Annotated in this window: 84 protein-coding genes, 3 tRNA genes, 2 pseudogenes and 1 riboswitch; of the genes and pseudogenes, 31 read left to right on the forward strand and 58 right to left on the reverse strand. The window is 65.4% G+C overall.

The features are described from left to right. A pseudogene (locus KMAL_RS17165) lies at nt 1–190 on the forward strand (hypothetical protein); the annotation flags it as partial. 264 nt (nt 191–454) lie between these two features. On the opposite strand, the gene KMAL_RS04085 reads toward KMAL_RS17165, so the two are convergent. The 4 genes from KMAL_RS04085 to KMAL_RS04100 form a co-directional block, all read right to left on the reverse strand. Then, the gene (locus KMAL_RS04085) at nt 455–1,453 is read right to left on the reverse strand and encodes a glycosyl hydrolase family 8 (protein ID WP_239019930.1); all 999 of its coding nucleotides are present in this window, start codon (nt 1,451–1,453) and stop codon (nt 455–457) included. A gap of 765 nt (nt 1,454–2,218) precedes the next feature. Next, nucleotides 2,219–2,695 carry an RrF2 family transcriptional regulator gene (locus KMAL_RS04090; protein WP_110094494.1) on the reverse strand — a complete coding sequence of 159 codons (477 nt, stop codon included), beginning with the start codon at nt 2,693–2,695 and terminating at the stop codon, nt 2,219–2,221. Nucleotides 2,696–3,078: 383 nt separating this feature from the next. Next, nucleotides 3,079–3,154, reverse strand: a tRNA-Glu gene (locus KMAL_RS04095). A gap of 109 nt (nt 3,155–3,263) precedes the next feature. Further along, nucleotides 3,264–3,617, reverse strand: coding sequence for a hypothetical protein (locus KMAL_RS04100; protein ID WP_110094555.1), 354 nt, complete (start codon nt 3,615–3,617; stop codon nt 3,264–3,266). 50 nt (nt 3,618–3,667) lie between these two features. On the opposite strand from KMAL_RS04100, the gene KMAL_RS04105 reads away from it, so the two are divergent. Both KMAL_RS04105 and rpoH read left to right on the forward strand, forming a co-directional pair. Beyond that, nucleotides 3,668–4,639, forward strand: a complete 972-nt coding sequence (locus KMAL_RS04105) for an RluA family pseudouridine synthase (protein WP_110094495.1) — start codon at nt 3,668–3,670, stop codon at nt 4,637–4,639. Nucleotides 4,640–4,893: 254 nt separating this feature from the next. Continuing rightward, nucleotides 4,894–5,793: an RNA polymerase sigma factor RpoH gene (gene rpoH, locus KMAL_RS04110; RefSeq protein ID WP_180999738.1), complete on the forward strand. Its 900-nt coding sequence runs from the start codon at nt 4,894–4,896 to the stop codon at nt 5,791–5,793. Between the two features lie 169 nt (nt 5,794–5,962). Here the strand turns inward: rpoH and KMAL_RS04115 are convergent, their stop codons facing one another. The 5 genes from KMAL_RS04115 to argC all read right to left on the reverse strand — a co-directional run bounded on the left by KMAL_RS04115 (nt 5,963) and on the right by argC (nt 10,935). After that, entirely contained in the window at nt 5,963–7,252 is a 1,290-nt protein-coding gene (locus tag KMAL_RS04115; RefSeq protein ID WP_110094496.1) for an adenylosuccinate synthase, read from the reverse strand. Nucleotides 7,253–7,341: 89 nt separating this feature from the next. After that, nucleotides 7,342–8,505, reverse strand: a complete 1,164-nt coding sequence (locus KMAL_RS04120; RefSeq protein ID WP_110094497.1) for an ATP phosphoribosyltransferase regulatory subunit — start codon at nt 8,503–8,505, stop codon at nt 7,342–7,344. Between the two features lie 83 nt (nt 8,506–8,588). Continuing rightward, the gene (locus KMAL_RS04125; RefSeq protein WP_110094498.1) at nt 8,589–9,770 is read right to left on the reverse strand and encodes a phosphoserine transaminase; all 1,182 of its coding nucleotides are present in this window, start codon (nt 9,768–9,770) and stop codon (nt 8,589–8,591) included. A gap of 61 nt (nt 9,771–9,831) precedes the next feature. Beyond that, a tRNA-Leu gene (locus tag KMAL_RS04130) sits at nt 9,832–9,915 on the reverse strand. Between the two features lie 75 nt (nt 9,916–9,990). Continuing rightward, complete coding sequence (argC, locus tag KMAL_RS04135; protein WP_110094499.1) at nt 9,991–10,935, reverse strand: N-acetyl-gamma-glutamyl-phosphate reductase; 945 nt, start codon at nt 10,933–10,935, stop codon at nt 9,991–9,993. Between the two features lie 138 nt (nt 10,936–11,073). On the opposite strand from argC, the gene mazG reads away from it, so the two are divergent. Continuing rightward, on the forward strand, nt 11,074–11,874 hold the full coding sequence (gene mazG / locus KMAL_RS04140; RefSeq protein WP_110094557.1) for a nucleoside triphosphate pyrophosphohydrolase: 801 nt from the start codon (nt 11,074–11,076) through the stop codon (nt 11,872–11,874). Nucleotides 11,875–11,928: 54 nt separating this feature from the next. On the opposite strand, the gene KMAL_RS04145 is transcribed toward mazG, so the two are convergent. The 8 genes and pseudogenes from KMAL_RS04145 to dusB form a co-directional block, all read right to left on the reverse strand. Continuing rightward, nucleotides 11,929–12,768: an inositol monophosphatase family protein gene (locus tag KMAL_RS04145; protein WP_110094558.1), complete on the reverse strand. Its 840-nt coding sequence runs from the start codon at nt 12,766–12,768 to the stop codon at nt 11,929–11,931. Between the two features lie 244 nt (nt 12,769–13,012). Next, nucleotides 13,013–14,299: pseudogene (hflX, locus tag KMAL_RS04150) on the reverse strand (GTPase HflX). Between the two features lie 20 nt (nt 14,300–14,319). Beyond that, entirely contained in the window at nt 14,320–14,604 is a 285-nt protein-coding gene (hfq, locus tag KMAL_RS04155; RefSeq protein ID WP_110094500.1) for an RNA chaperone Hfq, read from the reverse strand. Between the two features lie 129 nt (nt 14,605–14,733). Next, nucleotides 14,734–16,125 (reverse strand): nitrogen assimilation response regulator NtrX, encoded by a 1,392-nt coding sequence (gene ntrX / locus KMAL_RS04160; protein ID WP_110094501.1) that lies wholly within the window; start codon nt 16,123–16,125, stop codon nt 14,734–14,736. Then, a complete protein-coding gene (locus KMAL_RS04165; RefSeq protein ID WP_110094502.1) occupies nt 16,115–18,385 on the reverse strand; it encodes a sensor histidine kinase NtrY-like in 2,271 nt (756 codons plus the stop codon). The genes ntrX and KMAL_RS04165 overlap by 11 nt, the downstream gene beginning before the upstream one ends. 3 nt (nt 18,386–18,388) lie before the next feature. Continuing rightward, a complete protein-coding gene (ntrC, locus tag KMAL_RS04170; RefSeq protein ID WP_110094503.1) occupies nt 18,389–19,840 on the reverse strand; it encodes a nitrogen regulation protein NR(I) in 1,452 nt (483 codons plus the stop codon). A 98-nt stretch (nt 19,841–19,938) separates the two neighbouring features. Beyond that, nucleotides 19,939–21,069, reverse strand: a complete 1,131-nt coding sequence (locus KMAL_RS04175; RefSeq protein ID WP_110094504.1) for a two-component system sensor histidine kinase NtrB — start codon at nt 21,067–21,069, stop codon at nt 19,939–19,941. Beyond that, nucleotides 21,066–22,136 (reverse strand): tRNA dihydrouridine synthase DusB, encoded by a 1,071-nt coding sequence (gene dusB / locus KMAL_RS04180; RefSeq protein WP_110094559.1) that lies wholly within the window; start codon nt 22,134–22,136, stop codon nt 21,066–21,068. Before dusB ends, KMAL_RS04175 begins: the two co-directional genes overlap by 4 nt. 236 nt (nt 22,137–22,372) lie before the next feature. Between dusB and ispF the strand changes: the two genes are divergently transcribed. After that, nucleotides 22,373–23,560 (forward strand): 2-C-methyl-D-erythritol 2,4-cyclodiphosphate synthase, encoded by a 1,188-nt coding sequence (ispF, locus tag KMAL_RS04185; RefSeq protein WP_110094560.1) that lies wholly within the window; start codon nt 22,373–22,375, stop codon nt 23,558–23,560. Between the two features lie 95 nt (nt 23,561–23,655). Here the strand turns inward: ispF and KMAL_RS04190 are convergent, their stop codons facing one another. From KMAL_RS04190 to fzlA, 7 genes are all read right to left on the reverse strand, one after another. Next, entirely contained in the window at nt 23,656–24,423 is a 768-nt protein-coding gene (locus KMAL_RS04190; protein ID WP_110094505.1) for an ATP12 family chaperone protein, read from the reverse strand. Then, nucleotides 24,420–26,885 (reverse strand): AsmA family protein, encoded by a 2,466-nt coding sequence (locus KMAL_RS04195; RefSeq protein WP_110094506.1) that lies wholly within the window; start codon nt 26,883–26,885, stop codon nt 24,420–24,422. Before KMAL_RS04195 ends, KMAL_RS04190 begins: the two co-directional genes overlap by 4 nt. A gap of 54 nt (nt 26,886–26,939) precedes the next feature. Continuing rightward, nucleotides 26,940–27,917: an RluA family pseudouridine synthase gene (locus KMAL_RS04200; RefSeq protein ID WP_110094507.1), complete on the reverse strand. Its 978-nt coding sequence runs from the start codon at nt 27,915–27,917 to the stop codon at nt 26,940–26,942. Further along, nucleotides 27,914–29,275 (reverse strand): replication-associated recombination protein A, encoded by a 1,362-nt coding sequence (locus KMAL_RS04205; RefSeq protein WP_110094508.1) that lies wholly within the window; start codon nt 29,273–29,275, stop codon nt 27,914–27,916. Before KMAL_RS04205 ends, KMAL_RS04200 begins: the two co-directional genes overlap by 4 nt. A 230-nt stretch (nt 29,276–29,505) precedes the next feature. Then, nucleotides 29,506–30,936 carry an MBOAT family O-acyltransferase gene (locus KMAL_RS04210; protein WP_239019931.1) on the reverse strand — a complete coding sequence of 477 codons (1,431 nt, stop codon included), beginning with the start codon at nt 30,934–30,936 and terminating at the stop codon, nt 29,506–29,508. Continuing rightward, nucleotides 30,885–32,114: a BaiN/RdsA family NAD(P)/FAD-dependent oxidoreductase gene (locus KMAL_RS04215; RefSeq protein ID WP_110094509.1), complete on the reverse strand. Its 1,230-nt coding sequence runs from the start codon at nt 32,112–32,114 to the stop codon at nt 30,885–30,887. The genes KMAL_RS04210 and KMAL_RS04215 overlap by 52 nt, the downstream gene beginning before the upstream one ends. A gap of 8 nt (nt 32,115–32,122) precedes the next feature. Then, nucleotides 32,123–32,791, reverse strand: coding sequence for an FtsZ-binding protein FzlA (gene fzlA, locus KMAL_RS04220; RefSeq protein ID WP_110094510.1), 669 nt, complete (start codon nt 32,789–32,791; stop codon nt 32,123–32,125). A gap of 218 nt (nt 32,792–33,009) precedes the next feature. Here fzlA and minC point away from each other — a divergent pair, with 218 nt between their 5' ends. The 3 genes from minC (at nt 33,010) to minE (ending at nt 34,971) form a co-directional block, all read left to right on the forward strand. Next, nucleotides 33,010–33,741, forward strand: coding sequence for a septum site-determining protein MinC (minC, locus tag KMAL_RS04225; protein WP_110094511.1), 732 nt, complete (start codon nt 33,010–33,012; stop codon nt 33,739–33,741). A 139-nt stretch (nt 33,742–33,880) separates the two neighbouring features. After that, entirely contained in the window at nt 33,881–34,693 is an 813-nt protein-coding gene (gene minD, locus KMAL_RS04230) for a septum site-determining protein MinD (RefSeq protein WP_110094512.1), read from the forward strand. A gap of 2 nt (nt 34,694–34,695) precedes the next feature. After that, nucleotides 34,696–34,971 carry a cell division topological specificity factor MinE gene (gene minE, locus KMAL_RS04235; protein WP_110094513.1) on the forward strand — a complete coding sequence of 92 codons (276 nt, stop codon included), beginning with the start codon at nt 34,696–34,698 and terminating at the stop codon, nt 34,969–34,971. 201 nt (nt 34,972–35,172) lie between these two features. Here the strand turns inward: minE and KMAL_RS04240 are convergent, their stop codons facing one another. The 5 genes from KMAL_RS04240 to KMAL_RS04260 form a co-directional block, all read right to left on the reverse strand. Next, the gene (locus KMAL_RS04240; RefSeq protein ID WP_110094514.1) at nt 35,173–35,847 is read right to left on the reverse strand and encodes a GntR family transcriptional regulator; all 675 of its coding nucleotides are present in this window, start codon (nt 35,845–35,847) and stop codon (nt 35,173–35,175) included. A 135-nt stretch (nt 35,848–35,982) separates the two neighbouring features. Next, nucleotides 35,983–36,855, reverse strand: coding sequence for a carboxylating nicotinate-nucleotide diphosphorylase (gene nadC / locus KMAL_RS04245; RefSeq protein WP_110094515.1), 873 nt, complete (start codon nt 36,853–36,855; stop codon nt 35,983–35,985). Then, nucleotides 36,852–38,432, reverse strand: coding sequence for an L-aspartate oxidase (locus tag KMAL_RS04250; RefSeq protein ID WP_110094516.1), 1,581 nt, complete (start codon nt 38,430–38,432; stop codon nt 36,852–36,854). The genes nadC and KMAL_RS04250 overlap by 4 nt, the downstream gene beginning before the upstream one ends. After that, complete coding sequence (gene nadA, locus KMAL_RS04255) at nt 38,429–39,409, reverse strand: quinolinate synthase NadA (RefSeq protein WP_110094517.1); 981 nt, start codon at nt 39,407–39,409, stop codon at nt 38,429–38,431. The genes KMAL_RS04250 and nadA overlap by 4 nt, the downstream gene beginning before the upstream one ends. Before the next feature lie 158 nt (nt 39,410–39,567). After that, a complete protein-coding gene (locus tag KMAL_RS04260; RefSeq protein WP_239019932.1) occupies nt 39,568–40,491 on the reverse strand; it encodes an NUDIX hydrolase in 924 nt (307 codons plus the stop codon). Between the two features lie 224 nt (nt 40,492–40,715). Between KMAL_RS04260 and KMAL_RS04265 the strand changes: the two genes are divergently transcribed. Continuing rightward, the gene (locus tag KMAL_RS04265; protein ID WP_110094518.1) at nt 40,716–41,279 is read left to right on the forward strand and encodes a ferritin-like domain-containing protein; all 564 of its coding nucleotides are present in this window, start codon (nt 40,716–40,718) and stop codon (nt 41,277–41,279) included. Nucleotides 41,280–41,492: 213 nt separating this feature from the next. After that, nucleotides 41,493–42,941, forward strand: coding sequence for an aldehyde dehydrogenase (aldA, locus tag KMAL_RS04270; protein ID WP_110094519.1), 1,449 nt, complete (start codon nt 41,493–41,495; stop codon nt 42,939–42,941). A 163-nt stretch (nt 42,942–43,104) separates the two neighbouring features. Here the strand turns inward: aldA and coaA are convergent, their stop codons facing one another. Beyond that, nucleotides 43,105–44,079 (reverse strand): type I pantothenate kinase, encoded by a 975-nt coding sequence (gene coaA / locus KMAL_RS04275; RefSeq protein WP_110094520.1) that lies wholly within the window; start codon nt 44,077–44,079, stop codon nt 43,105–43,107. A 494-nt stretch (nt 44,080–44,573) separates the two neighbouring features. Here coaA and KMAL_RS04280 point away from each other — a divergent pair, with 494 nt between their 5' ends. Beyond that, nucleotides 44,574–45,881: a glycerate kinase type-2 family protein gene (locus KMAL_RS04280; protein ID WP_208624756.1), complete on the forward strand. Its 1,308-nt coding sequence runs from the start codon at nt 44,574–44,576 to the stop codon at nt 45,879–45,881. A gap of 133 nt (nt 45,882–46,014) precedes the next feature. Here the strand turns inward: KMAL_RS04280 and KMAL_RS04285 are convergent, their stop codons facing one another. The 4 genes from KMAL_RS04285 to KMAL_RS16865 form a co-directional block, all read right to left on the reverse strand. Further along, nucleotides 46,015–46,410 carry a hypothetical protein gene (locus KMAL_RS04285; RefSeq protein WP_239019933.1) on the reverse strand — a complete coding sequence of 132 codons (396 nt, stop codon included), beginning with the start codon at nt 46,408–46,410 and terminating at the stop codon, nt 46,015–46,017. Between the two features lie 102 nt (nt 46,411–46,512). After that, nucleotides 46,513–47,553, reverse strand: a complete 1,041-nt coding sequence (gene recA, locus KMAL_RS04290) for a recombinase RecA (protein WP_110094523.1) — start codon at nt 47,551–47,553, stop codon at nt 46,513–46,515. A gap of 222 nt (nt 47,554–47,775) precedes the next feature. Further along, complete coding sequence (locus tag KMAL_RS04295) at nt 47,776–49,185, reverse strand: gamma-glutamyltransferase (protein ID WP_110094524.1); 1,410 nt, start codon at nt 49,183–49,185, stop codon at nt 47,776–47,778. 885 nt (nt 49,186–50,070) lie between these two features. After that, a complete protein-coding gene (locus tag KMAL_RS16865; RefSeq protein WP_146044154.1) occupies nt 50,071–50,364 on the reverse strand; it encodes a hypothetical protein in 294 nt (97 codons plus the stop codon). A gap of 194 nt (nt 50,365–50,558) precedes the next feature. Here KMAL_RS16865 and KMAL_RS04300 point away from each other — a divergent pair, with 194 nt between their 5' ends. Beyond that, nucleotides 50,559–51,353, forward strand: coding sequence for a DsbA family protein (locus tag KMAL_RS04300; protein WP_110094563.1), 795 nt, complete (start codon nt 50,559–50,561; stop codon nt 51,351–51,353). 139 nt (nt 51,354–51,492) lie between these two features. Further along, a complete protein-coding gene (locus tag KMAL_RS17515) occupies nt 51,493–51,966 on the forward strand; it encodes a GNAT family N-acetyltransferase (RefSeq protein WP_275399304.1) in 474 nt (157 codons plus the stop codon). On the opposite strand, the gene hemA is transcribed toward KMAL_RS17515, so the two are convergent. Both hemA and KMAL_RS04315 read right to left on the reverse strand, forming a co-directional pair. Next, on the reverse strand, nt 51,917–53,206 hold the full coding sequence (hemA, locus tag KMAL_RS04310) for a 5-aminolevulinate synthase (protein WP_110094526.1): 1,290 nt from the start codon (nt 53,204–53,206) through the stop codon (nt 51,917–51,919). The two genes, KMAL_RS17515 and hemA, sit on opposite strands and share 50 nt — an antisense overlap. 245 nt (nt 53,207–53,451) lie before the next feature. Then, complete coding sequence (locus KMAL_RS04315; RefSeq protein WP_146044155.1) at nt 53,452–53,919, reverse strand: hypothetical protein; 468 nt, start codon at nt 53,917–53,919, stop codon at nt 53,452–53,454. A 278-nt stretch (nt 53,920–54,197) separates the two neighbouring features. Here KMAL_RS04315 and KMAL_RS04320 point away from each other — a divergent pair, with 278 nt between their 5' ends. The 3 genes from KMAL_RS04320 to KMAL_RS04330 are packed head-to-tail and all read left to right on the forward strand — an operon-like array spanning nt 54,198 to nt 58,457. Continuing rightward, nucleotides 54,198–56,192: a transketolase-like TK C-terminal-containing protein gene (locus tag KMAL_RS04320; RefSeq protein ID WP_408887886.1), complete on the forward strand. Its 1,995-nt coding sequence runs from the start codon at nt 54,198–54,200 to the stop codon at nt 56,190–56,192. 19 nt (nt 56,193–56,211) lie between these two features. Next, nucleotides 56,212–57,234 carry a type I glyceraldehyde-3-phosphate dehydrogenase gene (gene gap, locus KMAL_RS04325; RefSeq protein ID WP_110094528.1) on the forward strand — a complete coding sequence of 341 codons (1,023 nt, stop codon included), beginning with the start codon at nt 56,212–56,214 and terminating at the stop codon, nt 57,232–57,234. Beyond that, nucleotides 57,234–58,457: a phosphoglycerate kinase gene (locus KMAL_RS04330; RefSeq protein WP_110094529.1), complete on the forward strand. Its 1,224-nt coding sequence runs from the start codon at nt 57,234–57,236 to the stop codon at nt 58,455–58,457. The genes gap and KMAL_RS04330 overlap by 1 nt, the downstream gene beginning before the upstream one ends. A gap of 173 nt (nt 58,458–58,630) precedes the next feature. On the opposite strand, the gene ftsY is transcribed toward KMAL_RS04330, so the two are convergent. The 4 genes from ftsY to KMAL_RS04350 all read right to left on the reverse strand — a co-directional run bounded on the left by ftsY (nt 58,631) and on the right by KMAL_RS04350 (nt 62,179). Then, nucleotides 58,631–59,626, reverse strand: a complete 996-nt coding sequence (gene ftsY / locus KMAL_RS04335) for a signal recognition particle-docking protein FtsY (protein WP_110094530.1) — start codon at nt 59,624–59,626, stop codon at nt 58,631–58,633. A 1-nt stretch (nt 59,627) separates the two neighbouring features. Then, nucleotides 59,628–60,878: a tRNA (N(6)-L-threonylcarbamoyladenosine(37)-C(2))-methylthiotransferase MtaB gene (mtaB, locus tag KMAL_RS04340; RefSeq protein ID WP_110094531.1), complete on the reverse strand. Its 1,251-nt coding sequence runs from the start codon at nt 60,876–60,878 to the stop codon at nt 59,628–59,630. Continuing rightward, entirely contained in the window at nt 60,875–61,699 is an 825-nt protein-coding gene (gene dapF, locus KMAL_RS04345; RefSeq protein ID WP_110094532.1) for a diaminopimelate epimerase, read from the reverse strand. The genes mtaB and dapF overlap by 4 nt, the downstream gene beginning before the upstream one ends. A gap of 78 nt (nt 61,700–61,777) precedes the next feature. Continuing rightward, nucleotides 61,778–62,179, reverse strand: a complete 402-nt coding sequence (locus KMAL_RS04350; protein WP_110094533.1) for a VOC family protein — start codon at nt 62,177–62,179, stop codon at nt 61,778–61,780. 143 nt (nt 62,180–62,322) lie between these two features. Between KMAL_RS04350 and KMAL_RS04355 the strand changes: the two genes are divergently transcribed. The 3 genes from KMAL_RS04355 to KMAL_RS04365 all read left to right on the forward strand — a co-directional run bounded on the left by KMAL_RS04355 (nt 62,323) and on the right by KMAL_RS04365 (nt 65,446). Then, complete coding sequence (locus KMAL_RS04355; protein ID WP_110094564.1) at nt 62,323–62,970, forward strand: class I SAM-dependent methyltransferase; 648 nt, start codon at nt 62,323–62,325, stop codon at nt 62,968–62,970. Between the two features lie 141 nt (nt 62,971–63,111). Next, complete coding sequence (locus KMAL_RS04360; protein WP_110094534.1) at nt 63,112–64,968, forward strand: hypothetical protein; 1,857 nt, start codon at nt 63,112–63,114, stop codon at nt 64,966–64,968. 106 nt (nt 64,969–65,074) lie between these two features. Continuing rightward, a complete protein-coding gene (locus tag KMAL_RS04365; RefSeq protein ID WP_239019934.1) occupies nt 65,075–65,446 on the forward strand; it encodes a hypothetical protein in 372 nt (123 codons plus the stop codon). Between the two features lie 73 nt (nt 65,447–65,519). Here the strand turns inward: KMAL_RS04365 and KMAL_RS04370 are convergent, their stop codons facing one another. The 6 genes from KMAL_RS04370 to gcvT all read right to left on the reverse strand — a co-directional run bounded on the left by KMAL_RS04370 (nt 65,520) and on the right by gcvT (nt 73,090). After that, nucleotides 65,520–66,269 carry an ABC transporter ATP-binding protein gene (locus KMAL_RS04370; RefSeq protein WP_110094535.1) on the reverse strand — a complete coding sequence of 250 codons (750 nt, stop codon included), beginning with the start codon at nt 66,267–66,269 and terminating at the stop codon, nt 65,520–65,522. After that, complete coding sequence (locus tag KMAL_RS04375) at nt 66,257–67,267, reverse strand: FecCD family ABC transporter permease (RefSeq protein WP_110094566.1); 1,011 nt, start codon at nt 67,265–67,267, stop codon at nt 66,257–66,259. The genes KMAL_RS04370 and KMAL_RS04375 overlap by 13 nt, the downstream gene beginning before the upstream one ends. 11 nt (nt 67,268–67,278) lie before the next feature. Beyond that, nucleotides 67,279–68,337 carry an ABC transporter substrate-binding protein gene (locus KMAL_RS04380; RefSeq protein WP_239019936.1) on the reverse strand — a complete coding sequence of 353 codons (1,059 nt, stop codon included), beginning with the start codon at nt 68,335–68,337 and terminating at the stop codon, nt 67,279–67,281. Between the two features lie 274 nt (nt 68,338–68,611). After that, the gene (gene gcvP, locus KMAL_RS04385) at nt 68,612–71,497 is read right to left on the reverse strand and encodes an aminomethyl-transferring glycine dehydrogenase (protein WP_110094568.1); all 2,886 of its coding nucleotides are present in this window, start codon (nt 71,495–71,497) and stop codon (nt 68,612–68,614) included. Nucleotides 71,498–71,534: 37 nt separating this feature from the next. Further along, on the reverse strand, nt 71,535–71,900 hold the full coding sequence (gcvH, locus tag KMAL_RS04390; protein ID WP_110094536.1) for a glycine cleavage system protein GcvH: 366 nt from the start codon (nt 71,898–71,900) through the stop codon (nt 71,535–71,537). 56 nt (nt 71,901–71,956) lie between these two features. Further along, a complete protein-coding gene (gene gcvT / locus KMAL_RS04395; RefSeq protein ID WP_110094537.1) occupies nt 71,957–73,090 on the reverse strand; it encodes a glycine cleavage system aminomethyltransferase GcvT in 1,134 nt (377 codons plus the stop codon). Between the two features lie 298 nt (nt 73,091–73,388). Next, nucleotides 73,389–73,476: riboswitch (glycine riboswitch) on the reverse strand. A 128-nt stretch (nt 73,477–73,604) separates the two neighbouring features. Here gcvT and KMAL_RS04405 point away from each other — a divergent pair. Continuing rightward, nucleotides 73,605–73,913, forward strand: a complete 309-nt coding sequence (locus KMAL_RS04405) for a putative quinol monooxygenase (protein WP_110094569.1) — start codon at nt 73,605–73,607, stop codon at nt 73,911–73,913. Between the two features lie 162 nt (nt 73,914–74,075). On the opposite strand, the gene speE is transcribed toward KMAL_RS04405, so the two are convergent. The 3 genes from speE to uvrA all read right to left on the reverse strand — a co-directional run bounded on the left by speE (nt 74,076) and on the right by uvrA (nt 78,804). Next, on the reverse strand, nt 74,076–74,951 hold the full coding sequence (gene speE / locus KMAL_RS04410) for a polyamine aminopropyltransferase (protein ID WP_110094570.1): 876 nt from the start codon (nt 74,949–74,951) through the stop codon (nt 74,076–74,078). A gap of 150 nt (nt 74,952–75,101) precedes the next feature. After that, nucleotides 75,102–75,566: an adenosylmethionine decarboxylase gene (gene speD / locus KMAL_RS04415; protein WP_110094539.1), complete on the reverse strand. Its 465-nt coding sequence runs from the start codon at nt 75,564–75,566 to the stop codon at nt 75,102–75,104. A 172-nt stretch (nt 75,567–75,738) separates the two neighbouring features. Then, nucleotides 75,739–78,804, reverse strand: a complete 3,066-nt coding sequence (gene uvrA / locus KMAL_RS04420; protein ID WP_110094571.1) for an excinuclease ABC subunit UvrA — start codon at nt 78,802–78,804, stop codon at nt 75,739–75,741. 322 nt (nt 78,805–79,126) lie between these two features. On the opposite strand from uvrA, the gene ssb reads away from it, so the two are divergent. From ssb to KMAL_RS04450, 6 genes are all read left to right on the forward strand, one after another. Continuing rightward, a complete protein-coding gene (ssb, locus tag KMAL_RS04425) occupies nt 79,127–79,663 on the forward strand; it encodes a single-stranded DNA-binding protein (protein ID WP_110094540.1) in 537 nt (178 codons plus the stop codon). Between the two features lie 149 nt (nt 79,664–79,812). After that, a complete protein-coding gene (locus tag KMAL_RS04430; protein WP_110094572.1) occupies nt 79,813–80,382 on the forward strand; it encodes an RNA 2'-phosphotransferase in 570 nt (189 codons plus the stop codon). Between the two features lie 293 nt (nt 80,383–80,675). Beyond that, nucleotides 80,676–83,468 (forward strand): DNA gyrase subunit A, encoded by a 2,793-nt coding sequence (gene gyrA, locus KMAL_RS04435; protein WP_408887887.1) that lies wholly within the window; start codon nt 80,676–80,678, stop codon nt 83,466–83,468. Beyond that, nucleotides 83,461–83,973: a pantetheine-phosphate adenylyltransferase gene (coaD, locus tag KMAL_RS04440; RefSeq protein WP_110094573.1), complete on the forward strand. Its 513-nt coding sequence runs from the start codon at nt 83,461–83,463 to the stop codon at nt 83,971–83,973. Before gyrA ends, coaD begins: the two co-directional genes overlap by 8 nt. A gap of 98 nt (nt 83,974–84,071) precedes the next feature. Then, on the forward strand, nt 84,072–84,560 hold the full coding sequence (locus KMAL_RS04445) for a peptidylprolyl isomerase (RefSeq protein WP_110094542.1): 489 nt from the start codon (nt 84,072–84,074) through the stop codon (nt 84,558–84,560). 308 nt (nt 84,561–84,868) lie between these two features. Further along, nucleotides 84,869–84,944 (forward strand) — tRNA-Lys (locus tag KMAL_RS04450). 82 nt (nt 84,945–85,026) lie between these two features. On the opposite strand, the gene KMAL_RS04455 is transcribed toward KMAL_RS04450, so the two are convergent. After that, a complete protein-coding gene (locus KMAL_RS04455; protein ID WP_110094574.1) occupies nt 85,027–85,503 on the reverse strand; it encodes a cupin domain-containing protein in 477 nt (158 codons plus the stop codon). 399 nt (nt 85,504–85,902) lie between these two features. On the opposite strand from KMAL_RS04455, the gene edd reads away from it, so the two are divergent. Further along, a complete protein-coding gene (edd, locus tag KMAL_RS04460; protein WP_110094543.1) occupies nt 85,903–87,744 on the forward strand; it encodes a phosphogluconate dehydratase in 1,842 nt (613 codons plus the stop codon). Nucleotides 87,745–87,798: 54 nt separating this feature from the next. Next, nucleotides 87,799–88,413, forward strand: a complete 615-nt coding sequence (eda, locus tag KMAL_RS04465; RefSeq protein ID WP_110094544.1) for a bifunctional 4-hydroxy-2-oxoglutarate aldolase/2-dehydro-3-deoxy-phosphogluconate aldolase — start codon at nt 87,799–87,801, stop codon at nt 88,411–88,413. Nucleotides 88,414–88,437: 24 nt separating this feature from the next. On the opposite strand, the gene alkB is transcribed toward eda, so the two are convergent. Beyond that, nucleotides 88,438–89,076 (reverse strand): DNA oxidative demethylase AlkB, encoded by a 639-nt coding sequence (gene alkB, locus KMAL_RS04470; RefSeq protein WP_110094575.1) that lies wholly within the window; start codon nt 89,074–89,076, stop codon nt 88,438–88,440. Nucleotides 89,077–89,319: 243 nt separating this feature from the next. Here alkB and KMAL_RS04475 point away from each other — a divergent pair, with 243 nt between their 5' ends. Then, entirely contained in the window at nt 89,320–90,558 is a 1,239-nt protein-coding gene (locus tag KMAL_RS04475; RefSeq protein WP_275399305.1) for an MFS transporter, read from the forward strand. A gap of 109 nt (nt 90,559–90,667) precedes the next feature. Here KMAL_RS04475 and KMAL_RS04480 read toward each other — a convergent pair whose 3' ends face one another. Beyond that, a complete protein-coding gene (locus KMAL_RS04480) occupies nt 90,668–91,471 on the reverse strand; it encodes a DUF2076 domain-containing protein (protein WP_110094546.1) in 804 nt (267 codons plus the stop codon). Nucleotides 91,472–91,683: 212 nt separating this feature from the next. Here KMAL_RS04480 and KMAL_RS04485 point away from each other — a divergent pair, with 212 nt between their 5' ends. Beyond that, the gene (locus KMAL_RS04485; protein WP_110094547.1) at nt 91,684–92,571 is read left to right on the forward strand and encodes a glycine--tRNA ligase subunit alpha; all 888 of its coding nucleotides are present in this window, start codon (nt 91,684–91,686) and stop codon (nt 92,569–92,571) included. A 7-nt stretch (nt 92,572–92,578) separates the two neighbouring features. Beyond that, nucleotides 92,579–94,639 carry a glycine--tRNA ligase subunit beta gene (glyS, locus tag KMAL_RS04490; RefSeq protein WP_110094548.1) on the forward strand — a complete coding sequence of 687 codons (2,061 nt, stop codon included), beginning with the start codon at nt 92,579–92,581 and terminating at the stop codon, nt 94,637–94,639. Between the two features lie 202 nt (nt 94,640–94,841). Here the strand turns inward: glyS and KMAL_RS04495 are convergent, their stop codons facing one another. The 6 genes from KMAL_RS04495 to KMAL_RS04520 form a co-directional block, all read right to left on the reverse strand. Continuing rightward, a complete protein-coding gene (locus tag KMAL_RS04495; protein ID WP_110094549.1) occupies nt 94,842–95,234 on the reverse strand; it encodes a DUF3293 domain-containing protein in 393 nt (130 codons plus the stop codon). Further along, the gene (gene rodA / locus KMAL_RS04500) at nt 95,231–96,385 is read right to left on the reverse strand and encodes a rod shape-determining protein RodA (protein WP_110094550.1); all 1,155 of its coding nucleotides are present in this window, start codon (nt 96,383–96,385) and stop codon (nt 95,231–95,233) included. The genes KMAL_RS04495 and rodA overlap by 4 nt, the downstream gene beginning before the upstream one ends. 72 nt (nt 96,386–96,457) lie before the next feature. Next, nucleotides 96,458–98,383: a penicillin-binding protein 2 gene (gene mrdA, locus KMAL_RS04505; RefSeq protein WP_110094551.1), complete on the reverse strand. Its 1,926-nt coding sequence runs from the start codon at nt 98,381–98,383 to the stop codon at nt 96,458–96,460. 46 nt (nt 98,384–98,429) lie between these two features. Further along, nucleotides 98,430–98,996: a rod shape-determining protein gene (locus tag KMAL_RS04510; protein WP_110094552.1), complete on the reverse strand. Its 567-nt coding sequence runs from the start codon at nt 98,994–98,996 to the stop codon at nt 98,430–98,432. 12 nt (nt 98,997–99,008) lie between these two features. After that, nucleotides 99,009–99,911, reverse strand: a complete 903-nt coding sequence (mreC, locus tag KMAL_RS04515) for a rod shape-determining protein MreC (protein ID WP_408887888.1) — start codon at nt 99,909–99,911, stop codon at nt 99,009–99,011. 137 nt (nt 99,912–100,048) lie between these two features. Beyond that, the gene (locus KMAL_RS04520) at nt 100,049–101,095 is read right to left on the reverse strand and encodes a rod shape-determining protein (protein WP_110094553.1); all 1,047 of its coding nucleotides are present in this window, start codon (nt 101,093–101,095) and stop codon (nt 100,049–100,051) included. Nucleotides 101,096–101,561 lie beyond the last annotated feature (466 nt).

Genomic DNA, 101,561 nt, shown 5'->3' on the forward strand with positions numbered 1-101,561 from the left:
GGCCCCACCAGCGCCCCCGCCGCCCGTGCAGCCCCAGCCGGCGGGGGGACAGCAGCAGGCGCCGCGGCTACAGGCGCGGCAGCCACAGGGGCAGGAGCCGGCGCTGGCGGCGGCGGTGGGGCCGCCGGAGTCTCTGGCGCGGCGGCTGGCGCGGCCATCACCTCGGCCGGTGCGGGCGCAACCGGCGTAGCATCAGGCTGGGGCGCACTCTGGGCTACGACATCGGCGTCGGGCGTGGTCTCGCCCGTTTCCTCTGCCGTCTCCTCATGTTCCAGCTGGTCCAGTCGTTTTTCAACCTGTTTGGGGACCGTTGTCGGCTCGAAGGTGCGATCGACGAACGACCGGTAGGAGTACTGTCCTCCTTCAACGCCAAAAGAACGCAGGACCCGCTGAAAATCCTGCGGACTTTCAGCCTGCCCCCTTCTTCCAGCGACATCATCAGACCCTGAAGCACTCACTTTATAGTCTCCTCTGCCCGTGCGATGTAAACGAGCAGCGTCAACGCTGCAGAATAATAATCGGGCGCGTGATCAAGTGTCGGGAGTTCCCCGGCAGAATCAAGCCCCGTACATTCAGCAACCGCAAGATATCCAGGCGGGGCGTTGTAAGGCGAACGCGCCCCGGTCATCAGATCGACCCACCCCGGCAGGGCATTGGCCCCGAAATTGTTCCAGAAACGGCTGAAATCAGCCAGCACATCCGGTGCAAGCATGTGCGCCCAGTAAAGGTAGAGCGGCACACGAATCGCATCATAGGAGAAGCGCGGCGGCCATCCCTGCGCGATCGACAGCGCACCGGTGGCGCGGTTGACCGCCAGCCAGTCGGGCGGCAGGCGCCATTGCCCGAAACGCCCGGCGGCGACCAGGCGCAGGCCGTCCTGCATGACCGTGCGCCAGCGCGGGTCCGCCGTCAGGTCGAACGCCTGCAGCAGCGAAGGCATCACGTAATAGGACAGGTTGAGGATCACGCTGTCCTTTTTGACGAACCCGGTCTTGCCGGGCATCAGGACGACATACGGCCCCACCTTCATCGTCATCAGGTTCACGACATCGCCGTAGATGGCCATCGCATCCTGAATGAAATCGGGACGCTTGAACCGCTTGCCCGCGCGGCCCAGCGCCAGCGCGATCAGCAGGTCACCGTCGGTCGCGTTGTTCTTGTCCGGCACGGCCGGCTGATGCCCGCTGAGGTAGCGCCACGAAAACAGCTTGTCGTCGGTATGCTGCAGGTTGGTGCGCGCCCACATCCAGATTGCCTCGAACGAGGCGAGGTCGCCCGCCGCCGCGGCGAACAGCATGCCGTAGCCCTGCCCCTCGCTGTGGGATTCGCCACCATTGCCCGTGTCGATGACACGCCCGCCGGGACGCAGGTACTTGCTGCGGAAGATGGCCCACTGCTGCGCGACCGCATCGGGGGCGGCGTCATCCGCAAAGGCGTTGCCGGATGAAAGCATCTGCGCACCCCCCGCTGCTGCCATGATCGACATAAAGGAACGCCGCCCGACCCCGCCTGCAGCCGGAGAATTGTTTTCTTCAGTCATCATGGAAATCAACTGCATCAGACCTTACATATCCCCAAAGACGCACACTCAAGGCACGACACGACACACAAACCGGCCACCGGCACCGCATGACCATGGCGGGCGACGACCTCTTTCCCGCAACAGGTCCGCGCACGGCCCCACAACTCGCGAAACAGATCCGGACCAGATACGGCGCAATTCCCGAAAAGCATCCCCGATCGTGGATTTACTTGGGATATTGCCTGCACCGCACTCCGATCATAATCATCACCCCGTCCTTGGCAAACAATGGCAAAGCCCATGCCACGATACGGTCCGACGGAAGTTGTAATTTTATCACAAGCCCCGATCCTCCCGTTCCCGCACCATGCCGGAACCCGCATCGGGGACCTTCCCTCGCCAGGGCAGGCGTTGCCTGAAAAAACCAGACATCCCCACACCCGAAAGCTTAAGTCGGTGTAATAATATTCTTACGTTCGAAGAAAATTGGAAACCCGAAAGATATTTAAAATTTCAATTCGGGTTGACGCAGATCAATGACAGTCATCCGCCCGCAAATGAGCGGCGTGTCAATTTTGCATTATATTTACATCTTTACGGACCACAATCGAAAACAACAGGGCAGGAACCTGAAAAAGGCAAGTAAATCGCCTTTCCGCCCCATCCCTGTGCCCCGCAGGCATGTCCCGCCGCAGTTTACGGCAGGGTTTTGTCAAGGGTGACGTCGCCAGTCATGAACAACCGCCGCATCATGTCGTCGCGCGCGGACATCTTCAGGATATCGGCCAGCGTCCAGCGGTCCAGCACCTCCATGAACGCATCAAGCGCGGTGCCAAGGACGAAGTAGAACTGGCAGAACCCGCTCAGCACGCAATCCTCGGCCTCGCTCTTGGGGCGCATGCAGGACACCAGCTGCCGCTCTTCTTCCGTCAGGCGCACGACCGCGCCGATCCGGATCTCGTCCGCTGGCTGCCCCAGTTCGATCCCGCCGCCACGGCCGCGCACCGTGCGGATCAGGCCCGCCCGCCCCAGCTTGTGGACGACCTTGACCATATGGGTCTCAGACACCCTGTTGGCCTGCGCCACCTCACGTATCGAAACGCGCGTGTCGGGACGCAGCGCAACGTAAAGCAGAACCCGGAGGGCATAATCGGTATGCAGGGTCAAACGCATCTAATCTGTTCGCATCTTCCGAAATGAAGGCGGGATCCAGTCATATGGCGTAATGACAGCCATATTCTGTCCCTGAAGCGTAAAAAGCGATAATATTCCATACCCTACAGAAAAAAGCTTCCGCTATATTTTAATATAATACCTATTTTGTTTTTCTATATATGTTGCGCGCGCCTGAACACCCCTGAACAACGCCGGCCATACTGGGAAATGTTGGGACTGAAACCGACCCCGTGAAATGCCGGATCAGCGCCTGGCGTGCGATCCGGACTGCGGGCAGTGCCGCAAGGCTGCAAAACGGGCCAGCATATACAGAAGACTGAGCAGTAAAGAGAAAGGCACAGACATGCCATTGGCCGTGCAGAAACCTGCTGCAGAACCAATGGCGTCCCGTACGGGATTCGAACCCGTGTTGCCGCCGTGAGAGGGCGGTGTCCTAGGCCTCTAGACGAACGGGACAGGGCCGAAGGCGCTTCTAGAGGATTGCGGCCAGCGACACAAGCGGACAACTCCCCCAAAATGCGATCTGTGTGCTTTTTTCTTTCACGCCCCTGCCTGGCCGCGGGTTTCAGGGCGAAACCTGCAGTCGCCCGATGATGCGGTTATGCGCAAGATCCCAGATGATGACACGATCCGCGCCGCCGCCCGTCAGCGCCACCGCCAGCATCGTATCGCCCTGCCGCGCCAGCGAGGTGACATGCGTGCCCGCCGGTTCGTCAAGCACCAGCCGCCCCAGATCCTGTGGCAGCACCGCCTGCGTGCCCGTGGCGGCCGCAACCTGCGCCGGATCGGGCGTGCCGCTGTCGCGGGGATGCGAAATCCGGTGCACCAGCACACCCACCAGAACCAGCGATCCCACCGCCAGCAGAACCCCCATGCCGATCACCGCCGCAAGCAGCGCGCGCGATCCCTGTTTTTCCATCGTGTGCTTTCCGTTTCCGAACGCGAGTTTTTCCATTACATGGACGCCCCATGACCCAAGACATCCAGCCTGCCCCCGTCATTGCCACCGTCGGGGATGCAGGGCAACGCACCGACCGCTTCATGGCCGACACGATCGGCACATTGTCGCGTTCGCGCATCAAGTCCCTGATGGAAGCCGGGCACCTGCTGCGCGATGGCGTGGTGCTGCGCGACCCGGCCGACCCGGTGCGCGCGGGCATGCGCTATGAACTGCGGGTGCCCGCCGCCGCCCCGGCCACGCCACAGGGGCAGGACATCGCGCTCGACGTGCTGTTCGAGGACCGCGACCTGATCGTCATCGACAAGCCGGCAGGGCTGGTGGTGCATCCCGCGCCGGGGAACGAGGACGGGACGCTGGTCAACGCGCTGCTGGGCCATTGTGGCGACAGCCTGACGGGCATTGGCGGGGAACGCCGTCCGGGCATCGTGCACCGGCTGGACAAGGACACGTCGGGCGTCATGGTGGCGGCCAAGACCGAACTTGCGCACCAGGCGCTGTCCGCCGCCTTCGCCAGCCGCGATATCGAGCGCGCGTACCAGGCGGTGTGCTGGGGCGTGCTGACGCCCACCGCCGGGTCGTTCGAGGGCGCGATCGGGCGCGACCGGCGCGACCGCAAGCGCATGGCCGTCATCAGCAATGGCGGGGGCAAGCATGCCCTGACGCATTACCGCACGCTCGATGCCTTCCACGGCAGCCTCAGCCATGTCGAATGCAAGCTCGCGACCGGGCGCACGCACCAGATCCGGGTGCATTTCGCCCATGCCGGGCACGCGCTGGTGGGCGACCCGACCTACCTGCGGCGCATTCCCGCCGCGGCACGCGGCCTGCCGGCCGACGCCCGCGCCGCCGCGCTCGACTTCCCGCGCCAGGCGCTGCATGCCGCCCGCCTTGGCTTCGTGCATCCACGCACGGGCGAGCATCTCCTGTTCGAGACGCAGCCCCCCCGCGACTTCCAAGACCTGCTTGCCGCGATTGGCTGATATTAAGGCGGTTTAATGCGCCTTTCCTTGACGCAACGGGGAATGGACAGTATCGCTTGGAACTGTTCGCCGGGGCCGACGCCCCCAGGCTAACTGGACGTCCTGCACGAGATCGCCCATTCCGGGGATGTCCTGTGGGGACGACAACAAGTCCAGTCGTGCGTCTCTCGGAAAACGGCTGCAACCCGTCGGTCGCCTGCTCGTTACAGACTGACCCGCCAGCTTGTTTATCCGGACACAGGAGTCCGATTCTGATGGCCTCTTCTTCCGCAATTCTATCCGGTCCCGAAAACAACCTGTCAAAGTATCTTCGGGATATCCGCAAATTTCCGATGCTCTCCCCCGAGGAAGAGCTGAAACTGTCGCGCCTGTGGAAGGAAAAGGGCGACACGGAAGCAGCACATAAACTGGTTACCTCCCACCTGCGCCTGGTGGCGAAGATCGCGATGGGCTATCGCGGCTATGGCCTGCCGGTGGGCGAACTGATCAGCGAAGGCAACATCGGCATGATGCAGGCCGTGCGCCGTTTCGATCCCGAACGCGGGTTCCGCCTGGCCACATATGCCATGTGGTGGATCCGCGCCGCAATTCAAGAATATATCCTGCACAGCTGGTCGCTGGTGAAGATCGGCACCACGGCTGCGCAGAAAAAGCTGTTCTTCAACCTGCGTCGCCTCAAGGGGCAGATGCAGGCCATCGACGATGGCGACCTGCAGCCCGAACAGGTGGACAAGATCGCCAAGTCGCTGGGCGTTCCGGAACAGGATGTCGTCAACATGAACCGGCGGCTGTCCGCCCCGGATCACAGCCTGAACGCCCCCCTGCGCACCGACAGCGAGGGGGAATGGCAGGACTGGCTGGTGGATGATCACGACAATCAGGAACAGACCCTTGCCGAGAGCGAGGAATATTCCGGGCGCAAGGCGCTGCTGGCCAATGCGATGCAGTCCCTGAACGAGCGGGAACGCCATATCCTGACCGAACGCCGCCTGAAGGACGACCCGGCGACCCTCGAAGACCTGTCGCACGTCTACAACATCTCGCGCGAGCGGGTGCGCCAGATCGAGGTCCGCGCCTTTGAAAAGGTGCAGAACGCGATGAAGGCCGAAGTCGCCGCCCGGCGCGAGGAACATGAAAAGGCCCAAAAGGGCTAAACAACGCTGGCGGAACAATGAAAAACGGCCCGGAAGAGCAATCCTCCGGGCCGTTTTCATTATGTTACTGAAATTAACAAAAGTTTTTGGTGAAGCTTTTTTCAAAAAGCTTCAAAGAACGTCGCCTTTTTAAAAAAAGGCGACACCCAAAAACTTTTATTCTTCTTCCTCAATCCTCGAACGGGTCGCGCATCAGGATCGTGTCGTCACGTTCCGGGCTGGTGGACAGCAGGGTGACCGGCGCCTCCACCAGTTCCTCGATCCGGCGGACATACTTGATCGCCTGCGCGGGCAGGTCCGCCCAGGAGCGCGCGCCATGGGTCGTGCCTTCCCAGCCTTCCATCGTCTCGAACACCGGGCGGATACGCGCCTGTGCCGCAGGGGCGGAGGGGAAATGCGTGGTCCTGACCCCGTCAAGTTCATAACCGACGCAGATGCTGATCTCCTTGAGGCCATCGAGCACGTCGAGCTTCGTCAGCGCCAGTCCGTTCACACCACCAACGCGCACGGCACGGCGCACCAGCACGGCATCAAACCAGCCACAGCGGCGCGGACGCCCGGTGACGGTGCCGAATTCATGCCCGCGCTCACCCAGCGTGCGGCCCATTTCATCATGCAGTTCGCTGGGGAACGGCCCCTCACCCACGCGGGTGGTATAGGCCTTGGCAATGCCAAGCACGAAGCCGACGGAGGTCGGGCTGACGCCGCTGCCGGTGCCCGCATTGGCCGCGACCGTGTTGGAGCTTGTGACATACGGGTAGGTCCCGTGGTCCACATCGAGCATGACGGCCTGCGCGCCTTCGAACAGGATGCGCGACCCGGCGCGGCGGCTGTCGTCGAGCAGGTCCCACACCGGGGCCATGAACGGCAGCACGCGCGGCGCGATACCGGTCAGGAACGCCATCAGTTCGTCCTTGGTGAAGGTCTCGGCCCCCAGTCCACGCAGCAGCGTGTTGTGGTGCAGCAGCAGTTCGTCGAGCTTCCAGTCCAGCGTCTCCGGCTCCGCAAGGTCGCACAGGCGGATCGCGCGGCGCGCCACCTTGTCCTCGTATGCGGGGCCGATGCCACGGCCGGTCGTGCCGATCTTGCGCTTGCCGCGCGCGGCCTCACGCGCACGGTCAAGCGCGCCATGCACCGGCAGGATCAGCGGCGCGTTCTCCGCGATCTTCAGCGTGTCGGGCGTGACCTTCAGGCCCTGCGCCGTCACGCGGTCGATTTCCTTGAGCAGCGCTTCGGGATCAACGACAACGCCGTTGCCGATCACGCCCGTCTTGCCGCGCACCAGCCCCGAAGGCAGCAGCGACAGCTTGTAGGTCTGATCGCCCACCACCAGCGTATGCCCGGCATTGTGGCCACCCTGGAACCGCACGACGATGTCCGCGCGGCTGGCCAGCCAGTCAACGATCTTGCCCTTGCCCTCGTCACCCCACTGGGTGCCGATAACGGTGACGTTGGACATGTACTGCTCCTCGCTCTGCTTCCCTGACGATCCGGATGCGCATCGTCAGGTGCGACCGGAAGGAAATCCATGATGATGAAAGAAAAAACTCAGCCCGCCTGGGCCGCGCCCTGCACCGGCTCCAGCTTGCCGCCAACCGCGACGAAGGCGCAGCCAAGGCGGTGTGCCTCCGCCGCCGGATCGGCAATCTCGCCCAGGGCCGCGACCGTCGCATAACCCTGCGCACGCAGGGCCTGCCCCACGCGCGGGTCCATCCCCCACGGCACGAACACCCGCATGCGCCGCGCACGCGGCGGGGCCACGCGCAGGATCACGTCCGGCCGCAACGTCAGCCCGCAGGCGGGTTCATCGTCATTGGAACGATAACGCCCGCCCCGGCCAAGTTCCTCCTGCCGGCCCAGCGCATAAACACTGACGCACACGCCGGTATGGTACTGCCATCCGCGGAATTCGACCGGGTCGACCGTCAGGCGGATGCCCGGCACGCGCTTTTCGATGGCCGCGACCGTCGCCGCCAGACGGTCGCTGTGCACGCGCGCGGCATCGGGCAGGCTGACACGCGACAGGACATCAAGCGCACGATGCGCAGGCCCCGCCGCATGCAGAAGCTCCGTCAGCACGGGGGCCAGCGCGCCGCCATGCCGCGCCACGGCGGCCGCGTCCTTGCGATCGAGCGCGCGCAGCAGAGCGGAACGGGCGGTGGGTGTCAGCCCTTCCGTCGCCAGCAGCGCGGTCGTCAGCGGCGGCATCGTCAGGTCGAAGGAGACATGCGGCACGCCAAGCACCTGCAGCGCCTCCGCGCCAAGGGCCACGATCTCCGCATCCGCGACGGGGGTATCAGGGCCGATCAGTTCAATGCCTGCCTGCAGGATCTGCCGGTCGGTATCGCGCGCAGGCCCGCCCATCATCACGCAGGCCCCGGCATAGGACAGGCGCAGCGGGCGCGGTTCATGTGCCAGGCGCGTGGCGGCGATGCGTGCGATCTGCGGCGTCATGTCGGGACGCAGCGCCATCATCCGGCGCGTGTCGGGGTCCATCAGGCGGAAGGTCTGTTCCGCGACTGCCGCCCCGGACCCCGTCAGCATCGTCTCCTCGAATTCCAGCAGCGGCGGCGAAACCCGGTCATAGCCATGGGTGGCGAACACCCGCATCAGGGTTTCCAGCCCGCTGGCCTCCGCCTCTGCCGCGGGGGGCAGCACATCGACGAAGCCGGCAGGCAGCAGCGCGGGATTGAGGGGCGGATCATCCGTCATGGTTCGGGCCTATGGTCTTGGCGTGCGCGCATCAGGCGGCAGGACGCGGCGCATCGCGCCACGCACACGGGGGCGAAAAGGGATCAGATATAGGTCGCGCGGACCTGCGCATGCGCCCAGTCGAGCCACGGCACGACCGCCGCAAGGTCCGAGGATTCCACCGTCGCCCCACCCCACAGGCGCAGGCCCGGCGGCGCATCGCGGTAGCTGCCGACATCCATCGCGACACCTTCGGCCGCCAGCAGCGCGACGATTTCCCGCGCGGCCTTCGTCTGCGTTTCATGGTCCAGCGCCGTGAACCACGGCGCCACGATGCGCAGGCAGATGGCCGTGCTGGAACGATGGCGCGGCGACGTGGCAAGGAACGACGCCCAGTCGCTGCGTGCCTCCCACGCCTCGATCACGGCGAGGTTGGCGCGGCTGCGCGCGATCAGCCCCTTCAGCCCGCCGACCTGCTCCGCCCAGCGCAGGCCGTCGAGCGCGTCCTCCACACACAGCATGGAGGGCGTGTTGATCGTATCGCCGCGGAAGATGCCCTCGATCAGGCCGTTCTTGTTCGTCAGGCGGAAAATCTTGGGCAGCGGGCGTGGCGCAGGCTGCGAGGTCAGGCGTTCGACCGCGCGCGGCGACAGGGCGAGCATGCCGTGCGCGGCCTCCCCGCCCAGCACCTTCTGCCACGACCATGTCACGACATCGAGCCTGTCCCACGGCAGGTCCATCGCGAACGCAGCCGATGTCGCGTCACAGATCACCAGCCCCTCACGTTCGGCGGGGATGGCGTCGCCATCGGCAAAACGCGCGCCCGATGTCGTGCCGTTCCATGTCAGGACCACGTCACGCGACCAGTCCACCTCGGCAAGGTCGGGCACTTCCCCATACCCCGCCTTCAGGACGCGGGCATCGGGAAGCTGGAGCTGCGCGATGATGTCATTGGCCCATGTGGCCGAAAAGCTTTCGAATGCGAGGACATCGACCGGGCGCGGACCCAGCAGCGACCACAGCACCATTTCCACCGCGCCCGTATCGGATGCAGGCACGATCCCCAGCCGCCAGCCCGCCGGCATGCCAAGGATGTCGCGCGAACGGGTAATCACCTCGTTCAGGCGCGCGCGCCCTTCCTTCGAACGATGCGAACGTCCCACCAGCGCCGACGACAGCGCCGCCACGGACCATCCCGGCCGCTTGGCGCAGGGGCCGGAGGAAAAGCACGGATTGAGGGGCCGTGCCGACGGCTTTTCGATCTGGATTTCGGGCAAGGAGAACATCGTCCTGTTCGCAACACGGGCAAAAGGGACAGCGCATCACGACATGGCATGATGCGCCAACTGGTACGAGAGGGGGGATTCGAACCCCCATGCCTTGCGGCGGTCGATTTTGAGTCGACTACGTCTACCGTTCCGTCACTCTCGCATGCTGGCCTGCTTAACAGTAAAACAGGGCCGGTGGCAATTCATCGCGCACCGCGCAGACAGCGCGGCGCACATATCATATCCCGGGCGCAGCCTCCAGTCCCAGCATCAGGGCGATATTCTGGATCGCTGCCCCCGATGCCCCCTTGCCCAGGTTGTCCAGCCGCGCGGTCAGCACCGCCTGGCGATGTGCCTCGTTCACATGCACGCGCAGTTCCATCCGGTCGGTCCCCGCCAGCGTATCGGCGCACAGGCTGTTGCAGGCTTCCGGCACGCTGATGCGGTCGGACCCACGGTAATGCGCCACCAGCGCCGCATGCAGGTCCGCGCCGCGCACATTATGGCCCAGCAGGTCGAGGTGCAGCGGGATGGACACGATCATGCCCTGCGGGAAATGCCCGACCGAGGGGACGAACACCGGCACGCGCGACAGGCCGGAATAGACCTGCGCCTCCGGCAGGTGCTTGTGCTGCAACGCCAGTCCATACAGTTCGAACGCCGGGCCGCCATCGCGCTCGTGCGCCTCGATCATGGTCCGTCCCCCGCCGCTATAGCCGCTGACCGCATTGACGGTAATGGGGTAATCCGCAGGCACCAGACCCGCCGCGACCAGCGGGTGCAGCAGCCCGATGATGCCCGTGGGATAACAGCCCGGATTGGCGACGCGCGGGGCGGTGCGGATGGCCTGCGCCTGCTGCGCGCGCATTTCGGGGAAGCCATAGACCCATCCGGGCGCCGTGCGGAACGCCGTGCTGGCGTCGAGGACGCGCGGCGCATGCTGTCCCTGCGCCGCGAGTTCATCGACCATCGCCACCGCATCGCGCGCGGCCGCATCGGGCAGGCACAGCACCACGAGGTCCACCGCAGACATCAGGTCGCGCCGGGCGTCGGGGTCCTTGCGTCGCGCGGCGTCAATGGAGCGCACATCCACCGGCAGCCCCTCAAGGCGCGCGCGGATCCCCAGGCCGGTCGTGCCTGCTTCCCCGTCAATGAATACCGATGGCCGTGCGTGCGTGTTCATATCCCTGTTTCCCGGCAAGATCCGTCCGACATTGCGTGGACTGGCGGACTATACAATCATCACCCGCCGCCGCAACCACAACAGGAGCGCCCGATGCCCGACACCCCGACATCCCCTGCCACATCCCCCATCCCGCCCATGGCCACGACCAATACGCCCGAGGCACGGCAGGCGCTTGGCAGGCTGCTCGACATCATGGCGCGCCTGCGCGATCCCGTGACGGGATGCCCGTGGGACCGGGAGCAGGATTTCGCCACCATCGCCCCCTATGCGATCGAGGAAGCGTATGAAGTGGCCGACACCATCGCGCGGCAGGACTGGGACAGCCTGCCCGACGAACTGGGCGACCTGCTGCTGCAGGTGGTCTATCACGCGCAGATGGCGGCAGAGGCCGGGATGTTCGACTTCGCCACCATCGCGCGCATGATCGGGGACAAGATGGTACGCCGCCATCCCCATGTCTTTAGCAATGCAACGCTGGCGCAGGGCCAGTGGGAGGACGGCAAGGAGCGCGAACGCGCCGCGCGTGACCGGCGGGGGACGCTCGATGACGTGCCGGTCGGCCTGCCTGCCCTGCTGCGCGCGCGCAAGCTGTCGGCACGTGCGGCGCGCGTCGGCTTCGACTGGGACAATGCCGCCGATGTCATGGACAAGGTGGACGAGGAAGTGGCCGAACTGAAGGCTGAACTCGACAGCGGGGACAGGGCGCGGATGCAGGACGAACTGGGCGATGTGCTGTTCACGCTCGCGACGCTGGCACGCAAGCTCGACCTCGACCCCGAAGCCTGCCTGCGTCAGGCCAACGCCAAGTTCACCCGCCGTTTCACGGAAATGGAGCATGACCTCGCCGATCGCGGACTGGCCCTGCGTGATGTCGATGTCGGCGTGATGGAAGAAGGCTGGCAGGTGGTAAAACGGCGCGAACGCGGGGAGATCTGAAAAATCAGAAGTTTTTGGTGAAGCTTTTTCCCAAAAACTTCTATCCGTCTGTTTTCAACCCGGTGTGCTGAACAGCAGGTCACGCAGGGCCTGCCAGCCCGCACGGTCCGGGGCATAGAGCAGGCCGCCATCGCGATCCGTCACGCGGTAGGGGGAGCCATCAAAATGCGCGGAATATCCCCCGGCCTCCTGATGGATCAGCCATCCCGCCAGATGGTCCCATGGCAGGGTGCGGTTGAACAGCAGGAAATGGCATTTCCCATCGACCAGCATCAGGTATTCATGCGCGGCACAGCGGAAATCCCACGACCCCATCACACGCGGCAGGTTGCGTGTCACGGTATCGCGCAGGTCCGGCGCAAGGTAGCGCCATGAGGCATTGCCCGACATCTGCTGCGGCGGCGTGGACGGGGCCACACGCATCGCCCGCCGTCCCCCATCGCGGTCATGCAGCCATGCCCCCTGCCCCCGCGCCGCCACCGCCGCGATATCGCAGACCGGGTCGAGGATGACGCCCCCCACGACTTCGCCATGCGCCACGGCAGACACCATGACGCCAAACAGTGGCACACCGGCAGCATAATTGGCGGTGCCGTCGATCGGGTCGATCACGAAGGCCAACTCCGCCATCCCCAGTCCGGACAGCAGCGCAGGGTTGGCGGCGACGGCTTCCTCCCCCACCACCAGCGCATCAGGATACAGGTCGCGCAGGGCACGGGTGATGGCGCGTTCCGCGGCCTCATCCGCCGCCGTCACGACATCAAGCGCGGAGGTCTTGGCACGGATGTCCGCATGGTCCAGGCGCCGGAACCGCGACATGACCTCGCTGCGCGCGGCATCGCGCATCAGGCCGAGGACCGTTTCCATGTCCGCAATGCCAATCCGGTCCGCCATTTCCCGTTCCTCCCTGCCCTGCATGCCATGACCATGCACAGGACAGCCATGGCCCCGCCACGGCCCAAACGCCACCCCCATGCCGGTCACACAACAGTCATCGAAAGGGGAGCCGTTTCAAAAATCAAAAGTTTTTGGTGAAGCTTTTTTCAAAAGGCTTCAAAGAACATCGCCTTTTTGAAAAAAGGCGACACCCAAAAACTTTTATAACTTTAATATCAATATGTTACTTGAACGCAATCTCTCAACTGTCCAGACAGGTGACGCCAGCGGCATGCTGCATCTCGAACCGCGCACGATTGGCAGGCGACAGGCGCACGCGCATGTCCACCGCGTCCTCATGGTCCGTGCGCTCGATCACCTCGCCATGTTCATACAGCCACGCCATCGCCGCGCCATCGGCGGGCGGCACACGGTAATGCACCAGTTCCATCGCATGCGTCAGGCGTTCATCAATGGCGGCAAGCAGGTCAGGCAGGCCATCGCCGGTCATCGCGGAAATGACGATCGCGCCAGGACGCGCGCCCACCGCCTCGCGCCCGCCCATCAGGTCGGCCTTGTTCAGCACCTCGATCACCCGCGACTGCCAGTCGGGTTCGATCGTGCCGCTGTGGGCCATGCCCTCAAGCACCTCGATCACATCGGCGCGCTGGGCCGCCGTTTCGGGGTGGGAGGCATCGCGCACATGCAGGATGATGTCGGCCTCCGCCACCTCCTCGAGCGTCGCGCGGAAGGCGGCGATCAGTTCGGTCGGCAGGTCGCTGATGAAGCCCACCGTATCCGACAGGATGATCTGGCGTCCCGACGGCAGGCGGATGCCGCGCATCGTGGGATCAAGGGTCGCGAACAACTGGTCCTGCGCATACACGCTGGCCCCGGTAAGCGCGTTGAACAGCGTGGACTTGCCCGCATTGGTGTAGCCGACAAGGGCGACGACAGGGAACGGCACGCGCTTGCGCGCCTGACGGTGCAGGCCGCGCGTGCGGCGCACCTGCTCGAGTTCACGCTTGAGGCGCACGATACGGTCGCCGATCATGCGGCGGTCGGCCTCGATCTGTGTTTCGCCCGGTCCGCCGAGGAAGCCGAAGCCACCGCGCTGGCGTTCCAGATGGGTCCATGTGCGCACGAGGCGGCTGCGCTGGTATTCCAGATGCGCAAGTTCGACCTGAAGCGAGCCTTCCTTCGTCGCGGCGCGTTCGCCGAAGATGTCGAGGATCAGCGCCGTCCGGTCGATGACCTTGCAGCCAAGCGCGCGTTCAAGGTTGCGCTGCTGCACCGGGGTCAGGCGGGAATCGATGATGACGACGGTAATGTTGTCCGCCCGCACGGTCGCATGCAGCGACTCGACCTGCCCACTGCCCAGCAGGGTGGCGGGCCGGCGCGTGCGCAGCAGCAGCACCGCCTTGCAGATGATGACCAGCCCGATGGAAGCGGCAAGTCACACGGCCTCTTCCAGCCGGGCTTCGGCGGCGCGGCTTTCATCCTGCCGGTCGGGACGTTCCCATGGCAGGATGACGGCGGCGCGCGTCATGACCGGTCCGGGCGCCGATGTCACAGGAATTCGCCGCTACCGGCCATGGGGGCGGCATCCTCGCCCTCGGCGGCGGGGGGTTCGAACAGGGTGACGGTACTTGCCGGCATCACCGTGCTGATCGCGTGCTTGTAGACCAACTGCGTATGCCCATCACGGCGCAGCAGGACGGAGAAATTGTCGAACCATGTGATGATTCCCTGCAGCTTTACGCCATTCACAAGGAAAATCGTAACAGGGGTCTTGGATCGACGGACGTGGTTCAGGAAGACATCCTGAACATTCTGCGAAGGGTCTTTTGCCACGGCTGGGCCTTACTTTGTTGCTGTTGGGCGGTTCACACAACATGGGCGCACCCATGTCCGTGCTACGGCGTTGCCACCGTCCGTATCACGGTTCATTGTTTAGCAGGCCTGCGATCATGGGGCAAAATCTCAGGCAGGGTTACGGTCTTCCGATGTCACGCCAAGCTGCTTGAGCTTGCGGTGCAGGGCGCTGCGTTCCATCCCCACGAAACCGGCCGTACGGCTGATGTTGCCGCCAAAACGCAACAACTGCGCCTGCAGGTACTGGGTCTCGAACAGGTCGCGCGCCTCCCGCAGGGGCAGGCCCATCACATCCTCGTCGGAATCGAATTTCAGCAGCGCGGGCGCGCCATCGCCCACCCCCGACGGCAGCATGTCCGCGCGGATCGGGTCGGTCCCGTTGCCCGGCATCATGATCAGCAGGCGTTCCATCAGGTTGCGCAGTTCGCGCACGTTGCCCGGCCATTCGTAATTCTGCAGCGCCGCGATCGCGTCACCCGACAGTTCGCGCAGCGGCAGGCCCGCATTTTCCGCGGCCCGGCGCAGGAACAGGCGCGCAAGGTCGGGAATGTCCTCGCGCCGTTCACGCAGGCCCGGCACGCGCAGCGGCACGACGGCAAGGCGGTAGTACAGGTCCTCGCGGAAGCGGCCGGCGGAAATCTCGGCCTGCAGGTCGCGATTCGTCGTCGCAAGGACGCGCACGTCCACCTTCACCCGGCGTGATCCCCCCAGACGCTCGAACGTCTGGTCCTGCAGGGCGCGCACGATCTTGCCCTGTGTCTCCAGCGGCATGTCCGAGACCTCGTCGAGCACCAGCGTCCCGCCATGGGCACGCTCCAGCACGCCGGTACGACGCCCCGCGCCATCCTCGGTTCCTTCGATGCCGAACAATTCCTCCTCGAAGCGGCCCGGCGCAAGCGTGGCGCAGTTCAGGACGATGAACGGCCCCTCCGCACGGCGCGAACTGGCATGGATCATGCGCGCGGCAACTTCCTTGCCCGCGCCCGCAGCGCCGGAAATCAGCACCCGCGACCCGGTGGGCGCCACGCGGTCGATCTGGTTGCGCACCGCGACGATCGCGGCACTGCGCCCGTCGAGCATCGCCTCCGACCCCGCGCGCAGGCGCAGTTCCGCGTTTTCACGCGCAAGGCGCGACGCCTCCAGCGCGCGACGCACCACGACAAGCAGGCGGTCCGACTGGAAAGGCTTTTCGATAAAGTCGTACGCCCCGTGCTGGAGCGCCGCAACGGCGGTCTCGATCGTGCCATGACCCGAGATCATGACAACCGGCACGGAGGGTTCTTCCTTGTGGAAGACATTGAGGATCCCCAGCCCGTCAAGGCGTGATCCCTGCAGCCACACATCGAGGATGACAAGCGACGGGCGACGTTCGCGAAAGGCGCTGATGGCGGAATCGGCATCGCCTGCCAGCCGTGTCTCGTATCCCTCGTCGCTCAGGATTCCCTCGATAAGCAGCCTTATGTCAGGCTCGTCATCGACGATCAGGATTTCATGTCCCATGGTCGTCCTTTATCGGCAAAATCAACGTCGAAACAGCTCCCCTACCTTCGGGACAATCTTCTAGACCTACACTGCCCCCATGGTCTTCCAGAATCTTCTTGACGATTGCAAGACCCAGACCCGTGCCCTTGGGCTTGTGCGTCACATAGGGCTCCGTCAGGCGGGTGCGGTCTTCCACCGGCAACCCGATCCCGTCATCCGCAACCGACAGGCGCACGACGCCATGCCCGCATGACAGGTCAAGGCGGATCGTCCCGGCAATGCCATCGTCGCCATGCGCAGCATCCCCTTCTTTGGGGCGCATGGCAATGGCGTCGGCGGCATTCTGCAGAAGGTTTGTCAGCGCCTGCCCGATCAGGCGACGGTCGCATTCGACCATCGGCCCGCGATCCGGCAGGTTGACCACGTAACGGATTTCGGGATGCGCGCTGCGTTGCAGGATCAGGGTCTCGCGGATGATACGCGAAAAATCCTCGTCGCGCATCACCGGCTGGGGCATGCGTGCGAACGCGGAAAATTCATCGACCATGCGCCCGATATCGCCCACATGGCGCACGATCGTGTCCACACATTGCGAAAATGTGTCCGGGTCGGAGGAGATTTCACGCAGGAACCGCCGCTTCAGCCGCTCCGCCGCCAGCTGGATCGGGGTCAGCGGATTCTTGATCTCGTGCGCGATGCGACGCGCCACGTCCGCCCACGCCGCCTTGCGCTGCGCCACCTGCAGCGCCGTGATGTCGTCGAACGTCACGACATAGCCGTCGGCCACGTCGCCGGTCACGCTGCTCTGAATTTCCGCGCCGATACGTACCAGCAGCGTGCACGAACGCGTGCCCGCGACCACATGCACCTCATCGGTCAGTTCGCGGTTCACGCCGCGCGCCACCTGTTCCAGCATGGGCGCGAATTCCGGCACCACATCCACCAGCCGCCCCCCCACCGCGTCATTGAGGTCACGGTGGAGCAGCACGCTGGCCGCGCGGTTGGGCAGTTCGATGACCTGATGGGAATCGAGCCCGATCACCCCCGCCGACACCCCCGACAGCACGGCCTCGGTAAAGCGGCGGCGCTCGTTGATCTGGGTGGAGGCGTTCATCAGTTCGGTGCGCTGGGTCGAAAGCTGGTCGGTCATGCGGTTAAACGCGCGTGACAGGCTGGAGACCTCGTCATCGCCATCGCCTTCGGGCACGCGTGAGGCGAGGTCGCCGCGGCTGACCCGTTCGGACGCCAGGATCAGCAGGCTGAGCGGACGCACGATCTGTGTCGCCAGCACCAGCCCGATCAGGATGGCCGCCCCCAGCACGAGGATCGCGACAAGCGCGAAGATCAGCACGAAGGTGAACTGGATCTTCGCGCGGTTGCGGTTGAGGCGCTGGTAATCGCTGACCACGCTTTCGGTCTTGCGCATGTGGCCAAGGATGTCGGGGTCCACCGGGCGGGAGATCATCAGCATCAGCGGCGGCGTATCACCAAGGGAGATGACCGCGCGCACCGTCTTTTCATCCGGGGAATCGAGGATGGCGATATCGTTGGTCCGCGCCATCAGCGTCGCGGCTGGCGGCGGCAGGTCCTGGCGGTATCCCGAATGTCCCATCAGCCCGCCGGAGGCGACGACGGTATTGGTGATCGGGTCATAGATGACCGCCATGTTCAGCCCGCGCAGCGTCGCCTGCGAATCCAGGATCTGCCCCAGCGCGTCGGGATCGCGCATCAGGTCGGTCCCGTTGCCGAGCAGCCCGCTCTGCGCGCTGACGAGGTAGTTGGCGAGCGAGAACGCCTCCGTGCGGATATTGGCGTTATGTTCCTGCAGGTATCCGCGCGATGCCTCCAGCGCCTCGTTCAGGGCGGTGTTGACGCGGTCGCTGAACCAGATCTGGATGCCGTAGTGGAAGAAGATCGCCGCGAACACGCCCACAACGATGGTCGGCGCGACCGCGACAATGCCAAACAGCGTCATCAGCCGCACATGCAGCCGCGCGCCAGCCAGCCCGCTGCGCCGTTCGGCCAGCATCCGCCCCACCTGTTCCGTCAGCGCGGTTGCCAGCAGCAGCAGCACGAGGAAATTGAGGATGAAGATCAGCGCCTCGATCTGCGGGTGGCGCGCAAGCGACATCCCCCCCGACAGCACGACGAACGTCGCAACCCCGAGGCACAGCGCCAGCAGCACCAGCAGGAGCGAGACATTGCGCCGCACCAGCAGGTCCAGCCCGCGCCGCACCAGCCCATGCGCGCCATTGAGGTCGCCACCCGTTCCCGACATGGGTCAGCCACCACCGCGCACGACGGGAATGTCGAGGTCGCGTATCTTCTTGCGCAGCGTGTTGCGGTTCAGCCCCAGCATCGCCGCCGCCTTGATCTGGTTGCCGCGCGTGGCCGACAGCGTCATGGTGATGAGCGGGCGTTCGACCTCCGCGATCACCTTGTCATAGATGTCATGCAGCGGCATGCCGTCCTGCCCGGTTTCAAGGAAATGGCGGATGTGCCGCCCCACCGCGTCCGACAGCGTCTCGTTATCACGGGGCACGCCTTCCGCCGCCGGGGTGGACATGGCCTGCGCCTCCGCCAGTTCATGCTCGATCAGGTCCGCGCCCAGCGTCTCCTGCGGATACAGCGCATTGAGCCTGCGCATCAGGTTTTCAAGCTCGCGCACGTTCCCCGGCCAGCGATAGGCCTGCAGGGGCGCGATCGCCGCGTCGTCGAGCATTTTCGCCGGCGTCCCGTCCTCCTGGCAGGCATTGAGGAAATGCCGCGCCAGCAGGGGGATGTCCTCCACCCGTTCACGCAGCGGCGGCAGGCGCATCGGCACGACGTTGAGGCGGTAGTACAGGTCCTCGCGGAATGTGCCGGCCCGGATCGCCTGGCGCAGGTCGCGATGGGTGGCAGCGATGATGCGCACGTTCGCCTGCACCGGCTGCACGCCGCCCACGGTCGTGAATTCCCCATCCTGCAGCACGCGCAAAAGCCGCGTCTGCGCCTCTGGCGGCATGTCCCCGATCTCGTCAAGGAACAGGGTGCCGCCCGCCGCCTGCTCGAACCGTCCGGCGACGCGACTGGTCGCCCCCGCGAACGCGCCGCGTTCATGGCCGAACAGTTCGCTTTCGATCATGTCGCGCGGGACGGCGGCCATGTTGATCGCGACGAACGGCCCGGCGCGGCGGCGGCCATATTCATGCAGCGCGCGCGCGACGAGTTCCTTGCCCGTGCCGCTCTCGCCCGAGATCATGACCGTCAGGTCCGACGTCGTCAGCCGCGCGATGATGCGGTAGATGTCCTGCATCACGACCGAACGCCCGATCAGGGGCATCTGCTCCTCGGGCTGGGCCACGGCGGGCGCGGGCACGACGGTGGCGGGCGTCGCCAGCGCGCGCGCCACCACGGCAAGGACTTCCTTCAGGTCGAACGGCTTGGGCAGGTATTCGAACGCCCCGCGCTGCGTCGCCTGCACGGCCGTCGTCAGCGTGGACTGCGCGCTCATGACCACGACACGCAGGTCGGGCCGCACCCGGCGGATGCGCGGGATCAGGTCCAGCCCGTTGATGTCCGGCATCACGACATCGGTGATGACCAGGTCGCCTTCGCCTTCCTCCACCCACTGCCACAGGGTGGCGGCATGCGCCGTGGCGCGCACCTGGTATCCCGCGCGCCCAAGCGCCTGGCTGAGCACGGTGCGGATGGAACGGTCATCATCGGCAACAAGGATGGTCGGCAGCGACATGGGGGCTTTACAGTCTTTCAGCTTTTCATGGCCCGGGCGCGTGAGGGAGAGGGGCTCGGGCGGATGTTCGTAACGGATCGGGGCAACGGCATGGCCCCTTACGGCATGTCGCGGTCTTCGGCCACCACCGGCAGGTGCAGCAGGACATCGGTCTGGCCCGGGCGGCTCTCGACCTCGATGACGCCGCCATGATCGCCCACGATCTTTCCCGCGAGCGCAAGTCCCAGCCCGCTGCCACTCGCATTGGTGGTCAGGAAGGGTTCGAACAGGTGCGGGCGGATGTTTTCGGGAATGCCCGGCCCGTTGTCGCGCACCGACACCAGCAGCGGCAGCTGCACCCGGCGCTTGCCCCCCACGGTGGAAACCCAGATGCCGGGGCGGTAGCTGGTGCTCAGCGTGATCTGCGCATCGGGCCGCGCGTCAGGGCCATGCAGGGCTTCGGCCGCGTTCTTCACAAGGTTGAGCAGCACCTGCACCAGCTGGTCGCGGTTGCCCCAGACCGGCGGGAGCGAGGGGTCATAGACCTCCTCGAAACGGATGTCGGCGGCGAATCCCTGCTGCGCAAGGCGGCGGACATGTTCAAGGACACGGTGGATATTGACGGGACGGCGCTCGATCGGCTTGTCGCTGAACATGTCCATCCGGTCCACGAGGTCGCGGATGCGGTTGACCTCGTCCTGGATCAGGACCGCGAGTTCACGGTCCGCCTCCCCCACCGAACTTTCCAGCAACTGCGCGGCGCCACGGATGCCCGACAGCGGGTTCTTGACCTCATGCGCCAAGATGGCCGCCATGCCCGCCACGCTGCGGGCGGCGGAACGGAAGGTCAGCTGCCGGTCCAGCACGCGCGCGGCCGATGAATCATGGAACGTGAGCACGACCGAACCCGGCTCCTCCATCATCGGCGCGCCATGGACGGTCACGCCCTCGCGGTGTAGGCGCGGCCCCTCCAGCGTGACTTCATGCTCCACCACGGTCTGTCCGTGGTCGCGCACCTGTTCGATCAGCAGGAAGACCGGATGGTCGGCGGGGATGATGTCCGTCAGGCGCATCTGCACCAGATGGGTGCGCGACATGCCAAGGAAGGGTTCGGCACTGGCGTTGACATAATGGATCGCCATGTCGCGCCCCACCACCATGACCGGCAGCGGCAGGGCGTCAAGGACGATGCGGCCGGGCCCGGTGACGGTCGCGGGCGTACAGAGGGGTGGGGTAGCCTGCCCCGTCATGCCGCGCGTGCGCTCGGCCCGGTGCCGGAGTCCGCGCCGGTGGTGGACGGGCGCGGCCCGCGCACGTGCCCCGCAGCGATCTGGCGGTCATAGAATTCCCCGATCATCGACAGCGCCGCGCCCACCGTGTCCACGCGGTTGATCGCGGCCCTGAACCCGGCCGAATCCGGCAGGCCGGCGGAGTACCACGACACATGCTTGCGCGCCAGGCGCAGGCCGGGATGCGCGCCGAAATGCTCCACCATCATGTTGTAATGTTCGAGGACGATGCCCTTCTCCGTCGGCAGGTCGGGTTCCGCCACGATGACACCGCGCGTCAGCGCGGCGCCCACCTGCGCCGGGAACCACGGGCGGCCATAGCAGCCGCGCCCGATCATCACCCCGTCGGCCCCGGACTGCGCCAGGGCTTCGCGCGCGTCGCCCACCGTCAGGATGTCGCCATTGACGATCACCGGCAGGTCGATCGCCTCCTTCACCTGCCGCACGAAGCGCCAGTCCGCCGTGCCGTTGTAGAACTGCTGGCGCGTGCGGCCATGCACGGTCACCATGCGGATCCCCGCCTCCTGCGCGATGCGCGCAAGGGTTGGCGCATTGAGGCTGTTATGGTCCCAGCCCATGCGCATCTTCAGCGTGACGGGCACGTCCACCGCGCGCACGACGGTGGCCAGCAGGCGCGCGGCCAGCGCCTCGTCACGCATCAGGGCGGAGCCCGCCTGCTGCCCCACGGCCACCTTCTTGACCGGGCAGCCGAAATTGATGTCGATCAGGTTCGCGCCACGGTCCACCGCGATACGTGCGGCCTGCGCCATCGCGTCGGGGTCGCACCCGGCCAACTGCACGGCGTTGAGGCCATCGCCCGCGACCTCCGCCATGCGCAGGGTGTTGCTGTTTTCACGCACCATCGCCCATGACGCGATCATTTCCGACACGACCAGCCCCGCGCCGAGGCGCCGCGCCAGACGCCGGAACGGCAGGTCGGTCACGCCGGACATGGGGGCAAGGATCACCGGCACGTCAATGACAGTGCCATTTCCCAGATCAATCGGCGACAACAGTTCAGATGACATCAAAAATCCGCTTTCCCCGGCGGCCTGCCGCCCGCACGCCACATGGCATGCACCGGGCACCACGCCAGCCGTCACCGGCCGGGACACGCCCCGCCGTCCAGACACCACAATGCTTATGATTTAGGCAGAATACCTTTTCCGTTTCCGTCACGCAATTGATGATAATGCACAACGGGAACGAAATTGGCCGCCATGATGCTTGACGTCGGCGCGACATGGCCGCATTCCTGCCGACCATGCGTGTTGCAGCCATCCTCCTTGCCGCAGGCCAGGGCCGCCGTTTCAGCGCCCAGACCGCGTCCCCCGTCGCCAAGCAGTATCTGACGCTCGGCGGCAGGCCCGTCATCCGCCATGCCGCGGATGCCCTGATCCCGCATGTCCAGATCCTCCAGCCCGTGGGAGAGCGCGCGTCGCTTGACGGGGCGCTGTCGGGTCTGCGCACCGCAGGCGACGCCACCGCGGACGGATGCACCATCCTCGACTGTGTCCCCGGCGGGGAAACACGACAGGAAAGCGTGCGCGCCGGCCTCGAGGCGCTCGACCGCCTGCCCGAAACACAGAAGCCCGACCTGGTGCTGATCCATGACGGCGCGCGCCCCTATGTCCCGGCAGAGGTCACGCGCGCGGTCATCGACGCGCTGTCGGCGCATGCGGGGGCCATTCCCGGCGTTCCCGTCGCGGACACGATCAAGCGCGTGCGCGATGGCGTCATCACCGACACCGTGCCGCGCACCGACCTTTACCGCGCGCAGACGCCGCAGGGTTTCCGCTTTGGCCTGCTGCGCGACCTGCATCGCGGGGCGGCGGCGTCGGATGCGACCGATGATGCGGCGCTGCTGGAAACCGCGGGGCACCATGTGGCCATGGTCGCGGGGTCCGAAGACAATATCAAACTGACCTACAAGGAGGATCTGGTGCGACTGGAACGCCTGATCGGCCCGACCCTGCTGCCGCGCACGGGGCTGGGGTATGACGTGCATGCCTTCGCCGAGGGGCGTCCGCTGATCCTGTGTGGCATCACCGTGCCGCATACGCGCGGGCTTGCGGGACATTCGGACGCGGATGTCGGCATCCATGCCCTGTGCGATGCGATCTATGGCGCGCTGGCCGAAGGGGATATCGGCCGCCATTTCCCGCCGAGCCAGAATGAATGGAAGGACGCCGACAGCGCGCGCTTCCTGGTCCATGCGGGAGAGCGCATCCGCGCGCGCGGCGGCATGCTGATCAATGCCGACCTGACGCTGATCTGCGAACGGCCCAAGATCGGCCCGCATGCACAGGCGATGCGCGAACGCCTGGCCGACCTGCTGCAGGTCGGCGTGGACCGGATTTCGGTCAAGGCGACAACCTCCGAACGCCTCGGCTTTACCGGGCGGGAAGAAGGCATCGCCTGCACCGCCGCCGTCAGCGTGCTGGTGCCCTGAACCTTTTGATAAGGTGACAGACGTTTATGGGTGCCGCCTTTTTTAAAAAGGCGGCATTCTTTTTTGCAAAAAGCTTAACCAGAACCTCCTGTCCGTCATCCCTTCCGGGCGAGTTCGAGGAACGACCATGCTTCGGCGACTTCGCGCGTCGTGGCCGCCAGCATGGCTTCAAGCTGCGCGTCGTGCCCCCAGATTTCCATCTGCGTGCGTTCGTCAAGTGTCGCGACCTGTGCCGCGCGTGCGGCGTCACATGCCCCCGCCACCAGCGCAAGCCCGAGCACGAGGCTCTTCATCGCAGGCACCATGACGCCAAGCGCGGCAAGCGTCGCATCGTCATAACCGCGCAGGATGGTCCCCAGCGCCTCCAGCGCCTGCGGCGTCTGGGTGATGGGCATGACCCCTTCGGTCGTGCGCAGCGCAATGCCGTACCGCGCCCGCAGCCAGTCAAGCCACGGCGTCCACTGCGCCGCCTGGCGTTCGCACAATGTGGCCGGGTGCGTCGCGCGATAGCACAGCAGTTCGCCATTGGCATATTGCAACAGGGCCGTGACCGTGGCCTCCCGGTCGGGGGCGATGCGTTCGATCATCGTGCCCGCGATCCGCGTCAGGGGCAGGTCCTCCGGCGTGAACTCGCCCCCCTTCCTGCCATCCCCTGCCTGCGCCCATTCGTCAGCCAGCGCCTGCGCCAGCGCACGGCCGTGCACCAGCAGCAACGCACGCCCCGGCAGCCGCACCGGCCTGCCATCAAGGTGGACGGTATGGCCCGTCCCCTCCGCCGCCACGGTTGCGCTGTCCCAGAAACGCCTGCGTGCTGCCGGCTTTCCGGCCGGCGTTGGCGATGTGTGCTGCGTCGTATCCGTCAATGTATCAGTCCCAGTCCCTTGAGCAGGTCTTTTGCCTTGTTAATCTTCTGCGCGGCCTTGGGGTTGTCACGCACCAGGCTGCCGACATCGCCGGTGGGCTGTGGCGCGGCCCCCGTGGGTTCAGGGCCTGCCTGCCCCTCACGCGCGGCCTTCAGCGTGGCGGGGCACAGGTCGGGGATGCCGCCCTTCCCCGCTGCACCGCCCAGCAGCAGGCCGATGGCATAACGCCCATCCGCCCCTGCATCCATGCGCGGACGCGGCGCGGACAGCGTGCCGCCCACGCGCACCGGCACCGAGGCCCCCGTCCCGCCGATCACGACCTGCGGCACCAGCCGCATGTCCAGCGCATAGGACGCAAGCCCCACGCTGCCCTGTCCCGTCATGCTGAGCATGGAGGTCTGCAGGCCGAGCGTATCAATCGTGGCCTGCCCCCTTGCCATGGCCATGTGCAGCCCGAAGCAGCGCAGCGGGATCGCACCCGTCCCCGTAACACCCCGTGCCGCCTGCCCCAGCAGCGACCCGAGCGCCGCGCCATCGATCGTGCCGTTGACCAGCGAAGCGCCCATATGCCCGTCCATGCTGGTACGCAGTTCGGCGGGTGTGTTCCCACGTGCGGTGGCTTCCCCCACCAACTGGAACGCCCCCTGCACCGCCATGGGCATGCCGGCATGCTGCTCGATCCATGTCGCGGGCAGCACCAGCGTGCCGATGGTGCCGGACACGACCGGCACGTCACCCGAGGCATCGACCGACAGGCGGCCCGAAACCCTGCGTCCCGTGCCCGTGGCCTGCAACGGGTCGATGTTCAGACGCCCTTCGCGCAGGGCAATGTGCATCAGCGCCTGGCGGTAGGTGTCCCCGGCCAGTTTCATCTGCGCCACGCTGACACGCACATCCATGTCGATGTCACGCAGGCGTTCAAACGCGATGCGCCCCTCCCCCGGCTTCTGTTGCGCGGGGCCGGGCGCGGGAGGGCGTGCCGGGACGGATGTCCCGCGCAGGGCGTCAAGGTCCAGCCAGCTTGCATCCACCGCGCCGCTGACCTGCGGGACGCCGCCATGCCCGCCATGGACATTCATGTCCAGCGTGCCCGTCAGCGCAAGCTGCGTGCTGCGGACATTGAGGTCCGACAGGGCGAAATGCGCGCCATTGCCGTCACTGACGAGGTGGGTCGTCGCCTCCAGATGGTCCAGCGCCGCGCCATCGGGCAGCGCAAGGTGCGTCGATGACGCCGTCACGTTCACCACCGCGCGCGCGCCACCCAGCATCCCTGCAACCCGCATCGACCCCACCGCGCCCGACAGGTCCACCGACATCGGCAACGGGTCCGACAGGTGCGTCAGCACGGCATGCTGCGCCTGTCCCAGCGAACCGAACGACGCGGCCAGCTTCAGGTCCTGCCCGTTCCAGAGGCCGGTGCCCGCGATGGACAACGCCTCCTTCGGGCCTGCGGCATCGGCCGACAGGCGGTCGACCTGCAGCCCGGACAGGTACTGCCCGGCATCGAACGCCCCGGTGCGCAGGTGCAGCGCCTGCACCTGCGGGACGATTTTCGTCTCCGTGGGGGCGGCGCCATCGACAACATGCGCGGACAGGGTGACATCGCGCGCGGCAGGCACGTCATACCCCCCAAGCCATGGCGCAAGGTCCGCGAGGCGGGCGGCCTGCGCGTCGATCTTCAGGTCATATCCCTTCGCCCGGTCGGGATCGGCCACGCTGCCATCGAGCGTGAGGGTGCCTGCGGGCTGTCCATGCCCGGCAAGGGCCATCTGGAAATGCACCGGCCATGGCGCGTCCCCTGCCGCGCGCTGCGTCAGGGAAATGGCCCCCGTATGGCCCGACAGGGTGAACCTCGCGCCATCGCGCGCGCCCGAGATGTCGAACGCTGGCCGCGCGCCATCAAGGCCATCGACCCGGACATGGTCCAGCGCCAGTTGCGTCTTCACCCCACCCAGGCGGTCATCCCATCCCACAGTCGCATCACTGACGCGCAGGCTGCCAATCCGCACCACCCATGGCGTGCGGGAGGCGGCGGCCCCGGACGCTGGCTGCGCGGCGGTGGGGGTCATGCGCCAGTTCGCCTGCCCGTCGGCATCGCGGCGCAGGTTCAGCACGGGATGGTCCAGCGTGACGTTTTCAAGCTGCATGCGATGATGCACAAGCGCCATCAGCCCTACATCAGCCTTCAGGGTGCGCGCGCTGAACATCGGCGCGCCACCTGCCCCCTGCCTGTCCGCAAGGGCAATGTCATGCACGTAGACGGAGGCGGGGAAGGCATGCACATCCACCGAACCGAGTGTGACTTCACGCCCGGTCTGGCGTTCGATCGCCGCAATGGCGCGCGCACGCAACGCCTGCGGGTCAAGCATGGCATGCAGGGCAAAGGCACCGCCCCCCGCCACCACGATGATCGCGGCGGCGGACGCCAGCAGGCCACGCCGCAGAGTTGCGCTGTTCGCCATGTTCCCCTACCCGTCCCGTGCGTTGCCCGTGGCGGTGGAATTACCGCCGTGGGGTCATGTGCGCTGCGGCGCGGGCGCCGCAGGCGCTGCAAAGCCAAGCTGGCGGAACGTGTCCTTCATGTGCGCAGGCAGGTCCGCCGACACCACCAGTCGCCCCCCCGCCGGGTGCGGCAGGTCCAGCATGCGCGCATGCAGGTGCAACTGGTCGGGGAAGCCCTCCACATGGGCACGGTCATCGCCATATTTCGGGTCGCCAAGGATCGGGGTGCCCAGCGCCTCGCAATGCACGCGAAGCTGGTGTGTGCGCCCCGTCAGCGGCGACAGCGCAAGCCATGACAGCTTTCGCCCCGCCGCGTCCAGCACTTCATATTCCGACAGCGCATGCACCGCGTCCTTGTCGCGCCGCCCGGCGACGACCATGATCGCCCCCGCCCCCGCGCCAAGGCGGGTCAGGGGCTGGTCGATCACGCCGGATGCGGGCGTGGGACGGCCCACCGTCACGGCCCAGTACACCTTGCGCACGTCGCGCGAACGAAAGGACGCCGCAAGCTTCGCCGCCACACCGGGCGTGCGCGCCAGCAAAAGCAGCCCCGACGTGTCACGGTCGATACGGTGGACAAGGCGCGGGCGCGGGTCATCGGGCTGGTCCTTCAACCCGTCGAGCAGCCCGTCGATATGATGGGTGATGCCCGGCCCGCCCTGCACGGCGATGCCAGCGGGCTTGTTCAGGACGATCACCTGGTCATCGCTGTAGATCACCATCCTGCGGATTTCACGCACCTGGCGTTCATCAAGCGCCCTGTGCGTCACCGGTGGGGGGCGACTGGCCTGCGGGATGGGGGGCACGCGCACCGCCTGGCCGGGGGCAAGGCGGGTGGACGTGCTGACACGCCCGCCATCGACACGGATCTGTCCCGTGCGGCACAGCTTCTGCAGCGCGCCCTGCGTCAGGTGCGGGTAATGGCGCCTGAACCAGCGGTCAAGGCGGATATCGGCTTCGTCATCACTGACGGTAAGGGTCACGACACTCATGACCCACGGCTTTCGCGCACTCTGTCCCAACTGTCCAGACGTCGCGCGACCTCGCGTTCATATCCGCGCCCCGTGGGACGGTAAAATTGCGGGCGGCGCATGCCGTCGGGGAAGTAGTTCTGGCCCGAAATCCCCTCCGCCTGGTCATGGTCGTATTCATATCCCTTGCCATAGCCGATATCCTTCATCAGCTTCGTCGGCGCATTGAGGATATGGGCGGGCGGCATCAGGCTGCCGGTGGCGCGCGCGGCGCGGCGCGCACGGCCATAGGCGACATAGACCGCATTCGATTTCGGCGCCGTGGACAGGTGCACCACAAGCTGCGCCAGCGCCAGTTCCCCTTCGGGCGAGCCCATGCGCTCGTACGTCTCCCACGCGGCAACCGCCAGCGGCAGGGCCTGCGGGTCGGCCATGCCCACGTCCTCCGCCGCGAAGCGCGTCAGGCGGCGGGCGATGTAGCGCGGGTCCTCCCCCCCTTCGAGCATCCGGGCGAACCAGTACAGCGCCGCATCCGGGTCCGAACCGCGCATGGACTTATGCAATGCGGAGATGAGGTTGTAATGCTCATCGCGGTCCTTGTCGTACAGCGCCGCACGTTTTGCCAGCAGCCGTGACAGGGATTGCGGGTCGAACACCGTATCGCCCGGTTGCGCCAGAATCTGCTCGACCATGTTCAGCAGGTAGCGCCCGTCCCCATCGGCCATGGCGCGCAATGTCGCGCGCGCGGGCGGCGTCAGCGGCAGGGCGCGGCCGGTTTCCGCCTCTGCCCGGCACAGCAGTTGTTCAAGCGCCGCATCGTCCAGTCGGCGCAGCACCAGCACCTGGCAGCGCGACAGCAGCGCGCCATTGAGCGCAAAGGACGGGTTTTCCGTCGTGGCGCCGACCAGCACCACCGTCCCGTCCTCGACCACCGGCAGGAACCCGTCCTGCTGCGCGCGGTTGAAGCGGTGGATTTCATCCACGAACAGCAGCGTGCCTTCGCCAGTGGCCGCGCGGCGGCGCGCATCCTCGAACGCGCGCTTGAGGTCGGCCACACCGGAAAAGACCGCCGAAATCTGCACGAAGCGCAGGCCCGCCGCATGGGCCAGCAGGCGCGCGATGGTCGTCTTGCCAACACCCGGGCCGCCCCACAGGATCAGGCTGGCGAGGCTGTGGTTGCGCAGCATCAGGCTCAGCGTGCCTTCGGGGCCAAGCAGGTGATCCTGCCCCACCACCTGGTCCAGCGCCTCCGGCCGCAGGCGGTCCGCAAGCGGGCGGTGGCGTGATGCGGACTCGCCCCCGCGTCCTGTCGCGGGCGCGGCCTGGGGACGCGCCATGTCCGGCATGTCCCCGAACAGGTCCTGGGTGGGATCGTGCATGGGCTGTGTCTTGTTCCATGAAAAGAAGGACGCCACGTCACAACGCGGCGCGTCAGCATGACATATAGGAACACAAACGGCGCGATACACCCCATGCGCCAGACAAAGGTGACGGGTTAGTAAAAAGAAGAAAGTCATAAAAGTTTTTGGTGAAGCTTTTTCAAAAAGCTTCAAAGAACGCTGCCTTTTTCGATCAAAAGGCGGCACCCAAAAACTTTTATGACTTTGAATCAGAACTGGAAATAGATGAACTGGTCGGGGATACGCCCGCCGATCAGCAGGATCAGCAGGACGAAGGCGATCCCGCCCGCCACCGCGACCCATGGCGCGGGCGGCATGTCACGCAGGATCGCGCGCTGCGATGACGGCCCCACCACCGCCACGGACACCGCGATGGCCAGCACGACGCCATGGTGCCCGGTCGCGGCATGGTCATGCCCGCCCATGCCCGCCATCGCCAGCAGCATCGTGCGCGCCGCCCCCAGGTCGGGCGCGCGGAACACCACCCATGACAGCATGATGAACAGCATTGTCAGCGCCCATCCCGCCAGTGCGGGCATGGCCCCGCCCCGCCGCTGCCACCAGTGCGCGACCGCCAGCGCACCCCCATGCAGGCCACCCCACACGAGGTAGGTCCAGCCCGCGCCATGCCATGCCCCGGCCAGCAGCATCGTCGCCCCGAGGTTGAAGGCCTGCCGCACCGCGCCGCAGCGGTTGCCGCCCATCGGGATGTAAAGGTAATCGCGCAGGAACCGCGACAGGGTCATGTGCCACCGCCGCCAGAAATCGCGGATGGAAACCGAACGGTACGGGGCGTCGAAATTGAACGGCAGGCGCAGCCCGAACATCAGCGCCATGCCGATCGCCATGTCGGAATATCCCGAAAAATCGAAATAGATCTGCAGGGCATAGGCCAGCGCCGCAAGCCACGCCTGCCCCACTGTCGGCACATGCCCCTGCGCCACAAGGGCGAAGACCGGATCGCACAGGCTGGCCAGCGTATCGGCCAGTCCCGCCTTCTTCGCCAGCCCCACCAGCAGCAGCATCGCCCCGCGCGACAGGTTTTCCCACATCGCGCCGTTGCGCGGGGGTTGGGCGAACTGGGGCACGATCTCGTTATGCCGCACGATCGGCCCTGCGACCAGTTGCGGAAAGAACGTGACGAATTCAAGGAAGTCCAACAGTCCATAGACCGGGGCCTGCCCCCGCAGCAGGTCCACGAGGTAGGAAATCTTCTGGAACACGAAAAACGACAGGCCCAGCGGCAGGACGATGTCCCACGGGTGGAACGCCTGCCCGCGCAGCGCCGCGAACACGCCTGACAGCCAGTTGGCATCCTTGAAGAACACCAGCACACATATGTTGAAGGCAATCCCGCCCAGCAGCCACGCCCGCCTGCGTGTGCGCCCCCACATGCAGGCCAGCGCCCAGTTGAGCAGCGTCATCCCGACGAGGAACGGCACGAAGCGCCAGTCCCACAGGCCATAGAACAGCAGGGATGCCGCGACCATCAGACCCTGGCGCGCCCGGCGCACGGGGGCGCACAGGTAATACAGCACCAGCACGACAGGCAGGAACCCGAGCAGGAAGCCCTGCGTGCTGAACAGCATCAGCCCCGCCGCTCCGCCAGCGCCCGCCCCGCCGCATGGCCACTCGACCATGCCCACTGGAAATTATGGCCGCCCAGCCACCCTGTCACGTCCACGGCCTCCCCCACGGCAAACAGGCCGGGCACGTCGCGCGCCTCCATCGTCTGCGATGACAGGCCATCGGTGTCGATGCCACCGCGCGTGACCTCGGCCTTGGCGTACCCTTCGGTGCCATTGGGCATCAGCCGCCATGACGACAGCATCGCCCCCAGCGCGTCCAGCACGCTGTCGGGCATTTCCCCCACCGGGCCGTCAGGCAGGTGGCGCGCCGCCAGCATCTGCGCCAGGCGCTGCGGCAGCACGCTCGCCAGCATGGCGGCGCCCCCCATGCGCGGGCGTCCCTTCTTCAGATCACGCAGGCACCGCGCCGCATCGCGTCCGGGCAGGCAGTCGATATCCAGCGCCGTCCCCGCCGACCAGTAGGAGGAAGCCTGCAGGATCGCAGGCCCCGACAGGCCACGATGCGTAAACAGCATGCCGTCACGGAACACGACATCACGCGCGCGCCGCCCCGCCCCGTCATGGCATCGTGTCGCGACGTCCAGCGACACGCCCGCCAGTTCCACCATCCATTCGCGATCCGCCGCACCGAATGTCAGCGGCACGAGGGCGGGCGCGGGTTCGATGATCTTCAGCCCGAAACGGCGCGCGACATCATGCGACAGGCCCGTCGCCCCCAGTTTCGGGATCGACAGCCCCCCCGTCGCCAGCACAACCGCGCGGGCATGCAGCGCCATGCGGTCGGTTTCCACCACGAAATGCCCGTCCGCGTCGCGCCGCACCGCGATGATGCGATTCGACAGCGCCATCTCCACCCGGCCCTGCCGGCATTCGCGCACCAGCATCTCCACGATCTCGCTGGCGGAGCGGTCGCAGAACAGTTGGCCCGGCGTCTTGGCGTGCCACGCGATGCGGTGGCGGGCGATCAGGTCGAGGAAATCGCGCGGCGTATAACGCGCCAGCGCGGATTTGGCGAAATGCGGATTGGCCGACAGGAACATCCCCGGCCCCGAGTCCAGATGCGTGAAATTGCAGCGCCCGCCACCGGAAATCAGGATCTTGCGCCCCGGTTGCGCCGCATGGTCCACCACGACGACACGGCATCCCGCCTGCCCCGCCGTCGCGGCCGCCATCATCCCGGCGGCCCCGGCCCCCAGGATTACGGCATCAAGCACATCGGCACGGGGCACGGGCGCGCTCAGAAATCGAGGTCGGCGTAATGGGCGGGCGGCGTCATCCCGCTGACGCGGTCCTGCAGCAGGGAACGAAAGCACGGCCTGCTCTTGATCCGGGCATACCAGTCCTTGGCCGCGGGCGCGCTGTCCCATGCAATATCGTCGATGAAATCGAGGCACGACAGGTGCGAGGCCGCCGCGAAATCCGCCAGCGAGAGCATGTTGCCCGCCATCCACTGCCGCGTTTCCGCCAGCCAGTCGATATAGGACAGGTGAAAGCGGATATTGGCATATCCCGCCCGCAGCGCGCCGCCATCGGGATTGCCCCGGCCGGAGATGCGCTTCATCACCTTTTCATTGAGCAGGTTGCGTGTCACCTCGTTGCCGAATTTCTCGTCAAACCAGACGACAAGCCGCCGCACCTCCACCCGTTCGGCAAGCGTGCGGCCCAGCAGCGGGGTATCGGGATAGGCTTCCTCCAGATATTCGCAGATCACCCACGAATCGGGAATGGCAAGGCCCGTCTCCTCCACCAGCATCGGCACGGTACCGGCGGGATTGTGCGCAAGATAGTCGGGGCGACGTTCCCATACCCGTTCCATCTTCAGTTCGAACGGCAACCGCTTTTCTCCCAGCGCAAGGCGCACCTTGCGGGAATAGGGTGAAAGGGGAAGGTGATAGAGGATACGCATGCATCCGCTTTATTGCATCGCGCCACCCTTAGCCAAGCCTTCATGTCAACAAAACCGCATTGCATCGCACGCTGGCATGCCATGATCCCCCCACGCGCGCGCATCGGGGCCACGGGCCGTGGCATCGGGCGTCTTTTTCTGGCACATTGGATGGCGTGGCCATGATACCGGTCGGGTCGCAGGCAGACGAATCCCAGGCAGACGAAGGCTGTAACCACTTGTCCGACGAATTGCGTTCCCTTCCGAAAATCCGCGCGCGTGGCCGCTCCTTCCTGGCGCTGGTGCTGTCACCCGAACCCCGCCTGTCCGACTGGATGGCGGGGCTTGATGCGCAGATCGCCCGTTCCGCCGCCTTTTTCGCCAGCAAGCCGGTCATCCTCGACCTGTCGCTGCTCGGCCCGGACGAACCCGGGTTGGGCAAGCTGTATCCCGCGCTGCTTGAACGCGGCATCCGCATCATCGCGATCGAGGGCGCGGACCCCGCAACCCCCGCCATCGCCCACTGGCAGTGGCCGGCCGGGCTGGAGGGGGGCCGCGCGTCGGGCGCCGTGGACATCCCCGACGACCACGTTCCCGTCCCGGAACGCATACAGGGGTCGTCGCTGATCTTCGAACAGCCGATCCGTTCGGGGCAGACGATCATGAACCCCGATGGCGACATCATCATCATCGGGTCGGTCGGGTCGGGGGCGGAAGTCACCGCCGCAGGGTCGATCCATGTCTATGGCGCGCTGCGCGGGCGGGCGATCGCGGGCATGAACGGGCAGCCCGAAGCCCGCATCTTCGCCCATGACATGCGCGCGGAACTTCTGGCGATCGATGGGTATTATATGACCGCCGAGGATATCGACCCCCGATTTTCCGGAAATCCGTCACAGGCCATGCTCAATAATGACACAATCGTGGTGCAGCCACTCACCCTGCGGACGGCGCCACCCTCAAGAAGATGAATTCAAGATACATTTTTCATCGTTGCGGCTGTTGCATCCCCCCCGGCCGCACCCTTACTCTTAACAACCATATTTCAACCGTTAGGGCCTATACCTCCCCGGGCCGCGGACGGAAATGACAGGACAAGGAAGAACTAGAATGGCGAAAGTGCTGGTCGTCACCTCCGGAAAGGGCGGGGTCGGCAAGACAACGTCCACCGCGGCACTGGGCGCGGCGCTGGCACAGACGGGGCAGAACGTGGTCGTGGTCGATTTCGATGTCGGCCTGCGTAACCTCGACCTTGTCATGGGCGCGGAACGCCGGGTCGTGTACGACCTGATCAATGTCATCCAGGGCGAAGCGAAGCTGTCGCAGGCCCTGATCCGCGACAAGCGCGTCGAAACCCTGTCGATCCTGCCCGCATCGCAGACCCGCGACAAGGACGCCCTGACGGCCGAAGGCGTCGCCAAGGTGATCGGCGAACTGCGTGAAAAGTTCGACTGGATCATCTGCGACAGCCCCGCGGGCATCGAACGCGGCGCGCAACTGGCGATGTACCATGCGGATTATGCCGTCGTCGTCGCCAACCCCGAAGTGTCGTCCGTGCGCGACAGCGACCGCATCATCGGCATGCTCGACAGCACCACGGAAAAGGCCAAGGGCGGCGGCAAGATCGAGAAATACCTGCTGGTGACGCGCTATGACCCCGGCCGCGCGTCGCGCGGGGAAATGCTGCGCACCGAGGACGTGCTTGAAATCCTGTCGATCCCGCTGCTGGGGATCATCCCCGAAAGCGAGGAAGTCCTGCGCGCGTCGAACCTCGGTTCGCCCGTCACGATTTCCAGCCCGCAGAGCCCGCCCGCCCGCGCCTATTTCGAGGCGGCGCGCAGGCTCGAAGGCGAAAAGATCGACGTCACCATACCCACTGAACGTAGCGGCCTGTTCGGGTGGCTGTTCAAGGGAAGATCCTGATCATGGGCCTGCTTGATAGTCTTTTCGGTCGCAACCGCAGCTCCGCGCCGGTCGCGCGCGACCGGTTGCAGATCCTGCTGGCGCATGAACGCGCCGGCACGGACGGACAGGAATCCGAACTGCTCAACACACTCCACAGCGAGATCCTGGAGGTCATCAAGAAACATATCCCCGTCGATCAGGACAAGGTCCAGATCAAGGTGGACCGGGGAACGTCGGTTTCGATGCTGGAAATCGACATCGAGGTGCCTGCCCTCGAAAAAAAGAAACTCCGCTAGGGCCTGAGGCCGCAAAAAAACGGGGCAATCGCCATGCGATGCCCCGTTTTTGCATTTTCCATGGCCGGGAACTGCCCTTGGGAAAAAGATAAAAGTTTTGGGGGCCGCCTGTTGATCGAAAGAGGCGGCGTCCCTTAAAGCTTTTTGGGAAAAAGCTTCACCAAAAACTTTTGAATGTTTTCATGGCAGCACAATCTGGCTTCAAGCCAGCATCGGTTCGATCCAGATCCGCGCATTGTTGAAATCGCGGGTGATCGCCTCCCGCGCGGCCTGCGGGTCACGCGCGCGCAACGCATCGATCAGCGCGGCATGCGGATGGACGTCGCCCATGCTGCGCATGCTGGGCATCGGGCGCGACAGGGCATAAAGCGGGCCGATCCGCACCCACAGGTTCCGCAGGATGTTGGCCGTCAGCGGCAGGTCCGCCAATGTCGCGATCGTGGTGTGGAAATCCGCATTCAGGGCGGCAACCGCCCCATCGTCACGAATGGCCAGCGCATCGACAAACTGACGATGCAGCATGGCCAGCGTCTCGATCCCGTGCGCGCTGGCCTTCAGGGCCGCGGCCTCCGCCAGCCTGACTTCAAGGTCGGAGCGCAGGGCATGGATTTCCGCGAAATTGCGACGGGTCATCGCAGGCACGACCGCCGTGTTGCGGTCATTGAGTTCCAGCGCATGTTCGGACACCAGACGCAGCAGCGCCTCCCGCACGGGGGTCGGGCTCAGGCCAAGTTCGGCAGCAAGGGGACGCAGGACAAGACGTTCGCCCGCGCGATAGCGGCTGCGGATCAGGCCACGCCGGACATGTTCATAGGCATCAACGCTCAGGACACGTCGGGGGGGCTTGCTGTTCTGGTCCGTGATATCCGCCACCATACTGCTATCTTATCCTTCGTACAAATATATCTTATTAATCCGTATAAATAATGATCTCCCCGCAGATGGCAACTTGTACTGTGTGTCAGTTGCATTTTTTATGCATATTTAATTTAAATGACACACGACTACAGCCTAGGGTTGATAATCCAGCCCGATATCCATCGCCCTGACACTGTGGGTCAACCATCCCATCGAAATCAGGTCGATCCCTGTCGCGGCGATCGTAGCGGCATTTTCGGGCGTGACGCCGCCTGATGCCTCGGCCACGGCGCGATGGTCGATCATGCTGACCGCCTTGCGCAACTGCTCCGGTGTCATGTTGTCGAGCAGGAAGACATCCACCCCCCCGACCTCCAGCCCCTCGGCCAACTGTTCCAGCGTATCGACTTCCAGTTCGATACAGACCAGGTGCCCCGCCGCCGCCCGCGCCCGCGTCAGGGCGGGACGGATCCCCCCCGCGATCGCAAGGTGGTTGTCCTTGATCAGGATCGCGTCATCCAGTCCGAAGCGATGATTGGCGCCACCGCCCGCGCGCACGGCGTATTTCTGGATCGCACGCATGCCCGGCATGGTCTTGCGCGTACAACTGACCTTGACGCCAAAAGGTTCCACCGCAGCCGCGACCTGCGCCGTCGCGGTAGCGATGCCACACAGGTGCGACAGGAAATTCAGGGCAACCCGTTCCCCCGACAGGATCCCGCGCGCCGGGCCACGCACGCTGGCGATCACCTGTCCGGGGGTGACATGGGTGCCATCAGGGGCCGCGACCGTGAATTCGATGGCCGGGTCCATCAGGGTGAAGGCCAGTCGCGCCATGTCCAGACCCGCGACCACCCCGGCCTGCCGGGCGGACAGCACCGCATGGGCGGCGGGATTGTCCGCCCCCAGCGTGACATCGGTGGTCAGGTCGCCACCACGGCCCAGATCTTCCATCAGGCCCGCACGCACCAGCGGTTCAAGCATCAGGTCAGGCAGGGGGCGGATCGATGGGGGACGGATCGTCATGCGATCACTCCGTTATCAGGGGATAGTGTCATCGTGTCGGCCGGCGTCGTGCCAGCCTGCGCCATGACCGCCGCGATTTCGGCGCGCGCCGCATCCAGCGTCAGGCGCGACGGCACGGCATCATGGGCGGTATCGGGGAAATCGGCACGGAAATGCCCCCCCCGGCTTTCCCTGCGGCGCAGGGCCGCAAGCACCACCATGGCGGAGACGAGGGCCGCGTCATCGCGCTCCACCCGTGGGGCGAACAGGCGCAGCGTCTCACGCAGTTCGTCGTGCGTGCGCACCACGCCCGCGCCCCGCGCCATGGCACGGCGCTGGGCCTCGGTCGGGGCCGGGGCCGCCGGGGCGAGCGCGCCGTCATCCACCGGCGGGGCGGTGCGCGCCACAGGCAGGCCCGACAGGTCATGGGCGACCCATGTGCCAAACGACACCGCTTCGAGCAGGGAATTGCTGGCAAGGCGGTTTGCCCCGTGCAGGCCGGTACAGGACACTTCCCCGCATGCCCACAGGCCCGGCACGCCGGTGCGGCCACGGCCATCCACGACGATTCCCCCCATGTGGTAATGGGCGGCGGGACGCACCGGGATCGGCTGGCGGGCAGGGTCGATGCCCTGCGCGCGGCACAGCGCGTCGATCGCGGGGAAACGTGTCGCAAACCGGGCACCGAGCACCGACCGCGCATCAAGGAAGACATGATGCCCCGCGCGCATATGCCGCCACACCGCGCGTGAGACGATGTCGCGCGCGGCCAGTTCCTCGGTAAAGCGATCACCGTTCTCGTCCACCAGCACGGCGCCTTCGCCACGCACGGCCTCGCTGATCAGCGGCATCGGCCCCGCCACATGGCGCGCGGCAAGGGCGGTGGGGTGGAACTGCACGAACTCAAGGTTGCCAAGGACCGCCCCTGCACGCGCGGCCAGCGCCAGTCCCTGCCCGCACGCGCCCAGCGGGTTGGTCGTATCGCCAAACAGGCCGCCGATCCCCCCCGTGGCCAGCACCACGGCAGGCGCGGGCCATGCGATATCGCGCCCGGCAATGCCGGCGCGCACGCCCGTCACGGCCCCGTCATGGGTCAGGAGCGCATGCACCCGGGCGTTTTCAAGTACCGTGATGCGCGGCGTGGCACGCACACGCGCCACCAGTGCCTCCATGATCGCGGCACCGGAGGCATCGCCACGGGCATGCACGATGCGGTGGCGGCAGTGCGCGGCCTCCAGCCCCAGTTTAAGCGTCCCGTCCGCCGCGCGGTCAAACCGCACCCCGAACGCCGCAAGGCGCGCGATGGCGTCCGGCCCGTCGGCAGTGACACGTTCCACGATCGCGCGATCGCACAGCCCCGCCCCGGCGGCCAGCGTATCGGCCGCATGCAGCGCGGGCGCATCATCCGCCCCTACGGCTGCGGCAATCCCGCCCTGCGCCAGCATGCTCGACGCCATTGCGGGACGGACGGCGGCCAATGGTCCTGCCGACAGCAGCACGCAGGGCCGATCGAGCATCAGCGCCGTCATCACCCCGGCCAGTCCGCCGCCGACAATGACGGGTTGCCCGGCCAGGGCACGCAGGCTTTCGCCCGTCATATCGCCAGCATGCGTTCGACCGCACGCCGCCCGCGCGCCGCGAGTGCCGGGTCGATCGTCACCTCATGCGTCATGGTCTCCAGCGCATGGCGCAGGCCCGACAGGGTGATGCGCTTCATGTGCGGGCACATGTTGCACGGGCGGACGAAATCGATCTTCGGATGCAAAAGGGCGAGGTTGTCGCTCATGGAGCATTCGGTCACCAGCAGCACCTTGCCGCCGTCATGGGCCTGCACGTAATCGCTCATCATCGCGGTGGAGCCGGAGAAATCCGACACCGCGACGACTTCGGGCGGGCATTCGGGATGCGCCAGCACCACCACGCCGGGATTGTCCTCGCGCATGCGGGTGATCTCCTGCGGGGTGAAGCGTTCGTGCACCTCGCAATGGCCGGGCCACGTGATCATCTGGATGCCGGTCTCCGCCTCGATATTACGGGCGAGGAATTCGTCGGGGATCATGATGACCCGGTCCGTGCCAAGGCTTTCGACCACGCGCTTCGCATTGCCCGACGTGCAGCAGATGTCGCTTTCGGCCTTCACCTCCGCCGAGGTGTTGACGTAGGTCACGACGGGCACGCCGGGATGGCGTTCACGCAGCAGGCGCACGTCGGCGGCCGTGATGGAATCCGCCAGCGAGCATCCTGCCCGCATGTCGGGGATCAGCACGGTGCTGTCGGGATTGAGCATCTTCGCCGTCTCGGCCATGAAATGCACGCCGGCCATGACGATGACGTCGGCGCTGGCCTCCTGCGCTTCACGCGCGAGGGCGAGGCTGTCGCCACGGATGTCGGCAACGCAGTGGAAGATTTCCGGCGTCTGGTAGTTGTGTGCCAGAATGATCGCGTTGCGCTGCCGCTTGAGCTCCTCGATGGCGCGGATGTCGTCCAGGAACGTCGCCCACTCCATCTCGGGGACCAGATGGCGCACGCGGTCGTAAAGCCGGTCAGCCGCTTGCCGGGGACCCAGTTGATTCATGATTGCCCTCCTCGCCGGCGGCCCCAGATTTCTTTATACTCAATTTGAGTATAAGTGAGGCACGATCATCCGGCCGGACACTTCCAACGTGAAACCCCGCCTGTGTCAATCAGGATTTTCGTGATCCCCTTGCGCATCCCCCGGCGTGGCGGGCGCGTTCAGCCCGAATGCACGATCGGCAGCTTGCTTCCCGCGAACTGCCGCGCACGCCGCACCTCGCCACAGAAACGGAACAGGCGGGCGGGCCTGCCGCCGGTCTTTTCATCAATCCTGCCTGTTTCCTCAATAAGTTGCTGTTGTGTCACCAGCCGGCGGAAATTCTGCTTGTGCACATGGCAGCCCGCAAGGCTTTCGACCGTGCGCTGCAACTGGAACAGGGTGAACTCCTCGGGCATCAGTTCGAAGACAACGGGGCGGTAACGTATCCTTGCGCGCAGACGCGCCATGGCCGTTGCCAATATGCGACGGTGGTCACGGTGCATGTACCGGCCGGGAATCGCCTGCGCGGGGGGGCATCCGGCCTCCGTCACCAGCGTCGCCTCATACAGGAGTTCATAGCGCTGGAGCACGAGTTCATCGTCCCACGCGCCGCCATCACCGATGGCGAACAGCGCCATGCAGCGCTGCCACTGGCGCATCCGCGTCTCGATATCCGCCATGCCCGCCACCCAGGCGCACAGGCGGCGTTCGATCAGGTCCGTGATTTCCTGCGTCGTGTCGCTGGTGCGGTCTTCCCACGGGAAATAGTCATACCAGTCGCGCCACCCCGTCTCCCGCGCGTGGCTGCGGGTCAGGGCGAGGTAGGAGATGGAGATGCTGCGCCCCTGTTCGGGGTGCAGGGCACGGTCATGGTCGGCAAAGGTATAGAGCTGTTCCACATGGCCGATGGGATGGCCGGTCTGCTGCTCCACCCATGAACGCACCCCCGCCTGCAGGGAACGGTGGCTGCTTTCCAGCGGGCCGGAAGGCAGCAGGCGCCCATCGTCGATCGTCATCACCTGCGGCACGCCATCGCGCACCGCCGTCAGCACCGCGATCAGTTCCGTCACCACATGCGACATCATGCCATCCGCGCCCATCATGCCCCCCATCATGCCACCCCGTCATGCCGCCCCTCATGCCCGGGTGTAACGTCCTGCCATGTCACATGTCCCATGTATCACATGCCCCCGTATCACGCGCCGGTGTGTTTCGCATGCAACCGTCACGCCCCTGCCCCGTTATGACAGACACAATCCGAAACGGACGCCACAGGCACGGGTCCTTGTGACCTGTGCCCGTTCATGACCCGAAAAGGAGCATCGGAATGGCGAAAGTCGCTGAAAACACATTCCTGACCGACGTGCAGACCCTGCGCGCCCGTGCAAAGGCCTCCATAGAACAGGGCGCGCTGACCCCTGCCTATCAGGGGAATGTCAAGACGGCCATCGACCTGTTGCAGACGGTTGTCGCGACGGAACTGGTCTGTGTCCTGCGCTATACCATGCATTCCATCTCCGTCGAGGGGATCACCAGCGAAAGCGTGGCCGCCGAATTCGCCACCCACGCCAAGGAAGAGCGCGCGCACATGATGTGGGCCGCCGAACGCATCGACCAGCTGGGCGGCGTGCCCAACCTGTCACCCGAAGGACTGGCGACCCGTTCGGCCAGCGAATATGGCGCGGGCGGCAACCTGGTGGAAATGGTGCGCCAAAACCTCGTGGCAGAACGCCTCGTGATCGAACATTACCGCGAACTGATCCGCTATTTCGCGGACCATGACCCCACCACGCGCATCATGCTCGAAAAGATCCTTGCCGAGGAGGAGGAGCACGCAACAGACATGCATGACCTTCTGGTCGCGCATGAAGGCAAGCCGTTCCTGCCCTGATATCCCTTCCGGCCACTTCCCCCTTTTTTCGCGGCGCCTGCGTCCACCGGCCATGTCCCGACATGGCCGGACGCCCCTGCACGCCCCTCCCCCGCCGGTTCCACCCGCGCCGGGCGTGCGGGCGCCGCATCCCCTTGCCGCACGGTTGACACCGCCTTCGCCAAGGTGGCCTGACCTGTGCCAGACCAGACCAATCATTACGGAGACCCTGACATGACGGACGTCAGAACCTACGACCTGTTCATTGGTGGCGAATGGGTGCCCGCCACGACCGAGGAACGCGACACCATCCGCAACCCCGCCACGGGCGAGGCGCTGGCCAGCGTCGCCATCGCCAGCAAGGACGACGTGGACCGCGCCCTGCAGACGGCGCAGGAAGCCTTTGGCACCTGGAGCCGCCTGATCGCCACCGACCGCGCGGACTGCCTGTACAGGCTGATCGACCTGATCCGCCGTGACGAGGAAAAGCTGGCGCGCATCATCACCACCGAAAACGGCAAGCCCATCCGCGAGGCAAAGGTGGAGGTCAATTTCGCCATCCAGCTGATCCGTTTCGCCGCGGAAAATGCCCGCCGCCTGGAAGGCAACATCATCCCCGGCAGCCGCCCGGGCGAGAAGATCCTGATCGAGAAGATCCCCCATGGCGTCGTTGCCGGGATTTCGGCATGGAACTTCCCCCTTGCCCTGACGGCGCGCAAGCTTGGCCCGGCGCTGGCGGCGGGCAACACGTTCGTCATCAAGCCGCATGAACTGACGCCGCTGTCCACACTGGCGCTTGCGGAACTGTCGGTGGAGGCAGGCTTCCCCAAGGGCGTGTTCAATGTCGTCACCGGTGGTGGCGTGACGGTGGGCAACCAGTTGGTCGTCAACCCGATCACCAAGCTGATCACCATGACCGGCAGCACGCCCGCAGGCCGCAAGATCATGGCAGCGGCGTCCGAGGGGCTGAAGGAAGTGCGGCTGGAACTGGTCGGCAAGGCGCCGTTCATCGTCATGGACGATGCGGATATCGAGGCGGCCGCAAACGCCGCCGTCGCCGCGCGCTTCATGAACTGCGGGCAGGTCTGCACCGCCAACGAACGCACCTATGTCCACCAGGCGGTCTATGACCGGTTTCTCGAACTGCTGCGCCGGAAGATCGCGGAAATCAAGGTCGGCAACCCGCTGGATGCGGACACGACCATGGGACCGAAGATCAGCAGGGCCGAGCTTGAAAAGGTCGACGAGATGGTCCAGCACGCCGTGGCGCAGGGGGCGAAGGTCGAGATCGGGGGCAAGGCGCTGACGGGTGGCATCTATGACGCGGGCAATTTCTATGCCCCCACGCTGCTGACCAACGTGACGAACGAAATGGACATCACCCAGAACGAGGTGTTCGGCCCGGTCCTGTCGCTCATCAAGGTCGAGGACTTTGACGAGGCGCTGATGATGGCCAACAAGTCGCGCTATGGCCTGTCGGCCTACATGTTCACGCAGGACCTCAAGAAGGTCATGCGCATGAGCAACGAACTGAACTTTGGCGAGATCTACGTCAACCGCGAGGGGGGCGAGGCCGCGCAGGGTTTCCACCATGGCTATGGCGACAGCGGCATCGGGGGCGAGGACGGGCAGTACGGCCTCGAAGCCTATGTCGATACCAAGACCATCTACCTCAATTACTGAGGCGGTTTTCGCATCGCGCAACCATGACAGGGGGCCTCCGGGCCTCCTGTTTTTGTATGAACCAACTGAAGTAAAAGAAGTTTTTGGTGAAGTTTTTTCCAAAAAGCTTCAAGGAACGCCGCCCGTTCAGATCAAAAGGCGGCCCCCAAAAACACGCACGCCCTCAGATCTGGCGCATCCAGACCGTGCTGACGCTGTGGCTTGGCCCCTTGCGCAGGATCAGGCGCGCGCGTTCGCGCGTGGGCAGGATGTTTTCCTCAAGGTTGGGCAGGTTGATGCGCCGCCAGATATCACGCGCCACCTTTTCCGCCTGTTCCGGGGTCAGGTCGCGGTAATGGTGGAAATACGATGTCGGCTTGCGAAAGGCGGTCTGCTGCAGCAACTGGAAACGCTGCACATACCACCGTTCGATATCCTGCGTATCGGCGTCGAGGTAGATAGAGAAGTCAAAGAAATCCGACGCCATGAAGGGCTGTTCCGACGCGGTCTGGAGCACATTCAGCCCCTCGAAGATCAGGATGTCGGGCTGGTCCACCACCTGATAGCGGTCGGGGATGATGTCATACGCCTCGTGCGAGTAGATGGGCACGTCGAGGTTCCGCTCCCCCGCCTTGAGCGCTGCAAGGAAGGAGATCATCTGCCGCAGGTCATAGCTTTCGGGAAAGCCCTTGCGCGCCATCAGGTCACGCTCCTGCAGCACGCGCGTGGGCAGCAGGAAGCCGTCCGTCGTCACCAGCGACACGTTGGGATGGTCGGGCCAGCGCGACAGCACCGCCTGCAGCAGGCGGGCGAACGTGCTCTTGCCCACGCCGACGCTGCCGGCGATGCCGATGATGAAGGGCACCGTCCTGCGCGGCACGCCGAGGAAGGCGCTCTTGACCATGTTGTTGAGGCTGCGACTGGCAAGCACATGCAGGTTGAGCAGGCGCGACAGGGGCAGGTACACCTCCGCAATGTCCTCGAGCGAGACCGGTTCATTATGGCCGCGCAGGGACGCGACCTCCGCCTCGTTCAGGGACTGGGGCACATTCGCGCGCAGGGCCGCCCATTCGGGGCGGGGGAAAATCATGTATGGCCGGGTCGCGCCATATGACGGGACCTGTGGCGTGTCGGGCCTGTTACCCTTTCCACTCTCCAAGGGCCGCTCTCCTCCTGATGGTCGATCCGGGCACGGGTGCCCTTGATCCACGCCGGGCGGCGTAACATCTTACCCCGCCCCGATCCAGAGCGACCGGCCCCAATTTCGCGTGTGCAGGGCCAGGGTGCGCGTCCTACGGCCCCCACCTGATACAGTCGTGACAATTGTGACACGCCTGCCCCCGTCTGCCGCCCCCCCCCCGCCATGACGCGCGACAGCAGGCCATGCACCGGGCGCGTGCCCCATGGTGTGGCCTGTTTTCCGGGGCAGCCTGCAGGCAGGAACTTCTTTATGATTTGCACGGCGTCGGCGCGACAGGTTCCTGGACTGAGGGAAACGCCCAGGGCGCGGCCCTGAAACCCGCCAGGGGGCATTGCCCTTTGGAAACCATGACTTACCAATGGATCGGGAATGGGACCTCCTGCTCCCACGGACAAGAACGCTGCCAGAGGCGACGAGAACACAGCCCCTTCCTGCACATGATGGACCGCCCGATGACATCCACCCCTTCCTTCCCTGTCGCGCCGGGCGCATGGCGCGACGACGCCGCGCGCGCGGCCTTGCGCCGGATCTTCGACGCCGCCATCCACAGCGCACAACCCGCGCGCGTGCTGGCGCGCCACCTGCCGCCGCCGCCCAGGGGGCAGTGCGTGGTGGTGGGGGCGGGCAAGGCCTCGGCCGCCATGACGGCGGCGCTGGAACAGGCATGGCCGGACGTGCCGCTGCGCGGTGTGGTGGTGACGCGCGACGGCCATGTGGCCACAACGTCGCGCATCCGCGTGATGGAAGCCGCCCATCCCGTCCCCGACCGCCGCAGCGAGGACGCGGCGCGCGCCATGCTCGACGCTGTGCGTGGCCTTGGGCCGGATGACCTTGTCATCGCCCTGATTTCCGGGGGCGGTTCGGCACTGATGGAACTGCCCGCACCGGGCCTGACGCTGGAGGACATGCGTGCACTCAACCGCGCCCTGCTGCATTCGGGCGCGGACATTGGCGACATGAACCTGGTGCGCCGCCACCTGTCGCAGGTCAAGGGCGGCCGCCTGGCCTGCGCCTGCGCACCCGCCCGTGTGCTGACACTGGCCATCAGCGACGTGCCGGGGGATGACCCGCTGACCATCGCCAGTGGACCGACCGTGCCAGACCCCACGACGCCTGCCGATGCGCTCGCGGTGCTGCGCCGTCGCGACATCACCGTCCCGCCACAGGTGATCGACGCCCTGACGCGCCCTGCCCCCGTACCTGCGCCCCCCAACCCGGACAACCGCTACATCCTGATTTCCACCCCGCTGATGGCGCTTGAGGCCGCAGCGGACGAGGCACGCTGCCTCGGTCTGACGCCGCTGATCCTTGGCGACGCGCTGGAGGGGGAAAGCCGGGAGGCGGCGATCATCATGTCCGGCATCGCACAGTCCGCGCGCCATCACGACCTGCCGGTGGCAGGGCCTGCCGTGCTGCTGTCGGGTGGGGAGACGACCGTCAGCATCCGCCCGGCCGACGGGCCGCCGGGACGGGGCGGCCGCAATACGGAATTCCTGCTCTCCCTCGCCCTTGCGCTGCGGGGACAGGACGGGATCTGGGCCATTGCGGGGGACAGCGACGGCATCGACGGGACCGAGGACGCGGCAGGAGCGCTCATTACGCCCGATACGTTGTCACGGGCCCGTGCGCTGGGTCTGGACCCGCGCGACTTCCTGCGCCGCCATGACAGCTACAGCCTGTTTGACGCCACGGGAGACCTGATCCGCACCGGCCCAACGCTGACGAACGTCAACGATATCCGTGCAATCATGGTGCTGTAGGGAATTCGAAAAACGATTGATAAAATCAAAAGTTTTTGGTGAAGCTTTTTTCAAAAAGCTTCAAGGAACGCCGCCTTTTCAGATCAAAAGGCGGCACCCAGAAACTTTTAATCATTCTTCCCGAACTGGCGGCTCAGTTCGCATTGCCGCCGTGCGGCTTGCCGTAACTGACCTGCGTGTCGGGCACGACGAAGTGCTTCGGGTCTTCCTGATTCTGGGAATCATCATCGTCCCCCGCCTGTGACGGGTCATAGCCGGAGGAGATCATCTGCATCGCCGCCGCGTCGGGCATGGGGTGATAGGCCTCTGTCGCGGCGTCGGGGTCCGGGTTGATGCGCGGCAACTGCCGCACATGCCCGGCGGCGGAGGCATGCGCCGGGCCGGGCACCGTGGTCCCGTTGGCGCGATGCCCGCCAATGGGGGGCATTGCCTCATCAACATCCACGGGATCGGTGGGATCGCCATGCATCGTATCGGCGCACGATGCCAGGCACAGCAATATCCCGATCATGACAAGACGCGGTTTCATGCGCGCACAGTATCATCCCGCGCCACGGCACAAAGCCCGATTATTGCATATCCTGCCGTCACGCCATGGTGACGGCAGGGACCGGCCATCGGGGTGGATGCGTCACTCCGCCTCATCTTCGGGATCGACCAGCATGGCTTCGGCCACCACGCCCGCCTGCTCACGCACGCGGCGTTCGATGTCGGCGGCCATTTCGGGATGCTCACGCAGGAACTGCTTGGCGTTTTCACGCCCCTGCCCGATGCGCTGGCTGTCGCAGGAGAACCACGCCCCGGACTTTTCCACGATGCCGGCCTTCACGCCAAGGTCGATCAGTTCGCCCATCTTGCTGATGCCTTCGCCATACATGATGTCGAATTCCACCTGCCGGAAGGGCGGGGCCATCTTGTTCTTGACCACCTTGACGCGGGTCTGGTTGCCCACGACCTCGTCCTTGTCCTTGATGGAACCGATGCGGCGGATGTCCATGCGGACCGACGCGTAGAATTTCAGCGCATTGCCGCCCGTCGTCGTTTCCGGGCTGCCGAACATGACGCCGATCTTCAGGCGGATCTGGTTGAGGAAGATCATCATGGTGTTCGAACGCGACACCGATCCCGTCAGCTTGCGCAGCGCCTGGCTCATCAGGCGGGCATGCAGGCCGACATGGCTGTCGCCCATGTCGCCCTCAAGTTCCGCGCGCGGGACAAGGGCGGCCACACTGTCGATCACCAGCACGTCGATCGCCCCGGAACGCACCAGCGTATCGGCAATCTCCAGCGCCTGTTCGCCCGCATCGGGCTGGCTGATGAGGAGGTTGTCCACATCCACGCCCAGCTTGCGCGCATAGCCGGGGTCAAGCGCATGTTCCGCATCGATGAAGGCGCAGGTGCCGCCCTTCTTCTGCGCCTCCGCGATGGCATGGAGCGCCATGGTCGTCTTGCCCGAGCTTTCGGGGCCATAGATTTCCACGATACGCCCGCGCGGCAGGCCACCGATGCCAAGGCCGATATCAAGGCCGAGCGACCCGGTGGAAATCACGTCGACCTCCGCCTTGGGCCGTTCGCCCATGCGCATGATCGATCCCTTGCCGAACGCGCGTTCAATCTGGCTCAGCGCGCCTTCGAGAGCCTTGCCTTTGTCAATACCCGGAGCCTGTGCCATGGCCTGCCTACCTTTTCGACGAAGCTGTGTTTCGCGCATTCCATGTTCCTGTCTGTGGACCGACACAGGACCCGCCGGACAGGATGGACATGTCCGCGGCCTTTCCACATGGAAGCTGCCTTGCTGCTTCCTATATGGAACAAAACAAGATCATTTACAACCTTGCCCCTGCCATTTGCCGTATCATTTCTCCTGCCCCGTTACACGACCGGAGGCCATGCCTCACCGTGGCCCGACGGCAAGGCCGGTTTCACGCGGGTCCGAACCTGCGGCGCATGTCGCGCCGTCACCGGGCAGGCCACGGGGACAGACGATGGCGTTGACGCGCCCTTCGGCCGTGACGGCCCGCGACGCGGGCGCCTGCCCGGACAGGACAAGCTTCATTTCCTCCGCCACGGCGGCGGCGGCATCATTCTGGCCCGACCCCGCCACCGCCGCGCGGAAGGCATGGCCGTCACTTGCGATCGCGGCAGACAGCAGTGCCGGGGGCATGCGCACGGGCGACGCCGCAAGCACGATGCCCGTGTTCCCCGCGATACGCCCCGTGCCGAACAGGTTGTTCATCGTCAGGCTGCACGCCACGGCCATCCCGGCATGGTCGACCACGGCAAAGGAGGTCGAGGCCGGAAGCGGCGGCAGCATGCCGCTGCCCGGCGTGCCGGAATCAAGGACGGCCTGCGCGCGGGCGGTCTGGTCGTCATTGGTCAGCTTGCCCTGCGTATCCCCGCCCCGGGCGCGCCATGAGGCGACAGCCCCCTGTGACAGGGCCTCCGGATTACCCTGCCCCGCCAGCAGCGCGCGGAAGGCGACGGCACTGCCGAGGCCGCCATCGGCGGGGGGCGGCAGGAACGCGACCGTCAGGCCGCCTGCGGCGCTGACCCGCAGCGGCAGGCGTTCGGACGGGATGGCCGCGCGCAGGTCGCTGGTCTGCAACCCGCCGCCCGCCGCCTGGCTGCCAGCAGTGAAGGATTGCGCCAGCGCGCCGTTATACATGTCGCCCACGCCCATGCTGCGGATCTGGTCCAGCACGCCGGACAGGTGCGTCTGCACCAGCGCATCCCCTTCGACCAGCGCCGTGCCATCGGTGCGACTGAAGATCGCGCGCATGCCCGGATCGGCCAGCAGCGGCCCCTGAACGGTGGCGAGGTCACTTGCCAACTGATGGCTGACATTCACGCCATTGACCGCCAGCGACATCGCATCCGACAGGATTTCGGAAAAAGACGTGGTGCCATATTGCAGGTGCATCAGGTACAACCCGCGCGCCAGCATCGGCACCGCCGCCGGACGGTCGGCATGGGGCGCGCCGGGAATGCCATCGGTGGTGCCGCCGCGCGGGGTAAAGATGAAGGCGCGTCCCCCTTCATTATCGCCGGGACGATAGGCAAGGCACGCCCCGCCCGATCCCATCGACGCGCGTGACGGCAGCGTCACCGCCAGCGCCATGCCCATGGCAGCGGCCGCATCCGCCGCATTGCCACCACGCGACAGGATGTCACGCCCGACCATGGCGGCCTGGGGTTCATCAGCGGCCACCGTGCCGATCAGCGCACCGGGAGACGGGCCGAACATGTGGGTGACAAGGTGCATGGGCGAGGAATGGCCGCATCCGGCGACGGAAACCGCAAGCATTGCTGAAAACGCAACCCGGACGGACCTGCGCGCAAAGGAATTCAGGGAATGCTCTGGCACGCGTCTTCTTCTCCATTCGACCACAACGGCAGATGTCCCACCAGCCAGGACATCGACACACCGGCATTCCGCCATTAGCGGTCTTGCGCGCATGGGGCAAGCAGCCTTTTGCACGACTGCCGCCGCAGGTGCGACGCCAGCGCAGGGCCTTCCGGTGGGCCATTTCGTTGACATCATGCCCCCCGCCGCATGCACACACAACAGGAGGAAAACCCCTCACGCCCTGTCGGCGCACTGCCCTGTCCGGCTTTACCGGTGATACATGCCCATGCAGGAAATATGGGCAAGGATAGTTCCGCGACACAGCATATGCCATTGGTACGGCCCGGATACACATGGTATCCATGCGCGATGAGGTTGACGGACAGGAAAAATCCGACAGGAATAAAAACAGCTTCCTGTGCCCGGCATTCCTGTTTTATTGAGTTTAACAGCTGTTTAATTACAAAAGTTAGAGCCAGATATGGAATTCGAAGGTAAACCAAATATTAAAAATGCGTGTGGAATAATAGAATATATTGGAATACACAAAGAAAAACTGAACCAGATAGAATATAGCAGCATCAATATGAAATCCGACTCTGGAAAAAGCATAACTCTTGGAAAAGTCTATGTTCCAAAGGATTTTTTACATTTTATTGAAATCGGAAAAAAGTTAAGCCTGAATTACTTTGAGTATCCCAATAAAATTAAATATCTTATTTTCGTAACTGATGGGAATCAGAAAATCTATAACGCCAGTTCAGTTTCTTCCTTTGCAAAATTTTTTCTTATATTATTCATTTTATTTTTAATAACAACCATTTGCTCCGTGTTATTTTCATTTCACAGACCATTTATCGGCATACCTATTTCGTTGATTTTAATTTTCTTTTCTATATTTTTGTATACAATGTTTATATCCCATACAGCAATTCTCATAGAATCAAAAAAACAGTTCGACCAGATATAAAACATATTCATTATAAATAAATAACAAGCACCCCTTCCGTCCCACTTCACATCTGCACGCAACAATACAGGATTCCTTGGCACGGAAAGGGGAACCCACATGTCCGCCTGCGCGTCCTGATGCGTCTTTCCTGACGCCATGGATTGCCCCCGTTTACGAAGCGGCATGAGCAATCCATAGCCGGATGGCGACCCTGTCCTACGCCCCCACATCAGGCGATTCGGCTTTTTTCGCTGCGGCGGATGTGGCCGCCCCTGTCGGCCTTGCCGGACATGGCGCATCTTTCACATGCCGTCTTCTTTCCTTACCTGCCACCATCCTTTACATACCCCATCCTGACCCGATTGACGGAGGCCGCACCGTGTCCATTTCCCGTAGCATTTACCGATTGCGCCGCAAGGCACCCGCTACCATTGCGGCGGCCCTCCTCGTGGGCGGACTTTACACGCCGGGCGCCGCCTCCGCACAGGGCGCGGCCGACACATTCACCCCCGCGCAACGCAAGGCCATCGTGGAAATCGTGCGCGATGCGCTGAAGACCGATCCCTCCATCCTGACCGATGCCATCACCGCACTGCGGCAGAACGCCGCCAACCAGGCCCAGGCCTCGGCGCAGGGGGCCCTTGCCACCCATCGTGCCCAACTGCTCAATCCCGTGGCGTCGGATGCGATCCTTGGCAATGCGCAGGCAACCACCACCGTGGTCGAATTCTATGACCCGCGCTGCCCCTACTGCCGCAAGGTCCTGCCCGACCTCGACCGGATCGTGGCAGAGGACAAGAGCGTGCGCATCATCGAAAAGGTCGTGCCCGTCCTGGGACAGGGCAGCCTGATCGCGTCACAGGCACTTGTCGCCGCATTCCAGCAGGGGGGACAGGCCGCGTATTTCAAGATGCAGCACGCGATCATGACGGATTCGGAACATCCCACCGTCGATCGCATGCGCACGCTGGCCAAGCAGTGCGGGCTGGATGCTGAACAGATGGCCAAGGCGATGAACGGGGAAAAGGTCACTGCCGTGCTGCAGGCGAACATGGAACTCGCCCACGGCATCGGCCTCGACGGGACGCCGACCTTCGTCTTCAACGCCCGCCAGATCATCCCCGGCGCGGTGGATTACGACGAACTCAAGAAAGCCATCGCCCATACCCGCTGATCCGGCACCACCACGCAGCGTTCCCGCCATACGGGCCGCCCGTCCGGCGGATGCGGCGTCCCTGCCGGCAACGGAACGCTCCGCCGCGCAACGCTTCGCCACCATCCCCGCGCTGGCGGGACTGGCGACAGGCGATGTCATGACACCGCAGGCCCATCTGGCCTGCATCGCGGCGGGGACCTGCTGGGTGGCGGATGACGCCGCCGGCATGGTTGCCGGTTTCCTCAGCGCCCGCATGTGGCATGACAGCCTGCATATCCTTGAACTTTCGGTCCGCCGGGAGGCACAGGGACACGGCATGGGACGCGCGCTTTTACACGCGGCAATGCGCCGGGTGCGCCAGTCACGCCTGCCGGGTGGCCTGACACTGACCACATTTCGCGATGTCGCTTGGAATGCGCCATTCTACCGCGCAATGGGGTTCGAGGAGATGGCCTCCCCACCCCCATGGCTGGCAGCGCTGCTGGCGGAAGAAGTCGCGGGAGGGTTCCCGCCCGGATCACGTTGCGCAATGCGCTGGCGGCCGGGGAAGGAAAGGTGCCCCCTTTTCCTCCCCCTAACGGTCACTTCACCGGTTCGGCAATTTTCTGCGCGACATCCACCGGTGCGTTGATCCGCATCAGCTTCGACAGCGCCGTGACCATCTGGTCCATCATCTCGTCCGTGTGGAACGGCCCCGGCGTCAGGCGCAGGCGTTCCGTCCCGCGCGGAACGGTGGGATAGTTGATGGGCGTGGCATACAGCCCGTATTCATTGAGCAGCCGGTCACTGAGGTCACGGCAGCGCTGCGCATCGCCCACGGGGATGGGGACGATATGGCTGGGCGTCATGGTGAACGGGATCCCGGCCTTGCGCAGGCGGGCGCGGAAGGCGTTGACGCGTTCGAACATCTTTTCACGACGCCACGCATCCTTGCGCACCTGCCGCACACTCGTCAGGGCGGCGGCAACCACGGCCGGCGGCAGCGCGGTGGTGAAGATGAAGCCGGATGCCGCAAGGCGCAGGTATTCCACGACCTCGCTCGACGCGGTGATGTATCCGCCATGCACGCCAAACCCCTTGGACAGCGTGCCTTCGATGACGTCCACCTGGTCCGCCACGCCGTCGCGTTCGGAAATGCCGCCACCCTGCGCGCCGTACAGGCCCACCGCGTGCACCTCGTCCAGATAGGTCATGGCATTGTATTTGCGCGCCAGCGCACATGTCCCGGCAATGTCGGAAATGTCGCCATCCATGGAATACACGCTCTCGAACGCGATCAGCTTTGGCGCATCGGGCGGGGCGGCGGCCAGCTTGGCCTCAAGGTCCTCGAGGTCGTTATGTTCGTAAATGACCGTGGTGGAGCCACGCGCACCCTTGATGCCCGCGATCATGGACGCATGGTTCAGGCGGTCGGAAAAGCAGATCCAGCCCGGCATGCTGGTCAGGATGGTCTGCAGGCTCGCCTGGTTGGAGACATAACCCGACACGAACAGCAGCCCCGCCTCCTTGCCATGCAGGTCGGCCAGTTCACGCTCCAGCGCGGTGTGGAAGGGGCTGGTGCCCGCGATGTTGCGCGTGCCGCCGGCCCCCGCGCCATGTTCGCGGATCGCGGTGATCGCGGCATCCATCACGACGGGTTCGACGCCCATGCCCAGGTAATCGTTCGACGACCATACCACGACCTCGCGGTCATGGTCGCAGGCGGGCGTCGCAGGCGTGGCGGGGGCCTTTTCCTGCTCGTACACGGGGTAACGGTCCGCCTCCCGCGCGAGGGGGGTGAACTGGCGGTACCGGCCCTGCGTGCGGATGTCCGCCAGCGCGGTGCGGCAGAACCGGTAAAACGGATGGCCGTCCGGATGATTACTGGACACTGATCTTCCTTTCCATGCGAACCTCGTTCCATACCCGCACCGAACCGTCATTCCAGCGCCGGACGCGGCCCCGCCGCAGCGCAGGCGTGCGCCATCGGCCGGTCGTCCCACGGCGTGGAACGGCAATGTCACGCCCCACAGGCAGGATTATTTCCCTATCCGTCCAGTCTTATAGGCCTTCTGCCGCCGGGTCACCATGGCAGGGCCGCCGTGAAATTTAAAAAATCTCCACTTTTCTGGGCGTCCTAGCGGACATAGATGCGGATTGTCGGGACATCAACGCCCGGATCGGTCATGCCTGTCATCTCCATCTGTGCGGGGTCGGCGCCATCATGGACGACCTCCGCCGCGACAGCCTGCGCGTCGGTCGCAACGATGCGCGACAGCAGCGCGGCCTGCGCGTCAGGCGACAGGGCATCGGGAATGGCCGCGACGATGGTGAACAGCACGTTGGGCTTGCGCGCCAGCGCCTCCGCCACCGCTTTCTTCAGGTCGGGCTGCCATTGCGGCTGTGGCGTCCCTGCCCGGATTTCAATAAGCGGCGGAACATGGCGGACCTCCACCGGCGGCGGGGGCGGGATGACCACCTGCGGCGGGTCGCCCGCATGGCGGTTGAACGTCTTCTGCCCGATCAGCGTACACCCGCCCACCCAGACCATGCTGGAGGCAAGGAGGACACGGAGCGGCAGCGCGATGCGGCAGGGTACGGGCATGACCGCCAAGCGATACAGCATCCACGCCCCGGGGCAAGGGCCAAAACGGCAATTGGCGCGCCCCGCCATCCCCCCGGATGCCCACAATCAAACGCCTGTGACCCGGCATGCATTCAGGGGACTTGCGATCAGGAAGGGTCATCCTGTAGTCGTGGGACATCACGTGATGCGCCGACACGGCGATACCCGGACAGGGCAGGCATGGCACGATGCGGCATCCCGCCTGCGGCATATTCGTCCTGCCACCATGAACCAGCAGGTGGATCAGGCCAGACGGCATGAAACAGTCCCCCGTTACCGACACTGGACACAACGTCCCCCCCGCCCCGCCGCTGATGGCGGAAGATGGCGCGCCGCTGGACCAGACGGGGCGGATCGCCGCCTCCATCCGGCAGATCATCCGCACGAACGAGGCCGACAGCCACCATGTCATCCATGCCTGTGCGATGGCCAATGCCTGCGCGGTGCTGTGGAGCCGGTACCTGAGGTTCGATCCCGCCTGCCCCACATGGTTCGACCGGGACCGTTTCGTGGTCTCCTCCGTGCGGTACCGCACGCTGGTCGATGCGCTGGTCACCCTGTCGGGACAGGCGGCGATCCGCATGGACGATACCCCCCACCCCGCCACGACCATGGGGTTCGGGCCCAGCGGGCAGGGGCTGGGCGCCGCCATCGGCATGGCCATGGCGGAACAGCACATGGCCGCGCGTTTCGGCCGCACGCTTGTCAACCATCGCATATGGGCCGTCAGCTGCTGGTCCGAACTGTCGACCGGCGTGGCGCTGGAGGCGGCGGTGCTGGCGGGACAGATGGGGCTGGACCGCATCACGGTGCTGGTGGGCCTGTCGGAACATGAACGCGTGCAGGCCGAGGCGGCCCTCCCCCGCTATGCCGCGTCGGGCTGGTCCGTGCGCAAGGTCGCGGCCGACCAGCCCGAACAGATCGCGGCCGCCATCGCGTCGTCCATCCGCACGCACCGCCCCTGCCTGATCGCATGCCTGTCCCCCGCACCCGACCCGGAAACGGCCGCCCCCTTCGTCGATGATCCCGGCCTGTGGGCCTCGGCTGCGCGGCGCGGGGCCACGGCACGGCGGTCATGGCTGCGCCGGCTGGCCAAGGACCGGCAGCGCATCGATTTCGAACGCATCATCTCAGGCGCGCGACCGGCCCTGTGGCGCACCGACTGGCGGCGGTCATGGCAGGGCGCGGGACGCCACCGCACGTCCCATCCCGCATTGCCGACCACCAGCTACGCCCGGCGCGGGCTTGATATCCTCCGCGAACTCCTGCCGGAAGTGCTGTGCCTGCGCTCCCGCCTTGGCCTGGCGTCCGGGGCGACAACGGGACATGGCCCCGCCGCCCTGCCGACACGCTGCGACACGCAGGTGCATGGCATGGCCGCGCTGCTGAACGGGATCGCGCTGCATGGCGGGTTCCTGCCGTGCGGGGCCGCGACCTTCGTCGCCGTGGACCGCATGCGCCCCGCCCTGCGCTTTGCCGCCATGATGAAACGCCAGGTCATCTATTTCCTGACCGATGGCGGCCTGTCGCCGGAAGAGGACGGCCCGGCATGGCTGCCGGTGGAACAGCTTGCCAGCCTGCGCGCCATGCCCAATGTCGCGGTGTTCCGCCCCGCCACCCGGCGCGAGACGATGGAGTGCATGGAACTTGCCCTTGAGCGCACCGACGGGCCAAGCCTGCTGACGCTGTGCCCGTTCATCCCGGCGGCCGACGTGGCGGCGGACACGACGCTGCCCAACGCCAACCCGCTGACGAACCTGTGCGCGCGGGGGGGCTATGTCGTGGCCGAATCCCCCACCCTGCCCCGGCAGGTCACCCTGATCGCCACGGGGCAGGAGGTCGCGACCGCGCGCATGGCGCAGTTGCTGCTGTGTGAACAGGGGATCGGCGCGGCACTGGTGTCGCTGCCGTGCTGGGAACTGTTCGCGGCGCAAAAAATATCCTATCGTGAGCAGGTGCTGGGAACGGCACCCCGGATTGGCGTGGAGGCCGCATCCGGGTTCGGGTGGGAACGCTGGCTGGGACAGGAAGGGACATTCATCGGGATTGATGGTTTCGGCGAAAGCGTCACCGCCGGCACACGGCAGGAGCGCAACGTGACCATACAGCCCGAACATATCGTCGCCCGCGCGCTGGAGGTGATCCACGCCACGGGCAACGGCCCCGCCGGGACCATTGGCAACCGGCGGCATGATGACGGGGTTCTTCCTTTTTCGGACACGTCATCCCGAAGCGCTGCACTACAGAACTGACCTTAACGGAGAATAAGAAATGACTGTCAAAGTCGCGATCAACGGTTTCGGTCGCATAGGTCGCCTCGTCCTGCGCGGGATCATCGAAAGCGGACGCACCGATGTCGTCCCTGTCGCCATCAACGACCTCGGCAGTGTCGAGGCGAACGCCCACCTCCTGTCCTATGACAGCGTGCATGGCCGCTTCCCGGCCGAAGTCCGTGTCGAGGGCAACAGCATCATCATCAAGGCCAATGGCCGCACCTATGCCCCGATCCACGTCTCGGCCGAGGCGGACCCGACGAAGGTCCCGTTTCAGGGCGTGGACGTGGCCATGGAATGCACCGGCCGCTTCACCGACAAGGAAAGCGCGTCACAGCTGATCAAGGCGGGCGCGCGCAAGGTTATCGTCTCCGCCCCGGCATCGGGTGTCGATGCGACGATCGTCTATGGCGTCAACCAGGATGTGCTGACATCCGACATGACGGTCATCTCCAACGCCTCGTGCACGACCAACTGCCTCGCCCCGGTGGCGAAGGTGCTGGATGATGCGTTCGGCATCGAATGTGGCTACATGGTCACCATCCATTCCTATACCGGCGACCAGCGCACGGTGGACACGCTGCACAAGGACCCGCGCCGCGCGCGTGGCGCGGCGCTGAACATGATCCCGACCTCCACCGGGGCGGCGCGCGCCGTGGGCCTGGTCCTGCCGCACCTGAAGGGGCGCCTCGACGGGACCGCCATCCGCGTGCCGACGCCCAACGTCTCCCTCGTCTCGCTCGACTTCGTGCCGAAGCGCGCGCCGTCTTCCGTCGAGGACGTGAACGAGGCGATGCGCAGGGCCGCAGCCGAAGGGCCGCTCAAGGGCATCCTCGACTACAACACCGCCCCGCTGGTGAGTTCGGATTTCAACCATTCGGTTGCCTCCTCCACCTTTGACGCGACGCAGACGGCGGTGATCGACGGCGGCAAGCTGGTGCGCATCTGCAGCTGGTACGACAACGAATGGGGCTTCTCCAACCGTATGTCCGATACCGCCGCCCTGTTCGGCAGCCTGTAATGGCGACGGTCGCATTCAAGACGCTGGATCAGCTTCAGCCCGCGGGCAAGAAGGTTCTTCTGCGCGCGGACCTGAACGTTCCGGTCAAGGGGGGGCAGATTACCGACGCCACCCGCCTGCTGCGCCTGCTGCCGACAATCCAGGAACTGGCGCAGAAGGGCGCGCGCGTCATCGTGGTCAGCCACTTCGACCGCCCCAAGGGGCAGCGCGTGCCTGAAATGTCGCTGGCCCCGATTGCCGATGCGCTGGGCGATGCGCTGGGCCGTCCCGTCACCTTTGCCGATGACTGCATCGGCCCGGTGGCGCAGAAGGCGGTGGACGCCATGCAGGATGGCGACGTGGTGGTGCTGGAAAACACCCGTTTCCATCCCGGCGAGGAAGCGAACGACCCCGACCTTGCCAAATCGCTGGCGTCGCTGGCGGATTTCTACGTCAATGACGCGTTTTCCGCCGCCCACCGCGCCCATGCCTCCACCGAGGGCGTGGCCCGCCACCTGCCGTCCTTTGCCGGGCGGTTGATGGAGACGGAACTGAACGCGCTGAACATCGCGCTGGAAAACCCTGAACGCCCGGTCGGCGCAATCATTGGCGGGGCGAAAATCTCCACCAAGCTCGACCTGATCGGCAACCTGCTTGAAAAGGTGCAGGTGCTGATCATCGGTGGCGCGATGGCCAACACGTTCCTTGCGGCGCAGGGCGTGAAGGTCGGCCGTTCCCTGCAGGAAGGCGAGATGCACGACACCGCGCGCGCCATCCTGGCGAAGGCCAGGGAAAAGGGGTGCGAGGTGGTGCTGCCGGTCGATGCGGTGACGGCGACCGAGTTCAAGGCCAACGTGCCCACGCAGGTTGTCGCCATCGACGCCATCCCCGATGACGCGATGATCCTTGATGTCGGCCCGCAGACCGTGCGCGACCTGTGCGCGAAGATCGCGACGCTGAAGACGCTGGTCTGGAACGGGCCGCTTGGCGCGTTCGAGATCCCGCCCTTTGACGCGGGCACGAACGCCGTGGCGCAGGAGGTCGGCCGCCTGACGCACGAAGGCAGGCTGAAAAGCATCGCAGGCGGCGGCGACACGGTCTCCGCCCTGCGCCATGCCGGTGTGACGAAGGAGATTTCCTATATCTCCACCGCAGGCGGTGCGTTCCTTGAATGGCTGGAGGGCAAGACCCTGCCGGGCATCATGGCGCTGGAATCCGTGTTCGAGCGCGCATTGCCGATCTGAGCGGCCGTTTTGTTACCGTCCTGATGGGCTATGGGGGATCATCCTTTGCGGGATGGTCCCCTTTTTTGTAGATGGAAAATCCTTGAGGAATAAAAGTTTTTGGGTGCCGCCTTTTTTCCAAAAAGGCGGCGTTCTTCGAAGCTTTTTGAAAAAAGCTTCACCAAAAACTTCTTTCACTTTTCTTCAGGCGGGGGAGCTTCTTCCTTCTTTCCCCCCTCTTCCGCCGGGGTGTCACGGTCGATCACCTTGATGTCGTCGCCCACCAGTCCCTGCGCGAAGGCCTGCGCGGAGAACGGACGCAGATCCTCCGCCTGTTCGCCCACCCCAACCATATGCACCGGCAGGCCGAACGCATCAGCCAGCGCCACGACAATGCCGCCACGCGCGGAACCATCCAGCTTCGTCACCACCAGTCCCGTGACATTCACCAGTTCCTTGAACACGCGCACCTGTTCCATCGCGTTCTGGCCCGTGGTGGCGTCCAGCACAAGGAAGACGGAATGGGGCGCGGTCTCGTCGAACTTGCGCATCACGCGGATGATCTTCGCCAGTTCCTCCATCAGCGCGCCCTTGTTGTGCAGGCGTCCGGCCGTATCGACCAGCAGCAGGTCGGCACCTTCCGCCTTGCCCTTCTTGAGCGCCTCGAACGCAAGGCCTGCGGCATCGGCATTGGGGGGGCCGGCGATGACCGGCGCGCCCACCCGCTCGCCCCACACCTGCAACTGCTCCACCGCGGCGGCACGGAACGTGTCGCCCGCGACCATCATGACCTTCTTGCCCTGCTCGCCATAATAACGGGCCATCTTGCCGATCGTCGTGGTCTTGCCCGTGCCGTTGACGCCCACCACCAGCACGACATGCGGCTTGTGCGCGGGATCGGGCTCGAACGGGATGGCGACGGGTTCAAGGATATTCGCAATTTCCTCCGCCAGCGCGCTGCGGACTTCCTCGTCCGTGACTTCCTTGCCGAATTTGGCGGAACGGAAGGAATCAATCACCTTCGCCGCGACATTCGGCCCAAGGTCGGCGGAAATCAGCAGGTCTTCCAGGTCCTCCAGCGCCTTGTCGTCAAGCTTGCGCCGGGTGAAGACCGCGCTCAGCCCGCCGCTGAGTTTCTGTGTGGAGCGCGACAGCCCCGCCTTGAGTCGTGAAAAGAAACCAAGAGCCATGTCAGGAAATTTCCGCCACCAGTCCGTTATCGTCAAAAGCCACGGGCCGCACCGTCTCGATCCGTCCCGCCTGCGACGGCGCAACGCCATCTGCCAGCCGCACCGGGGCGAATTCCTCGGAATGCCCGGATGTCTGCGTCTCCATCAGCACCCGCAGCGGCCGCCCGAGCAGCCCCGCGTGATAGGTACGCGCCGCCTGCGCCCCCGCCGCCCGCAGGCGGGCCGCGCGTTCGCGCCGCTGCGCCATGGGGATGGCGGGCATCCTTGCTGCCGGGGTGCCGGGGCGTTCGCTGTAGGGGAAGACATGCAGGTAGGGCAGCGCCTGCCCCGCGATGAAGTCCAGCGTCTCGTTGAACAGCGCCTCGTCCTCGGTCGGGAAACCGGCGATCACGTCCGCGCCGATCCCGATATCGGGCCGCAACCCGCGCGCCCGCGCGATGACGGCGGCGACATCCGCCGTCAGGTGACGACGCTTCATGCGCTTGAGGATCATGTCAGACCCCGCCTGCAGCGACAGGTGCAGATAGGGCATGAAACGCGGCTCCTGCCCCAGCAGTTGCCACAGGTCGTCATCAATTTCCACCGGATCGACCGATGACAGGCGCAGCCGTTCGAGTTCGGGCACGAGTGCCAGCAGCCTGCGGCACAACTGCCCCAGCGAAGGCTGTCCCGGCAGGTCGCCCCCCCATGAAGTGATGTCCACGCCGGTCATCACCACCTCCCGATAGCCCGAGGCGACAAGCGCGCGCACCTGCTCGACCACCGCGCCGACGGGGACGGAACGCGACGGCCCGCGCCCGAAGGGAATGATGCAGAAGGTGCAGCGATGGTCGCACCCCTGCTGCACCTCCACAAAGGCGCGGGTGCGGCCCGCAAATTCCGTCACCAGATGCGGCGCGCTTTCACGCGCGGCCATGATGTCGGACACCGCATTGCCCTGCGACAGCGCCGCCTCGCTCCAGCTTTCGGCGGACAGTTTCTCCCGGTTACCCAGCACGCGCGTCACACCGGGCAGCGCGGCCCAGCGTTCGGGGTCGATCTGCGCCGCGCATCCCGTCACGACAATGCGCGCGTCGGGCCGGTCGCGATGGGCGCGGCGTACCGCCTGGCGGGCCTGGCGTTCGGCCTCCGCCGTGACGGCACAGGTATTGACGATCACGACATTGTCCAGCCCGGCCGCATGGGTGCGCATCACCTCGCTTTCGTAGGTGTTGAGCCGGCAGCCGAATGTCAGGATTTCAGGCTTTTTCATCGGGGATAGGTATCCAGCGCAACAGAGCCTTCGAAACTCAGCGTGGCGGGACCACGCATCAGGACGTGGCCGTCGGCCTCGCGCCATGTCACCGACAGCACGCCGCCATCCATTTCCACGGCACAGGTGCGATCGACCAGTCCGCGCCGCACGCCATTGACCACGGCGGCACATGCGCCCGACCCACAGGCCAGTGTCAGGCCCGCGCCACGTTCCCACACCCGCAGGCGCATGGCGTCGCGCGCGCGCACCTGCGCAAAGCCGATATTGGCACGTTCGGGAAACAGCGGGTCATGTTCCATCACCGGCCCCTGCCGGCGCGGGTCGGTCGCATCATCGGCCTCAAGGAATACGGTGGCATGCGGGTTGCCCATCGACGCCGCCGCCGGGTCCCCCCACAGCGGCAGGTGCAGGGTATCGACCTCCCGCGCCAGCGGGATATCGCGCCAGCCCAGCGCGGGCGGTCCCATATCGACGCTGATCGTCCCGTCTGCGGCGATTTCGCTTTCCAGCAGCCCGGCGCGGGTCTGCAGCACCGGGGTCGCAATGCCCCGTTCACGCCCGATCAGGGCGGCGACACAGCGCGACGCATTGCCGCACGCCCCCGATTCGCTGCCATCGGCGTTGAAGAAACGCACGAACACGTCCGCGCCCTCGCGGCAGGCGGGGCGCAGCACCACGAACTGGTCACAGCCGATCCCGCGCTGCCGGTCCGACAGGGCGGCGATGCGCGCGGGCGTCAGGTCAAGGCGGCCGGCGCGTTCGTCCATGACGACGAAATCGTTCCCAAGGCCGTGCATCTTGTAAAAGCTGGTCTTCATCCGAACCCTATATACGCCAACATCATGTCCGCCGCGACCATGCGCGCCACCGGCGGGGAGTCGCCCGCCGACGCGTTTTTACAGGAAACGCCCCGGCGCGCCACGCTGCAGGACCTCGATACGGTAACCATCGGGGTCGGTGATGAAGAAATACCGCCCCACGAACCGCTCCCCGCACGACATGTCCCTGACCGGTTGCGGCGACAGGCCCGCGGCGGACAGGCGCGCATGTTCGGCATCCACGTCCGCGACCGAGACGGCAAGGTGGCCATAGCCATCGCCAAGGTCATACGGGCGGTCGCGGTCATGGTTGAATGTCAGTTCGAGTTCGAACGTCTGCTCCGCGTTCGCAAGGTAGATCAGCGTGAACGTATCAAACACGAACCTGTCCACCGGCCTGAGGCCGAAGGCGAGGTCATAGAACGCCATGGCGGCGTCCGCGTCCCGTACACGGATCATGGAATGGATCATTCTGGCCATGTCTGCGCTTTCTCCCTTGCTGCAATCTGTCGTAAATGGCGGCAACTGACGGCATTCTCAACATGCCGTGGCGTTTTTTCGCGCACGGCGAAACGTGCAGGCGACCGGCCGTTTCGTCCCACCCCGTCGCATCTGGCATATTCATGAACGACCTGCACGGCTTCCACCCCGGCGCCTTCCTCAGCGCATCGCACGAATCCGACACCGCCTTCTGGTCCGCCCGTCCCTCCGGCCCGATGCTGGATTCCGGGGCCTGCACGGCGGTCACGGCGCTGTATCGCACCATGCTGCCCGAAGGCGGGCGCATCCTTGACCTGATGGCCGGCAACGACAGCCACCTGCCGGACAACATCCCCTTTGACGCCGTGATCGGCATCGGGGTGGATGCCCCGGCGCTGGAGGCCAACGACCGCCTGACGCAACGCATCGTGCAGGACCTCAACGATGCGCCCGAACTGCCGCTGGCCGATGAATCGCTTGATGCCGTGTGCCTGTGCGACGTGGTACCCTACCTGCGTCACCCCGTCGCGCTGTTTCGCGAAATCGCCCGTGTCCTGCAACCCGGCGGGCTGGTTCTTGTTACATACGGAAACAGTTTTGTCCCACAAAAAGCCGTGGCATTGTGGCAGGCACTCGAAAGTGACGAGCGCCAGCGCCTTGTGCGTATCCTGATGCAGCGCGCGGGCTTCGCCCATACCGATACCGGCAGCGTGACACCGCCCCCCAACGATGCCGTGTGGCATGACACGGTCTATGGCGTCACCGCGCGGCGCGATGGCAGCGTGGCATGAAAAACACGCCTCCTGCCGCGCATCGGATATTACAGAAGGTAAAAATATCCTTCTTAAAAGAAATTATCATTTACGCCGAAGCCGGGAAATGTTTTGACACACAGTAGTCTTGACCCGTAGTCCGAGGCCCACTGGTAATATATGCCGAATCTTTCCTCCCGTCGTGCTGGCTGGCTCAGCCTGTCGGCCGCCCTGCTGCTGTGCTCTTTCATGGTGCCTGCCTCGGCAGGCTGGGCCGAAGACGATCCGGAATCGCTCGACATCATGGAGCGACAGATGGAACGCCTGCAACAGCAGCAGATGGAACTGCAGCGCAGCCTGCAGGCAATGCGCCAGCAGATCGCGCAGCACCGCGCCCATGCCGGCACGGGCACGGGGGGACATTCCCTGCAGGTTTCAGGCAGCGCGGGCCATGTGCGCGGCGGCTGGACCCCGCAGGAAGGACACCTTGCAACCACGGGCGAACGCACGCCGCCGGGCATGGCGGCGCCGCATATCGGGGGACATTCGGACAACCCGAACGGATCGTTCCTCGACACGCCGACTTTTGAATCCGTCGTCGCCCACCGCGACGAGGACCTGATCTCGCACATGGCGAACAACAATGTCGGCCCGCACACGCGCGAAACCGTCGGCGAGCAGTCCACCGGCGCGCTGGGCAGCAAGGTGTTCCATGCCGGGTCGGTGTCGATCATCCTTGGCGGGTTCTTCGACGCCGCCGCGGTGGAGGAAAACCGCCATGTCGCCTCGGGCATCTTCAATTCGTGGGCGAACATCCCCTTCCGCAACAGTTCGAACTTCCACACCGACAACTTTACCGGGGACGCGCGCTATACCCGCTTCTCCCTGATGGCGCGCGCGCCGCTGGGCACGCACATGACGGTGGCGGGATTTGTCGAAAGCGATTTCGGCGCGAGCGCGGAAACCACCAACCCGTATGAAAGCAACTCCTACGTCCCGCGCCTGCGCCAGGCGTACCTGACGCTCGATGATTCCAAGACCAACTGGCATTTCCTGATCGGTCAGGCCTGGACGATGCTCACCCCCGACCGCGTCGGCATCATCCCCCGGCAGGAGAGCCTGCCGGAAACCATCGAATCCTCCATCCTCGCGGGGCAGACATGGGCACGGCAGTGGCAGGTGCGCCTGGTCAAGGACTTCCTCGAACATCGCCTGTGGGCGGGCGTGTCGATCGAAAACCCGGCGACGATCTATGACACCACCGGCTTTTCCTCTGCTGGCGACAATGGCGAATACGCCCTGCCCGGCAGCGGCAACTATGCCAAGCTGGGATCGAACGGCGTGGGTCTGACGGGATCGACCACGAACTATTCGAACGAGATCGCGCCCGACATCATCGCAAAGGTCGCGGGCGACCCGTCATGGGGCCATTACGAAATGGAGGGGATCGTCCATTTCCCGCATGACCGCTCGGTCATCGGGGGCGAGGGCGTGAACCATACCGCCATCGCCTGGGGCGGCGGCGGGTCCATGATCGTGCCGATCCTCCCGCACCATCTCGAAGTGCGCCTTGCCGGACTGGCGGGCAAGGGGATCGGGCGCTATGGCTCGGTCCTGCTGCCTGACGCCACGCTGAAGGAAAATGGCGCGCCCGACCTGCTGAGCAGCGCGCAGGCCACGGCGGGCATCATCGCCCATCCCAACCGCCTGTTCGATGTCTATGGCTATTTCGGGATGCAGCGTTCGGGGCGTGGGTATTTCGATTCCGATGGCACGGCCTATGGCTATGGCAACCCGATGTCCGATAACAGCGGATGCTGGACCGAAGGGTCGTCGGCATGCACGGCAAGCATCAAATCGGTGGAGGAATTCACGATCGGTGCATGGTACCGCTTCATCAAGGGCAAGTACGGCACGGTACAGGCCGGGACCCAGCTTGCCTACTCGCGCGTGCATGCGTGGGGCGGCACCGGCGGCGCTCCCAGCACGAGCATGAGCGAGATCTTCTTCGACTTCCGCTACCTGCCGTTCCAGTAACCCCCGCCCGCGCCACAACAGCCATGACACCAGCGCCTTGCGCCAGCGGGAAAAAAGGGGGATGTTGCCCCCACCTGTCTGGACGAGGCGAAAGGGTGCGACGCAGATGCCGGTAAAGCAGCGATACTGGAAAATTGCCGGGTGCGTGGCCGTCGGGCTCCTGCCGGTCCTCCTGTCCTCCATCCCCGCCATGGCGCAGGAGGAAGAGGACGACGCGGAATTCAAGCGCCACCAGTCCATGCACCAACTGTCACGCCATCCGCCGCTGCCGCGCCTGCACATGGATTACAGCCAGTACCGCTTCATCCCCCCCGGCGACAAGGTGAAGGAACAGCCCGACGTGAACCGGCTGCTGTTCTGGACCCAGAACGGCACGCCCGATGGCTATGCCGAACGCCATGGCGGGGCCATCGTCTATTATGACAGCACGGGCAAGGCCATCCGCGTCGACAATGTCCCGATCTCCCCCAGCCGCTGAACCCGCGTTGCGCGGCACCGGAAACCCGACAGGACGTTAAAGGCCGCCTCCCGGAGCATTCAGTGCCCGGCCCTCATTCCCCTTCGCACGGGCCGCGCGCATACAGCCGCGTGATCCCGTCGGCATCCAGCACCTGCATTGCAGGGCCATCGCGCATCACCCGCCCATGGCGCAGCAGCACGGCATGGTCGTACGCAACTGCGGCGCGCAACGGGTCGTGCGTTGTCGCGACCACGGCATACCCGTTATCGGCCAGTTCACGCAGCAGCGCATACAATCGCTGCTGCTGCCCGTAATCAAGGCCGGTTTCCGGCTCGTCCAGGACCAGTATCCGCCCGCCCTGCGCCAGGGCACGCGCGATCAGGACGGCCTGGCGCTCCCCGCCGGACAGGTCGGTATAGGCGCGCGCGGCAAGGTGGGAAATCGACAGCCGCGCCAGCGCCCCATCCACGATGGCGGCCTCCGCCGGGTCAGGTGCGCGGGCAAACGGTGTATAGGACACCCGCCCCAGCGCCACCACGTCGCGCACGGCATAGGGAAACAGCGACACGTGCCCCTGCGGGACATAGGCGATGCGGTGCGCGACCTCCCTGCGCCGCCATTGCGACAGGTCCCGCCCATCAAGCAGCACCTGCCCCGCATCGGGCCGCAGCAGGCCCAGCAGCACGCGCAGCAACGTGCTTTTCCCCGCCCCGTTCGGCCCCAGCAGCCCGGTCATCCGTCCCGCCACCACCGACAGCGATACGTCATCCAGCACGCACCGCCCATTGCGACGCAACCCGACACCGCGGACCTCCAGCACCGGATCGCTCACAACCGCCATCCCCGCTTCAACAGGCGCAGTACCGACAGGAACACCACAACGCCAAGCAGGTCCGTCAGCAGGCCGACGGGGATTTCCTCCACCGACAGGCAGCGCGCAAGGTCATCGCAGACCAGCAGGAAGATCGCGCCCAGCCCCGCGCTCAGCGGGATGACGCGCGCATTGCATGGCCCCGCCAGCAGGCGCGCCACATGCGGGATGATCAGCCCGACCCAGCCGATCATGCCGACGGCGGACACCGTCAGCGCCGAAAGCCCGGTGGCGATGCCGATCGTGCCATAACGCAGCGCCGAGACCGGCACGCCAAGGGTCCGGGCCTCGTCATCGCCCATCGCCAGCGCATCGAGCATGCGCCCGCACGCCGACAGCACCACGATACCCAGCAGCACGGGGACCACCATGACCTCAAGCCGCAGCACATCGACCTGCGTCAGGCTGCCCAGCAGCCAGAACACGATGTCGGGCAACTGTTGCTGCGGGTCGGCGACATATTTCAGCATGGACATCAGCGCGGTGAACAGCGCCGAACTGATCAGTCCACCAAACACCAGCATCAGGACGGAGGTCGCATCGAACATCCGCGCCACCCCCACACCGAACGAGACGGCCAGAATGCCACCCGCGAATGACAGCGCCTGCACCCCCGTCGTGCCCATGCCGCCGACAATCCCAAGCGCCGCGCCAAACCCCGCCCCCGCCAGCACGCCGAGCAGGCCAGGAGAAACCAGCGGGTTGCGGAATACCGCCTGGTATGTGGCCCCCGATACCGACAGGGCCGCCCCCACGCACACCGCCGCCCCGATCCGCGGCAGCCGCGCGCCCGTCAGGATCGCGTGCACCATGTCATACTGCGCGGCAGGCAGCGCATGGCCGCCCATGGCCGTCACGATGAAGCGCACGATCACGCCCGGCGCAATGGCATAACGTCCAAGGCAGGCAGACACCAGGACACACAGCACAAGTCCGCCGGACACCAGCACCCCGGCATGCCGCCCCATTGCACGCAGGGTCAACGGGGGCTGTCCCCCCCATCCCTTGCGCCATCGGCGGGCGGCAGTCCGGCCAGGATCCGCTTCGCCTGCGTGGCGTCGAGGTCGTAATGGAAGAAATCGCGATAGAAGGCGCGCGTCTGCTCCACCATGTCGGTGGCCGCGAACAGGTCGGGGTGCAGCACCTGCGCCGCCCATGCAACCTGCAGCGGGAATTCACTGCCATAACGATCCCACGGGAACACGCCCGCCGGGTTATGGACCACGCGCCCCGCCTGCACGGCCCTGATGTTGCGCCACACCCCGCCATCGGCCGCCGGGTCGAAGGTGCCACTGTCGGGGCCAAGGATGATGACATCGGGGTTCCATGCGGCCACCTGCTCGACCGAGACGGGCTTCATGTTCCCGTCCACCCCGTCCGCCGCGTTGCGCGCGCCTGCAATCGACAGCCATTCGTCAATGATCGTGTGCGCCCCGTCCACGCGCAGCGGGTGCAGCGACTGGATATGCACCACACGCGGCCGCGCATCGGCAGCCAGCGCGCCGGTGCGCGCGCGGGTGTCATGGATCACCCCGTCAAGCATGGTTTCATACGCCCGCGTCACATCATGCGCCTGCTGCGTGCCGATCACCTGCGCCGTCATCTCCAGCGAGCGCCGCAGGCTTGCGACATCGGTAAACCCGGCCACCAGCACCGGAATCCCCACAGCACGCAGCGCCGCCGCCGTGGCCGACCCGTTGGGAACGAAGGCGACATCCACCCCGGCCTTCAGCAGGCTTTCGGCATTGACGGCGGGGCCGTTGACCCCGATGGCCTTGTACAGGACGGGCGCGACACGGAACATCCATGGCCGCGTATCGGGACGGTCCACCGTCACCGCGATCCGGTCCGCAGCGCCGAGCATGATCGTCAGTTCGTTATGGGCAAACCACAGGTCCGCGATATGCCGGGGCTGTGTGGGGACCTGCTGCACCTGCCCCGTCATGTCGGTCACGCCATGGGTTGCCGCATGGGCACAAGACACCGACAGCATCATCGCGCCGATCACCCCGACGCCCCATTTCCGCCAATGCCGCATGCCGCTGCCATCCCTTCTGCCTGATGGCCCCGATATATCGCATCGGATACATCCCCGGCCAGAGGCGATCTTGTGCCCGTGAAGGCACGTTTTGAAATAATGGATTGAAAAAATTAAAAGTTTTTGGGTGCCGGCTTTTTTCAAAAAGGCGGCGTCCTTCGAAGCTTTTTGGGAAAAAGCTTCACCAGAAACTTCTTAATGATTTTCCCGACAGCCCATAAAAAAAGCCGCCCCGACAAGGGCGGCTTTTCCAGATCCGTTATGTAACCGTGGATCAGTCCTCGGCATAGGTCGAGATGTCAGGGCACGAGCAGACGAGGTTGCGGTCACCATAGGCATTGTCCAGCCGGTTGACCGGCGACCAGTATTTGGTCCCCGCCTGCACTTCACCGGGCAGGCAGCCACGCGCACGGTCATACGCCCGGTTCCATTGCGGGTCGGTCACGTCACGCACCGTATGCGGCGCATGGCGCAGGGGGCTGTCCTCCACCTTGATCGCGCCATCCATGATCTCGCTGATTTCCGCATGGATCGCGATCATCGCATCGCAGAAACGGTCCAGCTCACGCAGGCCCTCGGACTCCGTCGGCTCGATCATGAACGTGCCCGCGACGGGGAAGCTGACGGTCGGGGCATGGAAGCCGTGGTCGACCAGACGCTTGGCGATGTCATCGACCGTCACCCCGGCCGTATCGCGCACGGGGCGCAGGTCGATGATGCATTCATGCGCCACCCGCCCGTTCGCCCCGCGATACAGCACCGGATAATAATCCGACAGCCGCGCCGCGATGTAGTTGGAGTTCAGGATCGCGGCCTCGGTCGCGCGGCGCAGGCCCGCATCCCCCATCATCTTCATGTAGGTCCACGAAATCGGCAGCACATCGGCCGAGCCGAACGGCGCCGCGCACACGGCATTGGCCTCGCCCAGTTCGGGACGCCCCGGCAGGAACGGCGCAAGGTGCGCGCCCACGCCAATCGGCCCCATGCCCGGACCACCGCCGCCATGCGGGATGCAGAACGTCTTGTGCAGGTTGAAGTGGCTGACGTCCGAGCCGTAGGAACCCGGACGCGACAGCCCGACCTGCGCATTCATGTTCGCCCCGTCAAGGTAGACCTGGCCGCCCGCCGCATGGACCAGGTCGCACAGTTCGCGCACGCTCTGCTCGAACACGCCATGGGTGGAGGGATAGGTGATCATGATCGCGGCAAGCTGCGGCGCGTACTGCGCGATGCGTGCCTTCAGGTCATCCATGTCCACGTTGCCATGTTCGTCGCACTTGACGACGACAACCTTCATCCCCGCCATCTGCGCCGATGCCGGGTTGGTGCCATGGGCGGATGCCGGGATCAGGCACACGTCACGCCCGGCCTCGCCCCGCGCGCGGTGATAGGCACGGATCGCCAGCAGCCCGGCATATTCGCCCTGCGCGCCCGAATTGGGCTGGAGCGAGACGGCGTCATACCCGCTGATGCGGCACAGCATCTGCTGCAGGTCCGCGAACAGTTCGGCGTAGCCTTCCATCTGGTCCGCCGGGGCGAAGGGATGGATGTCACAGAATTCCGGCCACGTGATCGGCATCATCTCCGCCGTGGCGTTCAGCTTCATCGTGCATGACCCCAGCGGGATCATCGAACGGTCAAGCGCAAGGTCCTTGTCCGCAAGGCGGCGCAGGTAGCGCAGCATGTCGGTTTCGGAGCGATAGGCGCTGAAGACCGGCTGCGTCAGCAGCGTGCCCGTGCGCGCCAGCGCCTGCGGGATCGCACTGCCCGAAGCGTCGAGCGTCGCTTCCATCGTCGCCACGCGCGCCGCGTCCCCGGCGAAGCACGTCCAGATCTTGCGCACGACTTCAGGCGTCGTCGTCTCGTCAAGGCTGAGGCCAAGGGTATGTGCGTCAATGCGGCGCAGGTTCATCCCCGCCGCCACCGCGCGCTCCGCAATGGCTGCCGTGCGGTCACCTGTCGCAATGCTCAGCGTGTCGAAGAAGGCGTCCGTGCGCACGTCCTCGCCCAACGCGCGCAGGCCCGCGGCGGCCACGACACACAGGCGGTGGATACGCTGCGCGATCGCGCGCAGGCCGTCGGGCCCATGATACAGCGCATACATCGACGACACGACCGCCGGCAGCACCTGCGCGGTGCAGATGTTCGACGTCGCCTTTTCGCGGCGGATATGCTGCTCACGCGTCTGCAGCGCAAGGCGATAGGCCGGCTCGCCGCGCGAATCGATCGACACGCCAACAAGGCGGCCGGGCATGTTGCGCTTGAACGCATCGCGCACCGCCATGTACGCCGCATGCGGGCCACCGGCCCCCATCGGCATGCCATAACGCTGCATCGAACCGACCGCGATATCAGCCCCCAGCGCGCCGGGACTTTCGAGCAGCAGCAGCGCCATCGGGTCCGCCGCCATCGCCGCGATCGCGCCTGCCGCATGCAGGGCCTCGATGGCGGCACGCGGGTCGCGCACCTGCCCGGAGGAGCCGGGATACTGGAACAGCGCGCCGAACACCCCGTCCGCGTGCAGGTCATGCGCGGGATCGCCCACCACCAGCGTCCAGCCCATCGGCTCGGCGCGGGTGCGCAGGACGGAGATCACCTGCGGATGGCAGTCCGCATCGACGAAGAACGATGTCGCCTTGCTGCGTGCGACGCGACGCGCCATGGCCATGGCTTCCGCCGCCGCCGTGGCTTCGTCCAGCAGCGAGGCATTGGCCACGTCCAGCCCGGTCAGTTCGATCACCAGCGTCTGGAAGTTCAGCAGCGCCTCCAGACGGCCCTGGCTGATTTCGGGCTGGTACGGGGTATAGGCCGTGTACCAGGCCGGGCTTTCCAGCACGTTGCGCTGGATCACGCCCGGCAGGATCGTGTTGTAATATCCCTGCCCGATCAGTGACGTCATCACCCTGTTGCGGCGCGCGATCTGGCGCAGGCGATCCAGCGCCTGCGTTTCGGACACGCCGGCACCCAGACCCATCTCCCCCTTCAGGCGGATATCGCCGGGGACGGTCTGCGCCATCAGGTCCTCAAGGCTTTCCGCCCCGACGACACGCAGCATGTCGCGCACGTCATGGGCATCGGGGCCGACATGACGCGCGCAGAACGCGTCAGGATCGCTGCCCGCGCCCTGCCACAGGGGGGAGTTATCGGTGAAAGACGTCATGATCGGGAACTCCGTCAGGTCACAGGCAGCAGGGATATCAGGCCAGCAGCGCGGCGTAGGCCGCAGCGTCGAGCAGGCCGTCAAGCTGCGAGCGGTCGGCCATCTTCATGCGCACGATCCAGCCCTCGGCTTCCGGCGCGCGGTTGATCAGCGACGGATCCTCCGCCAGTGCGCCGTTGAACGCGGCGACCGTGCCGCCCACGGGGGCATAGATGTCGGAGGCGGCCTTCACCGACTCCACGACCGCGACGCTGTCGCCCTGTGCGACGTCGGTGCCGGCGTCCTTGGCTTCGACGAAGACAAGTTCGCCAAGTTCATCGGCCGCATGCTGCGTGATGCCGACGACGACCTCGTCGCCCTCGATGCGCAGCCACTCATGTTCCTTGGTGTAATAGGTGCTCATGATCCGCTCGTTTCCTATGATGGTGGATGTTGGGAAAACCGGGTGAAATCCGGGGCCTAGCGCCGGAAGGTCGGCGCCACGAACGGCAGCGCGACCACATGGACCGGCAGGAAGCGCCCCCGCACGCCCGCGAACAGCGGCGTGCCAATGGCCGACGATGCCGCCTCGACATAGCCCATGGACACCGGGCCGGGGACGCTGGGGCCGAATGCGCCCGATGTCACATGCCCGACCTGGCGGGTGCCTTCGGCATCGCTGAACAGCGGCGCGCCGCCACGGATCGGGGCGCGTCCCTCACCCTTCAGTCCGACGCGACGGCGCGTGGCCCCTTCGGCAAGCTGCTTCGCCACGATGTCGGCGCCCGGATACCCGCCGGCACGCGCGCCACCGGGACGGCGGCTTTTCTGGATCGACCATTCCAGCGCGCCTTCGACCGGCGATGTCGTGGTGTCGATATCCGAACCATACAGGCACAGCCCGGCCTCCAACCGCAGGCTGTCACGCGCGCCAAGGCCCGCGGCGGCCATGTCCGTGCAGGCCAGCAGGGCGCGGGCGACCTTTTCCGCCTGGGGGGCAGGCATGCCGATCTCGAACCCGTCCTCGCCAGTGTAGCCGGAGCGCGAGACGATGCACGGCACGCCCGCGACCTCGGTCTCGATCACGTCCATGAAGCGCATGTCCGCCGTCGCGGGCGCCAGTTCGGCCATCGCCGCGACCGCCGCGGGCCCCTGGGCCGCGATCAGGGCGCGATCCGACAGGAATTCCACCTCGCACACATCGGAAATCCCGGCCTTGACCAGCGCGAAATCCGCCTCCTTGCACGCGGCGTTGACCACCAGCAGGAACCACGTTCCCATGTTGGCGATCATCAGGTCATCGCTGATGCCACCATCCTCGCGCATCAGCAGCGCATAACGCTGCCGGCCGGGACGCAGGGCGACGATATCGGCGGGGACAAGCCGTTCGAGCGCCAGCGCCGCATCGGCCATCACGCCCGAACGCGGGCGCACGCGCACCTGCCCCATATGCGAGACGTCGAAGAGGCTGCCTGCCGTGCGGGTATGCAGGTGTTCGGCCATGACGCCAGCGGCGTACTGGACCGGCATGTCATACCCGGCGAAGGGCACCATGCGCCCCCCCAGTTCAAGATGCAGCGCGTGCAGCGGCGTGCGCAGAAGACCCTCGGTCATGCGAAGACTACCTCGTCATTGCGATATGTCCCCACGACGCGCGCGCCACGGCCCGCATCCCGCAACGCCGGCGGCGCCACAGGGGAAAAGGCCGCGGCGTCGGGACGCGCGCAGGGGGAACATGTGCGGGGGGATGCCAGAAATTGCGAAATCGTTACGATCTGTGCCGAAAGCATGGACATGAAAAGGGCTCCCGCGACTCCGTGATGGATATCACCTGCCCCTTCTGTCACCTGTGCCTGAGATCGCTATCCCGTCGGCGGACGCCACCGCGAACGGCGCGCCTCTTTCCAGAAGTTATCACCGACCGGTCCTTTTGCCTGAGAGTTTCCGGGGCGGTTGCTCCTTCGGCGCCGGCATGGCCGGTCTCTCCCGTGTCGATACCCGACTGCTTGACATGACACGCGAACACAAGTCAATCCATGAAAACGCCCGATGTCCCGCGTCCATGCGCGCGCCTGCACGCACCGGGGCGGGGCATCCGTTCCTGCTGTCACAAAGAAGGATGCCAGACATGGCCGACACCTCCCTGATCATCATCGCGGAATTCGAAACCACGGCCGCCACGCGCAAGCCCTTCCTCGAGGCATGCCTCGAGGACAGCATCCGTTCGGTCACGGACGAGGCGGGATGTTCGTGCTTTGACGTGCTGACCACGTCGGACGAACCCGACACCGTGATCCTGCACGAAGTCTATGACAGCCCGGCCGCGTTCGAGGCGCACCAGGCAACGCCGCATTTCAAGGCGTTCAGCAACGCGGTCAACACGCTGAAGGTCCGCACCGTGAGCGTGCGCAAGACGACGCGCAACGCGACGGCATGACTCGTTTCGGAATAAACCCTGAAAAGTAATGAAAGTTTTTGGTGAAGCTTTTTGCAAAAAGCTTCGAAAGACGTCGCCTTTTTCGATCAAAAGGCGACGCCCAGAAACTTTTGTCATGTCAGGACTGCTGGGCGGGGAATGATTTTCTCCGCCCACGACAGGTCAGGCTTCCGGGGTGTAGCCCGGCAGGTTGCGCGCGATATAGGGCGGCAGCACGAAGGACGCGACGTGCATTTCGGGCGTCCAGTACTGGCATCCCGCAATCCCCGCCTTACGCGCGCGTTCGCGGATGGTCGCGACATCCTGGCCACCCGGCGCCTCGCCCTTCGCCGCGATGCCCAGCGTCATGAACCCGCCGACATAGGTCGGGACCGCCGCGACATAGGCGGAGACATGGCGGAAGAACTGTGCGCGGCGCGCGCTGGTGTCACGCAGTTCGTCGGCCTGCATGAAGGGCACGCCGCACTGGTTCACGATCAGGCCGTTTTCGGTCAGGATCCGCGCGCAGTGGCGATAGAACGAATCGGTGAACAGCACTTCGCCCACGCCGATCGGGTCGGTGCTGTCGACGATGATGGCGTCAAACGACCCATCGGGCGCATTGGCGACATATTCGATCCCGTCACCCACGATCACGTCGGCGCGCGGGTCGTTCCACGCATCGCCCGCGATGTCGGGCAGGAACTTCTTCGACAGGGAAATGACTTCCCCGTCGATTTCGACCATGACCGCGCGCTCGACCGTCCTGTGCTGCAGCACGCGGCGCAGCACGCCGCCATCGCCCGCCCCGATGATCAGGACATTGCGCGCCGCCCCATGGGCCAGCAGCGGCACATGCGTCAGCATCTCCTGGTACACGAACTCGTCGCGCTCGGTGATCTGCACCACCCCGTCGAGCATCAGGACACGGCCATAATCCTCGTTCTCGAATACCGCGATGTCCTGGAACGCGCTTTTGGTCTGGGCCAGCATCCTGTTGACGCGAAGCTGCTGCCGCCAGCCGCCATAGAGGGTTTCGCTGATCCAGACGTCGGACATCATGGTACTCCTTGAAAAATATCCATGCGAAAACGGGCCGGACACCGGGTCCGGCCTGTCATCTTCTCCCGTATGGGAAATATCGGGTGCGGGCGGGACGCCGCAGGACAGGGCATGGGGGACATGTCACATCCCCCCCATGCAGGCACGTTACAGCGCGACGCGACCGCGACGCTGTTCGTCCACCTCGATCCGGCCGGCCTGGAACAGGCGCTGCATGACCGGAATCGCCAGGTGCGGGTCACATGCGCCACACATGAAGATGTCCACGGCGGCGAAATTGCGTTCCGGCCACGTATGGATGGAAATGTGGCTTTCCGCCAGGACGACCACGCCCGACACGCCGCCATTGGGCGTGAAATGGTGGAAGTGGCTGTGCAGGATTGTCGCCCCGGCCGTCACTGCGGCTTCGCACAGGGTGCGGTCGATCTTGTCCGGATCGTCAAGATTGTGCGCATCCCAAAGATCGACAAGAAGATGCGTTCCCGCAAACTTCATCCCGTCTTTTTCGACGAAATAATCTTTCCGGTCGTCGTCGGACGAAAACGGCGCTGAAGAGATCTGGTTATCGCTCGGGAGTTCCGAGACCATCCCCAGTTGAGCAAGTGCGTTCATCACGTACCCCCAAACCAGTAGACAGCCTGTTGGGCAGACATTGCCCCCTTGGGCCAAGAGCGCCGCTGATAGGGCTTCTGACGGGCAGGACGCAAGCATTTTCCGCATGATGGGGACAATATTTTTTGTATTTCCCCATCACGCCCGCAACTTCGCCCCGCCGCGCCGGTTTCTATTTGCCCTTCATCGGCTTTTTTCCGCCTTTTTTCGCCTTTGGCGCGGCCTTCGTCGCCGTGGCGCGCGATTTCGGCGCGGCGGCCGCTTTCCTGCCCGCCTTGCGGGCCGGCGCCTTCTTCGCGGGAGCAGGCGCGTCGGCCTGCGGCACCGCGACCAGCGGGCGTTGCGCCAGAAGCGGGCGAAGGAATCGGCCGGTATGGCTTTCGGGGTTGGCCGCGACCTCCTCCGGCGTGCCCTCGGCCACGATGCGGCCACCGCCGTCACCGCCCTCCGGCCCCATGTCGATCACCCAGTCGGCGGTCTTGATGACCTCCAGGTTATGTTCGATCACCACGACCGTGTTGCCCTGCGCCACCAGCGCGTGCAGCACCTCCAGCAGCTTGCGCACGTCCTCGGTATGCAGGCCTGTCGTCGGCTCGTCGAGGATGTAGAGCGTGCGCCCCGTGGCGCGCCGCGCCAGTTCCTTCGACAGCTTCACGCGCTGCGCCTCGCCGCCTGAAAGGGTGGTCGCCTGCTGTCCCAGCGCGACATAGCCCAGCCCCACCTTCTGCAGGATCGCAAGCCGGTCACGGATGCGCGGCACGGCGGAGAAGAACGGCAGCGCCTCGTCCACCGACATCGCCAGCACGTCGGCAATCGACTTGCCCCGGAACTTCACCTCCAGCGTCTCACGGTTGTAGCGCGCGCCCTTGCAGGTGTCGCAGGTGACGAACACGTCGGGCAGGAAGTGCATCTCGATCTTCAGCACGCCATCGCCCTGGCACGCCTCGCACCGGCCGCCCTTCACATTGAAGGAGAATCGCCCCGCCTTGTAGCCACGCGCCTTGCTTTCGGGCAGTTCGGCGAACCAGTCGCGAATCGGGGTGAACAGGTCGGTATAGGTCGCGGGGTTGGAGCGCGGGGTGCGCCCGATGGGGGACTGGTCGATGTCGATGATCTTGTCGAGCAGTTCGATCCCGTCGATCTCCCGATACGGGGCCGGGTTCTGTCCCGATCCCATCAGGCGGCGCGACAGGGCCTTGTACAGCGTGTCGATCACCAGCGTGGACTTGCCGCCGCCCGACACCCCCGTGACGCAGGTGAACGTGCCCAGCGGGAAGCGCGCGGTCACATCCTTGAGGTTGTTGCCGCTCGCCCCGCGCAGCACCAGTTCGCGCGCCGGGTCGACGGGACGGCGGTGGGCCGGGACCTCGATGCGCTTGCGCCCCGACAGGTAGGCGCCCGTCAGGCTGTCGGGATTTTCCGCAACCTGCTGCGGCGTGCCGTATGCCACGACATGCCCGCCATTGACGCCCGCACCCGGCCCCATGTCGATCAGCCAGTCGGCTGCGCGGATCGCGTCCTCGTCATGTTCGACGACGATCAGCGTATTGCCCAACCGCTTGAGCCGCTCCAGCGTGCCGAGCAGGCGTTCGTTGTCGCGCTGGTGCAGCCCGATGGAGGGTTCGTCGAGCACATAGAGCACCCCCGTCAGGCCCGACCCGATCTGGCTGGCAAGGCGGATGCGCTGGCTCTCCCCCCCCGACAGGGTGGCCGACCCGCGCGACAGCGTCAGGTAATCCAGCCCCACGTCATCGAGGAAGCGCAGCCGGTCGAGGATTTCACGCAGGATCCGCCGCGCGATCTCCGCGCGCTGCGGGGTCAGCGTTGCCTCCACGGTCGCGAACCATTCCAGAGCGCGACGGATGGGCATGTCCGACGCCTGCGCGATATTCAGGCCCGCCACCTTCACCGACAGCGCTTCGGGCCGCAGGCGCGCACCATGGCAGACATGGCACGGCTTTTCGGACTGGTAGCGTGACAGTTCCTCGCGCACCCAGACGCTGTCGGTTTCCGCCATGCGGCGGCGCAGGTTGGTGATGACGCCTTCGAACGGCTTGGTCAGGGTGTAGCTGCGGCGGTCGTCGCTGTAGGTGAAGGCGATGGGATCGCGCCCGCCATCAAGGATGACGTCACGCACGCCTTCGGGCAGGTCGCGCCATGGCGTGTCCATGCTGACGCCGTAATGCGCGGCCACCCCGGCCAGCGTCTGCTGGTAATACGGGCTCTGGCTGTTGCGCCATGGCGCGATGGCTCCGCCCGCAAGCGACAGCCCCTCGTCCGGCACCACGAGGTGCGGGTCGAAGAACGTCTCCTGCCCGATGCCGTCACAGGCCGGGCAGGCCCCCTGCGGCGCGTTGAAGGAGAACAGGCGCGGCTCGATCTCCTCCAGCGTGAAGCCGCTGACGGGACAGGCGAAGCGCGAGGAGAAGACCGTGCGTTCGGCAGGCATGTCGTCGCCCGCCTCCTTCCCGCGCGGCACTTCCTCGGCATAGACAAGACCGTCGGACAGCGACAGCGCGGTCTCGAAACTGTCGGCAAGGCGGGCTTCCAGCCCCTCACGCACGACGATGCGGTCCACCACCGCCTCCACCGTATGGCGCAGGCGGCGGTTCAGGTCTGGCACGTCGGCAATTTCATACAGCGTGCCGTCCACCTTCACGCGGGTGAAGCCCTTGCGCTGCAGGTCCGCGAGTTCCTTGCGGCATTCGCCCTTGCGGTCGCGGATGACCGGGGCCAGCAGCATCAGGCGCGTGCCGTCCGGCATGGCCATCACGCGATCAACCATCTGGCTGATGGTCTGCGCCTCGATCGGCAGGCCCGTCTCTGGCGAATAGGGAATGCCCGCGCGTGCCCACAAAAGGCGCATGTAGTCATGGATTTCGGTCACGGTGCCCACGGTGGAACGCGGGTTCTTCGACGTGGTCTTCTGCTCGATGGAGATGGCCGGCGACAGCCCCTCGATCGAATCCACGTCCGGCTTGCCCATCAGTTCGAGGAACTGCCGCGCATAGGCCGACAGGCTCTCGACATAGCGGCGCTGCCCCTCGGCATAGATGGTGTCGAACGCCAGCGACGATTTGCCCGACCCCGACAGGCCCGTCATGACCGTCAGCGCATCGCGCGGGATATCGACGTCGATGTTCTTGAGGTTGTGCGCACGCGCGCCCCGCACGCGAATCGCGGGGCCGGTCACCTGCTGCACACCGGCCCCCGCCCGTGCGGGAGAAGAATCGTCCATGTTATCCTCCTGCCCCACTGACGCCGCGTGGGGACCGAATGTGATGTTGCCATGTTGTTCTGTCCCCATCCCGGCCGGAGGGCAAGGGGCCATGGCAAGGCGACCTGTTTTTTCCCGGCTGCTTTTCCGATGGGAATCCGCACCAAAAAACCCGGGGCAGGGCTTTGCCGTGCGCCCCCTTTATGGTCTAGGATATGCGGCCTCACGACCGGCCGGTCCGCACCATGGCGGACATGGCGGTTCCCGACGGACCGGCCCCTGCCCCCTGACACCGGGACGCAGGCAGGCCGCCCGCGAACCCGAACAGCAAGCAGGACATCAAATGGCGGGTAGCGTCAACAAGGTCATCCTTATTGGTAATCTGGGCAAGGACCCCGAGATCCGCAACAGCCAGAGCGGTGCAAAGATCGTCTCCCTGACGGTCGCGACCAGCGAATCATGGAACGACCGCGCCTCTGGCGAACGGCGCGAGCGCACGGAATGGCACCGCGTGGTCATCTTCAACGAACGGATCGGCGACGTGGCCGAACGCTTCCTGCGCAAGGGGCGCAAGGTCTATCTCGAAGGGACGTTGCAGACCCGCAAGTGGACGGACCAGTCAGGGATGGAGCGCTATACCACCGAGGTGGTGATCGACCGTTTCCGCGGTGAACTCGTCCTGCTCGACAGCAACCGTGGCGGCGAAGGTGGCGAGGGCGGTGGTTACGGCGGCGGCAATGGTGGTGGCTATGGCGGCGGTGGCGGCGGTTCCTCCCGCCCGGCACAGCAGCCGCGTTCCGCCCCGCCCGCAGGCGGCGGTGGCGGCGGATGGGATGCGCCGTCGGGTGGCAGCGACCTTGACGATGAAATCCCGTTCTGAGCACGGCGCCGACGCCGCCTGAAGGCATGTAACCGGCGAAGGGCGCAGGAAATGCGTCCTTTTCCACGGGCGGCGTCCGTGGGCGGGGTCCAATGGCAGGCATCGCCCCGGCATGATGCCGCCATGGTGCCAGGTGATGGATGGACGACATGGATACACACGGCCCCCGCACGCAACGTCCCCTGACCGACAGGGAAATCGGCAGATTCCTCAGCCTTGTCCTGCGCCATGACCCCGGCCGGATCGACATCAGGCTCGACCCGCAGGGATGGGTGGACACCACCACCCTGATCCGTCAGGCCCGCAGGCATGGCAGGACGTTCGACCTGCCGACCCTCCGCCGCGTGGTGCGTGACAATGACAAGCAGCGTTTCACCCTGTCGCCCGATGGCGCGCGCATCCGCGCGGCACAGGGCCATTCCGTCGCCGTGGACCTCGCACTTGCCCCTGCCATCCCGCCCGCGACCCTGTGGCATGGCACCGCGCGCGCCAGCCTGGATTCGATCTTTCGCGACGGACTGGTGCCCGGGCGCCGTCGGCACGTCCACCTCTCCACCGACGAGGCCACGGCCATGAAGGTCGGGACGCGCCATGGCCGGGCCGTGGTCCTGCGGGTCGCGGCGGAGCGGATGCAGGACGATGGTCTGATATTCTGGCGGGCGGATAACGGCGTATGGCTGAGCGGGCACGTGCCGCCACGCTATCTCTCCTTCGCCTGACATGGCCGTCCCACGGGTCTGGCGCTGCGTCCTTTCCGTGACGGAAACAGGCGCATCCGCACCACGCCACAGGGCCGGACTTGCACGCCCGCGCACCCGCCCGTACGTTCCCATGCGCGACACGCTTCGCGCGTGGGCGCAATTCTGCTATTGAGAGGGCAACAAACCCGCACGCCATGCGCGATGCGAGTCCTGATGCCCGCCCCCGCCCGCTTCCCCCCCGAACGCGTGCGAAAACCAGCCATGACGGAACTGCCTTGACCGAAATTCCCGAACAGACTCCGCCCTCCGACATGCTGCCGGTGACCATTGAGGAGGAGATGCGCTCCTCCTACCTGGCCTATGCAATGTCCGTCATCGTCAGCCGTGCGCTGCCTGATGTGCGCGACGGACTGAAACCGGTGCATCGACGCATCCTGTATTCCATGCGCGAAAGCGGCTTCACCCATGACAAGCCGTACCGCAAGTCGGCCCGCGCGGTCGGTGACGTCATGGGTAAATACCATCCGCATGGCGACTCCTCCATCTATGACGCCATGGTGCGCATGGCGCAGTCGTGGTCGATGCGGGTCAAGCTGATCGACGGGCAGGGCAATTTCGGGTCGGTCGATGGCGATTCCCCCGCCGCCATGCGCTATACCGAGGCACGGCTGGCGCGGGCCGCCTCCTTCCTGCTTGACGACATCGACCGCGACACCGTCGATTTCCAGCCCAACTATGACGAGAGCGAGCAGGAACCCCAGATCCTGCCCGCCGCCTTCCCCAACCTGCTGGTCAATGGCGCATCGGGCATCGCGGTCGGCATGGCCACCAACATCCCGCCGCACAACCCGGGCGAGATCATCGACGCCACCCTTGCGATGATCGAACGCCCGGACATGACGCTCGACGACCTGCTGCAGTACGTCCCCGGCCCCGACTTTCCCACCGGCGGGACGATCCTGGGCCGCGCGGGCATCCGCAGCGCGTTCGAGACGGGACGCGGGTCGGTCATCATCCGCGCACGTGCGGAGGTGGAGGACATCCGCCGCGACCGCAAGGCCATCATCGTCACCGAAATCCCCTACCAGGTGAACAAGGCCACCCTGCAGGAACGCATCGCCGACCTTGTCCGCACCAAGCAGGTGGAAGGCATTTCCGACATCCGTGACGAAAGCGACCGTTCGGGCATGCGCATCGTCATCGAGATCAAGCGCGACGCCACCCCCGAAGTGGTGCTGAACCAGCTGTACCGCTTCACGCAGTTGCAGGCCTCCTTCGGGGTCAACATGCTGGCCCTTGATGGCGGGCAGCCGCGCCTGATGGGCCTGAAGGACGTGCTGCAGGCCTTCATCCGCTTCCGCGAGGAAGTGATCCTGCGCCGCGCACGCTTCGACCTGAACAAGGCGCGCGACCGTGGGCACCTGCTGGTCGGCCTGGTCATCGCGGTCGCCAACATCGACGCGGTCATCGCGCTGATCCGCGCCGCCCCCGACGCCGCCACCGCGCGCACCGCCCTGATGGAACGCGCATGGGACGCGGGCGACATCGCGCCGCTGCTCGCGCTGATCCATGACGAGGGCAATGTCGTCGTGGACGGCCGTGTCCACCTGACCGAGGCGCAGGCGCGCGGCATCCTTGAACTGCGCCTGCAGCGCCTGACGGGGCTGGAGCGCGACAAGATCCAGCAGGAACTCTCCGAAGTCGCGACGCGCATCAACGAACTGCTGGAAATCATCGCCAGCCGCCCGCGCCGCATGGAGGTCATGCGCCACGAACTCGCCACCGTGCGTGCCGAGATCGCGACGCCGCGCGCCACCGACATCGCCGATTACGCGGGCGACCAGACGGATGAAAGCCTGATCGAACCGGGACAGATGGTCGTCACCATCACGCGCGACGGCTTCATAAAGCGCACGCCGCTGGATGTCTTCCGCGCGCAGAACCGTGGCGGGCGCGGCCGTACCGCCGCCGGGCGCCGGGGCGATGACATCATCATCCGTTCGTTCAACGCCCATACCCACCAGTGGGTGCTGTTCTTCTCCTCCGGCGGCAAGGCATACCGCGAAAAGGTCTGGCGCCTGCCCGAAGCCAGCCCCACGGCGAAGGGGCGCGCGCTGGTCAACCTGCTGCCCGACCTGGGCGAGGATTCGATTACCGCGGTGCTGCCGCTGCCGCAGGATGAGGATCTGTGGGAAAACCTGCACCTTGTCTTCGCCACGGCATCGGGGAACGTGCGCCGCAACCGGCTGAGCGATTTCCGTAACATCCGCTCCTCCGGCCTGATCGCGATGAAGCTGGATGATGGCGACAGGCTGATCGGCGTCGCCACCTGCCGCGAGGGGCAGGACGTGTTCCTTGGCACCCGTAACGCGCGCTGCATCCGCTTCCAGATCACGGACGACACCCTGCGCGTGTTCGCCGGGCGTGGCAGTTCGGGCGTACGCGGCATCCGCCTTGCCGAAGGCGATGAGGTCAACAGCCTGTGCGTGCTGGGCCATGTCGATGCCACGGTGGAGGAACGCGCCGCCTACCTGCGGATCGCCAATGCCCGCCGCCGCGCCGAGAACGCCGCCCAGAACGGCGAGGAGGCCGACGCCACGGCCGACACGGCGACAGGCGATGACGAGGAAGCGGCCACCGACCTCGCCCTCTCCCCCGAACGCGTGGCGGAGATGGAGGCGGCGGAGGAAATCCTCCTGATCGTCAGCAATGCCGGCTTCGGCCGCCGCTCCTCCGCCTATGACTACCGCGTCAGCGGGCGCGGCGGGCAGGGCATCAACAACATGTCCTTCCCCACCGCGCGGCGCGGCAACGCGGTGGTCGCCACGCTGCCGGTGCTGTCGGGCACGGATGTCATGCTCGTCACCGATGCGGGCCGCCTGATCCGCCTGCCGGTGGACCAGATCCGCATCATGTCGCGGCAGGCCAGCGGCGTGACCCTGTTCCGCCTGAACGATACGGAAGAAGTCACCAGCGTCTTCCCCGTCATGGATGATGGCGAGGACGGTGACGATGCCGACGGAACGGACGGCACGGGCGAAGCCGGGGATGCGGCGGATGGCGATGCGCCGCCCGCCCCCACGACGGACGGCGGCGATGACTGACACGCCCGTGCGCGCCGGCTTCTATCCCGGCACCTTCGACCCGGTGACGAACGGGCACCTCGACATCATCACGCGGGCTTCACGTCTTGTGGGCCGACTGGTGATCGGGGTGGCGAAGGACACGACCAAGCAGCCCCTGCTGTCGCTGGAGGAGCGGATCGCGTGCCTGCGCACCGATATCGCGGCCCTCGACATCCCGCCTTCCACCGCGGTCGAGGTGGTGGGGTTCGAAGGGCTGCTGGTCAACGCGGCGCACGCGCATGGGGCACATGCAATATTTCGTGGCCTGCGGGCGGTTGCGGATTTCGATTACGAGAACCAGATGTCAGCAATGAACACGCACCTGGCCCCGGATATCGAGACCGTTTTCCTGATGGCGCGACAGGGGAACCAGTATATTTCCTCCCGCCTGGTCAAGGAGATCGCGCGTCTCGATGGTGACATCACGGACTTCGTCTCCCCTTCCACCCGCCAGTGCGTCCTGGCGCGCCTGAAGGGCCGCTGAACGCGCGCCCCTTCCCCCCCCCCTGCGCATCCCTTCTAGCCCGCCACGGGATGCGCGCCAGTTCCTTTCACCCAACAGACAACAGGAAACGGACAGCCATGTCAGATACGAACAAGGCCGACCTCATCAACATGGACCTCAAGACCGGGCGCGTGGTCATCCGCCTGCGTCCCGACCTTGCGCCGCTCGCGGCGGAGCGCATCCGCACGCTGGCGGCCGAAGGGTTCTATGACAACACGCCGTTCCATCGCGTCATCCATGGTTTCATGGCGCAGGGTGGCGACCCGACCGGCACCGGCACGTCGGGCAGCAAGCTGCCGGACCTGAAGGCGGAATTCACCAACAAGGCGAAGTTCGAGCGCGGCACCGTCGGCATGGCCCGTACCATGAACCCCGACAGCGCCAACAGCCAGTTCTTCATCATGTTCGAACCCTCCCCCCATCTCGACGGCCAGTACACGATCGTCGGACAGGTGATCGAGGGCATGGACCATATCGACAAGGTCAAGCGTGGTGCGGGCCAGAGCGGCATGGTCCAGGACCCGGACCGCATCATCAAGATGCGCCCTGCCGACGCCGAGGCGTAAGGCACAATGGGCGGGGGCCGTGCTGGCGCGGCCCCTTTCCCTGCCCCCTATCATCATGTCGCTGCATGAAGACGGGCGGCCGGGGGCAACATCGGGACGTAGTTCCGGGCCACCGCCATGAAATCATGGCGTAATCGCCAACAACTTCCCTTTATATCAGCAATCTAGTCTGCTGATATATTTTCATCTTCTCCTTGACAGTCCGCATCAGGCCGCCTACACCCCCGCTTGAGCAGTTGCGGGACGTCAAGGCACGTCGGGCCATCCATGGCCTGATCCCTGTTACAGCAGGCCAGATCTCCCTTCGTGAGCCGGTAGCTCAGTCGGTAGAGCATTCGACTTTTAATCGAATGGTCGTGGGTTCGAATCCCACCCGGCTCACCACACATTTTCATGAAAATTCAGAAGTTTCGCCCCTTCAGGGTCAAAAGACATACCTGAAGGCTTCCAGCCGTTTCCAGCATCCTCAGCGGAAATGGCAGGGCTGGTCCAGCGTGGGGGCGATATCCATCTGCACGACCATCAGGTCCACCGCGCCATCACCGACATTCCCGCCAAGATGCCCCTTGCGCCCCCGCATCGGGCCAGACGGCAGCGGGCGGGTATTCTGGTCCTCGCCTAGCAGCACATCGCCCGGCCCCATCTCGACGCGGGTGCCGTCCATCGCCTGCACGAACCAGCGCCCGTGCAGGGGAACGATCCACTGCACCTTCGGGTCTTCGTGCCAGTCCCCGTTCCAGTGCGGCGGCTGCACCGTCATCAGCACGGTCGCACGCCCGTCGGGCTGCCGGTCCTGCCATTGCGGCCCGGCGGGGGGCGACATGCTTTTCAGCACGAACTGCGTCAGCGGACAGGTCGCGATATGGCTGACACCCTGCCTGTCGGTCCACATATGGTGATAGGTCAGGCGCGGCGGCGCGTCCTGCGCGGATGCGGCGTGCATCACGGTCGAGGGCAGCAGTACTGCCGCAATGGCAATGGCCTGCCACCCTGCCCGCCAGCAGGTGGGGACGCGTCGCAGGGTCATGTCATGGCACTCCTCATGGTATGAAACATCACGCAACCACGTCCCTGATGAACGCAGGAATCCGCGCAACCGGTGCACAGGTATGATGCGTTAATAATTAAAATACCAAAACGAGACTTATATTATAATTTTATGTCTTGTTTTTATGTATATTATGTCATATATAACCTGATACACACTATGTCGCTGCGTCCTGGCGACATCCATCCGGCCGAAATGCCGTGTCCGATCCCGGCCTTCGCCTGCGGACGCGCCACAAATGTATCATCGGGAGTGCACGCCACCCCGCGGCCACATGACATTCTGTGAGAACTGATGAGCCTTAATCCTGTCCTGTCTGCCGTAACGGATCGCGTGATCGCACGTTCTGCACGCTCGCGCGGTCATTATCTTGACCTGATCGCCCGTGAAAAGGACGCCGGCATCTCGCGCCCGCACCTGGCCTGCGGCAACCTTGCCCATGCCTTTGCCGCCGCCGGAGAGGACAAGCAGAGCATCCGCGCGCAGCGCGCGATGAATATCGGTATCATCACATCCTATAACGACATGCTGTCCGCGCACCAGCCCTATGGCCGGTATCCGGACCAGATCAAGGTCTTCGCGCGAGAGGTCGGGGCCACGGCGCAGGTGGCCGGCGCGACACCCGCGATGTGCGACGGCGTGACGCAGGGCCAGCCGGGGATGGAACTGTCGCTGTTCAGCCGCGACGTCATCGCGATGTCCACGGCCATCGGGCTGAGCCACGGGATGTACGAAGGTGTCGCGATGCTGGGCATCTGTGACAAGATCGTGCCCGGCCTGCTGATGGGGGCATTGCGCTTCGGTCACCTGCCCGCCATCCTGATCCCGTCCGGGCCGATGCCCTCGGGCATTTCCAACAGCGAGAAGCAGCGCGTGCGCCAGCTTTACGCCGAAGGGAAAGTGGACCGTGAACGCCTGATGGATTCAGAGGCCGCGTCCTACCACGCACCGGGCACCTGCACCTTCTACGGCACGGCCAACACCAACCAGATGCTGATGGAGGTCATGGGCCTGCACCTGCCCGGCTCTTCCTTCGTGCCGCCCAACACGAAACTGCGCCAGGAACTGACACGCGCGGCCATCCACCGGCTGGCGCAGATCGGGCCGAACGGCAACGACTACCGCCCGCTTGGCCACTGTGTCGATGAACGCGCCATCGTCAACGCCGCCGTTGGCCTGCTGGCGACGGGCGGCTCCACCAACCTTGCCATCCACATCCCGGCAATGGCGCGCGCGGCGGGCATCATCATCGACTGGGAGGACCTTGACCGCCTGTCGGCCGTGGTGCCGCAACTCACCCGTGTCTATCCCAACGGTTCCACCGACGTGAACGGCTTCCACCAGGTGGGCGGCATGCCCAGCCTGATCGGGTCGCTGCTCGATGCGGGGCTGCTGCATCCCGACATCCTGACCGTGACCGAAGGCGGCTTCACCCGGTACCGCACCACCCCGCACATGCGCGACGACCACCTGGTGTGGGAGGAGGCCGGTCCGTCGCGTGACGACACGGTCCTGCGCGCGCCCTCCGACCCGTTCCGCAGGGACGGCGGCATGCGCCTGATGCAGGGCAACCTCGGGCGCGGCATCTACAAGACCAGCGCGGTCGCCCCCGAACGCTGGACGATCGAGGCCCCGGCCCGCATCTTCGCGGACCAGCAGGACGTGATCGACGCGTTCAAGGCGGGGGAACTGGATCGCGACGTGATCGTGGTCGTGCGCTTCCAGGGACCGGCGGCGAACGGGATGCCCGAACTGCACCGCCTGACGCCGACGCTCAGCGTCCTGCAGGACCGTGGGCACAAGGTCGCGCTTGTCACCGATGGTCGCATGTCGGGCGCCAGCGGCAAGGTGCCCGCCGCCATCCATATCGGCCCCGAAGCGCATGCGGGCGGCCCGCTGTCACGCCTGCGTGACGGGGACATCGTGCGGGTCTGCGCGCAGTCGGGCCGTATCGAGGCGCTGGTCGACGCGGCGGAATGGGAACGGCGCCAGCCCGCGACCGGGCCGAAACCCGCCTTTGGCACGGGGCGCGAACTATTCGCGCTGATGCGCGGCGGGGTGGACAGTCCCGAACGCGGGGCCTCGGCCATCCTTGCCGGGATGGACCATATGGCCGAAGCCGAGGGGCTGTCGTAAAAGTCGGCACGCCCTTCCCTGTTCCCACGGACCCGAACCAAGGAAAATCCCATCGTGGCTACCATCGAAGACATCATGACGCTGTCGCCGGTCATCCCGGTGCTTGTCATCCATGACCCCGCCCATGCCCGTCCCGTGGCCGAAGCCCTTGTCGCGGGCGGCCTGCGCACGCTGGAGGTCACGCTGCGCACCGAGAGCGCCCTCGACGTCATTGCGGAAATGGCGAAGGTCGAAGGCGCGGTCGTCGGCGCGGGCACGGTGCTGAACCGGGCCGACCTTGACGCCAGCGTGCGGGCGGGCGCGCGCTTCATCGTCAGCCCCGGCCTGACCACGCCCCTGGCCCATGCGGCGCGGGATGCGGATGTGCCGCTGCTGCCGGGCATCGCCAATGCGGGCGACATCATGCGCGGGCTGGACCTCGGCCTGACGCGCTTCAAGTTCTTCCCGGCCGAGGCCTCGGGCGGGATCGCGGCGCTCAAGGCGCTGTCGGCCCCGTTCGGGCAGGTGCGCTTCTGCCCCACCGGCGGCATCCGCCAGGATACGGCGGCGAACTGGCTGGCGCTGCCGTCCGTGCTGTGCGTGGGCGGATCGTGGCTGGTGCCGTCGGGCACGCCGGACCTGGCCGACATCACGGCACGCGCCCGCGCGGCGGCGGCACTGGCGGCCTGATCCCGCACCTGCCGGCCGCCACTGTCAGGCGGTCAGGCGGAATGTCAGGTTGTAGCGCACATCCCCGCACAGCGGATGCTGCGCATGTGGCACGGGGGCGATCCCGTGCCATACCAGCCGTGACGGGCCACCCCACACCACGACATCGCCATTGCGCACCACGATGCGCCTTACGGGGGCCGATCGCGTCATGCCGCCCCACAGGAACACCGCCGATACGCCGAGCGAGATGGAAACGATGGGCGCATCACGCCGCTCGTCACGGTCCTGGTGCAGCCCCATCCGGTCCCCCGGGCCATAGCGGTTGATCAGGCCAGAATCCGGCGTGAATCCGTCATAGCCCGCCTTTCGCGCACATTCTTCCGCAATGTCCTGCAGCATGCCGGGCATTGGTGGCCAGGGCCGGCCCGTGCGGGGATCGTGCGTTTCATACCGGTATCCCGCCGCATCACTGACCCAGACACGCGCGCCACACCCGCTCATGCCCACCGACATGCGCCCCCCACCGGGCGTCGTCATGTGTCGCAACGGGGCGCGGCGCACGATGTCATCAATGGCCGACAGCAGGTCCACCGCCCGCGCACGGACAAGCCCCGGCAGCACGACCGCGCCGGGACCAAGGATTTCCGGCGTCCCGCGTCCCCGATCCGGCGGTTCTTCCATGTTGAACAGCGTGCCCTGCGTCACGGATGAGGTCTCCCCTGAAAAAGGCGATCATGACATGTGCATACATCCGATCCTCGCCATGTCGTTTGCCCGGATGCCATATTTATTCGAAGGAGCGGGACAACAGACCATACCCTTCGGCCGCGACGCCTGACGATGCGGGAACCCGCCGACTTTCCAGGGCGCGAGCCGGGCGGATATATTGACCCCCGCCCTGTGGTGCATTCTACTTGCCAGATGATGCCACTCCGTAATCATCGAGAAAAAATCGGCGTCCTTGGCAACAGTAATTTCGTAATATTCCTCATCGCGACATTCCTATCCAATATGGGAAGTGCGCTGGTCCCGGTCGCACTGTCTTTCGCCCTGTTCGCCAGGGGAGCGGGGACAGCGGGCGTAAGCGCGGTGCTCTGTGCCGAGGCCCTTGCCATGGCACTGCCGCTGCTGTTGGGAGGCGTTCTTGCGGACCGGCATCCACCTCGCCGCATCATGGTGGCCGCAGACCTGATGCGGGCTCTGACACAGGGCGTGCTTGCCTTGCTGCTGTTCGCGCCGTCCCTGTCATATGTCGCGGTCATTCCACTTTCCGTGCTCCTTGGGCTTGGCAATGCGCTGGACGTCCCCGGTCGCAACCGACTGCTGACCCAGATCGTGCCGCCCACCCTGCTGCCCGGCGCCAACTCAATGGTCATGATGGCAATCTCCTTTGCGGGGCTTCTGGGTCCGGCCATCGGCGGGTTACTTGTTGCCAGTACCGGCGCGGGATGGGCGGTTGCGCTGGACGCGCTCAGCTATCTGGCCAATGCGGGCCTGCTGCTGGCATTGGCGCCCAAAGAGGGATGTTCAACCGGGGAAGGCAGCGGACCGGGCATGCTGACGGCCCTGTGCGAAGGATGGACGGCATTTGCCAGCAGGCGGTGGCTGTGGATGATGGTCTGCCTGTTTGCTGTGATGCAGACGCTATCATGGGCGCCTGCGGAAATCCTCGGCGCGTCGATTTTTTCCCGACGCGCGCATGGTGCTCCACACTGGGGAGTCCTTCTCTCAGCAATGGGCACTGGCGCTACGGCTGGCGCCCTGATGGCTCTGCGTTTTCAGCCAAGGCGGCCCCTGCGCGCAGTCCTGTTGTGGCTGCTGGTCTATCCGCTGACCCCGGCATGTCTGGCGGGTTCGTGGCCATTCTGGGCGCAGGTGCTCTGCTTTTTCCTCGGTGGGATCGAGATGGCGCATGTCAACATCGTCTGGGAAAGCACGCTTCAGCGCGCCATCCCGCCTGAGATGCTTTCACGTGTGTCCGCGTATGACGCCCTGGGGTCGTTTTGCCTGATGCCCATGGGGTATGTCCTGGCAGGTCCGATGGCCCTGACCTTTGGGACAGCCGGGACATTGTGGCTGGGCGCTGCTGCCGTGATGATGTCCATCATGGTTCCGCTGCTGTTTGGCAAAGTGGACAGCGTCGTACTGGCGGACTCCCCGTAAGCTGGGATCCGGTCATATGACCGCCCGGAAATTTCGATGGCCGCCGCCATGAAAAAAGGCCACCCGCGAAGGATGGCCTTTTCACCGTTACGAAAAACCGGACGGGCGATCAGAAGCTGTTGTCGTCGCCTGCGTCGAACCCGCCACCATCGTCAAAGCCACCCGCATCGCCGCCACCAGCGTCCCCGCCGGCGTCAAAGCCCTGGTCGGCGGTCGTGCCGCTGCCCGCAAACGGATCGGCACCGGCGCCCGCGCCGGAATCGCCATAGTTGTTGTTGATGATGGTCTCCCCACCACCTGCGGGCATGCCCGCGCCAAAGCCTGCGCCATCGCTGTCATGATGGCCACTGAACAGGCCCGTCAGGGCGTTGCCCACCATCATGCCACCGGCAACACCCGCCGCCGTCGTCAGGGCGGAACCAAGGAAGCCCGACCCGCGCTGCGGGAACATGCCCGGCTGCATCCCCGGCGGATAGACCGGCTGCGGCGGGGCGGACGGTGCGGCACCCGCGCCCCAGCCCGGCGGCGGCGCGGCGGGGCGGGGTGCGGACTGTTGTGCCGCGCCGCCACCGAACATGCCGCTGAAGAACCCGCCCGAACGTGCGGGCTGGGGGGCGGCCTGCGGCTGTGCCTGCTGCTGTGCCGTGGCAAGCTGCTGCTGCGCCTGCTGCAGTTCCCACTGCAACTGGCGGATGCGGTTCTGCGCCTCCGCCAGGGCGGCTTCCTGCACCACGGCCATCTGGGTGACGCGATAGCGCGCCTCGGGGTATTTCTGGAACATCTCCCCGATATACTGGTCGGCCTGCGGGTCGATCGGCGGCAGCGAGGACGCCGTCTGCGGCACGCTGCCCGTGCTTGCGCCACTGACACGGGCGAAGAACTGTGCGATCAGATCGCGTTCCTGAGTATTCATCGTAATTCCATCCTGCTCCACACAAGGAAACTGACCCAGCCACCAATCATGTGGCGCGCGGTGCGCCAATGCGCAAGACCCCACGCCATGCAGGCAACGGACAGCCACACGGCACGCCCCGCCTTTCGGTCGGGACGACATAACGGTATGCTGTTCGCAGCAATTGCGCCAGATGGCGCAGACCCGTCCCCGTTCAACGGAGCATCCTGTTCATGGACCCGGCCCCCGTGCCCCGATCATCCCGTACGCGCCCCCTGTCGTTCCAGGGGCTTATCCTGAAACTGCACCAGTTCTGGTCCGAACAGGGCTGCGCCATCCTCCAGCCCTATGATACGGAAGTTGGCGCAGGCACGCTGTCGCCGCATACCACGCTGCGCGCGCTGGGCCCGCGCCCGTGGAAGGCGGCGTATGTGCAGCCCTGCCGCCGCCCGTCGGACGGGCGTTACGGGGAAAACCCCAACCGCCTGCAGCATTACTACCAGTATCAGGTCCTGCTGAAGCCCACGCCCGAAGACAGCCAGAAGCTGCTGCTTGACAGTTATCGCGCCATCGGGATCGATCCGATGGAACATGACATCCGCTTTGTCGAGGATGACTGGGAAAACCCGACCATCGGGGCATGGGGACTGGGCTGGGAGGTCTGGTGCGACGGGATGGAGGTGACGCAGTTCACCTATTTCCAGCAGGTCGGCGGCATCCCCACCGTCATGCCGTCCACGGAACTGACCTACGGGCTCGAACGCCTTGCGATGTACGTGCAGGGGATCGAGAACGTCTATGACCTCGACTTCAATGGCCACGGCCTGACCTATGGCGATGTGTTCCTGCGCGCCGAACGCGATTATTCGCGCCATAATTTCGAGGCCGCGGACGTGGAAATGCTCCACCGCCATTTCATCGACGCGGAACGCGAATCCACGGCCCTTGCCGAGCTTGGCCTGGCGCAGCCCGCCTATGACCAGTGCCTGAAGGCCAGCCACCTGTTCAACCTCCTCGATGCGCGCGGCGTCATCAGCGTCAGCGAACGCGCCTCGTATATCGGCCGCGTGCGCGCGCTTGCGAAGCGATGCTGCGAAGCCTGGCTGGCGGGCGAAGGATAACAAGATCATGCCCGAACTCCTGCTTGAACTCTTTTCCGAGGAAATCCCCGCCCGCATGCAGCAGCGCGCGGCGGAAGACCTGCAGCGCCTGCTGACGGAGGCGCTGTCCCCCCTCAACCCGTGCAATCCGCGCACCTTTGCCGGGCCACGGCGCATCGCCATTTCGCTCGACATTGATGCGACGGTGCCGGGCAGTACCGTCAACGAACGTGGCCCGCGCGAAAGCGCGCCGGAGAAGGCGCTGGCCGGTTTCATGCGCAAGCATGGGGTCGAACGCGACGCGCTGGTGCTGGAAAACGGGTTCTGGGTCCTGCGGCGCGAAGTACCCGCCGTGCAGGCCGCAACCCACATCACCGCCACCCTCCCCGCATTGCTGCGCCGCTTCCCGTGGCCCAAGTCGATGCGCTGGGGCGTGGGCAGCAGCTTCACATGGGTGCGCCCGCTGCGCCGGATCGCCTGCCTGCTCGACGGGCAGGTCGTGCCGTTCTCCCTGGCCGAAGGCGAGGATAACGGCCACGGCCTGGTGGCCGCCAACCTGACCGAGGGGCACCGCTTCACCGCGCCGGGCGCGTTTGCCGTAACCGGCACGCAGGACTGGCTATCGGGCCTGCGCGCGCGTCAGGTCGAACCCTGTGCCAAGGCCCGCCGCACCAGAATTGCCGAAGGTGTCGCCCGCCTTGCCGCCGAAGAAGGGCTGAGCGTCGTCTCCGACCCCGCCCTGATTGACGAGGTCGCGGGCCTGACGGAATGGCCGGTGCCGTTCCTGGGGCAGATCGACGATGAATTCATGACCCTGCCGCCAGAGGTGATGCAGGTGTCGATGCGCGTCAACCAGCGTTATTTCGCGCTGCGCAACGCCGATGGCTCCGCCGCCCCGCGCTTTGCCTTCGTCGCGAACATGGAACCGTCTGACGGTGGTGCGCTGACGATCGCGGGCAACGAACGGGTGCTGCGCGCCCGCTTTGCCGATGCCCGGCATTTCTGGGACCTCGACCGCACCCACACGCTCGAAAGCCGCGTGGCGCAGCTTGACCGCATCGTCTTCCATGCCGCCCTTGGCAGCCAGGGGGAACGGGTGCGGCGCATCGTGCGGCTTGCCGGGCTGATCGCCCCCATGGTGGGCGCGGACCCGAAGCAGGCCGAACGCGCCGCCCTGCTGTGCAAGGCGGACCTGACGACCGGCATGGTCGGCGAATTCCCCGAACTTCAGGGCACGATGGGCGCCTATTACGCCCGCCATGATGGGGAGGACAGCGCGGTCGCCGATGCGATTGGCGAACATTACATGCCGCGCGGGCAGCATGACGGCGTGCCCCATGCGCCCGTCTCCATTGCCGTCGCACTCGCGGACAAGATCGACAGCCTTGTCGCATTCTTCGCGGCGGGGGAAAAGCCGGGCGGGTCGGGTGATCCGTACGCCCTGCGCCGCGCGGCCCTTGGCCTGATCCGCATCATTCGCGAAAACCACCTGCGTCTCGACCTTGCGGAACTTTTCGTCATGGCGGCCCATGGCCTGCCCGAAAACCTGCGGCTGGCCCCGGACCTTGACCTGCTGCCGCAGTTCGTGGCCGAACGCCTGCGCGTGCAGTTGCGTAACGAGGGCGCGCGCCACGACATCCTGGCCGCCGTGTCGGTCGGCAATACCGACACCGACATCACCCGCCTGCTGGCGCGCAGCGACGCGCTGGCGGAAATGCTGGCGACGGAGGACGGGCGCAACCTGCTGGCGGCGACCCGGCGCGCGGCCAACATCCTGCGTATCGAGGACCGCAAGGACGGCCCCCACGAAGGCGCCCCCGACCCCGCCCTGTATGCACAGGATGAGGAACGCGCCCTTGCCGATGCGCTGGCGCATACGATCCCGGCGGTGGAAAACGCCATCAGCGAGGAACGCTTCGCCGACGCCATGCGCGATGTCGCCCACCTGCGCCCCGTGCTGGACCGGTTTTTCGAGGACGTCACCGTCAATGCCGAAGACGCCGCCATACGTCGCAACCGCCTGCGCCTGCTGTCGGAACTGCGCCGCATGACCGTGCTGATCGCGGATTTCAGCCAGATCGAGGGCTGATCCCACGCCCCCGTTGCCATGTGCGCGGGGGCGGCTATCTCAGGGGCTTTGCCCCTGAAACCCCACCAAAGGGTATTACCCTTTGGAAACCATGATTTCCTGACAGATCAGGGTGCAGGAAGCGCGCTCCTTGCCGGGTCCGGGCAGCGCCCGGATGCACCATGCACGTAATCACGTCGCACACTCAGAAACCTGGCTGTCCCTACGCCAGATAGACAAGCCGCGCCACCTGCCCGCGCCGCACGACCACCACCGCGTTCTGCCGATACCGCCGGGCAAGACGCAGCGCCGGGGCAAGGTCCATTTCCACCGCATAAAGCGGTTCGGACCATCGGCCCAGTCGCCCTTCACCCAGATGGTGGGGCACATGGCGCAGGTCGCGGGCCAGGCGCGCCATCATGCGGGCATTCCACCCATCCAGCCGCCGCCGCCCGCCGGGATTGCACGCACTCAGCATCACGACCGTCCCCCGCCGGGGCAGGCCTGCATCATCAGGGCGCTGCCCCACCCGGACAACCGGCAGCGGGTCCGCGTGATAGGTGCTGAGGCGATAGGAACGGCGGGTGGCGGCAGAGGAAGGCAGGATGCCGCTCATGTATCCTTGTCCGTCGTTTCACCAAAGGTGGAGTTGCGATGCACCCATGCCGAAAGCAGCAGCCCGAAGCCGAACATCACCATCAGCATCGCCGACCCGCCATAGGAAATCAGCGGCAGCGGCACGCCGCCCACCGGGATCGCCCCCATCACCATCGACAGGTTGACCGCGCAGTAGAGAAAGAAATTCATGCTGATCCCCAGCCCCAGCAACCGCCCGAACTGGTTGCGGCTGCGGATCGCGATCAGCATGCCCCCCAGGATCATCACCAGCAGCAGTCCGATCACCGCCGCCCCCCCGACATACCCCCATTCCTCCGCGATCATGGTGAAGATGAAGTCGGTCTGCTTTTCAGGCAGGAAGTTGAGTTGCCCCTGCGTGCCATGCAGGTATCCCTGCCCCCACATCCCGCCAGACCCCAGCGCGATCTTGGACTGGATGATGTTGTAGCCCGCGCCCAGCGGATCATTTTCAGGGTGCAGGAAGGTGATGACCCGCGCCTTCTGATAATCATGCAGGTGGTTGTAGGCGATCTTGGTCAGGAACGGCAGCGGCGCCGCCAGCAGCGCGATCTGCCACAGACGCATCCCGGCGGCGAAGAACAGGCTGGCCCCCACGGTCGCGATGATGACCGCAGTCCCTAGGTTCGGCTCCTTCAGCACCAGCCCCACCGGGATCAGCACCATCAGCGCGGGCGGAAACAGGTAGAGCGGGTTGCCCATGTCACGGTAGCTGATCTTGTGAAACCAGCTTGCCAGCACCAGCACCAGCGCGATCTTCGCCAGTTCGGACGGCTGGACCTGCAGGCCCCCGATCATCAGCCACCGCTCCGCCCCCTTGCCGACATGTCCCATGCGCAGCACCGCCACAAGCAGCAGCAGTGAAACGCCATAAAGCGGCCAGGCAAGGCGCACCAGCACGGTCGGGCTCATCAGCGCGACACCCAGCATCATCACCAGCCCGAAGCAGAAACGGATGGTCTGCGGTTCGGCAAACGGGCGTGACGTCCCGCCACCCGCGGAATACAGCGCCCCGTATCCCACCGCCGCCAGCAGGCAGATCAGCACGACATAGATCCAGTTGACCTGCCACAGCTTGGCAAGGATCTGGAAATTGGGTTCCGCCCGCAGCAGGCGTTTCTGGAAATTCATGTCAGTCCCCCGGCAGGCATGGCCATCGCACGAGCGTATGCGATGGGCCACCCCACGCCAATGGCGCGATCGTTATCCTTGGTCCACGTCCGCCTGCGCCACTTCCTGGCCCGGCGATTCCTTGTGGTTGACCGGATCGCGCATCAATGTGTCGGTCATGATATCACGCGCCAGCGGGGCCGCGACCTCCGCCCCGGCATTGCCGTGCTCCACCACCACGGCCGCCGCGTAACGCGGCGCGTCATAGGGGGCAAAGCAGATGAACAGCGCATGCGGGCGATATTCCCACGGCAGGTTGGCGGAATTGAAATGCCCGCTTTCACGCATCGCGCGCGATACGCGCCGCACCTGCGCCGACCCGGTCTTGCCCGCCATCTGCACGCCCGGAATGGCAAGGCGCGCCTTGGGCGCGGTGCCGCTTTCCTCGTTCACGACGGCATACATCCCCTCGCGGATCGCATTGAGGAAATGGTCGGGCATGTTTTCCATCGGCCCGGCATGGTCAAGCGCCGCCACATCGCCCAGTCGGCCACCGACCGCGCGCACCAGATGCGGCTGCACGTTGCGTCCGCTGGCAATGCGCGAGGCATAGGTCGCAAGCTGCAGCGGCGTGACCTGCATGAAGCCCTGCCCGATGCCGCTGACGATGGTGTCGCCCCCGTTCCAGTGATGCCCGTGCGCGCGCCGCCATTGCGGGGTCGGGATCAGCCCCTGGCGCACATGCGGCAGTTCGATGTCCAGCGGCGCGCCAAGCCCGAACTGGTGCGACGCCAGCGCGATCGGGTCCATGCCGGTGCGGCGCGCGACCTCGTAGAAAAAGACGTCGCAGGAGAATTTCAGCCCCTGCTTGAGCGTAAGCGACCCATGGCCATAGCGCGACCAGCAGTGAAAGCGCGTGCCACCGACATCGATATAGCCGGGACAGTTGATGCGGTCATTGGGCGACAGGGTGCCCGCGCGCAATGCCGCCATCGCCACCGCCGGCTTGAAGGTGGAGCCGGGCGGATACAGGCCCGACACCGCCTTGTTGATCAGGGGCGTCTGGCTGTTGTTCGTCCATTCGATCCACTGCGCCTGGCTGACGCCGCTGTCGAACAGTGACGGGTCAAAGGAAGGATTGCTGACCATGGCCAGCACTTCGCCATTGCGGCAGTCCATGACGACGGCGCTGGCGGACTGGTCGGCGATGCGGCCAAGCACCTGCTGCTGCAACCCGCTGTCGAGTGTCAGGGTGATCTCGTTGCCCGGCTGTCCCTCGTCACGGTCAAGCTCGGCCATGATGCGGCCGACGGCGTTGACCTCCATCTCCACCGACCCGACCTGCCCGCGCAGCCCCTGGTCCTGCGTCTGCTCGATGCCCGAACGTCCCACGCGCATCCCCGGCAGGGCGAGTTCCGCATCACGCGCCACGTCCTTTTCCGACGGAGGGGCCACATACCCCACCACATGCGCCAGCAGCGGGCCAAAGGGATAGACCCGCGTCGTGCCCACATCGATCAGCACGCCCGGCAGCGACGGCATGTTGAGTTCCAGCCGCGCCATGTCATCCCACGACAGGAAGTCACGCAGCATGATGGGAATGAAGCGCCGCTTGTGCCGCAACTCGCGCTCGATCCGCGCGGTGTCGCGTGGCTCCATCGGGACAAGCTGGGCGAAGCGTTCCAGCGTGCCGGGCAGGTCGTTCGTCTCCTCAGCCAGCAGGAGCGCGCGCCAGTTCACCTTGTTCGCCGCGACCGCAATGCCGAAACGGTCGGTAATGCGCCCACGCGGCGGCGCAAAAAAGCGTTTGCTTAACCAATTGTTTTCCGCAAGCCGTGCATAATGGCTGCCATCACGAACCTGAAGGCCGTAAAGGCGTTGGGCCAGCGTGCCCAGCACAGCCCCCTGCGCCGCCATCAACAGCAGCGCGCGACGCGTGAAAACACCCCGGGAAGGATTCTTGCCTTCCTCCGGGCGGGTCATCAGCCGCGTACCTGTTTTCTTAGTGCGAAACTTCATTCACCCATCCGGGCAGATCGGAAGACGTCTGATCCATCAGCCCTGTTCAGGCGCGATTCGCGTCGTTGACGATAAAGCGGTAAGTCCAGACGAATATGACATAAAGCACCGGAAAGCTGCCGAATGCCAAGATGCTTTCGAACATGAATGGTATCGTTTCCACAAGATGCAGCGCCAGCGCCGAACACAGCACCCATTGCAGCGCGGTCGCGAACACCATGACGATGCCGAACACCAGCCACAGCACAAAGACATTCAGCCGCGCCAGCATGTAACGCCCCGAAAGCCCGATGCCATGCACCACCAGCATGATGAGCAGCATGACACCCGGTGGCTCGAAACTCAGCAGGTCGACACACAGCCCCAGCCCGAACACCGCGACCGATGGCATCAGCGCCGGGCGGAAGACCGACCACAGGAACACCGACACCTGCACGATGGCGGGCATCAGTTCCGCCTGCGCGGGGATATTGAGCGGCGCGGACAGCACCAGCGTCACCAGCAGCACGAACAGGCACGGCAGGCAGTGCCGCATGAACAGGTCCGTGCCGTGGGCCAGTCCGGCGCGCGGCTGGATCTCGGGTTTCAGCGATGGCGGGGGAAGCGGCTTCATCCATGCACCCCTTCATCCCCGCTTCGGCTGGAACTGGGGCGGAAGGGTCATGGTCCGCCCGACGGAAGGCAGCGGGATGCGCCCCGGCGCGTCAGGCGGGACAACCGCATCGGCATAGTTGAAGATCCGCAGGATATCGAGGTGTTCCAGTCCCGCGGCGGGAATCACCACCGGCGTGCCGGGACGCAGGTAATGGACATGCCCCACCGGAAGGCCCGCAGGCAGGGATTCGATTTCGCCGTTGGTCACGACGCGCTCCCCCTCCACCGGCATGTTGTCCTGCGGGTAATAGATGATCTTTGGCGTGGCGGAATTGTCCCCCGCCATGATCGCCGCCGCATGGCTGGATTCCAGGGTCACGGGCAGCCTGCTGGAGGAATCGGTGATCAGCAGCACGCGCGCCGAACGCTTGCCCACCTCGGTGACGCGCCCGGCAAGGCCCGCGCCGTCAAGGGCGATGCCGTCCTTGCGCACGTTGGTATCTGGATTGATCGACAGCAGCACCGCGCGCGCATACAGGCCGCTGGTATCACGCACCACGCGCCCGGTGACATAGGAGGGGGCATCGTCGGGAATCCAGTGCAGGTTGGCCTTCAGCGTCGCATTTTCATCCGCCAGCGCCGCCGCCACGTCGTACCAGTGCTGCAGGTTGGCATTTTCCGTGCGCAGGCGGATGTTTTCCGCCTCCAGGTTGCGGATGTCCTGAAGATTCCCCGAAAGTTCACGCAACCGCGCCTGCGGCCATGCCACAAGGCCATAGGCCGGGGCAAGCATGTCGGCCACCTGCATGCGCACATGTTCGATCAGGGGTCGGTCCGCCTTGCCCAGCAGGATGATGCCGCAGGCGACAAGGATCAGGAATGGCAGCACAAGCTTGCCCATCGCCTGACGGGACTGGATGGAAACCGGCATCACCATGCCCCTTTTCCGCACCTGTCCACGCGCCGGCCGGACCTATCGAACGTGCCTGAGCGCCGGCCCCCCATAGTCCTGCATTCCCCTTGTCTTGTCTTGCGCCTGCGCCACGCCGGACTGTGGCATGGCGTCGATAGTCAGTACATGCTTGTCAGCACATTGCGCAACCGCTTCATTTCCTCAAGCGCCCGGCCGGTGCCCATCGCGACGCATGACAGCGCGTCCTCCGCCACCGTCACCGGCAGGCCGGTCGCACGGCGCAGCACCTCGTCAAGGCGATACAGCAGCGCGCCACCACCCGTCAGCACAATGCCCTTGTCCACGATATCGGCGGCAAGTTCGGGCGGCGTGTTTTCCAGCGCGGTGGTCACCGCATCAAGGATCTGGCTGACCGGTTCGGCAAGGCTTTCGGCAATCTGCGCCTGCGACACCACTACTTCACGCGGCACGCCGTTGATCAGGTCGCGCCCCTTGACCTCCCGCCATGGGCCGGGGTCGTCCGGATCATCGGGCGGGATGGCGGAGCCGAGGCCGATCTTGATCTGCTCGGCAGAGCTTTCACCGATCAGCAGGTTATGGTTGCGCCGGATGTAGGAGATGATCGCCTCATCCATCTTGTCGCCGCCAACCCTGACGGAGCGGGCATAGACGATGCCGCCAAGGGAGATGACCGCCACTTCCGTCGTGCCACCGCCAATGTCGACGATCATGCTGCCCGACGGTTCTGTCACCGGCAGGCCCGCGCCGATCGCCGCCGCCATCGGCTCCTCGATCAGGAAGACCTTGCGCGCGCCGGCACTCTCGGCGCTTTCCTGGATGGCGCGCCGCTCGACCGCGGTTGACCCGGACGGGACACATACGATAATCAACGGGCTGGCAAACATGCGCCGATTATGCACCTTGCGGATGAAGTGCTTGATCATCTCTTCCGCAACTTCAAAATCGGCAATCACGCCATCGCGCAGGGGGCGAATGGCCGTGATATTGCCAGGGGTGCGGCCAACCATCAGCTTGGCTTCCTCCCCAACGGCCAGAACCTGTTTCTTGCCCCGCACCTCGGCCAGGGCAACGACCGAAGGTTCATTCAGGACGACACCGCGTCCCTTGACATAGACCAGTGTATTGGCCGTGCCGAGGTCAATCGCCATATCAGCGGACAGCAGACCCAGCACACGAGCAAACATCCAAAACTCCCGACAACAAACCAGCCATGACCCATTCCGCAGCTTCGACCCGATGGCACGGCCATGCCGCGCCTGTCGCCTGTCGAAAAATCTGGATCAGGTCGAGGGCTTACCGGTGCTGACGGATGGGAGCAAGAGGAGAGATGGTTTTAATTCGTTAATTCATGGCCGCCAAGGCGCTTTGTTACAAAATGCCCAAATTTTATCACGCAGGATATCCTTTCCTGTGCGGCGCACACTACAATATGACCCCTTGCCGGACGCGGCAGTTCCGCCGTCCCCGCACATGAGATTGATGAGAATGATCCTGCACGATTTACTGCGCCGACCGCTGGCGATCGCGACCCTTGCCGTCGCCTCCATGACGACGGTTGCCTGCACCGACAATTATGACCCCGGTCAGCGCGCGATCGCTGGTGGCCTGATCGGGGCGGGCGGGGGCGCCGCGATCGGCGCGCTTGCCGGC

This window comes from Novacetimonas maltaceti (genome assembly GCF_002906255.1).
GTDB lineage: Bacteria > Pseudomonadota > Alphaproteobacteria > Acetobacterales > Acetobacteraceae > Novacetimonas > Novacetimonas maltaceti.

What these genes read in the sequence shown, in the direction of transcription:
- argC (WP_110094499.1), bottom strand. Translation starts at nt 10,935, where the DNA reads ATGAACACGCACGCACGGCCATCGGTATTCATTGACGGGGAAGCAGGC.
- KMAL_RS04280 (WP_208624756.1), top strand. Translation starts at nt 44,574, where the DNA reads ATGACATCCACCCCTTCCTTCCCTGTCGCGCCGGGCGCATGGCGCGAC.
- KMAL_RS04200 (WP_110094507.1), bottom strand. Translation starts at nt 27,917, where the DNA reads ATGAGTGTCGTGACCCTTACCGTCAGTGATGACGAAGCCGATATCCGC.
- KMAL_RS04210 (WP_239019931.1), bottom strand. Translation starts at nt 30,936, where the DNA reads ATGGTCGAGTGGCCATGCGGCGGGGCGGGCGCTGGCGGAGCGGCGGGG.
- alkB (WP_110094575.1), bottom strand. Translation starts at nt 89,076, where the DNA reads ATGGAAGAACCGCCGGATCGGGGACGCGGGACGCCGGAAATCCTTGGT.
- nadC (WP_110094515.1), bottom strand. Translation starts at nt 36,855, where the DNA reads ATGACGATCCGTCCCCCATCGATCCGCCCCCTGCCTGACCTGATGCTT.
- gyrA (WP_408887887.1), top strand. Translation starts at nt 80,676, where the DNA reads ATGCTGCCGGTGACCATTGAGGAGGAGATGCGCTCCTCCTACCTGGCC.
- mazG (WP_110094557.1), top strand. Translation starts at nt 11,074, where the DNA reads ATGGCCACGACCAATACGCCCGAGGCACGGCAGGCGCTTGGCAGGCTG.
- KMAL_RS04330 (WP_110094529.1), top strand. Translation starts at nt 57,234, where the DNA reads ATGGCGACGGTCGCATTCAAGACGCTGGATCAGCTTCAGCCCGCGGGC.
- KMAL_RS04430 (WP_110094572.1), top strand. Translation starts at nt 79,813, where the DNA reads ATGGATACACACGGCCCCCGCACGCAACGTCCCCTGACCGACAGGGAA.
- mtaB (WP_110094531.1), bottom strand. Translation starts at nt 60,878, where the DNA reads ATGAAAAAGCCTGAAATCCTGACATTCGGCTGCCGGCTCAACACCTAC.
- KMAL_RS04475 (WP_275399305.1), top strand. Translation starts at nt 89,320, where the DNA reads ATGCCACTCCGTAATCATCGAGAAAAAATCGGCGTCCTTGGCAACAGT.
- KMAL_RS04510 (WP_110094552.1), bottom strand. Translation starts at nt 98,996, where the DNA reads ATGAAGCCGCTTCCCCCGCCATCGCTGAAACCCGAGATCCAGCCGCGC.
- minD (WP_110094512.1), top strand. Translation starts at nt 33,881, where the DNA reads ATGGCGAAAGTGCTGGTCGTCACCTCCGGAAAGGGCGGGGTCGGCAAG.
- KMAL_RS04250 (WP_110094516.1), bottom strand. Translation starts at nt 38,432, where the DNA reads ATGACGGGCGAAAGCCTGCGTGCCCTGGCCGGGCAACCCGTCATTGTC.
- speE (WP_110094570.1), bottom strand. Translation starts at nt 74,951, where the DNA reads ATGTCCGACGTCTGGATCAGCGAAACCCTCTATGGCGGCTGGCGGCAG.
- aldA (WP_110094519.1), top strand. Translation starts at nt 41,493, where the DNA reads ATGACGGACGTCAGAACCTACGACCTGTTCATTGGTGGCGAATGGGTG.
- KMAL_RS04105 (WP_110094495.1), top strand. Translation starts at nt 3,668, where the DNA reads ATGACCCAAGACATCCAGCCTGCCCCCGTCATTGCCACCGTCGGGGAT.
- KMAL_RS04205 (WP_110094508.1), bottom strand. Translation starts at nt 29,275, where the DNA reads ATGCACGATCCCACCCAGGACCTGTTCGGGGACATGCCGGACATGGCG.
- KMAL_RS04195 (WP_110094506.1), bottom strand. Translation starts at nt 26,885, where the DNA reads ATGGCGAACAGCGCAACTCTGCGGCGTGGCCTGCTGGCGTCCGCCGCC.
- KMAL_RS04370 (WP_110094535.1), bottom strand. Translation starts at nt 66,269, where the DNA reads ATGGCGGTTGTGAGCGATCCGGTGCTGGAGGTCCGCGGTGTCGGGTTG.
- KMAL_RS04165 (WP_110094502.1), bottom strand. Translation starts at nt 18,385, where the DNA reads ATGTCGGGAACGGGTGGCGACCTCAATGGCGCGCATGGGCTGGTGCGG.
- KMAL_RS04145 (WP_110094558.1), bottom strand. Translation starts at nt 12,768, where the DNA reads ATGGCGGACCGGATTGGCATTGCGGACATGGAAACGGTCCTCGGCCTG.
- ntrC (WP_110094503.1), bottom strand. Translation starts at nt 19,840, where the DNA reads ATGTCGCTGCCGACCATCCTTGTTGCCGATGATGACCGTTCCATCCGC.
- speD (WP_110094539.1), bottom strand. Translation starts at nt 75,566, where the DNA reads ATGAACGCACTTGCTCAACTGGGGATGGTCTCGGAACTCCCGAGCGAT.
- gcvP (WP_110094568.1), bottom strand. Translation starts at nt 71,497, where the DNA reads ATGACGTCTTTCACCGATAACTCCCCCCTGTGGCAGGGCGCGGGCAGC.
- fzlA (WP_110094510.1), bottom strand. Translation starts at nt 32,791, where the DNA reads ATGCGTATCCTCTATCACCTTCCCCTTTCACCCTATTCCCGCAAGGTG.
- ssb (WP_110094540.1), top strand. Translation starts at nt 79,127, where the DNA reads ATGGCGGGTAGCGTCAACAAGGTCATCCTTATTGGTAATCTGGGCAAG.
- KMAL_RS17515 (WP_275399304.1), top strand. Translation starts at nt 51,493, where the DNA reads ATGACACCGCAGGCCCATCTGGCCTGCATCGCGGCGGGGACCTGCTGG.
- gcvH (WP_110094536.1), bottom strand. Translation starts at nt 71,900, where the DNA reads ATGAGCACCTATTACACCAAGGAACATGAGTGGCTGCGCATCGAGGGC.
- rodA (WP_110094550.1), bottom strand. Translation starts at nt 96,385, where the DNA reads ATGAATTTCCAGAAACGCCTGCTGCGGGCGGAACCCAATTTCCAGATC.
- ntrX (WP_110094501.1), bottom strand. Translation starts at nt 16,125, where the DNA reads ATGGGACATGAAATCCTGATCGTCGATGACGAGCCTGACATAAGGCTG.
- KMAL_RS04090 (WP_110094494.1), bottom strand. Translation starts at nt 2,695, where the DNA reads ATGCGTTTGACCCTGCATACCGATTATGCCCTCCGGGTTCTGCTTTAC.
- ispF (WP_110094560.1), top strand. Translation starts at nt 22,373, where the DNA reads ATGCGTGTTGCAGCCATCCTCCTTGCCGCAGGCCAGGGCCGCCGTTTC.
- KMAL_RS04125 (WP_110094498.1), bottom strand. Translation starts at nt 9,770, where the DNA reads ATGTTCTCCTTGCCCGAAATCCAGATCGAAAAGCCGTCGGCACGGCCC.
- edd (WP_110094543.1), top strand. Translation starts at nt 85,903, where the DNA reads ATGAGCCTTAATCCTGTCCTGTCTGCCGTAACGGATCGCGTGATCGCA.
- mrdA (WP_110094551.1), bottom strand. Translation starts at nt 98,383, where the DNA reads ATGAAGTTTCGCACTAAGAAAACAGGTACGCGGCTGATGACCCGCCCG.
- ftsY (WP_110094530.1), bottom strand. Translation starts at nt 59,626, where the DNA reads ATGGCTCTTGGTTTCTTTTCACGACTCAAGGCGGGGCTGTCGCGCTCC.
- KMAL_RS04285 (WP_239019933.1), bottom strand. Translation starts at nt 46,410, where the DNA reads ATGAAACCGCGTCTTGTCATGATCGGGATATTGCTGTGCCTGGCATCG.
- KMAL_RS04495 (WP_110094549.1), bottom strand. Translation starts at nt 95,234, where the DNA reads ATGAGCGGCATCCTGCCTTCCTCTGCCGCCACCCGCCGTTCCTATCGC.
- glyS (WP_110094548.1), top strand. Translation starts at nt 92,579, where the DNA reads ATGCCCGAACTCCTGCTTGAACTCTTTTCCGAGGAAATCCCCGCCCGC.
- KMAL_RS04455 (WP_110094574.1), bottom strand. Translation starts at nt 85,503, where the DNA reads ATGCACGCCGCATCCGCGCAGGACGCGCCGCCGCGCCTGACCTATCAC.
- KMAL_RS04360 (WP_110094534.1), top strand. Translation starts at nt 63,112, where the DNA reads ATGCCGAATCTTTCCTCCCGTCGTGCTGGCTGGCTCAGCCTGTCGGCC.
- coaD (WP_110094573.1), top strand. Translation starts at nt 83,461, where the DNA reads ATGACTGACACGCCCGTGCGCGCCGGCTTCTATCCCGGCACCTTCGAC.
- KMAL_RS04295 (WP_110094524.1), bottom strand. Translation starts at nt 49,185, where the DNA reads ATGCTTGCGGTTTCCGTCGCCGGATGCGGCCATTCCTCGCCCATGCAC.
- KMAL_RS04320 (WP_408887886.1), top strand. Translation starts at nt 54,198, where the DNA reads ATGAAACAGTCCCCCGTTACCGACACTGGACACAACGTCCCCCCCGCC.
- gcvT (WP_110094537.1), bottom strand. Translation starts at nt 73,090, where the DNA reads ATGACCGAGGGTCTTCTGCGCACGCCGCTGCACGCGCTGCATCTTGAA.
- KMAL_RS04315 (WP_146044155.1), bottom strand. Translation starts at nt 53,919, where the DNA reads ATGCCCGTACCCTGCCGCATCGCGCTGCCGCTCCGTGTCCTCCTTGCC.
- dusB (WP_110094559.1), bottom strand. Translation starts at nt 22,136, where the DNA reads ATGTCATCTGAACTGTTGTCGCCGATTGATCTGGGAAATGGCACTGTC.
- KMAL_RS04355 (WP_110094564.1), top strand. Translation starts at nt 62,323, where the DNA reads ATGAACGACCTGCACGGCTTCCACCCCGGCGCCTTCCTCAGCGCATCG.
- KMAL_RS16865 (WP_146044154.1), bottom strand. Translation starts at nt 50,364, where the DNA reads ATGCCGCTTCGTAAACGGGGGCAATCCATGGCGTCAGGAAAGACGCAT.
- gap (WP_110094528.1), top strand. Translation starts at nt 56,212, where the DNA reads ATGACTGTCAAAGTCGCGATCAACGGTTTCGGTCGCATAGGTCGCCTC.
- KMAL_RS04115 (WP_110094496.1), bottom strand. Translation starts at nt 7,252, where the DNA reads ATGTCCAACGTCACCGTTATCGGCACCCAGTGGGGTGACGAGGGCAAG.
- KMAL_RS04240 (WP_110094514.1), bottom strand. Translation starts at nt 35,847, where the DNA reads ATGGTGGCGGATATCACGGACCAGAACAGCAAGCCCCCCCGACGTGTC.
- KMAL_RS04100 (WP_110094555.1), bottom strand. Translation starts at nt 3,617, where the DNA reads ATGGAAAAACAGGGATCGCGCGCGCTGCTTGCGGCGGTGATCGGCATG.
- minE (WP_110094513.1), top strand. Translation starts at nt 34,696, where the DNA reads ATGGGCCTGCTTGATAGTCTTTTCGGTCGCAACCGCAGCTCCGCGCCG.
- KMAL_RS04085 (WP_239019930.1), bottom strand. Translation starts at nt 1,453, where the DNA reads ATGCTTTCATCCGGCAACGCCTTTGCGGATGACGCCGCCCCCGATGCG.
- KMAL_RS04520 (WP_110094553.1), bottom strand. Translation starts at nt 101,095, where the DNA reads ATGTTTGCTCGTGTGCTGGGTCTGCTGTCCGCTGATATGGCGATTGAC.
- KMAL_RS04405 (WP_110094569.1), top strand. Translation starts at nt 73,605, where the DNA reads ATGGCCGACACCTCCCTGATCATCATCGCGGAATTCGAAACCACGGCC.
- KMAL_RS04365 (WP_239019934.1), top strand. Translation starts at nt 65,075, where the DNA reads ATGCCGGTAAAGCAGCGATACTGGAAAATTGCCGGGTGCGTGGCCGTC.
- KMAL_RS04350 (WP_110094533.1), bottom strand. Translation starts at nt 62,179, where the DNA reads ATGGCCAGAATGATCCATTCCATGATCCGTGTACGGGACGCGGACGCC.
- KMAL_RS04375 (WP_110094566.1), bottom strand. Translation starts at nt 67,267, where the DNA reads ATGGGGCGGCATGCCGGGGTGCTGGTGTCCGGCGGACTTGTGCTGTGT.
- KMAL_RS04175 (WP_110094504.1), bottom strand. Translation starts at nt 21,069, where the DNA reads ATGACGGGGCAGGCTACCCCACCCCTCTGTACGCCCGCGACCGTCACC.
- KMAL_RS04485 (WP_110094547.1), top strand. Translation starts at nt 91,684, where the DNA reads ATGGACCCGGCCCCCGTGCCCCGATCATCCCGTACGCGCCCCCTGTCG.
- KMAL_RS04120 (WP_110094497.1), bottom strand. Translation starts at nt 8,505, where the DNA reads ATGACGGATGATCCGCCCCTCAATCCCGCGCTGCTGCCTGCCGGCTTC.
- nadA (WP_110094517.1), bottom strand. Translation starts at nt 39,409, where the DNA reads ATGAATCAACTGGGTCCCCGGCAAGCGGCTGACCGGCTTTACGACCGC.
- dapF (WP_110094532.1), bottom strand. Translation starts at nt 61,699, where the DNA reads ATGAAGACCAGCTTTTACAAGATGCACGGCCTTGGGAACGATTTCGTC.
- rpoH (WP_180999738.1), top strand. Translation starts at nt 4,894, where the DNA reads ATGGCCTCTTCTTCCGCAATTCTATCCGGTCCCGAAAACAACCTGTCA.
- KMAL_RS04445 (WP_110094542.1), top strand. Translation starts at nt 84,072, where the DNA reads ATGTCAGATACGAACAAGGCCGACCTCATCAACATGGACCTCAAGACC.
- KMAL_RS04480 (WP_110094546.1), bottom strand. Translation starts at nt 91,471, where the DNA reads ATGAATACTCAGGAACGCGATCTGATCGCACAGTTCTTCGCCCGTGTC.
- KMAL_RS04380 (WP_239019936.1), bottom strand. Translation starts at nt 68,337, where the DNA reads ATGCGGCATTGGCGGAAATGGGGCGTCGGGGTGATCGGCGCGATGATG.
- uvrA (WP_110094571.1), bottom strand. Translation starts at nt 78,804, where the DNA reads ATGGACGATTCTTCTCCCGCACGGGCGGGGGCCGGTGTGCAGCAGGTG.
- recA (WP_110094523.1), bottom strand. Translation starts at nt 47,553, where the DNA reads ATGGCACAGGCTCCGGGTATTGACAAAGGCAAGGCTCTCGAAGGCGCG.
- KMAL_RS04265 (WP_110094518.1), top strand. Translation starts at nt 40,716, where the DNA reads ATGGCGAAAGTCGCTGAAAACACATTCCTGACCGACGTGCAGACCCTG.
- KMAL_RS04260 (WP_239019932.1), bottom strand. Translation starts at nt 40,491, where the DNA reads ATGATGGGCGCGGATGGCATGATGTCGCATGTGGTGACGGAACTGATC.